A 110,983-nucleotide genomic window follows, 5' to 3' on the forward strand; every position below is an offset into this window, starting at 1 on the left:
GGCGAAGGCGCGTCGGGCCGCTCGCAGGCCGACGCGCCCGAGATCGACGGCGAGGTGCACCTGCGCGACGCCGGCCATCTCGCGCCCGGCGACATCGTGGCCGTGGCGATCGAGGATGCCGACGAACATGATCTCTTCGGTGTCCCGTTGCGGGCACGGGACGAGGCGTGACGGCGCTGCCGCCAGGCGATAACGCTGCGGCATGACAGACTTTTCCGCGCTCCTCCTTCCCGATCGCGGTCAGCCCGCGCACGTCGTCCAGCTCGTCCGCGCCGATCGCTTCGACGAGTGGTTGACCGCGCAGCCCGAGCGCGTGCGCGCGGTCGTCGCGGCGAGCGACTTCCGCGCCAGGCCCGGCCAGTTCGCGCTGATCCCGGGGCAGCGCGCCGACGACTGGTCCGGCCTGCTCGGCGTGCCGGAGGAGCTCGGCCCCTATGACCTCGCGCCTGCCGCCGCCAAGCTGGTCGAGGGGCATTACCGCCTGTCTGAGGCGGTGCCCGCCTCGGCGATGCTGGGCTGGCTGACGGCGCAGCACAGGCTCGATCGCTACCGCGCCGACCCCGATCCACGCGGCAAACGCGTGCTGTTCTCCGCCGATCCCGCCCATGTCGAAGAGGCGGTGCGAATGGCGCAGGCGGTGGCGCTGGTGCGCGATCTCGTCGACACGCCGGCCAACGACATGGGGCCCGCCGAACTCCAGGCCGCGGTCGAGAGGGTAGCCAATCGTCACGGCGCCAGCACCCGCGTGATCCGGGGCGACGCGCTGGAGAGTGGCTTCCCGATGATCGCCGCCGTTGGCCGCGCGGCGGTTGCGGAGCGCGGTCCGCGCCTGATCGAGCTGGAATGGGGCGATGCCGCCAACCCAGCCGTCACGGTGATCGGCAAAGGCGTCTGTTTCGATACCGGCGGGCTCGACATCAAGCCGTCGACGGGAATGCGGCTGATGAAGAAGGACATGGGCGGTGCCGCCCACGCGCTGGCGCTCGCCGATCTCGTCATGGGCACGAGGCTGCCGATTCGCTTGCGATTGCTGATCCCGGCGGTGGAGAACGCGATCGCCGGTGACGCGATTCGGCCGGGCGACATCCTGCGGTCGCGCGGCGGCCTCAGCGTCGAGATCGCCAACACCGACGCCGAGGGTCGCCTGATCCTCGCCGACGCACTCAGCCTCGCGGGCGAGGACAAGCCCGCGCTGATCCTTGACTTCGCGACGCTCACCGGCGCCGCGCGTGTCGCGCTCGGCCCCGAACTGCCCGCGCTGTTCGCCAACGACGATGCGGTGGCGGCGGAACTCACCGAAGCCGGCGCGGCGGCGGGCGATCCGCTGTGGCGGCTGCCGCTGTGGCCAGGTTACCGCGACATGCTGAAGTCCGACGTGGCCGATCTCAATAACTCGCCCGAAGGCGGTTTCGCCGGCAGCATCACCGCCGCGCTCTTCCTCGAACGCTTCGTGCCGGCGACGACGCCCTGGGCGCACCTCGACACCTTCGCGTGGATGCCGGTCGCAAGACCCGGCAGGCCAAAGGGTGGAGAGGCGCTTGGGCTGCGCGCGGCCTGGACGATGCTCATCCGCCGCTACCCTCCGGCATCGCGTTAACCATTCTCGGGCGGCGGTGAAACGAAGCGCGCGCTGGCGTGTTTTCCCGTGCAATCCGTGGCTTCCACCGGGCCGCGGAGAGCATGGGACATCAGCGTGCGGACAGATACTCTGCTGGGCTGGATGGAGACGCTGGTCGCCTACGTCCGCTCGGGCCAGCCCGATCTCACCAACCGGCAGATGGCGCTGCTGCTGCTCGTCTACCGCACCGACGGACCGCATACCGTGCGCGGGCTGGCCTCGATCCTCGGTGTCTCGAAACCGGTCGTCACGCGCGCCTTGAACACGCTCGGGCGGCTCGGCTATCTCCGGCGTGAGCGCGACGAGCGCGACCGGCGCAACATCTTCGTCACGCGCACGACCCTAGGAGCGGAATTTCTTGAAGGCTTCAGGCGCTTCATCGGCGGCAAGGAGCGGCGGCGACCGCTCCTCGTACGCGGCAGCGCCTGATCGGTTCAGCCTCACCGGACCATCGGTTCAGCTAGACAGGCGCGTGCACGCCGTACGGCGCGACATCGCTGACGTGGCATTGGCCGATCGCGTGATCGCACCGCATTACGCCCTCCCGCTCGACCATGGCTGCACGGTGCCCCGCGTCGCGATCCGCGCCTCGCCTTCGCACGATGCGCCCGCCACCTCCGAACTTCTGCTCGGCGAGACGTTCGCGATGGTGGACTGCGGCGGCGAGTGGGCCTGGGGCTTCTGCCGTCACGACGCCTACGTCGGCTACGTGCCCGTCGCCGCGCTCGGCGCGACGATGGCGCCGAGCCACGTCGTCACGGCACCGGCCGCGCTGGTGTTCGCCGCGCCCGATATCAAGAGCCCTGTTTCCGCGCGCCTGCCGATGGGCGCGAGGCTAATGGTGACGGCCAAGGCGGGTGATTTCCTGGAGACCGCCGACGGCTTCGTTCACCATCGCCATGCCCAGCCGCTCGAACGCCCGGAGACCGACCCCGTGGCGGTCGCGGCGCGCCTCATCGGCACGCCTTATCGCTGGGGCGGGCGATCAGGCGACGGCATCGACTGCTCGGGACTGGTCCAGCTCGCGCACGCGCTCTGCGGCGTCGCGCTGCCGCGCGACAGCGATCAGCAGCGTGCCGCCCTTGATCATGAGGTGCTGCTAGACGGCGGATTGCGGCGTGGCGACCTGATCTTCCTACCGGGTCACGTGGCGATCGCCGCGGATCATGATACGGTCGTCCACGCCAACGCGCATTGGATGGCGACGGTCAGCGAGCCGATCGCCGCCATGCTCGCACGCCTGCCCGACCGGGGGACGGCGAGGGCGCGGCGGCTCGCATGATCCGCGTCTTCGTCGACGGCGGTGCCGGCACGACCGGGCTCGAGATCGTCGAGCGCCTGCGCGACCGCCCGGAGATCGCGCTCAGCCTGCTCTCGGACGACCGTCGCAAGGACGACAAGGCGCGGGGCGATGCGCTTGCCGCCGCCGACGTCGCGGTTCTCTGCCTGCCGGATGATGCGGCCAGGGCGGCGGCGCGCATGGCCGCCGACCTGGCGGTGCGCATCATCGACGCCTCCACCGCGCACCGCACAGATCCATCCTGGGCCTACGGCTTTGCGGAACTGGCGCCGGGAGCACGCGAAGCGATCGCGGCGTCCTCGCGCGTATCGAACCCGGGCTGCTATCCCACCGGCTTCCTCGCGCTGGTGGCGCCGCTGGTCCGCGCCGGGCTGGTGCCGGCCACGGCGCCGCTCACCGTTCACGCGACCTCCGGCTACTCGGGCGGAGGCAAGGCAATGATCGCGGCGTTCGAGGAAGCGGGATCGGCGGGCGCGACCGACACGGCCTTCCGGATCTACGGCTTGGCGCTGGGCCACAAGCATGTGCCGGAGATGCGCGTGCACGCCGGGCTGGGCGTGGCGCCCATCTTCGCGCCCGCGGTAGCGCGGACCTATCGTGGGATGATCGTGGAGGTGCCGCTGCACTTGGCCCTGTGCAGGGACGGCACGTCGGCGCGCGACATCCACGCCGCGCTCGCCGACGCCTACCAAGGCTCGGCGCTCGTGTCGGTGGCGAGCCGGGGCATCGAGCCGGCGCTCGCCGCGCTGACGATCGAGCATGTCGCGGGAACCGACAGGCTGGCCTTGTTCGTCTTCGCCGACGAGACGGCGGGGCATGTCCGCCTCGTCGCGGCGCTCGACAATCTCGGCAAGGGCGCGGGCGGCGGCGCCGTCCAGAACTTGAATCTGATGGTAGGCCTGCCCGAGACGGCAGGCTTGCGGCTCTGAGCGACGCGCGAGAACCCGAAGGACAGCTCGCCCGCAATGAGCCGGAACACGGCTTCACCAGGTCAGCTTGGCACCCGGGCAGACAGCTGCGGAGACGCCGGAACGGCGGCACACCTATCTAAGCTGTTGCTCGAACCAAGCCGAACTCTGGGCGGAACTCGAGCAAACGCTGCTCGCGGCGTCGCGAGCGCACCACCTCCTGGTGGCACGCTCGCCAGAATGACTACCTTCAGCGCCACGTACGGTTCCCAGCGGTGCAACCACCGCTCGGAGGTCAGAAGGCGGCCGAGTAGCTCTCGTTGCCGACGAAGCCGAAGCGCTCCGCCTGCGCCTTCTTCACGGTGTCGAGGATCTCGTCGACACGCTCGTAGCGGGTTGCCTGATCCGGCTGGAGGTGCAGCTCCGGCTCTGGATTCATGTTCTTGGTCAAGTCGATATACTGGCGGAGTTGAAGCAGATCGACGGGCGTGCCGTTCCAGAAAATCTGCCCGGCCGCGTCGGTGGTTATGTTGTTCTTCACGGGGTCGATCGGTGGCGGTGTGCTGTCCGAGTTCACGGGCAGATCGAGCTTCACCGCGTTCGTCTGCGGGGGAAGCGTGATGATGAACATGATGAGCAACACCAGCATGACGTCGATCAGCGGCGTCGTATTGATATCCATCATCGGCTCGCCGTCGGCGGTACCTGCGGCCATTGCCATTGCGGAAACTCCTCCGGAGGGGTGTCAGACGGACGGGAGTGGCTTGGGTTCGGAAATGAACCCGACCTTCGCGAAGCCCGCGCGCTGGAGATTGGAGACGACGCCGCCGATGCACTTGAACGGGGTGTCGACATCGCCGCGAATATGCGCCTCGGGAAGCTCCAGCCCAGGCGCACCGATGCCGCCCTGATTGGCGATGTCCGCCTTCAGCTTCTCCACCGAGCGATCGACCAGTTCCTGCGAGGTGACCTTCTCGCGCTCCCAGAACACCTCGCAAGTGCCGCCCGGGCCAGCCTTGACCGAGAGGTTGAGGTTCTCCGCCTTCGTCTCGGTGACCTGATTGCGCACCGTCGGAAGGCGCAGCGGCACGGTCTGGATCGCCACCGGCACGGTGATGAGGAAAATGATGAGGAGCACCAGCATCACGTCGACAAGAGGCGTCGTGTTGATGGCGGAGATCGGCGCTGCGTCCTCTTCCTCGCCGCCCACGTTCATGGCCATTGATCAGTTCCCGGTATGAAGGGCCACGGGCACGACGAGCACCCGTGGCGGATCGGTTCAGGCCTTGGTGGTCTGCACGCCCGAGGCAGTCGCGGCGGCCTTGGGGGTCGGCATCGTCTTGCCGAGGCCATAAGCCGGCCGCACCGAGCCCGCCGACACCATGTAGCCGTGGATGTCGTTGGCGAAGGCGAACAGGTTCTCCATGATCACCTTGTTGCGACGGAGCAGCCAGTTATAGGCGAGCACCGCCGGCACGGCGACGATGAGGCCGAGCGCCGTCATGATGAGAGCCTCGCCGACCGGGCCGGCGACGACGGTGATGGAAGCGTTGCCCGACGCGCCGATCTTGATGAGCGCGCGGTAGATACCGACCACGGTGCCGAACAGACCGACGAAGGGCGCGACCGAGCCCACCGTCGCGAGGAAGGGCAAGCCACCGGACAGCTTCGCGCCGATCGACGCAGTCGAGCGCGAGATCGAGCTCTGGATCCATTCATGCTGGTCGATCGGATCGGTCAGACGGACGTGCTGCTCCTCGGCGAGCAGGCCGTCGTCGACGATCTGGCGATACGCCGAGTTCTTGTCGAGCTTGCCAGCCGCATCGCGCAGGTTCGGCGCCGACCAGAAGCTGGTGCGGACGCGCTTGCCCTGATTGATGATGCGCTGCTGCTCGAACAGCTTGGCGAACAGGATGAAGATCGAGACTGCGAGGCTGACCACCAGGATCACGAAGACGGACTGAGAGATCAGACCGCCTTCCTCAAGCGCGTTCTTCAGGCCGAAATTGGAGCCGGCAGCTGCGGCGGCGGCGGGGGTCGTCATGGGCGTCGGTTCCTTGAAAGGGGTCTGGGGGAGAAGAGAAACGCTCGGCGTTATTCCTTCGGGATCTGCCACAGCACCGCGCTGGAGTAGGTGCTGGCCAACCCGTTTCCGGCGGCGTCCTTGGCAGGGGTAAAGCGGGCGCGGCGCTGGATGAGCTTGCACGCCGTATCGTCCAAATCCGGGTGGCCGCTGGAGCTCGTGACCGTGCAGCTCGTCGCCCTGCCGGATGCGTCGACATCCAACTTAAAGCCGACCCGGCCCTGCTCCTCGGCGCGCAAAGCTGCCGGTGGATAATCGTCACTAGTGACGAGATCGCCGGAACTACCCCTCAGCTTGGCGGCCGACGCCTGGCTCGGCTTCGGCGCGGGCGGCGGCGGCGCCGGAGGCGCGATCACCGGCGCAGGCGGCGGCGGCGGACGCAGCGTCTGAACCGTCGTGATCGGCGGCGGCGGCGCCGGCGATCTCACCAGCGGCGGCGGCGAGGTCGGCGGCGGCGGCGTCTCGACCTTCGGGGTCTCCTTTGGCGGAGGCGGCGGCGGAGGCGGCGGAGGCGGAGGCTCAGTGACGTCGATGACCTTCATGTCCTCGGCCGCCTTCTTGATCACATTATAGGCGAGGCCGGTGATGAAAGCGTAACCCACCGCGACGATGATGACGATCGTGATGATCGCCGCAAACGTCTTTTCCTTGCTTTGGTTCTGGTCGACATAGGCCATTAACGGGAACCACTCCGAGGATGACGGGCCGCGGTCGCGCGGACAGACCGGACCGGTAGCCAAAGCCGACGGTTCGGCCCTCCCGACCGCTATGAACATGCTATGCAGCCGTCGGTTTCATGTCCACCCTCTAAGCGTAGGCAAGTGTCGCGGTCAGGTCGTCGCCGAGGAGAGAAGCGGTGGCCGAACGCACCGGGGGCAAAGCAGGAGCTGATAACTAGATGGTAGCAAGATACCCCTTCGCGTTGTTCGCAACCGCAATGATTTCGGGATTAGCGATCACCGCGCCAACCTGCGCGCAAGCCGGTGCTGCCCTGACAGTCCGAGAGAATTACGAGCAGTTCGCCGATTTCGCATTTGCAGCACAAGTCGTGGCGCTGGTTACCGTTGATCGTGCCATTCGGCTAAAGGGGGACGACGCCATCAACGTCGCGGCTGGGCGGGTACGATTTTATCTCGCCGGGACGGTCGACACGCTGCTGGCCGGACGCGGCGGGCTGCCCGGTGGGGTCGACTGGATCGCGGACGTGCCTCTCGACGGCTCGAATCACCTGCCCAAGCTGAAGAAGCGGCGTCTGATCCTGTTCGCGCGGACGACACCGGGGCGGCCGGGGACGCTCCAGCTCGTGGCACGGGACTCCGCGATCGATTGGACGCCCGACAGCGAGGCCAGGCTAAGGGCGATCTTGACCGAGGCCGTGTCCCCCAACGCGCCGCCGCCGGTCACGGGGATCGGCCACGCCTTCCACGTCGCCGGCACCATTCCCGGCGAGGGCGAGACGCAGATCTTCCTGCGGACGGCGGACGCGCGGCCGGTGTCGCTGAGTATCGTGCGGCGCCCGGGCGAGCAGCCGCGCTGGTCCGAATCGCTCGGCGAACTCGTCGACGACGCCGCCGCCGCACCCAAGCGCGAGACGCTCGCCTGGTATCGCCTGGCCTGTGGGCTGCCGCCGACGCTGCCCGACGAGGCGGTGGCCGACCAATCGCCCGAAGACGCCGACCAGGCGCGCACCGACTATCGGTTCGTGCTCGAGAGCCTCGGTTCATGCGATCGGGCGGGCACCGATCAGGCCGCCCCGCCGCTCGATCAATCCTCCAGGTAGACGAAGTCGCGATCCCAATGGCGCAAGTGCGCGCCGCCGTCGACGTAGACGATCTGGCCCGTCACCGCGTCGGCGCGCGCGAGGTAGCGCACCGCCTCCGCGATCGCCGCCGGATCGGACAGACGGCCAAGCGGCATCCGCGCGGCCATACGTGCCATCGCGCCCGCGGCATAGTCGTCGGTGGGCAGCGTGAGGCCGGGCGCCACCCCGCACACCCGCGTCGCGGGCGCGAGTTCCCGCGCCAGGATCTCGGTGGCGCCCGCGAGCGCCAGCTTGGCGAGCGTGTAGGCGAACTGATCGCCGTGCGGCGAGGCGATGCGCTGATCGAGGATGTTGACGATGACGGCGCCTCCGCGAGCGGCGCAATCCCGCGCGAGCAGAACGGGCGCGGCGCAGTTGATCGCGTAGAGCGCCACCAACGCCTCGTGCGTCACCGTCTCGGGCCGGTCCTCGGCGAAGTGCGAGGCATTGTTGACGAGCAGCGCGGGCGCCCTGCCCGCCTCGCGCTCGACACCGGGCAGCAGCGCCGCCACCGCCGCGTGATCGGCGAAGTCGGCGTAGAAGCGGTAACACGTCGCGCCCGCTTCCGCGATCGTCTGCCGCAACGCCTCGTCGATCGCGCCACGCGAGTGGCTATGAAGCGCCAGATCCCAGCCATCCCGCGCGAGCGCGCCGGCGATCGCCGCCCCGATCCGGCGGCAGCCGCCCGTGACGAGCGCGAGCGGCCGTCCGCCGCTCACGCCGGCGCCGATGGTCGATGGCGCACCAAGCGGATGCCGATCTCCTCGCCACGCTCGGAAATGGCGAGCTTGACGATCGCCACCTCGACGCGGCGCACGCGCGCGTCCTCGGCGAACAGCGTCATGCAGACATGCTCGGCAACCGCCTCGATCAGCGTGAAGTGCAGGCCTTCGGGCAGCGAGGTCACCGCGCGCTTGAGATCAAGATAGTTCTTGGATGCCTGCAGCGGGGTGTCCGGCGCGTAGCGCGCGTCCGGCAAGGCCAGCGCCACCGTCACCGAGACGCGGAGCGGCTGCGGCAGGTGAGTCTCCTCGGAGTAGACGCCGGTCAGCACCGGCACCTCGATGTCCGTGACGCTGAGCTCGAGCAGGTCGTCCGCCATCGTGGTCGCCTACCGTGGGTGCCGGTTCGCGACAAGCTGGACGGCCTCGACGCTTTGCTTTCGGCGGCACGACGTTACATCGCGCTCCCCATGCGGCGGAGCGGCATGAGATGAGGATGGTGGCGCAAGCGGCGCAGGACGAGATCGCGAGTGCGCCCATCCGTTTGTCGCCGATCGTTGAGCCGATGGCGGAACAGGTCGAATACCTGCTCGATCTCGCCTTCGGCTACGATCGACATCAGCGCACCGCCTACCGACTTCGCGAGGGGGTGGCGGCGGATCGCTCCGCCTCGGTGGCGGCCTACGAGGGCGACGCGCTGGTCGGCTCGCTCCAGAGCTGGCCGCTGGCGCTGATGGAGGAGAGCGGCGCCGCGACGCCGCTGTGGCTGATCGGCCCTATCGCGGTTCGTCCCGATCGCCGCAGCCGCGGCATCGCACGCGTCATGATCGGCCACGCGCTCGCCGCCATCGACGATACGGGCATGACTGCGGTGCTGATCGGCGATCCCGAATACTACGGCGCGTTCGGCTTCTCGGCGGCATTCTCCGGCGGCTGGCGGGTACCGGGGCCGGTGGAGCGGCACCGCTTGTTGGCGCGCCCGGCAGCCAACCAACTGCTGCCGGCAGCCGGCATGCTGGGTCCGCGCCGCTAGGCCGCCACGACAAAGGATGGCAAGGAGGCGCGATGCCGCTCTCCGCTCTCCCGCCCGACAGCATCGCCGGTCTCTCGCTGGACCGTGTCGCGGCGCTGGCTGCAGAAGGGCGGCTGCCGCCCGTCGAGGCGTGGAACCCGGCGCGTTGCGGCGACAGCCAGATGCGTATTCTCGCCGACGGCACCTGGCTGCACGAGGGCAGCCCGATCGGTCGCACCGCGCTCGTCCGCTTGTTCTCGACCATCCTGCGCGGCGAGCCCGACGGCGGCTTCGTACTGGTGACGCCGGCCGAGAAATTGACGATCGCGATCGACGACGCGCCGTTCGTCGCGGTGGAGGTGACGAGCGAGGGCGAGGGGTTGGGCCGGCGCCTCGGCTTCCGCACAAACGTGGGCGACGTCGTTGTGGCGGGGCCGGATCATGCCCTGACGATCGAAGATCGCGGCCACGGCGCGCATCCGTATCTGCGCGTGCGCGGACGGCTCGACGCGCTCGTCGCGCGACCGGTCTACTACGAACTCGCCAACCTCGCGCTCGACGCGCCGCCCGGGCCGGACGATTCGGTCGGGCTTTGGAGCGACGGTGCCTTCTTCGCGCTAGGGCCGGACCGGACGACGGCATGAGGCTCGCCGAGCGGCTGCGCGCCCGGCTCGCCGAGACCGCGCACCTGCCCCCCATCGCCGGACGCGACGATCGCGTCGCGCCGGGCACCCGCGCGACGCCGGCTTCGGTGCTCGTCGGCGTGGTCGATCGGCCGGAGCCGACGCTACTGCTCACCAAGCGCGACGAGCGGCTGCGCAACCATCCCGGCCAGGTCGCCTTCGCGGGCGGACGCGCCGATCCGGGCGACACCTCCCCCGCCGCCACCGCGCTCCGCGAGGCGTACGAGGAGATAGCGATGCCTCCGGATGCCGTGGAGCTGGTCGGCGAGGACTGCGCCTACCAGACGGGTTCGGGCTTCCTCATCACGCCGGTGGTCGGCGTCGTGCCGCCCGACCTGCCGCTGCACCCGTGCGAGATCGAGGTCGCGAAGATCTTCGAGGTGCCGCTCGGCTGGCTGATGGACCCCGCCAACCGCGTCGCGCACCGGGCCGAATGGGAGGGACGGCTCCACCGCTTCTGGGAGTTTCCGTGCAAGCCGCACAGCATCTGGGGGGTGACGGCGGCGCTGATCGTCAACCTATCACGTCGAATCGGCCATGGGTGAGCCGGCGAACGCTCGCGCGGTTCCCGTGCCGCCGGATGTCGGCGATACCGACGCGCTCGCGCGGCTGATCGCCGCGCTGGGGCCGGGCCGGGCACGCTATATCGGGGGCTGGGTGCGCGACACGCTGCTCGGGCTCGCGCCGCAGGACCTCGACGTCGCCACCACGCTCCCGCCGCAAGCGGCGCGCGCGGCGGCGGAGGCGGCGCGGCTCCAGGTCTGGACGTCCACCTCCGGGCTCGCGCACGGCACCATCGGCGTCGTCGTCGGCGGCCGCACCGTCGAGGTGACGACGCTGCGCCGCGACGTCGCGACCAACGGCCGCCACGCCGAGGTCGCCTTTACCGACGATTGGCGCGAGGACGCGGCGCGGCGAGACTTCACGATCAACGCGCTCTCCGCCGATCCCGCGAGCGGCGCCGTGCACGATCATTTCGGCGGTCTCCCCGATCTCGCCCGCGGTCATGTCCGATTCATCGGCGATCCCGAGCGGCGCATCGCCGAGGATCATCTCCGCGTCCTGCGCTTCTTCCGCTTCCACGCGCGCTTCGGCGGCGATGCTCCGGACGCGGAAGGCTACGCCGCGTGCGTGGCGCGCGCGCGCGACCTTATGGCGCTCTCGCGCGAGCGGATCGCGGGGGAACTGCTCAAGCTGCTCGCCGTCGCCGATCCGCTGAACGCGGTACGAGCGATGCTGGCGGGCGGCATCCTCACGCCGGTGCTGCCCGAGATCGTATCCGCCGATCGCCTGGCGGCGCTGCTCGCCAGCGAGCGGGAGGCGGGCATCGCGCCGGACGGGCTGCGACGGCTGGCGGCGCTGCTGCCTGCCGGCGCGGAGATCCCCGTGCGGATCGCCAGTCGGCTACGCCTGTCAAAGGCGAACCAGCTCCGGCTCATCACAGACGCCGCGCCCGTCGGCGAGCAGGACGCGGTAGCCAGCGCCTACCTGCATGGCGTGCCTGCCACCGTCGACCGCCTGCTGCTGGGCGGCCGTCCGAGCGATGCTCGCAGGCTGGCCGGTTCGGAGCCCCCGCGTTTTCCCCTGCGTGGCGGCATGCTGATAGCGCGCGGTCTCGCTCCTGGCCCTCAAGTGGCGGCGACGCTCAAGAGGATAGAGGCGCGCTGGATGGGCTCCGGCTTTCCGGATGACGCCGCGCTCGAAGCGATCGTCAGCGAGGAGCTTGCGTGTCAGGCACGCGAGACGAGGTAGGCGAAGGCGTCGTCGGGCTCCAGCGGCGCCGCGTAGAGGTAGCCCTGCCCGTGCGTGCAGCCGAGCGCCGCGAGCGTCTGGCTGAGCTCGACCGTCTCGACACCCTCGGCCGTCGTGTGCTTGCCCAGCGCGTCGGCGAGGCTCAGCACCGCGCGCACGATCGCCACCTTGTCGCGATCGGCGAGCATCCCCGAGACGAAGCTGCGGTCGATCTTGAGGATGTCGATCGGCAGGCGGCGGAGATAGGCGAGGCTGGAATAGCCGGTGCCGAAATCGTCCATCGCGATCCGGACGTTGAGCGCCTTCAGCGCATTCAGCGCGCGGCTGGTCCTCTCCGGATCCTGGACGATCGCGCTCTCGGTCAGCTCCACCGTCAGCCGCTCGCCGGCGAGACCGTGCTTGGCGAGCAGCCCCGCGATCAGCGTCGGCACGTCGTCGCGCGAGAGCTGGATCGCCGAGACGTTGACCGACATGGCGACGGCGAGCGGCCGCCCGGCGGCCTCGTCCCAGCGCGCGAGCGTTGCCAGCGCACGATCGAGCGCCCAGCGGCCGAGCGGCACGATCAACCCGGTCTCCTCCGCGACGGGGATGAACTCCGAAGGCTCGATGATGCCACGCTCCGCATGCGTCCAGCGTGCCAGCGCCTCGAAGCCGGTCATCCGATCGCGCGCGAGATGAACGATCGGCTGGAAAGCGAGCGAGAGCTGGTCGCTCTCGATCGCGCGCCGAAGCTCGGTCTCGATGTCGAGCCTGTAGCGCGCGCCCGCCGCCTCGCCCGAACTGTGGACCTCGACGCGGCCCGTCGCCTTGGCGCGTTTCAGCGCGAGCTGCGCGTGGCGGACCAGCTCCTCGCCGCTCTCCGACGCGCCGGACAAGGCGCAGCCCACCGCGCACTCCAGACCGATTTCGAAGCGCGAGAGGCGGAAGGGTGCCGCCAGCACCGAGCGGATGCGCTCCGCCGAAACCAGCGCCTCCGCGCGATCGTTGATCTTGACGAGCACGCCGAACTCGTTGCCGCCGACGCGGGCGAGCAGGTCGCCGCGGCGTAGCGTCGAGAGCAGGCGGCGTGCGACGGTGATGATCGTCTCGTCGCCCGCCATGACGCCCAGGCTCTCGTTCACCCGGCTGAAGCGCGCGAGATCGACGAGCAGCACCGCGTAGTGGCCGCCGCCGGCGACGATGTCCTCCACCGCCTCGGCGAAGAAGGCGCGGTTGGGTAGCCCCGTCAGACTGTCGTGGCTGAGTTCGGCGCGCAGCGATCGCGCGCTCTCCACCTCGGCGGTGCGATCGATCAGCGACACGAAGCAGACGCGTACGCCCAGCGGCCGATCCATTCGGGAGAGCGTGACGGTATAATGGCGGCCGGAGACGGCATCGCCATCGTTCCAGCGCAGCGTGCGCATGCTGTCGCAGCGATCCTCGGCGAGAAGCGCGCGCGCGGCGCGGCCGATCGGCTGATCGGGCCGCAGCATCGCGTCCGCGGACGGCGTCGAGTGGCGGATGGCGGCGAAGGCGTCGTTGCCCGCCAGCAGGCGCGGCCCATCCGCCTCGTCGAGGACGAGCGCCGCCGCGATCGGCAGCGCGGCAAGCAGCGTCGCGCCGACGGCGACCACGTCCGCCGGTACCGATTGCGCGATGAGGTCGTGCGGTTCGTCCGCCTCGACCGCCATCGCTGTCGCCCTGATGTCTACGGAACGCATGACGATCAGGGCGATAGGCCGGAACGGTTAATTCTTGCTTGTGTCTCCGGAGGATGGCTCGACCAGCCCGCTGAAACGATTGTCGCGGGGGAAGCCGTTTGGGGCGATCCGTCCGCCCGCGCCGCGCGCCGTGCGCCACGCCGTCAGGTCCGTCTCGGTGCGGATGCGTCCGCTGCCGCCGCCCATCGGCCAGGACAGGCCGTCCGCCAGCCGGATCGCCGTTGCGTCGGACAGGCCGCCGTCACGGTATCGCTGGAGCTGGACGCCCGAGCCACGCGCCATCTCGGGCAATTCGTTCAGCGGGAAGACGACCAGCTTGCGATTGTCTCCCACTACCGCGGCCGTGTCCGCGCCCGCCGGGATCGGCCGGACCAGCGCCAGCGCCGCGCCGGCACGCAGGTTGGCGAGTTGCCGGCCCTTGCGCGTCTCCGCCACGATCTCGGCCGCGCGCGCGACGAAGCCGCGACCGTCCGACGTGGCGACGAGCAGCTTCAGGTCGCCGCCGCCGCGCGGCACGGGCACCAGCGCGACGGGCGCGCCCTCCCCCTCGAGGTCGACCATCAGCCGCACCGGCTCCCCGAAGCCGCGACCACCGGGCAGCCTGTCGGCGGCCAGCGTGAAGACGCGACCCTGCGCCGAGGCGAGCAGCAGCCTATCCGTGGTCTGCGCGTGAAAGGCGAACAGCGGCCCGTCGCCCTCCTTGAACTTCAGCGTGTCGGCGGCGGCGAGATCGCGGTGACCCGACATCGCCCTGATCCACCCGCGCCTGGAGAGGATGACGGTGATCGGCTCGCGCTCGATCATCGCCTCCAGCGGGATCTCGCGGGTGGGCGCCGCCTCCGCGATCGTCGTCCGCCTGCGGCCGAGCGCGGTGTCCTCGGCGTAGCGCACGCGCAGCTTCGCCAGATCCTTCTTCAGCCGGGTGCGCTGTCGCTGCGGGCTGTCGATCAGCGCGGATAGGCCCTCGCGCTCCTTGGCGAGCGCATCGCGCTCCTTCCTGATCTCCATCTCCTCCAAGCGGCGGAGCGAGCGCAGCCGCATGTTGAGGATCGCCTCCGCCTGCCGGTCGGTGAGCCCGAACTCGGCGATCATCACCGGCTTGGGCTCGTCCTCGGTGCGGATGATCTCGATGACGCGATCGAGGTTGAGGAAGGCGATCAGGAAGCCGTCGAGCAGCTCGACGCGATCGTCGATCTTCGCCAGCCGGTGGCGCGACCGTGCGACCAGCACCTCGACTTGGTGCGCAACGTAGGCGGACAGCGCCTGCGCGAGGCTCATCACGCGCGGCGTCCGCGTCGCGTCGAGCACGTTGAGGTTGAGCGGAATGCGAACCTCAAGATCGGTCAGCCGATAGAGGCTCTCGATCAGCGTGGCGGGGTCGACGGTGCGCGAGCGCGGCTCCAGCACGATCCGCACCTGCTCGTCCGACTCGTCGCGCACGTCGGCGAGAATCGGCAACTTGCGATCGATCACGAGCGCGGCGATCTGCTCGATCAGCTTGGCCTTGGGCACCTGGAACGGGATTTCGGCGACGACGAGCTGCCACGCACCGCCGCCCAGCTTCTCGGGCTCGGCGAATCGCGCGCGGACGCGGAAGGCGCCGCGCCCCGTCTCATAGGCTTCGCGGATCGCGGCGGGGGTGTCGACGATCAGGCCGCCGGTCGGCAGGTCCGGACCCCGCACGTAGGCGAGCAGCTCGGTGCTGGTCGCCTCCGGATGGTCGATCAGGTGGGCGGCGGCGTCGATCAGCTCGGCGGCATTATGCGGCGGGATCGCCGTCGCCATTCCCACGGCGATCCCCGACGCGCCGTTGGCGAGCAGGTTGGGGAAGAGGCCGGGGAAGACCTCCGGCTCCTCGTCCTCGTTGTTGTAGGTGGGGCGGAAGCCGACGGTGCCCTCGTCGAGCCCTTCCATCAGCTCGACCGCCGTCTGCGTCAGCCGCGCTTCGGTGTAGCGGTAGGCGGCGGCGTTATCGCCGTCGACATTGCCGAAATTGCCCTGTCCGTCGACCAGGGGGTAGCGCAGCGAGAAGGTCTGCGCGAGGCGCACCATCGCGTCGTAGACCGATTGATCGCCGTGCGGATGGTACTTGCCGATGGTGTCGCCGACGACGCGCGCGCACTTCTTGTAGGCCGACGCGGGATCGAGCCTGAGCAGCCGCATCGCCCACAGCAGGCGGCGGTGGACCGGCTTCAGCCCGTCGCGCACGTCGGGCAGCGAGCGCGCGGTGATCGTCGACAGCGCGTAGACGAGGTAGCGCTGCGACAGCGCCTCGTCGAAGGCGACGTCGTGGAAGGGCTCGGGCACGTCGATCGTCTTTGGCGGCATCGCGGGCGGACTTAACGCGCCACGTCGGCGAAGACAAAGCGGCACCGGCGCATCACCCGCAGGTTAAATCGCCGACAGCTTGGGCGATCCGTGCCGTGAGCGGTTGGAGCGCCGCGCGTGGCCGCCTAGGAAGGCCGTTTTCCATGACGAGGGAGGCAGGCGGGGCGTGACGCTGATGGCGAGGATGATCGACGCGAGCGATCCGGGGAAGGCGGCGCGGGTCGCTCCGCCGACCGCCCGCGCAAGGATCGAGCCACTGCCGCTCGGCTGGCTGGTGACGGCCGCGGCGATCGGCTGCGTCGCGGTCTGCGCGCTGCTCGCTTCCGCCGACCTGGCGCTTCAGGTAGGCGCGCGGCCGCTCGACCTCGCCTGCGCAGGCGCTGGCATGGCCGTGCTGCTGCTCTACCTCCTGCGCGACGCGGTGGACGGATGGCGCCGTGCCCTGCACGAGACGGTGACGCACGCCGCGTTGTTCACGCTGTTCTGTCTCACGGGCGCGGTCGCCGCCTACCCCGTCGCAGCGGGCGGCGGCGGCTATGTCGACGCGGCGCTCGTTCGCGCAGACGCGATGCTCGGCTTCCACTGGCCGGTATGGTACGTCTTCGTGGCCTCGCATCACTGGGCGCAGACGCTCGGGCGCGCGGCCTATCTCAGCATCTTCGTCACGCCCGCGCTGCTGATCGGCCAATTTGCCCGGACGCGCCGCACCGCCGAGGCGCGCCGCTTCCTTGCCGCCTTCTGGACGGCGGCGGTGCTGACGCTGGCGATCGCGAGAGCGCTGCCCGTGCGCGGGCCGCTCGCGTCTATGACGGCGGCGCGGCTGCCCTACGTGCCGGTGAGCGGGCTGTTCCAGGCCGAGCTGCCGCCCAGGCTGCGCCTGCACGAACTCCACCAGGTCGACCTGATGGCGCTGCACGGCCTCGTCGGGGCGCCAAGCTTCCATACCGCGAGCGCGGTGCTCTACGTGGCGGTGGGCTGGCGATGCCGGCGGCTGCGCTGGCCGATCCTCGCGCTCAATTCGGCGATGCTGCTGGCGACGCCGGTCGAGGGCACGCACTACCTCGTCGATATGCTGATGGGCGCGGGGGTGGCGCTCGTCGCGCTGGCGCTGGTCGATGCCGTCATCCGCTGGCGCGTTCCCGCTCGTGCGCGATGGCGTAGCGCCGCGCCAGGACCGAGCATGCCATGAGCTGCACCTGGTGGAAGATCATCACCGGCAGCAACACCACGCCGGCTTGAGCGGCCGGGAAGATCGCGGCGGCGAGTGGGACGCCCGATACCAGGCTCTTCTTCGACCCGCAGAACCGCAGCACGATCTCGTCGGCGACGGGCCAGCCGAACAGGCGCGTCGCTGCCTTCGTCAACATTAGCACCGCAACAAGCATCGCGATGCCGAGCGCGAGCGCCACGAGGAGGTCGGTCGCGTCCGTCCGCCGCCACACGCCCTCCACCACCGCCGCCGAGAAAGCCGCGTAGACGAGGAGCAGGATCGATCCGCGATCGACGCGGAAGACCAGCGCCTTGTGGCGATCCACGAGGCCGCCCACCCACGGCCGCGCCAGGTGCCCCGCCACGAACGGCAGCAGCAGCTGCCCGCCGACGTGGAGGATAGCGCGGCCAAGATGGCCACCCCCGCCGGCCGCTCCCATCAGCGCGGCGGCAAGCAGCGGCGTGACAATAACGCCGAGCAGGTTCGACACGCTCGCGCTGGCGATCGCCGCCGCGACGTCGCCGCCCGCGATCGAGGTGAAGGCGATCGACGACTGGACCGTGGACGGCAGCAGGGACAGGAAGACGAGCCCCGGCGCCATCGTCGGCGAGATCGGCCGCGCTGCCCAGCCGGCGGCGAGGCCGAGCAGCGGGTAGGCGGCGAAACTCGTCGCCAGCACGGCGAGGTGCAGCCGCCACTTGCCGAGCCCCGCGACGATCGCCGAGCGCGACAGCTTGGCGCCGTGGAGGAAGAACAACAGCAGGATCGCCGCGTCGCCAGCCAGGTCGACGATCGCCGTCCCCTGCCCGCGCGCAGGCAGCAGGCTGGCCGCCGCGACCGTCGCGATCAGCGCCGCGAGGAAGGGATCGAACAGCTCCTTGAGACGCGCGAGCATCTCGCGCTCATCGTCTCCCGCTGGACGATCGGCAAGCGCGCTTGCGATTGCACCGCTTCGGCGTTCGGCCTATAGCGCGGCGCCTCGCCCCGTGCGCGCCCGCGAGGGTTGTCGCGCGGGGCGGTTCGTTTGTACGGCCCCGTCCGCTCCGGAGATGGGCCGAGCCCGAGGAGCCCGCAATCGATGGCACGCCGCCGCCAGGTCTACGAGGGCAAGGCCAAGATCCTCTACGAGGGCCCCGAGCCCGGCACGCTGATCCAGTATTTCAAGGACGACGCCACCGCCTTCAACGCCCAGAAGAAGGGCACGATCTCGGGCAAGGGCGTGCTCAACAACCGCATCTCCGAGCATGTCTTCACCATGCTTGGCAATATCGGCGTGCCCACCCACTTCATCCGCCGGCTGAACATGCGCGAGCAGCTCATCCGTCAGGTGGAGATCGTGCCGATCGAGGTGGTGGTGCGCAACGTCGCCGCCGGCTCGCTCGCCAAGCGGCTGGGCATCGAGGAGGGCACGCAGCTTCCCCGCACGATCATCGAATATTACTACAAGGACGACGCGCTCGGCGACCCGTTGGTGAGCGAGGAGCATATCGCGTGCTTCGGCTGGGCCAGCCAGGACGAGATGCACGACATCGCGGACATGGCGATCCGGGTGAACGACTTCCTCACCGGGCTGTTCGCGGGCATCAACATCCGCCTCGTCGACTTCAAGCTGGAGTTCGGGCGGATCTGGGAGAACGACTTCGCCCGGATCATCCTGGCGGACGAGATCAGCCCCGACGGCTGCCGGCTGTGGGACGCGACCAGCGGCGAGAAGCTCGACAAGGATCGCTTCCGCCGCGATCTCGGCGGCGAGGTCGAGGCCTATCAGGAGGTCGCGCGGCGCTTAGGCCTGCTGCCCGAGGGCGCCGACACCGCCGTGCTCGACATGGAGAGCCACCGCAAGAAGCGGGGCAAGTAAGACGGCTTCCTCTCACCACCGTTCGCCCTGAGCTTGCCGAAGGGCCGTTCTGCCTCCCAGGGAAGAACTGTGCTTCGACAGGCTCAGCACGAACGGAACGTCGAGGCGGCCGCCGGCCCGCCCGTAGGCCAGGCCATCGGCATCGCCCGCGTGCTCTGCATCCTGGGCATCGTCTACGTCCATGCCTGGACGGGGCGAGACGGCGACACGCTGCTCGCGCTCTCGCAGAGCAGCGGCGGCATCGTGCGCTGGACGCTGATCGAACTCGTCGGGCGCTCGGCGGTGCCGCTGCTCGGCGCGATCTCGGGCTGGCTCGCCGCGCCGTCGGCGGAACGGCGCGGCGCGCGGGGCTTCGCGCGCACCAAGACGCGCACCGTGCTGGCGCCGATGATCGCGTGGAACGGCATCGCGCTCGCGCTCGTCTCCAGCGCCGCCACATGGGGTCACCTCAGGGCCCCCGTTCCGCACCGAGCGGCCGAGCTCGTCGAGTGGCTGACCTGCGCGACCGAGCCCAACCCGATCAACGTCCAAATCGGCTTCCTGCGCGACCTCTATCTCTGCCTACTGGTCGCCCCGTGGCTGGCGCGGCGATCCGACCGGACGCTCGGCCTCCTGCTCCTGGCCGTGACGGCGTGGACAGTGAGCGGCGAGACGCTCACCGTCCTGCTCCGCCCGCAGATCGCGCTGTTCTTCCTCGCCGGCCTCCTCGCGCGTCGCCACGGCCTCGCCGAGCAAGTCGCCGGCTGGCGCCTGCTCCCCACCCTCCTCCCCTATGTCCTGCTGGCGGCGGTGAAGATCCTGCTGTCGGTGGAGGCGGCGCGGTGGCTGCTCGACCATGTCGCCGCCGCCGACGCCTTCGATCTGCCGCTGCGCGTCGCCGCGGCGGTGGCGATGTGGCGCATCGCCCTCGCGCTGGTGCCCACCGCCCTGGGCCGCGCCGCACTCGGCGTGGAGCGCTACGCCTTCCTGCTGTTCTGCGCGCATCTCTGCTTCATCTGGTTGCTGGGCCCGGTGATCGGACTTGCGACCGGGCCGCTGGGAAGCTCCGGCTATCTCCCATACCTGCTTGTCCAACCGCTGCTCGCGCTCGGCGCGACGATGCTGCTCGGACGCCTGCTCATCGCGACAGCGCCGCGGCTCGCCAACCTGCTGTCGGGCGGCCGGCTGGCGCGGGACTTGCCGCACGCGTCCTCCTCCGCCATGGAGCCGGCGCCGATCGGGAGCTTGGAATGAAGGTTCGTGTCGTCGTCACGCTGAAGCCCGGCGTGCTCGATCCGCAGGGCAAGGCGGTCCACGCGGCGCTCGCCGGGCTGGGTTTCGGGCAGGTCAATGACGTCCGCGTCGGGCGGCTGATCGAGCTCGACGTTGCGGACGGCACGGGCGACGCCGAGATCGAGGAGATGGGCCGCAAGCTGCTCGCCAACACCGTCATCGAGAATTTCCGAATCGAGCGGATCTGAGCCCGTGAAGAGCGCCGTCATCGTCTTTCCCGGCTCCAACTGCGATCGCGATCTCGCCGTCGCGCTGCGCGAGACGACGGGCGAGGCGCCCGCGATGGTGTGGCATGCCGAGACCAGCCTGCCCGGTGGACTGGACCTGATCGGCGTCCCCGGCGGCTTCACCTACGGCGACTACCTCCGCACCGGGGCGATCGCCGCCAGATCGCCGGTGATGCGCGCGGTGGCGGATGCGGCCGCCGAGGGCCGCGCGGTGCTCGGCATCTGCAACGGCTTCCAGATCCTGACCGAAGCCGGGCTGCTGCCCGGCGCGCTGATGCGCAACGCCAATCTCGATTTCGTCTGCCGCGACGTGGCGCTGGAGGTCGCCTCCGCACGGACCATGTTCACCAGCCGCTACGACGATGGCGAGACGATCCGCGTTGCCGTCGCGCACCACGACGGCAACTACGCCGCCGACGACGAGACGCTGGATCGGCTTGAGGGCGACGGCCGCGTCGCCTTCCGCTACGGCTGCGCGGTTAACGGCTCGGCGCGGAACATCGCCGGCATCGTCAACGACGCCGGCAACGTGCTCGGCATGATGCCGCACCCCGAACGCATGATCGAGCCTGCGCACGGCGGCGCCGACGGCCGCCGCCTGTTCGAGGGGCTGGTGGCGGCGCTGTCCTGACCGCTCACAACTTGGCGCGGAACGGCGTGAAGTCCGTGCCGCGGTCGAAGACGTCGATGCCTTCGGCGCGCTTGAGGCCGCCGACGACGAGATAGGTGAGCGGAGTGAGCAGCACCTCCCAGCCCACCTTAAGCGCGAAGTTGGTGACGGCGACCTGCGTCACCCCCGCCGCCGACCAGACGCCCAGGAAGGCGAGCGGGTAGAAGATCAGGCTGTCCACCGCCTGCCCGACCACCGTGGAGCCGACGGTGCGCGTCCACAGCCAGCGTCCGCGCGTCCACAGCTTCATGCGCGCGAGCACGAACGAATTGACGAACTCGCCCGCCCAGAAGGCGGTGATCGAGGCCGCGACGATGCGCGGCACCGCGCCGAAAACCGCCTCGTAGGCGGCTTGTCCTCCCCAGCCCGCCGCCGGCGGCAGCGCCACCACGACGAGGCTCATCACCGCCATGAACAGCAGCCCTGCGAACCCTGCCCAGATGCAGCGTCGCGCGCGGGCATAGCCGTACACCTCAGTCAGCACGTCGCCGAGGATGTAGGATGCGGGGAAAAACAGGATCCCGGCGCCGAAGGTGAAGGCGTGGCCCGCGAGCGTCAGCGTCGCCATCTTGCCGGCACCGATGACATTGGAGAGCAGCAACACCGTCACGAACGCGGCCATAGTGAAGTCGAAACACCGCAGCGGCCGCCCCGCGAGCGCGCCGGCATTGACCGCGCGCAGCTCCCCCCCGTCCGTCATTCCGCCAGAGTATCGCGGTTCCGCGCGCGCGCAATCCACGCTATGTGCCCTGATCGGGCGCCCGTAGCTCAGCCGGATAGAGCATGAGCCTTCTAAGCTCGTGGTCGGGGGTTCGAATCCCTCCGGGCGCGCCACGCATTCCACTCGCACTCGAGCCTGTAGGGCACCCTCATGTCGGCTCGCGAAAATGGCGCAGTCCCGGGCCATTTTCTCCGGAGCGGCGCTCGAGCCGTGGCCAGGAGACACTCTGTAGCGGCGCCGAGACGGCGCTTCCAGGGCAGCGTCTCGACTACCTAAAATCCTGTCCACTGATGGAGCTGCGCCCGTTGGGCGCTGGTCAGGCGAAGCCGAGCAGAACCCGCTGCCGGCGTCAGCAAACCGGAAAATCCGGCACGCGGGAGAGCATCCGCGAGGTGAGCGAACGCGGCTGACGGCCGTCGGGGATGGCGTCGATGATGTCCGGCGCAAGGTAACACAGGCGCGCCGCACGCCGCAGCTCCGTCAGCGCGGTGCCAATCAGCGTCGAGGCCGATCGCAGCCGCTCGCGCGCCTGATGACCACGGACAAGCGCGGCGACCAGCTTATCGCAGCGTACTGCCGCATCGCGCGCTGCCTCGATACGACCGTCGCGCAGCCGCTGCCGCTTGGTGGCGATGCAGTTTGCCGCGAGCTCGACGATGAGGGCGCGCACCGATCTCGCTGCGAGGTAGCGCCGCATTATGTCGCGCACGAACTCCGCCTCGGCTTCGTTGACGACCAGCTTGCGATCTCGGACACCGTAGCCGGACGCACCGGACCGCCCATCCACATGCCCTTGACTTTCGATGCCGCCACCTTGTCGCGGACGCGCTCGGCAATGAGCTCGCGTTCGAACTGCGCGACGGACAAGAGGACGTTCAGCATCAGCCGCTCCATGCTGGTCGTGGTGTTGAACACCTGGGTGACCGACACGAAGCTCGCGCCCGCCTCGTCGCGCACGTCGACAATCTTCGCGAAGTCGCAAGACTGCGAGTCAGCCGGTCGATCTTGAAGACGACGATCACAGCGACTCGTCCCGTCGCGATATCGTCGAGCAGGCGCTTGAGGGCGCGTCATGTTTTGCTGCCAGTGAAGCCGCCATCGTCGTAGCGGCCAGGATGAAGCGTCCAGCCCTCGTGGCGCTGACCTAGGATGCAGGCGGCGCGGGGCATCGGGGCTGTTGAAGACCTGGTCAAGCCCTCCTCGGTCGAATCGCACGTGTAGATCGCGCAGCGCAACCGGCGTGCGGCACTGAAGCGGTGAAGCGCGGCGTCCAGATCGTCACTTTAAACCCCTCCGCGAGAAGGGACTCGAGACCTTCAAGAACCCGCAGGAGATGCTGACAGGCGAGGAAACGCAGATCTCAACGCTCTACCTCCAAGTCAAGGCAGGCGACGACATCACGATGATGATGGGCATGCTCAAGCACGTGCTTGCCACTGAGGAGAAGAACTGACGGGAGGAGAAGCACCCCATCCTGGATGTCGACTTCATTGAGCAGCGCACGACCGGGTTGGACGAGGCCAAGGCCAAGATCGAGGCGACGACGTGGCAGGAGACAGCCTCCGGCGCGCACGTTTTCGCGTTAGCGGCCGAGGGCAGCGGCCGCATCGACAGCGCGGGTTCCGCCCCGGCGCCCCCGCCGCGCCACCGTGCTGATTGTGCCCGTCAGTTCATCTGCCGAGTAGGGCTTCTGCAACAGCTCCAAGCCATCGGCACCCTCCCGCGCCAGAACATGGCTATACCCGCTGGCGAGAATGACCGGCAGCTCGGGAAACCTGCGGTGGAGCACCTTGGCAAGCTCGATCCCACCCATGCCGGGCATCACCACGTCGGAGAACACTATGTCGATGCCGGCGCCGTCGTCGCCCAACCGAGCAAGCGCTTCTTCGGCGCTGGTGACCCATACGGTGCGGTAGCCGAACTCTTCCAGCAGTTGCGTGCAGAAGCGACCGACTTCGACATTGTCTTCGACGATCAGCACGCACAGGCCCTTGCCCTCGGCATCGATTGCGTTGCCGCCTGCCTTCTCGACCGACAACTGGTCCGTTCCCGCCTCCGGCAGGAACAGCGTGAACGTCGTGCGGCCGGGCTCGCTCTCCACGTCGACGTCGCCGCCCGACTGCTTCGCGAACCCGAACACCTGGCTCAGTCCAAGCCCGGTGCCCTTGCCAACCTCCTTGGTGGTGAAGAACGGCTCGAAGATGTGGCTCTGGTCCTCCATCGGGATTCCGGCGCCGGTATCGGTCAGCGCCACCGTCACGAAGGGGCCGGGCCCGCCGGCATGGCCGCGGATTACAGGCATGACCTGGCCAAATTTGACCGCGATCGTCAGCGTTCCCTCCCCGTCCATCGCGTCGCGGGCGTTGACGGCCATGTTGATCAGCGCCGTCTCAAACTGGCTGATATCGGCCCTGACGACGCAAGGGACGTCGGGAACGTCGGTGAGGATGCGAATTCTGGCTCCGGTCACGCTGTCCAGCATCTCCGCCACCCCGCCCAGGCGCTTGCGGACGTCGAACGCTTCGGGCTGGAGTGACTGGCGACGGGCGAAGGCCAGCAACTGGCCGGTGAGCTTGGCGGCGCGCTCCGCGGTGCTGCTGATCGCGTCGATGTACCGCGTCCGCTTGTCTGCCGTGAGGTTGTCGCGGCGCAGCAGGTCGACGGATCCGCGGATCACCGTCAGCAGGTTGTTGAAGTCGTGCGCCACGCCGCCGGTGAGCTGGCCGATCGCCTCCATCTTCTGGCTCTGGCGCAGCAACTCCTCGGCCTCCAGCCGCTGGCGCTGCTCCTCCTCAAGCAGAGCCGTGCGTTCCAGCACGCGTTGTTCCAGCATCTGGTTGGCGCAACGCAGCGCATCCTCAAGCCGACGACGCTCCTCGACGTCTTCGGTGGTGCCGTACCAGCCGACGATCACCCCCTGGTCGTCGCGTCGCGGCAGTGCCTTGATGCGCAGCCAGCGATACTCGCCACCGGCATGGCCGATCCGAGCCTCGACGTCGTACGGCTCGCCGGTGGCGACCGCGTGGCGCCACGCCGCCGCCATGCGCGGCCGATCGTCGGGATGGGGAGCCTGCATCCAGCCTTCCCGCATCGCCGCCTCGCGGGTCAGCCCCGTCAATGCGAGCCAGCGGTCGCTGAAGCCGGTGATCCCGCCTTGCGGGTCGGCCGTCCAGGGTATCTGGGGATTGAGCTCGACCGAGGCCCGATAGTGATCCTCGCTCTCGCGCAGACGGGCTTCGGCCTCGTCGCGTTGGGCCAGATTGCGGAGGCGCTCGACCGCGGCCGCTAGGAGATTCGCATAGCCGCGCAGGAAATTGATGTCGGTCTCGTCGAAGTCGCGAGGGGTGCGGCTGTCCACCTGAAGCAGACCGAAAGGCTTCTCGTCCCTCGGCCCGATGATGATGACGTTGACCAGCGCCTTGACGCCATGGTCCTTGATGAAATCCGCATAGTCGAACCGATCCTCCTGCTCGATATCCGCCGAGGCGACCGGCCCCCCTGTCTTGAGCGCGTGCCCCTCCGACGATCCCTCGACGGCCTTGACTGTGACGCAGCCAACGATGCCCGGTTTCCATCCGACGCCCGCGCGTACCAGCAGCGTCTCACCGTCGTTCTGGAGTGCCATGACCTTGGCGAGGTCGGTGTCGAGCGCCTCGCCGATCAATCGGCATGCCTCAGTCAGGATGTCGTCCAGGTCATCACACCGGAGCGCCATCTCTCCGAACTTGGCGAGCACCGCTTGCTGACGAAGAACGGCATCTTCGTCGTTCCGCTCTGCGGCCTGGCCAGGTTGTGGTTCCATTTCAATCCTGATGTTACCCGAGGTGGTGGTCGCAATGCGTGACCACGCGATAAGCTCCAGAACTCCTTCGTCGGCCGGCGGCGATGCGCGCTTCGCTTTGACGTTAGACCAACGGCTTAACCCAGGTCAGGAGACGGAAAAAACCGAGCGGAAACCGGAGACTAAGACGTCCAGGCCCGTTGCTGCAACTTCCTTGAAGGAGGATCGCGGCATGCCGATATCGGCTTGGCTCTGGTTTGGCTTTGCCGCCATGACGGCGGGGGTCGGCCATTCTTCTCGTGATAGGCTGGAACCGGCGCACGCGCGACGAAGAGAACCGCTATTTGCTGCACCTGTTCGTGACCCTCGCTGCGACGGCGTCCTATCTTGCCATGGCGTTGGGACAGGGGTCGCTCGTGCTGGCTGATGGGCGCGAGTTCTACGTCGCCCGTTATTTCGATTGGGCGATCACCACGCCGATGCTGCTTGCCGGGCTTTGCCTGACAGCGATGCATTCGCCATTTCGCCGCTGGGCACTACTGCTCGGACTGGTGTTCACCGACGTCTACATGATTGTCGCCGGACTCAGCCCGGCGGGGTCGTCGGCCAAGTGGATCTGGTTCCTGATCAGTTCCGGCGCATTCGCGTTTATCTATATCGGCCTGTGGGGCCGGTTTGCGGGGAAGCCGATAAGTCCGGCCCGCGCGCCGCCAAGCTCTACAAGACCAACGCCACGATCCTGTCGGCGACGTGGTTCGCCTACCCGGTCGTTTTTCGGCATGCCGGATGCCGGCGAGATGCCAGACGGCGTCGATTGGCTCGCGGTAGCCGCACACGGGGCCACGCCGATCGTGGTTCCCGCGGTGGTCCACTCGGGCGAGGTTGCCCGCTTGTTCGCCGCGCTGGTGGGCGGCCGGGCAGGGGCGATGGAGGCCATCATCGCCGGGCCGCTTGCGGGCATTTGGGCGCTCGCGGCGGCGGTGACGATCTCCCGCGAGGCGTGGCTAGGCAGAGCGGCGTGGGCCGCGATCGCCGATCTAGCGCTGGTTTGCCTCCTGTTCGCCGCGGCAGCACCGCTGGTGGCCTTCATCGGCGCTCGATCGCCCGAACGCGATCCGCCGTGCTCTGACCGGCGACAATCACGAGGACCTCATGTTCCAATCCTTTTCACTCCTGCCTCTGCTGGGTATCTTCGCCGTCGCCGCCGGAGGGATCTGGATGTCGGGTATTCAGCTCTCCAACGCGACGGACGTGCTATCGCAGCGGCTCGGTCTGGGTCAGGCGCTGGGCGGGGTGATCCTGCTCGCCATCGCCACCAACCTGTCCGAAATCGCTATTACCGTCAGCGCGGCGGCGTCGAACAACACCGGGGTCGCGGTCGGCAACATCCTCGGCGGGATCGGCATCCAGACGCTGGTGCTCGTTGCGCTCGACGCCTTTGGCATGCGCGAGAAGGTCTCGCTGACCTACAAGGCGGCGAGTCTGACGCTGGTGATCGAGGGATTGCTGGTCGTGGCGGTGCTGGTCGTGGCGATCATGGGCACGCAGTTGCCCAGCTCCCTGATCGCGTTCCGCGTCGGGCCGGACGCGCTCGCGATCGCGCTGATCTGGGTGCTCGGCGTTTGGCTGATCGGCCGCGCGAACAAGGGCCTTCCCTGGCATGACAGCGCCGGCGACGCGCCGAACACGCAGGCTCAGCCCAAAGGTCATTCGCAGGCCAGGACAGAGCAGCAGGCGACCCGCGAGGGCCACAGCACCGCGCGCGCCGCGACCGTGTTCGTGATCGCCGCCGTCGTGACGCTGGTTGCGGGCGTGGTGCTCGAGCGTGCGGGAGACGGCATCGCCGATCATATCAGGATGAGCGGCGTGCTGTTCGGTGCGACCGTGCTGGCGGCGGCGACCTCGCTGCCCGAATTGTCAACCGGCCTCACTTCGGCGCGCGCCGGCGATTACCAGCTGGCGATCAGCGACATCTTCGGCGGCAACGCCTTTCTGCCGGTACTTTTCCTGCCGGCGACGCTGATCTCGGGCCGGGCGGTGCTGCCGCAGGCGCAGGATACCGACATCTACCTGGCGGGTCTCGCGATCTTGCTGACCAGCGGCTATTTGACGGGGCTTATCTTTAGGCCGAAGCGACGCGTGCTCGGCATGGGCGTCGACTCGCTTGCCGTGCTGATCCTCTACGTCATTGGGACGGCGGGCTTGTTTGCCATTGCGCTGGGCGGTCATCATGGCGGCTGAATGGGGTGACATGCTGGTCCGCCTAGGCGTCGCGACGTTGGCGGGCGCGGTGCTTGGCTGGGAGCGGTCACGGCAGAACCGGGCGATCATGGGACTTCGCACCCTGACGCTGGTCGCGCTGGCGAGTTGCATCGCGGTGCAGGCGATCGTCCATAGCGGTTTGCCGCAGATGAACGCCGACGCCGCCGGACGTGTCGTCCAAGGCGTGTTGTCCGGGGTCGGCTTTATCGGCGCGGGCGCGCTGCTCCATGGCGGCAACGACAGCCAGGTCCATGGGCTGGCAACGGCGGCGAGCATCTGGGTCGCCGCGGCGATGGGCGCCGCGGCGGCGCTGGCGGTGTGGCCTCTCCTGGTCGGGGGAACCGCGCTCGCCATTGTCGTGCTGCTGATCGGCGCCTCGATTGAGCGGCACATCCGCGATCGTGCGCGCGCCTCGAACGGCGAACAAGATCGCCGCGATATGACGGACCGGCCGTGATGGTGGAGGAACCATGATCGACGAGGCCGCCTGGGTCCACCTCGTGACCCGATTGGTCGAGATCGTCGGCACAGCGATCATCGTCGTCGGCTCGTTCGGAGCGCTCGCGTCGTTTCTCGTCCGACTCGTCCGGCGAACCGCCTCGCGCGACCTGCTCGTGTCCCGCTTCCGGTCGAGCCTCGGCCAGTCGATCCTGCTCGGTTTGGAGTTCCTGGTCGCGGCGGACATCATCAACACCGTCGCGGTCGAACCGACCATCCGCAGCCTAGTCGTGCTCGCCGGCATTGTGCTGATCCGCACGTTCCTCAGCTTTTCCCTCGAGGTAGAAATCGAGGGGCGCTGGCCCTGGCAGAAGAGGCGCAATGCCCAGCCTGGCCGGTCGGCTGGGAAAGAGCCATGACGGAACCGCAGGAGATCGGGGGATGTTCGGACTTGGCAGACCCGGACGGCGGCCACCGTCACGTCCGATCTATCGAGAAGAAGCTTCCGCGGGAGCCGATCGCGGTGTCGCAGCGGCCAGCCCTGCACCGCCAATCTGAGGCCGCCTTTCGGCAGCACCGAGGTAGCGGACGCAGCTATCGTCGTCCGCCGGAACGGCCGGCACGTTGTCCCTGCTGCGGTCTTGCACCAAGCTCCTCGTCGCAACGGCCGGGATGCGCTTCGATGCTCAGCTGCATCTTGCGAAGGAGAGACAAGGACCAGCGCAAGGTACGCCCGCCCTCCTTGTGTTCGGACACGCTCTCTTCTTTGACCTCGCTCACTGTTAATGGCTTGGAGCGCTTGTGCCTCGGTCAGGGCGCCGTTATCAGGAGGCTGTGGATCAGGCTCCCGATCAGCAGGAGCGCCGCATTTCTCGCGAGGCGGTTCAAGGCTGCTGGCGGAATTGATCCTCCTCACCGTCAACGGTTTGCTGGAACGACGATCGTCCGAGCGGCCCGATCAACTTGCGATACTCGGCTTCCGGAACGCCATAGCTGTCCCCCGCCAGCTCTTCGAGCTTTTCGCGATTGAGGATGATGACGCGGCCTCGCTTCGAACGGATCATGCCGGCACCTTCCAGGATGTGCAGGGTGACGGTGACACCGCTGCGATCGGCCGAGATCATCATGCCCATGAACTCATGCGTCAGCGCGATCTCTTCGCCGTCGATGCGGTCGTGGCACATCAGCAGCCACCGGGAGAGCCGGCTCTCCACCCGGTGGGTGGCATTGGTCGCCGTGCTCTGCGCGGACTGGACGATCACCGTCTGAACGTAGCGCAGCAGCATCGCGCGCAGGCTTTCGCTCTGCCGGATGGCCGCGAGGTAGCGATCCGTATCGATGCGCAAGGCGGTCGAAGGGCCAACCTGCACGAAGCTTTCGTGGGGCGAGCGGTCGGTGCCGAGCAGGAGGCCTGTGGCCGATACTCCTTCGCGACCGAAGATGCCGGCCTCGGTGCGCCCGCTCTGCGCCATCACCGACACGATCGAGGCGATGCCGCCCTCGGGAAAGTAGACGTGCTCGATCGGCTGGTTCGGCACGACCAGGACTTGCTCGCGCGCCAGCGGCACGCGCGCCAGATGCGGCTTGAGCAGGTCTAGATCGGCGGCCGAAAGCGTGCTCAGCAGCATGTTGGCAGTGTAACGATCATTCGGCTGCGACATCTTCGCCCCACATTCTTCAGGCGAAAGCGCGACGCATCTTCCAGCCGTCCGCGCCCTGGTTGTCAGCGAACAGTCGCGGTACCATAGCTCTGCGGATCAGCGATCAAAGGCTCAGTGTGCTATCCCACAAAAGCCACCTGCCTGGGTGGTCCTGCATGGATGGAGATCAGCTTCCAGAGCTTGCCGGCCGCCTGAGAAATCAGCGCCGCTTGTTCAAACCCTTCGATGCGAACTGTCGACCTGACCTCGGAATGGAAGCACCACAGACCTTCGTCCGATCGGTCCGACCAGTCGGCGGTACTCAGCTTCGGGCATGCCATAGCTGTCCCCGGCAAGCTCCTCCAGCTTGTCGCGGTCGCGGATGATGACGCGGCCCCGCTGCGAACGGATCATGCCCACGCCTTCGAGAATGTGAAGCGTAACCGTGACGCCGCTACGCTCGGCCGAGATCATCATGCCCATGAACTCATGCGTCAGCGCTATCTCATCGCCATCGATGCGGTCGTGACACATCAAGAGCCAGCGGGCGAGCCGCGCCTCGACGCGCTGATTGGCGTTGGTGGCCATGCTCTGGGCTGACTGGACGAGCACCGTCTGGACATACCGTAACAGCAGCATGCGCAGGCTTTCACTCTGCCCAACGGCAGCGAGATAGTGATCCGCGTCGATCCGCAAGGCAGTCGAGTGATCCACCTGCACGAAGCTCTCGTGCGGGCAGCGATCGGCTCCCAGAAGCAGGAAGGTGGCCGAAACCCCGTCGCGCCCAAAAATACCGGCCTCGATGCGGCCGCCATGCTTCATTACCGATACGATCGAGACGACCCCGCCTTCGGGGAAGTAGACATGGGCGACCGGCTCGTACGGTTGCACCAGCACTTGCCCGCGCATGAGATCGACGCGGGTCAGATGCGGCGCGAGGAGCGCGCGATCGTCGTCTGAGAGCGCCTGGAGCAGCGCATTGGTCGTCTGAAGCTGATCTGGCTGCGACATGATCGCCCCCGCAACCTGGGGCGAAAGCGCAATGCATCTTCCAGCCGCTCGCGCCCTGCATGTCGGCGAGCGATGAGAGCAGTATAGGGGGTCGACAGCGATTTGACCACCACGCGCTCTGTGTGTTGCACAATGGGGCACTCGCGGCAGGCGACATGGTCAGCCACCGATCCACACAAGTCCCTCGCTCGAGGCGTGCTCGCGGGCTGATCCGTGTTCATCTCGCGTCAGAGACATGGGTTGGTGAATGTTGTGCATCCAACAGTTCCCGGTCGGCACCTTCCGGGGGGGGGGGGGGGGGACGCGATATGTATCAGTTCCGAACCGTTGTTTCCGGGAGAGCCCTCATGTTCAAGGATGACAGATCTTATCTTCAGCATCGGGCTGAGATGGAGATCGTACGTGCCCAACAGGCAACGCAGCCATGCGCAGCGACGGCACATCGCGAGCTTGCCAAGGCATATCTGGACAGGCTCGCCTCGCTCGATCTCGTCACGGCAGAACTGGCCTAATCGAGGTGCAGCAACCCAAGATCTCGGCGACGCATCGCGCGCTCCGCTCGACGTCGCGGCTCACAGCGACCCGCCTGTGGAACTCTCGCTTCCTTTCGCGCGAGGAACAGCAGGCGCTTGAGGTCGCGGCATCGCCCGCGCGATCGGTGGGATCAAATGTTGATCTGGTCCGCGAGGGTGAGCGCGCGGACAGTCTGTTCATCGTCATCGACGGATGGGCATGTCGGTATACGACAACCCGAGACGGCGCCCGTCAAATTTCGGCGCTGCTGGTGCCGGGTGACGTAGGCAACCTCGACTCACTGATGTTTGACCGACTCGATTATGGCGTCCGGACGCTCACTCAAGCGACAATGTTGACTTTACCGCGCGACAGCGCGCTAGGGCTCGCTGCCCAGCAGCCTGGTATCGCCCGTACGTTCACGTGGTTGGCGCTGGTTGAGAACGCCATACTTAGCAAATGGGCGCTCTCTCTCGGCCGCCGATCGGCCAAGGAACGGCTCGCGCACCTGCTGTGCGAATTGAGCGTCCGCCTCGGCGCGCAAGAGGAGAATGAAAGCAGCTTTGCTTGTCCGTTGACGCAGGAACAGCTGGCCGATGCGCTGGGACTGACCTCGGTTCATGTCAATCGCACGATGCAGCAACTCCGCACCGAAGGCATGGTGGTAACCGCCACACGGACGGTGACCCTGCCGGACGTCGCAGGCCTTCGTCAGATCGGCGGGTTCGATCCCGGTTACCTGCATGTCGACGCACCTACAGAAACGCTGCTGGCATAGGAGCGGGCAACGTGGCGAGCGGCGTCTCAGTAACCCCTAGCCTTCGTCAGTCCACCCAGGACGACAACCTATTGCTTAGTGAGACGAACCATCGGTGCAGCAACGACCTGCAACTCGTGGTCAGTCTCTTGGAGCTTCAGAGCAGGCGTGCTGCGTTCCCGGAAGTGCGCCAGGCGCTTACCGATGCCATGGAGCGCGTCGCCATTGTCGCGCAAGCACGTAGCGCGACGAACCGGGACCGGCCGCCGACCCTCGGGCGGCTGTGCGGCAGGTGTGCTAAGCGCTACAGGCGCAGGCGGAGCCACGATCGATACTGATTTCGCTGCAGGACAGTTACAACTGTCCGCCACGCAAATCACCACTCTCGCGCTGGTAGGCAACGAACTAGCCACGAACGCGATCAAGCACGCGTTCGAAGAGGGTAAGTCCGGCCACATTCGCGTGGCTATCGACAGGAACAGCGGTCGCGCCGTGATCATTATCGTCGATGATGACGGGCTTCCGTTTCCTGACGCGACGGATAGCGGCGATGGCCTTCGCTTGGGACTGTCGAGGCGGCTTGTGGCGTCGATCGGCGGGCTGTTCATCCCCCCGCAGCCGGGGTCCAAAGCGTTCGAGCTGCGAGTGCCTGTCGCAAGCGATTACGGACAGCCCGAGCCATCCGCAGTGGGGAAGCTGATGCAAGGACTGAGCTGGTTCCGAGAAGCGCTGGCGTGAGGCGTGAGGACCAGTGCCGCTGATGCAACCTCGCAGCCACATAAATCAGTGTCCGTAGCTGGCAAACTCAAAGCGACCCGCGAGTGTCTGGTTGGGCCTTTTTGCGGAAATAACCGCGCTCGCCACATTCGGGTTACACGCGCTGATTGCAGTAGATTTTGTATCGCCGCCAACAATATGGCTTTACTTGAAAGACTGCGCATCGGCAGCCCTGAGCGGGGTGTTCTGCTTGGGAGCGGCATAGCGATGTTCACGCCGGTGCGAAGCCTGATCGCACTGGCAAGCGGCCTCCCGAGGCCAATCGCTCGGCGAAATGCTCTATCCCGGCGTCCAAGGGACCGAGATCGAAACCTCGTATACTTGCAAGGGGCACGCAGGGTGGCCGAGGGGCCGGCAGCGCCAGCTCGGCTGCAGGTACATCGATCACGAGGCGCTCGTTCAACCGGCACGCCGAGGCGACCCGCCGGGCAAACTCCGCCCAGCTCACCGCATTTCGATTGGCCAAGTGCCAGATGCCGATTTCGCCATCGATCAGCAGGTCGAGAACGCGATCGACGAGATGCGGAACGTAGCTGGGGGATACGATCTGGTCACCGGCTGCGGTGAACGTCCTGCCTTCTTGCAGCGCTCGCGCCACCACGACGGCGAAATTATGATCGTCGTCGGGCGAGAAGAAGGCGGCGGTGCGGATAATTAGGTGCGCGCCTGGAAGATCGGCGATGCCACGCTCCATCGCCGCCTTGCTGCGACCGTAAGCGTTGAGCGGCGTGGGCCTGTCGTCCTCGACATAGGCGCGCGCCGCCGCGCCATCGAACACTAGGTCACTGGAGAACTGGACACAAGGAATTTCGCGTTCCGCACAGGCTTGCGCTAAAGCAACCGCGCCGAGCGTGTTTACGCGCCGACAGGCTACTTCCAGATCCTCCGCGGCGTCGACGCGCACCCAGCCCGCGGCGTTGATAACCGCCCATGGCTTGCACCGGTCGAGCGCGGCGGCGATGCTCGCCTCGCCCTCCAGATCGAGATTGGCGCGGGCGCTCAGCACATGGGGGATTGCGCGATGCACGCAGGCGCGCGCCAGCGCCCGGCCCAGCGTCCCCGTGGCGCCGCAGATCAGCAGAGGCGGGGTTGCGCGCAGAGCGGGAGGCTCGGTTCCCCCGGCATGGGCGCGCACCGGTGCGGGACGCGAGACCCGCGGGTGGAGCAGCCGGATCGAACGCTCCCACCACCCCGCGCCCGCCAGCACCGGGTGCCGCTTCGCCGCTCGGGGCAGGCCTTGAAGCAGCGGCACCATCGCGGTGGGCCGTGGGACACCACCGCCGATATCGTACGCGCCGACCTCATAGCACCCGTCGTCGCGCAGCAGCGTGTTCCAGCCCTCGCTGCCGAGCAATGACCAGGCAGTGACCGCCTCCACCGCGACGCCGTCCTGGCGCAGGGCGGTGGCAGTATCCCAGGCGCCTGCCATCCAGCGCATCTGCTCGTCGCGGGTGCAGCCGTTATGCACCTCGGTGATCGCGACGGGAATGCCGTAACGGTCCCACGCCTCGCACACGGCCCCGGCCAGCCCCGCCGGCGGCGGCTGGAGCACACGCACCGCTTCCGTATCGGCATAGCGCAATCGACTGTTTCCACCATGGATCGCGGCGGGATAGCGGACGAGGCGGTGGTCGAGGAACCGGTCGCTGGTCAGGTAATGGTTCACGCCGATGATGTCAGGTGGACAGGGATCGTCGGCGATGGCGCGCAGGCGGTCCGCCAACCCATGTGCGGCAAGACGATCCCAGAAGGGGTGAGCGGAATCCACCTTACCGCAAAGCAGGTCCCAGCTCATCCAGCGCCGCACGTTGTCGAAAGCTGCTTGATCGCGCATCGCGACAGTGGCGTAGGTTCGGCCGAGGTCGTCGGTCTGGATCAGCCGCGCGCACGGGTTGATGCGCCTGATCGCATGCATGGCGAGGCGGACGCCGTCGACCTGGTTGATCAGCGCAAGCCAGAACGACGCTTCGCTGCGATGATGAGGATGCCAGTAACCGTAGAGCGCCGAGAAGCGCGCGGTGGTCACCGGTTCGTTGACCGGCGTCCAATCACCGATCCAGGGGTAGCGCGCGGCGACCCGCTCCCCGAAGGCGGCGAGGCCGGTGGCGAAACCGGGATCGAGCAGATTGGTGTACTGCGGTCCGCCGCCGTGATGGACCAGCCCGGCGATGACACGCATGTCGGTGGCGGCCAGGCGCCCTAACTGTCGGTCCGGCCAAGTCCAATCGCAATGATCCGGATGTTCGGGAGCGATCCCCTCCCAGAGCACCGGATATCGGATCGCGGCCAGGCCCAGCTCGGCGAACAGGTCCAGGTCTCCATTGCGTCGGTAATGCTCCAACGCGGCGAATTGGTCGCGGTAGCCACCGCCGATCCGATTGAGGGTGCATTCGGGACCGCCCCACAGTTCGAGGTCGCGCAATGATCCGCCTCCTCAACCGAGAAATCCACAATCCCGGGCTGAACAGAGCGGCCCGCAAGTTGGTTGCGCCCCTACACGCTAACATAGATAACGGCATGTTTTTTCATTAACGCGCGCCGCGTTACTGGAACTGGGCGCGGTTTAGCCGGTTCATTCTGTTCATCTGACAGGGAGGCGGGATCATGTCAGCACGCCCAATCCATACGCCGCCCTACGCGAAACCGACGATCCTGTGCTTCAGCCATCTGCGATGGAGTTTCGTATGGCAACGGCCGCAGCACCTCATGGCACGGTTCGCGCAAAGGTGCCGCGTGCTGTTCTGGGAAGAGCCGCGCTTTGCCGATGACGGAGTTGCGGCACGGCTCGAGATCGCCTCGTGCCCCAGCACGGGCGTGGTCGTCATCACTCCAGTGATCCCGGCGGGCACCCGCGGGGCTGGGCTCGATGCTGCGATAGAGGAACTGCTGACCTCCTACTTGGCCGGCGAGATCGGACCGTTCGTGCGTTGGTATTACACGCCCATGATGCTGCCGTTCTCGCGCAGCGTGCCGGCGGCGTCCGTCGTGTACGATTCAATGGACGAACTCTCGGCGTTCAGGGGCGCTCCGCCGAGGCTCCTCGAACTGGAAACCTGCCTGATCGAGCAGGCGGACCTAGTGTTTGCCGGGGGCGAGAGCCTGTTCGAGGCCAAGCGCGACCGCCACCCGGCGACCTATCTCTTTCCTTCCAGCATTGACGTTGCCCATTTCGCCGTGGCCCGCGAGGCAGGAGCGGCCCCGGTCGACCAGGCAAATCTCGCCGCGCCCAGGCTAGGTTACTGCGGCGTGATCGACGAGCGTATGGACTTGGAGTTGCTCGCAGCTCTCGCCGACGCGCATCCGAACTGGTCGGTGGTGATGGTCGGACCGGTCGTGAAGATCCCCACCGGCGATCTGCCGAAGCGGCCCAACATCCACTATCTGGGAGCCAAGCGCTACGACGAGCTTCCCGCCTATATGAGCGGCTGGGATGTCGCGCTGATGCCATTCGCGATGAACGAGGCGACCCGCTTCATCAGCCCGACCAAGACCCCCGAGTATCTTGCGGCGGGATGCCCGGTTGTGTCCACGCCCATCATTGACGTCGTCCGCCGCTACGGCGAGTTGGAGGGCGTGCGCATCGCCGCGACTCCCGAAGCTTTCGTCGCGGCATGCGACGAGGCACTGGCGCTGCGTCCCGATGGCTCGTGGCGCGATGCCGCCGATGCTGTGCTCGCGGAAGGATCGTGGGACCGGACGTTCCAGCGGATGGCGGACCTGATCGACACCGCTGTCGCCCGACAGAACGAGGTGCAGCCGATCGTGTCGCCAACTAGCTGGCCGGTGACCGCCCCCGTTCGCTACGACGTCATGGTAGTAGGCGCCGGTTTCGCAGGTGCCGTGATGGCCGAACGGTTGGCGGTGGACTCCGGCAAGAAGGTGCTGGTCGTCGACCGGCGTCCGCACATCGCGGGCAACGCCTACGACCGCTACGACGAGGCGGGCATCCTGATGCACCAATATGGGCCGCACATCTTCCATACCAATTCGGCGGACGTTTTCGATTATCTGTCGCGCTTCACCGAGTGGCGCCCCTACGAGCATCGCGTCCTCGCGGACGTCGATGGTCGACTGGTGCCGATGCCGATCAATCGCACGACGCTGAACATGCTTTACGACATTGACCTTCGGAGCGACGAGGAGGCGGAAGCATATCTAGAGAGTCGCGCCGAACCGGTCGATGTGATCCGGACCAGCGCGGACGTGGTCATCTCCAAGGTCGGTCGCGAACTTTACGAGACCTTCTTCCAAGGTTACACTCGCAAGCAATGGGGAATGGACCCCTCTGAACTCGACAAATCGGTCACTGCGCGCGTGCCGACGCGCACGAACACGGACGACCGCTACTTCACCGACACGTTCCAAGCGATGCCGCTGGAAGGCTACACGCGTATGTTCGAGCGGATGCTAGATCACCCCAATATCGATGTGCTGCTCGGCGTCGACTACGAGGAAGCGCGCGGCGCCTATCCACACGCTCACCTAGTCTTCACCGGACCGATCGATGAGCATTTCGGTTATCGCTACGGCAAGTTGCCCTACCGCTCGCTGCAGTTCCAACACGAGACCCACGATACCGAGTGGTTCCAGCCCGCAGCTGTGGTCAACTATCCCGCGCTCTCTGTCCCGCACACCCGCGTTACTGAATACAAGCATCTGACAGGACAGCAGGCGCCTCAAACGAGCATCACCTATGAGATTCCTAGTGCGGAGGGGGATCCCTATTATCCGATCCCACGGGCGGAGAACCAGGCGTTGTTCAAGCGTTACGAGGCGCTTGCGATCGCCCAGAGCGATGTCACCTTCGTTGGCCGTCTCGCGACCTACCGCTACTACAATATGGATCAAGTCGTAGGACAAGCATTGTCCACTTATCGCCGGCTGGCGGCCAAGTTGCGGAACGAGGGTAAAGCAGTGGAACCGAAAATGTCGCAGACGGCGCGTTCGCAGCAACACGAGTCAGCGCCTTGATCGTCATATGCGCTCGCGCTTCAACCCGACTGCGCAAGTTTTGAGATTCTGCTGCGCGCTCACCTCAAATACGCGGACGCTTATACATCAGTCGTTGCCCGACCCGAACTGAGAGTCGGGCCGATCTCTTTCACTCCCGTGGCAGGCCCCGCCGTCAGATCGAGAAAATGCCCTATGCGACTGGTTCGGACGGGCGATCTACTTGCCCGCCGTACCATGCTCCGTGCGGCCGGCACCCGGGATCCCTGCCATGAACACGGCACCGGGTCTCGGTAACCGCTGCAAATAGGAAATCATCACTTGCCAGGTCGCCTCCGAGGTGCAGTTCACCGATCACCGGAGCACGCCGGCGCTCAGAGCGGCGTTCCTGCCATGCATCGCTCCAGTTCGACTGGATCGTACCTGCAGGTGACCGTCACCTCGCTGCAGCGCTCGACTGACAGGTTCTGATTGCTCATGCGAGCGTCCGCGTCGACTTCCATCAGGCGCCGGTCCGCCCGCAAGTCCGGCGTGCAGCGGCGACGAGCGCCACGCATTTCGCTACGGGAGTGACGTGCTCCCCTGAAACTCGGCCAGTCTGACCCTAAATCCGGCTTCGCGAGGAGACGGACGTGAAGAAGGCCAGGTTCAGCCAGGAGCAGGTCATCGCGGTGCTGCGGGAGCAGGAGGGCGGGATGAAGACCGCCGACGTACGCCGGAAGCACGGGATCAGCAGCGCGACGCTGTACGCGTGGAAAGCCAAGTATGGCGGCATGGACGTGTGGCGGCATGGACGTGTCGCAGGCTTGGCTAAGCTGAAGGTGCTCGAGGAGGAGAACGGCCGGCTGAAGCGGCCGCTGGCGGACGCCATGCTCGACAACGCCGTGCTGAAGGAAGTTGCGGCAAAAAAACTGGTGAGGCTCGCCGCTGAGCGGAAGGCTGTCGAACATGCTCGGCGGCTGTTCGGCATCAGCGAGCGTCGGGCCTGTACCATCTTCAGCGTGTACAGGACGTCGGTGCGCTATGCGCCCCGGCGTAGTGATGATGGCGACCTGCGGACGCGGCTGCGCGAGACGCGGCGGAACGCCGTCGCTTCGGCTACCGGCGGCTGGGGATCATGCTGGCTCGCGAGGGGCTGGTCATGAACCACGAGAAGCTGCTGCAGCTCTACCGCGAGGAGAACCTGCGGGTGCGGCACCGGCGTGGCCGCAAGCGAGCGATGGGCACGCGAGCGCCCATGACGCTGCCGCAGGGACCGAGCCGCAGCAGAACGGCTACGTCGAGAGCTTCAACGGCCGTCTGCGCGACGAATGCCTCAACGAGACGCTGTTCGTGTCGCTCGGCCGTGACCGCTCGGCGCTGCGGCTCTGGCGCGACGACTACAACCATGTGCGGCCGCATGGCGGTGTTGGCGGGCTGACGCCCGCCGATGCTGCCAGGCGAGTTGTGCAACACCGCCCCGAGAGGCACCATATCAACCCCGAACTCCAGTTATGACTGGTAGAGCTTCGGGGAGCACGTCACCTGGCACCTCGATGCCGTGAGCGAAGCCATCTACCTCATCTGTTTATCCCGTTTTTCGAATCGGTCGCTTGCCGAGCTTGCATGTATTTTCGCCCTTGACGCGGACAGCCTGCTACAGAGCGGGCTCGGAAGCCCTGCGGAAGACAACGTGCTCACTGAAGACGACATCGACATCAGCGCCCAGCTCGAAACGCGCCCCGAACGTGGCACCGACCCACGTCGGCACCGCGCGGCGCTGGCCGAGCTTGCCCGCCGCATGGTTGAGGCACCTCAGTCGGTGCTGCCGAGGCTGGTTGACTTGGCTCAGGAGCTCACCGGCGCCGAATCTGCCGGGATCAGTGTCGAGGAAGAGCAGGATGGCGAGCCCGGCGTCTTCCGCTGGCGAGACCTGACCGGCCGCTTTGCACCCTTCATCGGCAGCACCATGCCTCGTGCCAGCAGCCCGTGCGGGATGGCGCTCGACTTTAACAAGCCGATTCTCATGTCGCGGCCGGAGCGCGCTTATCTGGAGCTGGAGCCGGGGAGCCCAATCGGCGAGGTGCTGATGGTGCCGATGTACGTCGATGTCGGAGCGCCGGTCGGGACGCTGTGGGTCGTCCACCACGAGGAAGGTAAGCAGTTCGACGGCAGCGACGCGCGCACCCTGTCGGAACTGGCGACGTTCGGCGGCATCGCCCATCGAGTGGCCGAGGACGCTGCGGCGAAAGAGTTGGTGGCGGCCGAGCTGGACAGCCGGGAAGCGCGCTACCGCTCGCTATTCGACACGATCGAGGCCGGTTTCTGCATTATCGAGTTGAAGGTCGACGAAGCCGGCCAGGCCGAGGATTACCGCTTCATCGAGTTCAACAGGGCTTTCGAGAAGCAGACCGGCATGACGGGAACGGAAGGCGCGTGGATGCGCGACCTAAAGCCCGACCACGAGCAGCACTGGTTCGACATCTATGGCCGCGTTGCACTGACGGGCGAGCCGGTCCGCTTCGAAAACGAGGCGGCCGAACTCGGACGGTGGTACGACGTCCACGCCTATCGGATTGACGACCCGGCGGATCACCGGGTCGCGATCCTGTTCAACGACATCACCGCGCGCCGCAAGGCGGAGACGCAGCTCAAGACGCTGAACGAGCGGCTGGAGGAGGAGGTCGAGGCGAGGACGACCGAACTCGACCGGTTGTGGAAGCTCTCGCGCGATCCGTTCCTGATAGCCGACCAGCAGGGCCGCTGGATCCGGATCAGCCCGGCTTGGACCGACATCCTCGGCTGGTCGGAGGACGAACTGCTCGGCCGCACGTCCAAGTGGATGGAGCATCCCGACGATCGCGACCGGACACGAGATGAGATAGCCAACCTCGTCTCCGGCTCGACGACGCTTCGTTTCGAAAACCGGTTCCGAGCAAAGGATGACAGCTATCGCTGGTTCTCCTGGACCGCGGTAAGCGCCGAAGGCATGCTCTACTGCGTCGCTCGCGACGTTACCGACGAGAAGGTGCAGCACGACGCCCTGCTGGCGGCGGAGGAGCGCATGCGCCAGAGCCAGAAGGTCGAAGCTGTGGGCCAGCTGACCGGCGGCGTCGCACATGACTTCAACAACCTCCTGACCGTGATCCGCGGTTCGGTCGACCTCCTGCGCCGTCCAGGTTTGTCCGACGAGAAACGTGCCCGCTACATCAACGCTATCGCCGAGACCGCCGATCGCGCGACCAAGCTGACCAGTCAGCTGCTCGCCTTCGCACGTCGTCAGGCGTTAAAGCCCGAGGTGTTCGACGCGGGCGAGAGCGTGCGCGCCGTTACCGAAATGGTCGCCACGCTGGCGGGACCGCGGATCCGGATCGCGACGCTGATCGCCGAGTACGCCTGCTTCATCAACGCGGACCGAAGCCAGTTCGACACCGCGATTGTCAACATGGCGGTGAACGCGCGCGACGCCATGAACGGCGAAGGCGACCTGACGATCAGGGTCGGCTACGCGACCGGGATGCCAGCGATGCGCGCTCACCCGGCCGTTCCGGGCGACTTCGTGACCATCGGCATCACCGACACGGGCACCGGCATCGCCGAGGATCAGATCGACCGCATCTTCGAACCCTTCTTCACCACCAAAGGCGTCGGTCAGGGAACGGGGCTCGGCCTTTCCCAGGTGTTCGGCTTCGCAAAGCAATCCGGCGGCGACATCGTTGTCGAGAGCGCACGGGGACACGGCGCGACGTTCACGCTGTACCTGCCGCGCGCCGTGCCGGCCGACCGCGCCGAAGCCGACGACGACCTTGGTCGTTCGCCCAGCATCGGCGAGGGCTCCTGCATTCTGGTCGTCGAGGACAATGCCGAGGTCGGCACGTTTGCGACCCAGGCGCTGTCAGAGCTGGGCTACGATACCGTGCTCGCGGTCGACGGGCCGAGTGCTCTGGTGGAGCTAGGCGGTGGCGGCGAGCGGTTTGACGTCGTCTTCTCCGACGTGGTCATGCCGGGGATGTCAGGCATAGAGCTGGGTCGAGAGGTCAAGCGCAAGTACCCGACTCTGCCGGTGATCCTCACGAGCGGCTACAGCACTGTCCTCGCCAAGGATGGCACACACGGGTTTGAACTTCTGCAAAAGCCCTACTCGATCGAGGAGCTGTCGCGAGTGCTCCGGAAAGTCGCTGATGGACGGAGGTGACGGCACTAGCCGTTGCAACCGGATCCCGACCATCCCCGACGGTCTCTTGGCCCTCAACTCCGACCATCTGTTCAGGTGCGGCAAACGGAATGGCGATCGGCCGCATCCCCAAGGCACGTTGCCAGCTCGCGTGCCGGTCGGTCGATCAGGATTTGGACGCGTAGCGACCATAGGGATTGATGGCATGGCCAGCAGTCAAACCGATTGGTGCGAACGCGCACTGTCCCACGCGACTAAAGCCGCGGTTATCGCGCCGTCCAGAGCGCGGGCGGGGACGCCGTCGATGATCTGGGTCGAGACGCCCAGGAGCAAGGCTTCCAGCAGCGTCGCCAGTCCCGTCGGGTTGGTTTCCGGCCGCAGCTCTCCGCCTTCGATCCCGGCGCGGACGCAGGCGGCGATCGCAGCCCGGTTGGCGGCGCGCTCGGCCGCGGTTAGTGCGTTCAGGGCGTTGTCGTCTGCCCCGCCCGGCAGCGCCGACAAGGCGACCAGACAGCCGGCAGGATGGGATGGGTCGGTCTGCATGCGGACCGAGCTCCGCAGCGCGCGCTCAATCCGCTCGCGCGGCGCGAGACGCTCGTCGCGCAATGCGTCGAGCACGCGCCCGTGGGTGGCGACGTACCGCGCCAGCGCTTCCCGGTAGAGCGCCTCCTTCGACCCGAAGGCAGCGTAAAAGCTCGCCGCGGAAAGCCCGCCCATCGCCTCGCGCAAGCGCTCCAGCGAGGCGGCCTGATAGCCGTGTCGCCAGAACGCGTTCAGGGCGCCGGCGAGCGCCGCGTCCCGGTTAAATCCGCGGGGGCGTCCCGTGCGCGCCATCAGGGCTCGTTTTCGGATGGCGCCGCTGCGTTCGGTGCCGCGCCGGACGCGCTCAGCGCGGGCAAGATCGCCGCAGTGTCCCAGTGAAACGGCTCCAGGCGCAGGATCAGTCCATCGCGGAACACGACCTGCTGCAGGAGCAGCCAGTCGGCTCGCCGACCCGTGGCGCGCGCGACCGCCTGCACGTGCGAGCGGCTGAACACCACCGCCTCGTCCTCTCCCTGGAAGATGCGGGCGTTCTGGACGGACAGGGACGACCAAGTCTCGCGAAAGGCCCTCATCCACCGTTCAAAGCCGGCATGGCCGCGCCACTCGCCGCCATAGGGCAGTGCCGCCGGCTGACGGAGCAGGCACTCGGAATGAAGAATGGCGGCGATGGGCGCGAACTTGGGCCGCTCGGCTGTCATGTAGGCGTCCTCCGCGGCGTAGAACCGCTCCAGCACTTGCCGAATGGGGATCATTCGGTCGACCGCGAGGTCCACGCCCTCGGCGTCCGGCCGGCTTTTCGACCACTCGACGCCGATCCGCTGGCGTGCCTGCATCCCGTCTTCATGCGTCATGGCAAACCTTCCTGCGCCCGACTGCTTGCGCTGCCGTCGACACGGTATATGTAGAATGTATGTTCCATATGTCCAGCTTGGAGACGGGCGCATGAGCAAGACACCAGCGCAGATCGTTCGCGCTATCCTGGAAAATCCTACTGATCTGCAGTCGGTCAGCGAACTCGTGGCACCCGACGCCACCTACGTATCGCTGGCTTACGACAACCCCGACCTGAAACGGCTGATGCCTTGGGCCGGAACCAGCCGGGGCGGGCCGCAGGCGGTGGTCGACACCTATGCCCGGGTGGGACGCTACTGGACCAACGAGGGTTTCGAGATCGAGGACGTCCTCGAATCCGAGGACAGGGCGGCGGTATTCGGCCGCTTTACCTACCGGTCCACCACGCTTGCCAAGGTGGTGACGTCGCCCTTCGCTATCCTGGCACGGATGAGCGGCGGGCGGGTGACCTACATGCAGTTCATGGAGGACACTTTCGGCACGGCGGCCACCTTTCGCAGCGGCGGCGAGGCGGTGTTCCACCCCGATCCGGACGGTGGCGAGGTCAGGCTTTGAAGGGGGGCGTGATGAGGGACGACACCTTCGTCCTTCTGACGACCGTGCCCATCAAGGCGGGCTGCGAGGCCGAGTACCTTGCTCTGGTCTACGAGGTGAGCGACCAAATGCGCCACGAGCCGACCTTCGTGGACACCGTGCTTCACCGGAGCGCGGACGATGCGGGGCTGTTCATGCTCCAGGAGACGTGGCGCGACCGGGCAGATTATTTTGCCGTGCAGATGCGCCGGCCTTACCGCGCCCGCTACGAGGCGCGCCTGCCCGAACTTCTGCGGGCGCCGCGCGAGATGAAGGTGTTCGAGCCGCTCCGCACAGACCGCGCCGAAGCTACGGCGGACTCCGCCCCCGTCGCCGCGCTCGAGCGCTTTTATGCGGCGGAAGCCAACTACATGGCTGCGGGCGGCGCGCGAGGCGGCGCCAGCTTCGCGCCGCTGGCCGAGACGCTCGCCCCGGACGTGGTACTGCACCAGTCGCCCGACCTGCCCTGGGGCGGCGAGTTCTACGGCCATGCCGGCTACGAGGACTGGGCGCGCCAGATGAGCGAGGCGTTCGACGCGCTGGAGGTGAAGGACCGCCAGTTGGTAGCGTCAGGCGACACGGCTGTGGCCATCTGCCGGCTGGTCACCCGCTCGCGAGTGAACGGCTCGACAATTAACGCGCCCATGGCGCAGGTCGTGCGCGTCCGCGAAGGGCGGATTGTCGAGTTCCGCCCCTTCTACTGGAACGCGCCCGACTACCGGGACGCGGTCGGGAGCGCCCGATGAGTTCGGATCAGCCGATCAGCCCCGGGCCGGCACGCCCGCACCCACCGTTCGGCGCGGTAGTACCTGCCAGCGGCCTTATGTTCGTGAAGTTGGAGGCACCGGCAACGGTGACGCGGCCCTACCCGATCATGCCGGTTCGCGGCGGCGGCGAGTTCAACATGCTGGCGGCCGGCGCGCCCGACGCTGTGGTGGCAGTGCAGCCGTTCCTGGAGACGCTCTCGAAGACGGTGCGGAACCTGGGCGAGACGCCCGCGCACTGGACGCCGGCGGGCACGCGGGCGGGTACGGCGCCGCGCGGCGCCGCTTGCTGGATATCGGTGATCTGCGCGAACATCGCATTGGCCCGCGCGTTCATCATCGCGGCGACCTGATCGAGCATCGCGAAGGGCGATGCGGCGGCGAGTTCGCCCGCCGGCACGACGATCAGGCGCGGCGGCACGTCGCCGGCGTAGCGCACGCGCGCGACGCCGCCGTCGGGCAGGCGGTATTCAGCAGTTTGGGTCACCGGGCGTTGGGCATAGGCGGCAGCACCAGCGCGACGATCGCCGCGACGGGTAGAACGAGGCGGGACAGGCGCATCGCCGTTCCCTGTGCTTTCCCGTTCATCCTGACGCGCACGACTGAAGCGACGTTGAACGGCTCAGGGCGCCGCCGGCTCGGTACGCGCCTCAGCCAGGATTAGCGCGAAGCGATCGTCGGGATCGGTCCACTCGGCGAGCGGCGCCCAGCCGGCGGAGCGGAGCAGCAGGCGCGCGTCGCGCGGCCCATATTTGTGGCTGTTCTCGGTGTGGATCGTCTCGCCCGCCAGCATCGCGAACGCGTCACCGCCGAGCGTGAAGGCAATGTCGCGCACCGCCTCCAGGTGCATCTCGATCCGACTCGCCTCGTCGTTCCAGATCGCGACGTGGCGGAAGGCATCGACGGGCACGTCGCCGCCGAGCTCGCGATTGGCGCGCTCCAGCAGGTTGAGGTTGAACGCCGCAGTCACCCCGGCCGCGTCGTCGTAGGCGGCCACCAAAGTGGCGGGATCCTTCACACGGTCGATCCCGATCAGCAGCATCGATCCCGATCCGAGCGTCGCCGCCATCGCGCGCAACAGGTCGACGGAGGCTACCGCGCCCATGTTGCCGATCGTCGAACCGGGGAAGAAGCCCAGCCGCTCCCGCGCGTCGATTTCCTGCGGCAGCGCCAGCGGACGTAGGAAGTCCGCCTCGACGGGCAGCACCGGAAGACCGGGAAAGCGTGTGCCCAGCTCTTCCGACGATTCGCGCAGGAACTCGCCCGATATGTCGATCGGCACGTAGGCGGCGGGTGCCACGGCGGCGAGCAGCAGCGGCGTCTTGGCCGACGATCCCGATCCGAACTCGACGACCGCCCGGCCCGGCCCCGCCAGTCGCGCGACGTCGCCGGCATGCGCCTCCAGAATCGCGCGCTCGGTGCGCGTCGGGTAATATTCGGGGAGGCGCGTGATCTCCTCGAACAGCTCGGAGCCGCGCCGATCGTAGAACCATCGCGCCGGCACCGCCCGTGGCCGCGCACGCAGGCCGGCGAGCATGTCGGCTCGGAAGCGGGGGTCGGCCCCTTGGCGCTCGCTCACAGATCCTTCGCCAGCCGCACGCCGGTGAACTGCCAGCGCTGGTGCGGGTAGAAGAAGTTGCGGTAGCTTGCGCGCGCATGGCCGCGCGGCGTGGCGCAGGAGCCGCCCTTCAGCACGAACTGCCCCGACATGAACTTGCCGTTATACTCGCCCACGGCGCCTTCCACCGCGCGGAAGCCGGGATGCGCCAGGTAGGCGGACGCCGTCCACTCCCACGCGTCGCCGAACATCTGCCGGAGCCCCTCGCCCTCGGGCGCCGGCAGCGTCCCGATCGCGCCGGCGCCGTCAAGGAAGGTGCCGGCGGCGGGATCGAGCCCGGCCGCCGCCGTCTCCCACTCGGCCTCGGTGGGTAGCCGCGCGCCCGCCCAGCGCGCGTAGGCGTCCGCCTCATAGTAGCTGACGTGACGGACAGGCGAGGCGGGATCGATCTTGCCCAGCCCGTCGAGCGCGAAGCGCATCGAGAATTCGGCCGCCTCGTCGCGCCGCCAGTAGGCGGGCGCCTCGACACCTTCGCTCCGCACCCAGGCCCAGCCGTCCGATAGCCACAGGCCGGCGGTTCGGTAGCCGCCGTCGTCGATGAAGGCGCGCCACTCCGCGTTGGTGACGAGGCGATCGGCGAGCGCGTGGGGGTGCAGCCAAACGCCATGCTCCGGCCCCTCGCAGTCGAAGGCGAAGCCGCCACCGGCGTGGCCGATCCGCGCCTCGCCCGTTCCGCCCTCGATCCACCGGATCGGGCCGGGCTGGGGACACGCGAAGCGCAGCCGCGCCGGCCAGGCGGCGGGCGCCAGAGGGTTGCGGGAGAAGAGGTGAAGCAGGTCGGTGAGCAGCAGCTCCTGATGCTGTTCCTCGTGGTGGCAGCCAAGCTCGACCAGCACGCGCGCGGGCTCGGGCAGCGTCGGCCACGCCGCAGCGAGCGCCGCATCGACATGGGCGCGGTAGGCGCGGACATGATCGAGCGAGGGCCGGGTGAGCATTCCCCGCTCGGCGCGCGCGATGCGATCTCCCTCGGCCTCGTAGTAGCTGTTGAACAGGAAGGCCCAGGCGGAATCGTGCGCCACGTAGCCGGGCACGTGATCGCGCAGCACGAAGGTCTCGAAGAACCAGCTCGTGTGCGCGAGGTGCCACTTAGCGGGCGACGCGTCCGGCATCGATTGCGCGCTCGCATCGGCGTCGGACAGGTCGGCGGCGAGCGCGAGGCTCAGCGCGCGGACCTTCTGGAAGCGCGCCAGATCGGCCAGGCGGGGCCCGCCCGCTGGCGCATACGCCTCGATCGTCCCGGCCATGTCTTCCCCTCTCGCCACCAGAACGTCGCCGGGCGCGCCCGGGTTGCAGCCACAAACCTAACGGGTCGCGCCCGGCCTCCACAGCACATCGCGCGCGCCACCGTCGTTCAGTATCCGGCAGAGCGTGAAGAGATGGTCCGACAGCCGGTTCAAATAGGCGAGCGCCGCCGGGTTGAGCGCGGCTCCGGCGCGCGACGCCGCCACCGCGCGCCGCTCCGCCCGCCTCGTGACGGCACGCGCCACATGGAGGTGCGCGGCCGCCGCCGAGCCGCCCGGCAGGATGAAAGAGGAGAGCGGCGCCAGCCCCTCGTTCATCGCGTCGATCTCGCACTCCAGCCGGCCGACCTGCGCGGGCACGATCCGCAACGCCATGGCCGAAGGGGCGAAATCGTTGCCCGGCGTGGCGAGATCGGCACCGAGATCGAACATCTCGTTCTGGATGCGGGCGAGCATCGCGTCGGCCTCGCCCGCCGCGTGGAGGCGCGCGACGCCGATCGCGCTGTTCGCCTCGTCGACGTCGCCGATCGCCTCTATGCGAGGATCGTCCTTGGGTGCCCGCGAACCATCCGACAGCCCGGTTGTCCCGGAGTCGCCGGTGCGCGTGTAGATGCGGTTGAGCTTGACCATGGGTCACCGCGTCAGGCGTGCGGGTGCGCCAGCATCAGCAGCAGCACCGCGCCGATCACCGCCAGCGCCTGGAACTGGATGCGCCGCCACATCATCTTGTTCTGCTTGAGGCTCGACTGCGACGGCCCGACCGTGTTCGAGCGCAACTCGGCGTCGGTCGTCCGGATGAAGACGATGACGCCCCGCACGAGCGCCGCGAGCGCACCGATCGCGAAGAGGACGACGAGGATGGAGAGGATCGTGGTCATAGCGCAGATATAGTGGCCCGGTCACCCGATGGCGAGCAGGAGCGCGCGATATCGGCGCGCAGGGCAACAAGGATCGTTTCCGCGTCCCCCCCGCCCTCGCGGAGCGCCGCCAGCGCAGGGGCGCCGTGACGCTTGGCGAGCCTCCGGCCGTCGGCGTCGAGCGTCAATGGGTGGTGACGGTAGCGCGGGGTCGGCAGGCCGAGCAGCGCCTGGAGCAGACGGTGGACGTGGGTCGCCTCGAACAGGTCGCGACCGCGCACCACGTCGGTCACCCCTTGCGCGGCATCGTCGACGGTGACGGCGAGATGATAGGACGTCGGCACCTCCTTGCGTGCGAGAACGACGTCGCCGAAGAGCTTCGGATCGCAGCGGATTGTGCCGACATGCTCGTCATGCCAGGTCAGCGGGCCGGCGCTTCCGGATGCCCGGTCGACGGCGAGCCGCCAGGCATGCGGACAGCCATCGCGCAGGCGCCGCGTGACCTCCTCCGCCGGCAACGCGCGGCAGGTGCCCGGATAGACGATCCCCTCGGGGCCATGTGGCGCCGTGGCCGCCGCAGCGATGTCGGCGCGCGTGCAGAAGCAGGCGTAGAGAAGGCCTGATCCGCGCAGTCGCTCCCGCGCCTCCGCATAGACGTCCATCCGCGTCGATTGCCGCCACACCGGCCCGTCGGGAACCAGGCCCAGCCAGCGGAGATCCTCCTCGATCCCCGCCACGAACGCGTCGCGAGACCGACCGGGATCGATGTCTTCGATGCGCAGCAGGAAGCGTCCACCCCGTGCCCGCGCATAATCGTGGGCGCGCAGCGCAGACGCGGCATGGCCCAGGTGCAGGCGCCCCGTCGGGCTCGGCGCGAAGCGCGTCACGACTTGACCAGGCGGGGCGTAAGATGCTGTCATGCTTCCGTCACGCCGGTCGGGCATCGGGGCGACGTCAGACGGAGACGCGAGCGCCGCCCCGGTGCAAGCGTCCCTGGGTGCGACAGGGACAGGCGTGGGGCGTCCGCTCGGGTCAGCGGAGGCACTGCCGTTCCATGTATCATCCTGATCTCATCCGACATCCCGAGAGCTGCCCCACACTCGTCCTCAACGCGGACTACACGCCGCTGTCCTATTACCCGCTGTCGCTGTGGCCATGGCAAACGGCGATCAAGGCGGTGTTCCTCGAACGTGTCGACATCGTCGCCAGCTACGAACGAGAGGTCCACTCGCCGTCTGCGACGATGAAGCTGCCCTCGGTGATCGCGCTGCGCCAGTTCGTGAGGCCGTCGGCCTGGCCCGCCTTCACGCGCTTCAACCTGTTCCTGCGCGACAACTTCTCCTGCCAATATTGCGGTTGTCGGCACGATCTCACCTTCGATCACGTCGTGCCGCGCGCGCAAGGTGGGCGCACGACGTGGGAGAATGTCGCCACCGCCTGCGCGCCGTGTAACCTCAGGAAGGGCGGCCGCACGCCGCGCCAGGCGCGCATGATGCTGGCAAGCCCGCCTGCGCGCCCGACGAGCTGGGCCTTGCAGGAGAACGGCCGGCGCTTCCCGCCCAACTACCTCCACGAGAGCTGGCGCGACTGGCTCTACTGGGACGTACCGCTGGAGGCGTGAGCGCCGCTTAGGGCTTCAGCCGCCATCCCGTCCTGAACACCCACGTCAGGAAGGCCAGGCAAGCGCCTGCGAACAGGAAGGTCGCGCCGAGGCTCACGCCGATGCCGATGTCGCTCGTCTCGTAGAAGGCCCAGCGGAAGCCCGACAGCAGATAGGCGACGGGGTTGAAGTAGGCGATCGTCCGCCACGGCTCGGGCAACATCGACAGCGCGTAGAAGCTGCCGCCGAGGAACCCCAAGGGTGACAGCACCAGCAGCGGCACCACCTGCAACTGCTCGAAGCTCTGCGCGATCAGCCCGACGATGAAGCCGAACATCGAGAAGCTGACCGCGATCAGCAGCAGGAACGCCACCATCCAGCCCGGATGTATCACCCCGAACGGCACGAAGGCGCGTGCCACCAGCAACGTCAGCGAGCCCACGATCACCGACTTCGTCACCGCCGCGCCGACATAGCCGATCAGCAGTTCAAACGCGTTCATCGGTGCGGACAGTATTTCCCCGATCGTGCCCGCAAATTTCGGCAGATAGATTGCCAAGGACGCGTTGGACACGCTCTCCGTCATCACCGACAGCAGCACGAGGCCGGGCACGATGAAGGCGCCGTAGGGCACGCCATCGATCGGCTGCATCCGCCCGCCGATCGCCGCCCCGAACACCACGAAGTAGAGCGAAGTGGTGATGACCGGTGTGGCGAGGCTCTGGCCCAGCGTGCGGAGCCAGCGCGCCATCTCGTAGCGATAGATGGCGGCGATGCCGGCGCGGTTCACGCCCTGCCCCCGGTCAGTTCGACGAAGATGTCCTCCAGCGTCGAGCGCCGCGTGTCAATCGTGCGGATCGCGACGCCGGCCCGATCGAGCCTGCGGATCAGCTCGGGCACGGACAACGCCTCCGCCCCGCCGCCGGTGACGTAGCGGATGCGGCAGCCGTTATCGTCCAGTCCGAGCCCGTCGACCTCCAGGCCGTCGGGCAGCCGCTCGATCGGACGCTCCAGCTCCAGCGTCAGCGTCTGCTTGCCCAGCCGGCGCATCAGCACGTCCTTGTCCTCGACGAGCTTGAGCTCGCCGCGATCAATGACGCCGATGCGATCCGCCATCTCCTCCGCCTCCTCGATATAGTGGGTGGTGAGGATGATGGTGACGCCATCGTCGCGCAGTTGCCGAACCAGCGCCCACATGTCGCGCCTGAGCCCCACGTCGACGCCGGCGGTCGGCTCGTCGAGGAACAGGATGGTCGGATCGTGGGCCAGCGCCTTGGCGATCAGCACGCGCCGCTTCATGCCGCCCGAAAGCTCCAGCAGCTTCGCCTGGCGCTTGTCCCACAGCGACAGCGACCGCAGCACCGCCTCGATCCGCGCGGGATCGCGCGGCTGGCCGAACAGCCCGCGGCTGAATGCCACGACATCCTCGACACGCTCGAAGATGTCGATGCTAAGCTCCTGCGGCACCAGCCCGATCTTCGCGCGCGCGGCGCGATAGTCGCGTACCGTATCGTGGCCGTCTGCGATCACGGTGCCCGCGCTCATCCGCACCGATCCGCAGATCATCGAGATCAGCGTCGTCTTGCCGGCGCCGTTCGGGCCGAGCAGCGCGAAGATCTCGCCGCGCCGGATATCGAGATCCACGGGCTTCAGCGCCTCGGTTCCCGACTTGTAGCGCTTGGCCACGCCCCGGATCGACAGGATGGGGGCTGCCTCGCGCATTGCCGGCGAACATAGGCCGGGCGGCGTCACCCGCAATGCTCGCCTTGCCAAGCCCGCTTGTGCGTCGCAGCATGGCGGCATGATCGAGACGCCGCAGCTCACCCAGACCGCCGATATCCGCTTTCTTGGGCGCCTGCTTGGCGACGTCATCCGCGCCTATGGCGGCGAGGCGCTGTTCCGCAGGATCGAGTATATCCGCTCGGCTTCGGTCGATCGCGCGCGTGGACTGGTCGAGCCGAATGGGGTGGACAGCGGGCTCGACGCGCTCGGGCTCGACGACGCGCTCGCCTTCGTGCGCGGATTCGGCCTGTTCTCGATGCTCGCCAACCTCGCCGAGGATCGGCAGGGCGTCGCCGCCGAGCCGCAGGCCGACGTCGCGCACGCGCTCGCGACGCTGGCCCGGCAAGGTATCGACGCCGATCGCGTCGCGGCGCTGCTCGACCGCGCGCTGGTGGTACCGGTGCTCACCGCGCACCCCACCGAAGTCCGCCGCAAGAGCGTCATCGATCACCGCAACCGCATCGCCGAGCTGATGGCGATGCGCGACACGGGCGCCGCCGAGACGGCGGACGGCGACCTCGTTGAGGATGCGATCGCGCGGCAGATCGCGCTGCTGTGGCAGACGCGCGCGCTCCGGCGCGAGCGACTCTACGTCGCCGACGAGATTGATACAGCGCTCGCCTACCTGCGCGACGTGTTCCTGCCCGCGCTGCCCGCGCTCTACGCGCGTTGGGATCGCGCCGTGGGGCGGCGGGTGCCTTCCTTCGTGACGGTTGGGAACTGGATCGGCGGCGATCGCGACGGCAATCCTAACGTCGCCGCCGACACGCTACGGCTCACGCTCGCGCGATCGGCGGAGGCGGTGCTCGCCTCCTACCTCGATCAGGTCCACGCGCTCGGCGCGGAGCTGTCGGTGTCGACCGAGCAGGCGGTGGTGAGCGAGGGCCTGGCGGCGCTCGCCGAGAACGCGCGCGACGAAAGCCACACCCGAGACGACGAGCCGTATCGGCGCGCGCTCACCGGCATCTATGCGCGGCTTGCCGCCACCTACGAGGAGATCGTCGGGCATCGCCCGCCCCACCCCGCCCGGATCGCGGGCGAGCCCTATGCCGATCCCGCCGCCTTCCGCCGCGATCTAGTTGTTATTGCGCAGTCGATCGGCGCGCCAGGGGGCGCGATGGCGTCAGGGGGCGCGCTGTCGCGCATCGTCCGGGCGGTGGACACGTTCGGCTTTCATCTCGCCACGCTCGACCTGCGCCAGAACGCCGACGTCCACGAGCGCGTGGTCGCCGAGTTGCTGGCGGCGGCGGGCGTGGAGGCGGACTATCGCGCGCTCGGCGAGGAAGCCCGCGTCGCGCTGCTCCGCCGCGAACTCGCCAGCGCGCGCCCGCTGTCAAGCGCCTGGGGGCGCTACTCCGACGAGACGCGATCCGAGCTCGCGATCGTGCAGGCGGCGGCGGAGGCGCATGCGCGCTACGGCCCGGCCTGCCTCCGCATCTACAACATCTCCAAGGCCGACAGCGTGTCGGACATGCTGGAGGTGCATATCCTGCTGAAGGAAGCGGGGCTTTACCGGCCGGGCACGGACGGCGGAGCGCTCGACGCCGCGATCATGGCGGTGCCGCTGTTTGAGACGATCGGCGACCTGGAACGCGCGCCGGAGATCATGCGCGACTGGTTCGCGCTGCCGGAGATCGCCGCTTTGGCGGGGGCGCGCGGACACCAGGAGGTGATGGTCGGCTACTCGGACTCCAACAAGGACGGCGGTTACCTCACCTCGGTCTGGTCGCTCCACCAGGCGAGCCGCGCGCTGGCGCCGGTGTTCGCCGAAGCCGGCGTCGCCATGCAGCTCTTCCATGGGCGCGGCGGTGCGGTGGGGCGCGGCGGCGGCTCGTCCTTCGCGGCGATCCGCGCACAGCCGCCGGGCACCGTGCAGGGCCGCATCCGCATCACCGAACAGGGCGAGGTGATCGCGGCCAAGTACGGCACGCCCGAGAGCGCGGCCGCCAACCTGGAGGCGATGGCATCGGCGACGCTGCTCGCGAGCCTGGAGGCGCCAACGCTCTCGGATGCCGACCATGCCCGCTTCGCCGCCGCGATGGGTGCGATCAGCGCGGATGCCTTCGCCGCCTATCGCGACCTCGTCTACGGCAACGATCGCTTCCGCACCTTCTTCCGACAGATCACGCCGCTGCCCGAGATCGCCGGCCTGAAGATCGGCTCACGCCCGGCAAGCCGCACCAAGTCCGATCGCATCGAGGATCTGCGCGCGATTCCGTGGGTGTTCTCCTGGGCGCAGGCGCGGATCATGCTGCCGGGCTGGTACGGCGTCGGTCACGCGCTGAGCCGTACCGACATCGGGCTGCTGCGCGAGATGCACGAGGCTTGGCCATTCCTCGCCACCACGCTCGCCAACATGGAGCAGGTGCTCGCCAAGTCGGACCTGGCGATCGCCGAGCATTATCTGGCGTTGGTCGAAGATCACGAGCATGGCGCGGCCACCTTCGGCCGCATCCGCGACGGCTGGCAGCGCGCGCACGATGGGCTGCTCGCCGTGACGAGGCAGACGCAACTGCTGGAGCGCAACCCGGCGCTCGACGCGTCGATCCGACTGCGCTTGCCCTATATCGAGCCGCTCAACCTCCTCCAGGTCGAGCTTCTCAAGCGCCATCGCGCCGGCGAGGACGATCCCCGCATCCGCGAGGGCATCGAACTCTCGATCAACGCGATCGCGACGGCGTTACGGAACAGCGGGTAGACCAAGCGGTCAGCGGCTGGTGGCGGCGACCCCCGTCAACGCCGCCAGTCGTGCCTTGAGGCTGCGATCCGTCTCGATCTCCTCGCCGAGGTTCTCTTCGGAGACCGCGAGCAGATCGGTTACCCCGACCTCACGCGCCAGTGCGATCGCGGTCTCCGACGAGACGATCTCGGCGGCCTTGGCCTTGCGGATCGCGCCGACCAGCGCGACGTCGAGAAGCCGTCCCGGCTGCGTCTGCCGCGTGTCGCGCTCCGCGTCCTCCAGTATCCCCGCCATCCAGAGATTGGCCGGCCCGGAGACGTCGACCCCCGCGTCGCGGATCCGCCGCGCCTGCCCGGCGGCGCGAAGAGCCTCGGCACGAACGATCTCGGCCAGCGCGGGATCGTCGCACGCCGCCGCGAGGACGAGCAGGCGCTCCGCCGCGTCGATCTTGCCGGCGTGGATGTCCTGGAGCGCGACATGGAGCAGCGCCGGCGCGGATGCGGTGGTCATGACGAGGAAGCGCGCGATCGGAGGCGCGAGTTCCGGGCGTCGCGTGGCGATCAGCCGGTCGGCAATGTCACCGCGACGATCAGCCCGCCGCCTTCGCGGTTCGTCGCCGTGATCGTGCCGCCGTGCGCCTGCGCGACCGAGCGCGCGATGGCGAGGCCGAGGCCCACGCCGCCGGTAGCGCGGCCCCGCGACGGCTCGCGCGCGAAGGGCTCGAACATCGCCTCCAGCGCCTGCTCCGCGATGCCCGGACCGGAATCGGCGACGGTGAGCCGCGCCCCCTTGCCCACCCGCACGACCGCCAGCTCGCCGCCGCCCGCGTACGCGACGGCGTTGTCGAGCAGGTTCTGGATTAGCCGCTCCATCGCCGAGCGATCGCCCGCGACGGTCACCGGTTCGAGCGTGCCGGCGCTCACCGCCGAGCCGGTATCACGCGCCTGCGCCACCAGCCGCGCGGCGAGCGCGCCCAGATCGACGGGCTTCCTCTCGCGGACGCCTGCGCCGTCGCGGACGAAGCCGATGGTCGCAGCGACCATCTCGCGCATCTGCTCGATGTCGGCGAGCACCGGGTCGCGGATCGCGGGCGGTGCGCGCTCGATCCGGAAGGCGATGCGCGCGAGCGGGGTACGCAGGTCGTGCGCGATCGCGCCGATCATCGCGGACCGCTCGCGCAAGTTGGCGTGCAGGTTGCGGCGCATGGCGTTCAGCGCGTGCGCGGTGAGGCGAAGCTCGGCGGGTCCCTCCGGCGTCACCTCGGGCGCGCCGTGATCGTGGTCGAGCCGCTCGACGGCGTGGGCGAAGCGGCGGATCGGCCGCGTCAGCGCGCGCGCGAAGATCAGCGCGAAGGGCAGCACCGCCAGTACCGACAGCGCGAAGGAGATGATCGTGCGCTGCTGCCAAGCGGTGAGCAGCGGGCGCGGCGACGTCCGCGCGATGCGCCAGCCGCCGCCGGGCAACCTTACGGCGGCCTCAACGGTGTTGAAGAAGTAAGGCTGGCCATGACGGATCGGCACCGCGCGGCGTCCGCTGCGACGCGGATAGGGAAAGGTCTCGGACTGGTCGGCCTCGTAGGCGAGCCGCACGTCGGCCGGATCGCGCCCGATGATGCGCGCGAGCCTGTCCGTGAGCATCGCCTGCGACACCATGCCGTCGCCGGCCGCCGGCGGCGCGCTCCGCACCTTCGTCGACAGGGAACTGTCGACCGGCGGCGCGCCGAGCAGCGCCTCGGCGATCTCGGTCATCGTCGCGAAGTCGGGGCGCGGCGGCGGCAGCAGCAACACGAGCGCGATCGAGACGAGCTGCGCCACCACTAGACCGACCAGGAAGAAGGCGATCGTCTGCGCGGAGATCGAGACCGGCCGCCGCGCCCTCATCCCTCCGGCCGCACGGTGAACATATAGCCTTCGTTGCGGATGGTGCGGATGGGATCGCCGGGGCCGAGCTTCTTGCGCAGCCGGCTGATCGTCACGTCGATCGCACGATCGAAGACGTCCGCGTCCGATCCCTTGGCGAGCTCGATGAGCGTATCGCGGCTGAGCACGCGCTGGGCGCGATCGAGGAAGGCGGTGAGGATGCGGAACTCGGCATCGGTGAGCTGGGCGGCCGGTTGCCCCGCCCGCGCCAGCGTGCGCTCGACCAGATCGAGCGACCAGTCGCCGAAGCGGCGGCGCGGGGTGGCGGCAACCTCGCCGCCGCCCTCGGCCGCACGGCGCAGCAGCGCGCGCACGCGCGCGAGCAGCTCGCGCGGGTTGCACGGCTTGGCGAGGTAGTCGTCGGCGCCCACCTCCAGCCCGACGATGCGATCGACATCGTCGCCCATCGCCGAGAGCATGATGACCGGCGTGCGCGCGCGCGCGCGCAGCCGGCGGAGCGCGGACAGCCCGTCCTCGCCCGGCATCATCAGGTCGAGGATCACGCAGTCGAAGCGTGCCCGCGCCAGCGCCGCGTCCATCCGGGCGGCGTCGGCGGCGGTCTCCACCTCGTAATGATGATCGCGCAGGAAGCCCGCGATCAACTCGGAAAGCTCTGCGTCATCGTCGACGACGAGCACACGCTGGATCGCGGCGTCGGTCATCTCTTCGCTGCCTCGCGCGCGTAGCACGCGTCGATCTCCGCCTGGGCGGGAGAGTGCGGCAACGCCTCGTAGGTGAGGACGCCGCGCTGCCCGGCATCGATCTGACCGAAGCGTCGCGCCGCCATTTGCGCGAACTCGGCGCGCGAGACGGCGCGATCGATGTCGAGGTCCGCCGATGCCACCGGCTCGGGTATGTTGAGCGAGGCCCACTCGCCTGCGCCGTAGCTCGTCTGATATCCGGCACGGCGGCGGGCATCGCGCTTCGCCTCGCGCGCTGCCTTGCCGCGCTTGGGCTCGGCGAAGCTGCCCATCTTGTAGAGCCGGATCTCGGGTGCCACGTCGATCTCGTAGGCCGAGACCTCCTGCGGATCGAGCATGCCGTCATGGTCGTGATCGATGCTCGAGAAGAAGCTCTGCGCGTCCGCGATCAACTCGGCGGGCGTCACCCGGCCATCATGGTCAGCATCGGCCTGCGCGAACCAGCGGCGCATCGGATCGGCGGTGCCGTTTGTGCGGAACGGCTCGCCCATCGGCGCCACGTAGAGCGGCGCGTAGCGCGGCCCGCACACGCCGAACAGCCGCCCCGTGACGACGATGTCGTCACCGGAAGCCGGTGGCGGTGCCACCGCCTGCAACGCCAGCGCGAGCCAGATCATCCGTGGCGCCTATTCGTGCCTGAGTGCGTCGATCGGGTTGAGCGACGCCGCCCGGCGCGCCGGAAAATAGCCGAACACGACGCCGATCAGCGCGGAGAAGGCGAAGGCGAGCAGGTTGACGCCGGGCTCGAACACGAAGCCCAGCCCCAGCGCCGCCGACAGCCCGATCGTGGCGGCGAGCGCCAGCACCAGCCCGATCACGCCGCCCAGGCAGGAGAGCACCACCGCCTCGACAAGGAACTGGAGCATCACCTCGCGCTGGACGGCGCCGATCGCCAGGCGGATGCCGATCTCGCGCGTGCGCTCCGTCACCGAGACGAGCATGATGTTCATGATCCCGATCCCGCCGACGAGCAGGCTGATCCCCGCCACCGCGCCGAGCATCTCGGTCAGCAGCCCCGTGACGTTGCCCAGCGTGTCGGCAATCTGGCGCACGTCGAAGATGGTGAAGTCATCCTCCTGATCGGCCGCGACGTTGCGGCGCTGGCGCATCAAAGAAGCTATCGACGCCTGAACGTCCTTGCTGTCGAAGGCAGGATCGGCGGCGATTACGATGGCACGAACGTCGGTGCTGCCCGTGAAGCGACGCTGCACCGCCTTGATCGGCAACACCACCGCGTCGTCCTCGTCCTGATGGACACCGCCGCCGCGAGAGGCGAGAACGCCGATCACCTCGCAGGCATTTACCCCTAGCCGCATATAGGTGCCGACCGGCTCTTCCTGCGCGTAGAGCTTGTCGCGAACTACCGTGCCGAGCAGGCAGACCGCCTTGCCGGCCTCTTCCTCCGCTGCGGTGAATCGCCGGCCGTCCACCACCTGCCAGCTCTGGATATCGAGATAGGCGTCGCCCACGCCCGTCACCATCGTCGACCAGTTGGCCACGTTGCGGACGGCGATGGCGGCCGTCGTCACCAGCGGCGACACGGCGGTGACGCCGCCGACCTGGCCGGCGATCGCGTCCGCGTCGGCCTGCTTGAAGGGCGCGGGCGCCACGTCGCCGCGACGCCCCTGCCCCGGCACCAGCGTCAGCACGTTGGATCCGAGGCTGGAGATCTGATCGTGCACGGATTTCGTTACGGCGTCGCCCAGCGTCACCATCGTGACCACCGCGAACACGCCGATGACGATGCCGAGGATGGTGAGGAACGAACGCAGCATGTGCCGCCGGATTGCGCGCAACGCGAGCAGCGTGACGGTGGCCATCAGCGACCCCGTGCCGGCGCGCGTCGCGGCAGGGGATGGCGGCTCGGGGTTCACCGCGTTTCCACCTGAAGCGAACCGTCGCTCCTGCGGAGGCAGGAGCCCATCTTTGCCGGCTGATGCCACGCAAGCGACAGAGATGGACCCCTGCCTTCGCAGGGGTGACGGATAATGATGAAGGCGGAGGCGCGGATGCTCACGCCCGCCCCTCCACCCGCTCGACCAGCCCGTCGCGGAAGTGCACCAGAGTGCGCGCGTAGGATGCCATTTCAGGCTCGTGCGTTACCATCAGCACGGTGATGCCGCTCTCCGCGTTCAGCCGCGTGAGCAGGCCCATGATCTCCACCGATCGTTCCGAATCGAGGTTGCCGGTGGGCTCGTCGGCGAGCAGCACGTCGGGCCGGGTGACGATCGCGCGGGCGATCGCGACACGCTGCTGCTGGCCGCCGGACAACTCGGCGGGGGTATGGTCCGCCCACGGAGCCAGCCCGACATGATGCAGCGCCGCCATCGCCGCCGCGCGCCGTTCGCGGCGGCCTTCGCCCCGGTAGAGCAGCGGCAGTTCGACATTCTCCAGCGCCGTCGTGCGGCTGAGCAGGTTGAAGCCCTGGAACACGAAACCCAGGTAGCGGCGGCGAAGCAGAGCGCGCTCGTCGCGGCCGAGCGCCTCGACGGCATGCCCGCGGAACAGGAAACGCCCCGAGGTCGGCACGTCGAGGCAGCCCAGGATGTTCATCGCGGTCGATTTGCCCGAACCCGACGGGCCCATGACGGCGAGGAAATCGCCCGCCTCCACGTCGAGGTCGATGCCCTTCAGCGCGTCGAACGCGGCTTCGCCCTCGCCGTAGCGCTTGGTCACGCCTCGAAGTCGGATGAGCGCCGCCACTAGCCGCCGCCGGCGCGCGCGAGCCGCCCGGTGACGATCTTCATGCCGGGCTTGAGGTCCGGTCCGGAGACCGCCGTCAGAGTGCCGTTGCTGTCGCCCACCGTCACCGGCACCGCTCGCGGCGTGGTCCCGTCGAACACGTAGACCATCTGCCGGCTGCCGGGTCCGATCCCCGTCGCCTTGACGTTGCCGGCCTGGCCGAAGCCGCCGGTGCCTTTCTTGGGCGGGCCGCCGATCGAGAAGCCCTTCTTCGCGCTCGCGTCCTCGGGCTGGAAGCGCAGCGCCGCGTTGGGAACGAGCAGCACGCCGCGGCGTACGGCGGTGGTGATCGTCGCGGTGGCGGTCATGCCCGGCCGCAGCGCCAGATCAGGGTTCGCAACTGACAGCGAGGCGGTGTAGGCAACCACCGTGTTCGATGCGTTGGTGGTGCTCGATCCCGCCGAATTGACCGACGGCGTCGCGTTGGCGCCGAGATCGACTCGGCCCACCTTCGCGGGGAAGCCACGGCCGGGATAGGCATCCACGGTAAAGCTCGCATCCTCGCCGGGCCTGAGATCGCCGACGTCGGCCTCGTCGACCTTCACGTCGAGCTTCATCTGGCTGAGATCCTCGGCGATGGTGAACAGCGTCGCGACGTTGAACTGCGCCGCCACCGTCTGCCCGGGCTCGACCTGGCGCGAGAGCACGACGCCGCTCACCGGCGAGTAGATCGTGGCCTTGTTGAGACTGGTGCGGTTGGTGGAGACCGCCGCCTTCTGCTGCGCCACCTGCGCCTGCGCGGCCTCCACGTTCGCCTTGGCGCGATCATAGTCGCCGCGCGCCTGGTCGAGCTCGGTCTTCGACGGCACCTTGCCGCCCGACAGCCGCGCCACCTCCTGATACCGGCGATAGGTCGCACCCGACTGATCGAGCGTAGCCTGATTCTGCGCGACGGCGGCCTGCACGGCGGCGAGCTGCGCAACGCTTTGGTTCAGCGCATCCTGCAGCCGGGAAGTATCGAGCCTGGCGAGCGGCTGGCCCGCGCGCACGCGATCGTTGTTCTGGACGAACACGTCGACGACGATCCCCGACACCTCGGACCCGACATTGACCTGCTTGGTGGGCGTGAGGTTGCCGGTGGCGGCGACGGTGACGGTAAGATCGCCCTGAACCGCGGGTGTCGTCGCGTAGTGGACGGGCTCGCGCGCGCCGAACGCGCAGCGAACGACGAACAGCAGGACGAGCACGACCGCGACGCCGATCGCGACGCGCCGCGCGACGAGCCTGCGCCGCGTCGGCCGCTCGACACCGAGAAAGCTGTCGATGTCCTGCTCGGGAACGGAGCTGGTGCGCTGGTCCATCAGCTTCCTCCCTCCAGACCCTCTGCGGCGGGACCGGGGCCGACGGTGGCGAGCGTCGGCAGCTCCACCTGCGCGCGCGTCCTGGGCGTGGCGCTGGCCGGCATCGGCGCCGCCTGCCAGCCGCCGCCCAGCGCCTTGTAGAGCTGGACGAGTGCCGTGGCGCGATCGCCGCGCGCGGTCGCCAACCCGTCTTCGCTTGTGAGCAAGGTGCGCTCGGCGTCGAGCAGCGTTTGGAAGTCGACAAGTCCGGCGCGATACTGGCTCTGCGCGTAGAGCAGCGCCGCCCGGGACTGATCGACTGCGAGGCTAAGCGACACCTCGCGCTCGCGCGTGTTGGCGAGCGCGGCCATCGCGTTCTCGACGTCGCCGAGCGCGGTCAGCACCGCCTTGCGGTAATTCGCCAGCGCCTCGTCGGCGGCGCCGCGCGCCTGCTCGATGCGGCCGCGGATCGCGCCGCCGTCGAAGATCGGCGCGGAGAGCGCGCCGATGATCGAGCCCGTCGAGAAGCGCGAGATATCGCCCACCGCCGTGCCGTTGCCGCCGAGCGATCCGGTGAGCCGCAATGCGGGGTAGAGCTCCGCCTTGGCCACCCCGATCCGCGCGGTAGCGGCGGCGAGATCGCGCTCGGCGGCGCGCACGTCGGGGCGGTGGGCGAGCACGGCGAGCGGCAGGTCGACGCCCAGCACGCGATCGGCCACCGGCACCGGGCGGACATCGGCGAGGCGCTTCTGCACATCGCCCGGCGCCTGGCCGATCAGCGCGCCGATCGCGCTCGCCGCCTGCACCAGGCTCGTCGCCAGCGTCGGGATCGTCGCCGCCGTCTGCTCGCGCTGGGCGCGCGCCTGCGCGACGTCGAGCGAGGAGACGAGCCCCGCCTGCGCGCGCCAGCCGGCGATCTGCACCGTGTCGTCCTGGCTACGGAGATTGTCGCGCGCGATGCCCAACCGCTCCTGCGCCTGCCGCGCCGTGACATAATCGAGCGCCACTTCCGCCGCGATCGTGCGCTGGGTGTCGCGCAGCTGCTCCAGCCCCGCCGCCTCGTCGCCGCGCGCCGCCTCCACCGATCGCCGCACGCCGCCGAACAGATCGACCTCGTAGGCGGCGTCGAGCCCGGCGGAGTAGGTCTCGTAGCTGCCGCTCGTCGCGAACAGGTTGCTGCCGCCGGTCGTGAGGCCGGTGCCCGCGCCACCCGTGGCGCCGCCCGGCAAGGTGAAGACGGTGCCGCCGCTGCCGATCCGGCTGGTGTGCCCGGCGGAAGCGGACGTGGTGAGCGCCGGGAGCAGCGACGCGCGCGCCGACCTGAGCGCGCCGCGCGACTGGCGGAGCCGAGCGCCCGCGGCTTGAATATCCGGTCCCTGCGCCAGCGCCTCGGCGATCAGTGTCTCCAGCAGCGGATCGTCGAGCGCCGTCCACCAGCGTGCCAGCTCCGCCTGGTCGGCGGGTGCCGCGTAGTCGGGCGCGGTGGCGGCGAAGCGGCCCGGCACCGCCAGCGCCGTGGCCGACGGCGCGCGATAGTTCGGCCCCACCGCGCACGCGGCCAGCGCGAGCGGCAGGGCGGCCGCCATGGCTCGGAGAGGAGAATATGCGCGCGCCATCTGGCCGCTACGATAGCGCCCCCTCCCGCACCTGCGAAGGGGGCGGGCTCGCGCGGGGGCGTTGCTGTGTCCCGGAGGTCGCTAAACCATCCGTTAGCGTACATGGTGCTAGGCCGGTTCAGGTTTGCGATGGCGCGCCCTGTTTGCTTTGCGATATCCTCCAGCCGGACATGCCGATGGACCTGCCGCTCATTCGCCCGAACCCGCCTCGCCTGAGCGCGATGGGCGACGCTCTCGCCGCAATCGAGGCGTCGGGCACCTACAGCAATAACGGCCCGGTCGCGCGCCGACTGGAAGCCGAGATGACGGAGCGGCTGTTCGGCGGACGCGGCGCCTGTCTCGCCGTCGCCAACGCGACGCTGGGTTTGATGCTGGCGATCCGCCACGCGACGCATCGCCTGGGCGACGACCGCCGCCTCGCGATCATGCCCGCCTTCACCTTCGCCGCAACCGGACACGCCGCGATCTGGGCGGGGATGACGCCGCTGCTGGCGGACTGCGATCCCGACGACTGGGCGCTCTGCGCGAAGGCCGAGGAGCGGCTGCTCGCCGAGCATGGGCGGCGCGTCGGTGCGGTCGTGCCTTATGCCACCTTCGGGAACAGCATCGACCTCGAACGCTACGCCTGGCTGGCGCGGCGGCACGACGTGGCGGTGGTGGTGGACGCCGCCGCCTCGCTGGGCTCGCTCGACGATGAGGGACGCGGCTTCGGGACCGACTGCTCCTTTCCCGTCGTCTATTCGATGCACGCCACTAAGACGTTCGCGACGTCGGAGGGCGGCATCGTCCACTGCCATGACGCGTCTTGTATCGACGCGATCCGCGCCATGGCCAATTTCGGCTTCGAGAGCGGCCGCTCGGCGACGCTGCCCGGCCTCAACGCCAAGCTCTCGGAGGTGTCGGCGCTGATCGCTCTGGAGAAGCTCCACGAGATCGAGGCCATCGCCGATCATCGCGAGGCGCTGGCCCAGCATTACCGCCGCCGCCTCGCCGCCTTCTCGCTCCAGCGCCCGCGCGGGCACCGGCAGGCGATGCAGTTCATGGCGGTGCTGCTGCCGCGCGCGCTCGCGTCGCATCGTGCCGAGATCGTCGCGCGGCTGGCCGAGCACGGCGTCGGCGCAGGCACTTATTTCAGCCCTCATCTGGCCGAGCAGCCCTATTTCCGCGAGACCTGCGCAATCGACCGGCTTCCCGTCACCGACGACGTGGCGAGCCGGATGCTCGTCCTGCCCGTCACCGACGACATGGACACGGCCGACGTCGATCGCGTCTGCGACGCCTTCATCGCCGCCTGCGCGCAACAGCCGCGGGCGGTCCCCGCGCGTCCTCGCGATCGCGTGCTCGGCGCCGTAGTCGTCGGCGGCGGGCCGGCGGGCACTGCGCTGCTCTGCGCGGCGGGCAAGGCCGGGCGGCTGGACGCGCTGGCGCGGGACGGCATCGCCATCCTCGATCGCGACGATCACATCGGCGGCGGCCGGCTCGGCGCCTACGAGATCACCTCCGACTCGACCGCCGAGACCTTCCTCACCGCCGACGCCGCGCTGCCCACCGGGCTGACGCTGGCCGACGACGCCACCGCCCACGCCATCGCCGAGCACAAGGGCGCGCTCGGCGTGCCGCTGCCCAAGGTGGGCGCCTATCTCGATCGGCTCGGCGACGCGCTCGGCCGCCGGCTGGCGATACTGGGGGGCGACATGCTGACCGGGCACGAGGTCGTCTCCGCCTCCATAACCGGCGACGGGCTGTGGCGGACGCGCGCGCGCCGGCTCGCCGATGGCCGCTCGATCGAACTGCTATCGCGCGGACTCGTCGTCGCTACCGGCGGCCACCAGCCCGCGATCCGCCTGGCCGAGGAGAAGGTCGCCGGCCTGTCGCTGGTCGAGCGCTGCGGAGACCGGCTGGTCCAGTCCGACACGCTGCTCGCCACCGGCGGCATCGAGGCGGCGCGCGAGCGGCTACCCAAGGATCGTCCCGCGCGCATCGCCATCGTCGGCGGATCGACCAGCGCGATCACCGCCGCCGTGCGCCTGCTCAAGGCGCGCCCCGCAATCGATCTCGCACCCGGCGGCATCGCCATCCTCCACCGACGGCCGCTCAGACCCTTCTACCCCTCCGCCGACGCGGCGCGCGCGGACGGCTACGAGGATTTCACAGCCGACGACATCTGCCCCGTGTCGGGCTTCGTCTACCGGCTCGCCGGCTTCCGGCTGGAGGCGCGCGAGCTCGTCGTCCACGCGCTTGGCATTGGCGGCCGGATCGGCGATCCGCGCCTCGCGCTGCACCAGATCGCCGGCGAGCACGACGACGAGACGGCACGCCGACTCGACGAGGCGGACATGGTGGTTGCCGCCTTCGGCTATCGTCCGCATGCGCTGCCGCTGATCGACGCGCGCGGCCGCGCGATCCGCCTGCACGCCGATGGCCCGGTGCGCGGGGCAATGGTGGACGATCGCTGCCGGCTGATCGACGCCGCCGGTCAAGCGGTGCCGAACGCCTATGGCATCGGCCTCGCCGCCGGCTTCGTGCCGTCGGGAGGGCTCGGCGGCGAGAAGAGCTTCCGGGGGCAGGCCAACGGCCTGTGGCTGTGGCAGAACGACGTCGGCCGGCTGATCGTCGACCAACTCCTCGCCGCGGCGCCGGAGGTGGCCTCGCGGGCGGCATGAGCACGCCCGCCGTATCGGTGGTGATGGCGGCGTACAACGGCGTCGGCTTCATTCGCGAGACGATCGAGAGCGTGCTCGCCCAGACCATGCCGGACCTCGAGATCGTCGTCGTCGACGACGGCTCGAAGGACGATACGGTGGCTGTGCTCGAAGGCATCGCCGATCCGCGCCTGCGCGTGATCCGCGCGGAGCGAAACGGCGGCCCGGCGGTCGCGCGCACGATCGCCATGGCGCACGCCACCGGCCACTTCGTCGCGGGGCTCGACCAGGACGATATCTGCGCGCCCGATCGCTTCAAGCGCCAGCTCGCCCAACTGGACGCACAGCCCGAGCTTACGCTGCTCGCCTCGACAATCGCCTATTTCGGTGCCGGCTTCGAGGGGCGGCGCGATCCCTACCCCGATCTTGTCGATCCCGATCGCATCGACTGGACGATGCTGCTCGCCAACCCGCTGGCCTGGTCGACGGTAATGATGCGGGGCGGCGCGGCGCGCGCGCTGGTGCCGTTCGAGCGCGACGAGCGGCGCTTCGCCGAGGATTTCGACCTCTATCATCGCATCCGCGCGCATGGGCGCATCGGCCGCATCGCGGAGCCGCTGGTCCGCTACCGCATGCACGCCGCTGGCGCCTCGACCGCGTATGAGGAGGGAATGATCGCGTCGACCGCCAAGGTGCTCGCCGAGCGCTACGCTGGCATCGTCGACGATCCGGGCGGCGCAGGCGCGCTGATGAGCCGCCACGTCGGGGCGGGCTACCCACCTCCCGATGCCGCGACGCTGACGGCCTGCGGGCAGGTGCTCGCGTGCCTGCTGAAGGCGCGCGGCCATCTCACGCCGGCTTTCGCGCGGGCGAGCGCGTCGGCGCATTGGTGGCGCACAGCGCGATCGGGCCTGCGCGCCGGGCGTTATGGCGCCACGGCGATGCTCGCCGCCCGTCCAGCGTTCGCGGCGCTTCCTGAGGCGGCGCCTGCCCGCCTCGCGCGGGACGGCGCGGTCGGAGCCGCGCGGCGGATGCTGCGCCGCGCGTGAAACCGGGCGGCGCCGCCGCGCATTGTCAACACATGGGATACCGGAAGCAACTCGCCGCCTCGCAGCTCGCCCTGCTCCGCTATCAGCAAGGCGCGATGACGTCGGGCGAGCGCGTCGTCGTCGTGCTGGAGGGCCGCGACGCCGCCGGCAAGGACGGCACGATCAAGCGGATGACCGAGCATCTGACGCCACGTGCCACGCGCGTGGTGGCGCTGCCCAAGCCCTCCGACGTGCAGCGCGGCCAATGGTATTTCCAACGTTATGTCGAGCATCTGCCGACCAAAGGCGAGCTCGTGATCTTCAACCGCAGCTGGTACAATCGCGCCGGCGTCGAGGTGGTGATGGGCTTCTCGACCGAAGCCGAGCAGGCCGAGTTCCTGCGCGACGCCCCCGATTTCGAGCGCATGCTGGTAGAGAGCGGCATCAAGCTCGTGAAGATCTGGCTCGACATCGATCGCGACGAGCAGGCGAAGCGGCTCGCCGAACGGCGCGAGGACCCGCTGAAGGCGCTCAAGCTCTCCGACATGGACGACGTCGCGCAGGCGAAATGGGACGATTACAGCCGCGCGCGCGACACGATGCTGACGCGTACCGACACGCCGCTCGCGCCTTGGACGTGCGTGCGCGCCGACGACAAGAAGAAGGCGCGCCTCGCGGTGATGCGCCACCTGCTGCGCGCCGCCGCTCCGGCGGAGATCGCCAACGCGGTCGAGGCGCCCGATCCGCAAGTGCTTTTCCCCTTCTCGAGAGCGACGATCGAGGATGGGCGACTGGCGCGGTGAACATGGCGCGGCATGGTGATAGCGCTCGGCCATCGCCAGGACGTGCTAGGGCGCCCTTCCATCGGTTCGCATCGTAGCCCGGCTCGTTCAGTAGGCGCGAAACGTGGGACGAACACAGCTTATGGTCCCTTAGCCGGGAGTTCACCACCAGGGGTTGGGTATCGGCAGGGAACATAGCGCAAAGCGTCGGGTAATTTCGTTGGCGAAGCTGGCAGCCGTTCGCTAACAGCGGCTCGCATGAACTCGGTGCTCCCATCGCGCGTGAGTCGATACCTGATGTCGATGGCGAGACGTGCTGCAAGACTGCGGGACGGGACGTCCGGGGACGCGGGTTGGCCTGCCCGACGCGCGGTTTGCGGCCGGCGTTTCATCCGGTCAGTGAGCAATCCCGCTCTCCCGCGCGCGAAAATTGGGGGTGAGGGGCCGGGCGGCTTGCCCGGTGTCGTCGTTTCCCCTCACCCGATCCTCTCCGTCAGGGAAGACGGAATCCGATCAGTTCGCTTCCTCGAACTGATCGGCCGCGTTGGCCGCGGTGGCGGAGAGGCGGACGACATCGCCGCCCTCCACTTCCGCGACGAGGCCAAGCGGCAGATAGTGGTGCTTGGCACCCGTACCGTCTTGCGCCTGCCCGCTGTCGTTCTTGGTGAGCTTGATGCGATCGCCGTCGACATGATCAACGGTGCCGACATGCACGCCGTCCGCGCCGATCACCTCGGCATGTTCCTTGATCTGGCTGGTATCGACCATGGGGCTTCTCCTGTGGTTGCGCCGGCCGAACGCACGGGGAGGCGCACCGATGCCAACACTGTCCGGCACGGCATGGGGAATGGTCGTGGCCGGCGTGGCGATCGCCGCCGTCGGCGTCTTCCTGCTCGTGCGGCTGCACGCCTTCCAGCGCGAGACGCCGCCCGCGCTCGCGGCGCGCATCGCGGGCACCATGCTGACGATGCTCGGCCTGCTGCTGATCTTCTTCCCGGTCGCGTTTGCGGCCGACACCTGATCCACCGGAGTACCCTTTGATGCCCCTTCTCCAGGCCTCCCGCCAGTACAAGCCGTTCGAATATCCGTGGGCGTTCGAATACTGGAAGCGCCAGCAGCAGCTCCACTGGCTGCCCGAGGAAGTGCCGCTCGGCGAGGATTGCCGCGACTGGGCACAGAAGCTGACCGATCACGAGCGCAACCTGCTCACCCAGATCTTCCGCTTCTTCACCCAGGCCGATGTCGAGGTGCAGGATTGCTACCACGAGAAATATGGGCGGGTGTTCAAGCCCACCGAGGTGAAGATGATGCTCACCGCCTTCTCCAATATGGAGACGGTTCACATCGCCGCCTACTCGCACCTGCTCGACACGATCGGCATGCCCGAGAGTGAGTATTCCGCCTTCCTCCAGTACAAGGAGATGAAGGACAAGCACGACTATCTCAGCCAGTTCGGCGTCGACACTGATCAGGACATCGCGCGCACGCTCGCCATGTTCGGCGGCTTCACCGAGGGGCTGCAACTGTTCGCCTCGTTCGCGATGCTGATGAACTTCCCGCGCTTCAACAAGATGAAGGGCATGGGGCAGATCGTGTCCTGGTCGGTGCGCGACGAGACGCTGCATTGCGAGGGCATCATCCGCCTGTTCCACGCCTTCGCGGCCGAGCGCGACTGCCTGACGCCCGCCGTCAAGCGCGACATCCGCGACATGTGCCACAACACCGTCGACCTGGAGGACGCGTTCATCGACCTCGTGTTCGAGATGGGGCCGGTGGGCGGCATGACGCCCAAGGACATCAAGCGCTACGTCCGCTACATCGCCGACTGGCGGCTGGGGCAGCTTGGCCTGAAGCCGATGTTCATGATCGAGGAGCATCCGCTGCCCTGGCTGGCGCCGCTGCTCAACGGGGTCGAGCACGCCAACTTCTTCGAGACCCGCGCCACCGAATATTCCAAGGCCGCGACCCGCGGCGACTGGGGCGAGGTGTGGGACAATTTCGATCGCCGCCAGAAGGCCAAGGCCGGTCCTGCGGCCAACGAGGATACGCGCGTGACGGATATGTTCGGCCACACCAGCGTGGCGGCGGAGTAGCCCGCGGCGGGCGGGCGCGGGGCGGGGTCGCCAGCGGTGGCGCGCAGCTGCTTGGTTCTTCCGGGCCGGCGCGTGGCGACCCGTGGCAGTTCGTCATGGGGTTGCCAGCGCAAGCAGCCGCAAGACCGGCGTCAGCCTGGCTGAGCCCATGCCTCTCCTGCCGCCATCTTCGCGGCGTAGAAGAAACCGTTACCCGAAGGCGGAGACCGATCGAAGATCACGAAGCCGCTCTTTTTCAAGACGCCGGTCAAATCCTCCTTGGTCCTGTCCTCGAACATCGCATGCCACTCGACCATCAGGATATCGATCCAGTGGAACATCGACGCGGCAGCGAGCGACTCGAAGATATCGAATTCCGATCCCTCACAGTCGATCTTGACGACCGTTCGCAAGCCACGCCGCTTCGCGTCGACGAGGATCGGTTCCAATGTCGGCGCGGCATCCCTCAACACCACGGGAGCCGACGCCACGCACTCGGGCGCTTGATCTGCTCCGCCCGCAACGACGCTCCGCGCGCCCGTATCGCCGCCACCGTCAAGCGCGACCGCACCCTCCCAGTCGCTGTTCGAGAGGCCGACGGAATACTGGTGAATCTTGCCGGCTATACGCGGGTTCAAGGCGAAATTCGCTGCCGCCCTGTCGTAAGTGTCGGCGAACGGCTCAAACGTATGCACCTCGACGACGTTTTCTTGTGACGCGAACAGGAGGGACGCCAATCCGATGTTCGTGCCGACGTCGACGACGCATACGTCCCCCAACGTGGAGAACCTGTACACGTCGTCATGAACGACCTCGCCGACAAGCTTAAGGTCATCATCCTCTTGCACCAGGAACGAGATTTTGCCGCTGGTGACCACGACACTGTCATTCTGCACGTTCACGCGCATCCCGCGACGGCTCAAGGCGCGCAGCTCTGCCTCCTGCTCGATCAGTGCCGACGGTGTGCCGTTGGTCGGACGCGGAAACTCCGTGTCCCATTCGTCGCGTCCATCGCCTAGAACGCGATAAGCGCGAGCGGTTCGTTCAGCATGCAATATTGCCTTGCCGGATGTCCACAACCTATACTCATAACGACCAGGCTTCCCGGCACAAAAGAGGACGCGAAATCGCGTCCTGGTCGGGCTTATCATGTTCCAGGAGAGATTGACCGTCGTAAGCACGTCCTTTCCCTGACGACACACAATATCTAGCACCGCACAAGTTCGCGACGCGAAGAACGGCTTCGGCGACCTGAGGGAGACGAAGAAGTCCACGAAGTAATCGCCGGCCGGGAGGCTCTCGTACGGACCGTAGATCGCGTGGCCAGCAGCGCCCAGACGCGTAACGATGGTCGGACGCTCATCTACGTCGATTGGCTCACCCAGTTCAGGGTTCAGCATCGCCCGGCCCCCACGCCACCCTCGCCGAGGCGCGCATGGCTGATTCTCGTGGCCCCGGCAAGGCAACCAAGTGTCACCACAAGCGGCGGCCCCGTCGTCGCCCTCGGGCTGTGGAGCCGCTCGCGCCGCCAGCCGGGAAACATGATGAAGATCGCCATGACGTCGCGCCATGCCGCGTCTCGGCGGGCGCGCGGGGACGGTCGGCGGCGCCACCGGGGGGAAGGTGAAAGCGCCGCCGACTTGATGGCGCTCCTCGTCGGCTAACCTTGCCACCATATTGCGGGGCTGACACGTTCAGCATCGGCGTACGATCCTGCTGGAAATGTAGCATTTCGCGTGTCACGGTCTGATGGAATGTCTCCACGCGCATCTCTCCTCCGGACCCGCGGTACGCCGTCGCGACACCTCGCCTCCCGCACCGAGGCGGGCCGGGGGTCGATGTGGCGTCAACTTCGTCAACTTCGTCAACTTCGCCGCCCCTTTGTGGCCCCCCGGGCCGCATTGGCCGTCCTCCTCCTCCCGCATCCGAGGCTCGCATGATCCGTTCCGCCGCCCTCCTCGCGCTCGTCGTGCTCGCCGGTTGCGGTCACAAGGAAAAGGCGCCGGAAGACACCCGCACCGTCAGCATCGCCTTCTCCAATCCCGGCAACGCCGGAGAGGGCGGCCCGGCGGGCAACGCGGCGCAGGCGCTGGCGATCGACGTGCCCGGCTTCTCGGCCAAGCTCGACGTGCCGGGGCTCAATTTTAGTGCGGGCAATCCCGGGCTCGACGGGATCGCGCTCCAGCCCGGCACGCGGCTGACGGGCATGAAGATCGTCGGCGCCGCCGGCGACGGCTCGGGCGGCGACGGGCACGGCACCGTCGACATGGGCTTCACCGCTCCCGCCGCGCCCGCGCAGGTGATCGCCTACTATCGCGACGCGGCGAAGCGCGGCGGCTGGCGCGAGGTGCCACCCGCCGGCGGCCAGCAATTCGCCGCGACCAAGCCCAAGGATAGCGGCTCCGAGCATCTCGCGCTCCAGGTCGCGCCGCAGGGCACGGGATCGCAGGGCCGCTTCCTGGTCAGCGGGAGCTGACGCGACGTTTCTGGTGAGGTCCAATCCCGGCGGGTGAGCCGATCCGGGACGTTAACCGCGACGTCGCTACGGCGCGCGGCCGACATCCGGGTTATGCGGCGACACGGAAAAGGGGATCAGGCCATGCACTGGCGCATCATCTTGGCAGTAGGCTGCACGATCGCCGCCACCGCGTGTCACAGGAAGCCCGAGCGCACCGCGCTCGACGCCGTCGACAACGAACTCGTCAACGGTGCCGTCACGCCCGAGAGCAAGGGCGCGAAGTCGCTGCGCGAGGCGATCCGCGTCGATCCCGCACGTGCCGGCGGCAGGACCCGGACGGCGTCGGCGAGCATGGCGGCCCGCGCTTCGGCGGCGGGCGACGGCGCCTGCCTCAGCCGCTACGGCAGCCAGCTCGGCAGCGACAAGGCGTGGGCGGGCAAGCTCCCGGCCGAGTTCCCCGCCGCCCCGAACGCGACGATCACGGAGGCGGCCGGTCACGACGGCGGCTGCGCGATCCGCATCGTCAGCTACGCGGTCAGGGGGACGCCCGACGCGGCGCTCGGCTGGTACGCGGGCAAGGCGAAGGCCGGCGGCTACACCGCCGATCGCGCGGACACCGGCGGCGACAAGGTGCTCGCCGGCACCAGGGGCGCGGCGGCCTTCTACATCATGGCGGGAGCGCCCCAGGGCGGCACGACCCCCGTGGACCTCGTCTGGGCGGCGACCGGCTGAGGCTTCCGCCCCCCGTCGATCCGGTCTAGGGGGCGGCGATGCCGCTCCTCCTCGTCATGATCGGCGGCGCGCTGGGGGCCGCGGCGCGCTACCTCGCGGGGCGCGCAGGGCTCGCGCTGCTCGGGCCGGCGATGCCGTGGGGCACCTGTTTCGTGAACCTCACCGGCGGCCTGTTCATGGGGCTGCTCGTCGGCCTGCTCGCCCGCCACCCCTCGCCCGCCGGCGAGCCGATCCGCCTGTTCGGCGCCGTCGGCGTGCTCGGCGGCTACACCACCTTCTCCAGCTTCAGCCTGGAGACGGTGAACATGATCCAGCGCGGCCAGGCGGCGCTGGCGCTCGGCTATGTCGCGAGCTCGGCGGCGGGCGCGATCCTGCTACTCGTCGCCGGGCTGGCGCTCGTACGGCTGTTGCCGGCATGACCGCCGGAACCGAGCGCAGCTTCATGGTCGAGGCGGACGACGACGGCATCCGCCTCGATCGCTGGTTCCGCCGGCACATGCCGGAGGCGAGCTTCAACATCGTCTCGCGCTGGGCGCGCACCGGCCAGCTCCGCGTCGACGGCAAGCGGGTGGCGCCGGGCGACCGCATCGAGGCGGGGCAGACGATCCGCGTGCCTCCCTCCGAGCCCGCCGCCCCGGACGCGCCGCCCCGCCGCCGCGAGCCGCGCCCTGTCTCCCCCGACGACGCGGCGCTCGTCCAAGCGATGGTGATCCATCGCGACGACGCCGCGCTGGTGCTGGACAAGCCGCCCGGTCTCGCCACGCAAGGCGGCACCAAGACGGAGCGCCACCTCGACGGGATGCTCGACGCGGTACGCTTCGGCGCGGAGGGCCGCCCCAAGCTCGTCCACCGGCTGGACAAGGACACGTCGGGCGCGCTGCTCGTCGCGCGCAACGCACGGGCCGCCGCCGCGTTCGCAAAGAGCTTCTCCAGCCGCACCGCGCGCAAGGTCTATTGGGCGATCGTAGCCGGCGTGCCCTCCCCCGACGATGGGCTCATCGACCTGCCGATCGCCAAGCAGCCGGGCACCGGCGGCGAGAAGATGCATGTCAGCGAGGAGGCGGGCAGCCCCGCGCGCACCCGCTATCGCGTGATCGAGCGCGCCGGCAATCGCGCGGCGTTCGTGGAACTCCAGCCCTTCACCGGCCGCACCCACCAGCTCCGCGTCCACATGGCGGCGATCGGGCACCCGATCGTGGGCGACGGCAAATATGGCGGGCCCGACGCGTTCCTGACGGGCGGGATCAGCCGCAAGATGCACCTGCACGCGCGCCGCATCCGCATCGACCATCCCGATGGCGGCCGCATCGACGTCACCGCCAAGCCGCCCTCGCATTTTGCCGACAGCCTGGCGCACCTGGGGTTCGATCCGGCGGCAGGCGACGCGCTGGAGCTCGACGAGGTCAAGCCGTCCGAGACGCCGGAGGGCAAGCGCCGCGCCGCCGCCCACGCCGCCAAGGATCGCCGCCGGGAGCGTCGCGGCGAGCGGCGCGGCCGCTCTCGCGCCGACGGACGATGAGCGCGCCTCGCCGGCTCGTCGTCTTCGACTGCGACGGCACGCTGATCGACAGCCAGGCGAGCATCTGCGCCGCGATGGATGCCTGCTTTGTCGGCGCTGGCCTGCCGCCGCCACCCCGTGCGGAGACGCGCCGGATCGTCGGGCTGAGCCTGTTCGAGGCGATGGAGCGGTTGCACCCCACCGGCGGAGGCGCCGTCCACGCCGTGCTGGCAGAGCGGTACAAGGGCTGCTTCCAACGGCTCCGCGACGACGGCGAGGTTGAGGAGCCGCTGTTCGATGGCATCTTGGATGCGCTCGGCTTGCTGGCGGCGGACGGCTGGCTACTCGGCGTCGCGACCGGCAAGTCCGATCGCGGGCTCGCGCTGGCGCTGGCGGGGCACGGCATCGGCGATCGTTTCGTAACCCTTCAGACCGCCGATCACCACCCCTCGAAGCCAGACCCCTCGATGCTCGACGCTGCCATGGCGCAAGCCGGCACGACCCCCGCGACCACCGCGATGATCGGCGACACGAGCTTCGACATCGCCATGGCGCGCGCTGCCGGCGTACGCGCGATCGGCGTCGCCTGGGGTTATCATGCGCCCGACGAGTTGCTCGCTGCCGGTGCCGACGCCGTCGCCCGTGATCCTGCCGAACTGCTCGCGCTGTGCCGGGCAGTGACGTGACCGCGCGCGACCGCGTCGCGATCCTGCTCGGGCTGCGGATCGGCGGGGCCATCCTGCTGGCGGTCGGGCTCTACGCGTTGCTGGGTGGCGCCGTGGAAGGCGGCGCAGGCGTCGGCGCGGTGCTGGCAGTGCTGGGCGCGTCCGGCGCGGTGCTCGTACCAGCCATTCTCGTGCGACGCTGGCGCACCCCGCGATGACCGGCCAGCGGCGCTTCTGGACCGACGTGACGATCGAAGAGCGCGCGGTCAGGCTCGACGGCCGGCCGCTGCGAACGCCCGCGCGCGCCGAACTCGCGCTGCCGACCGTGGCGCTGGCCGACGCGGTCGCGGAAGAGTGGCGCGCGGTAAGAGGCAGCATCGATCCGCGCGCAATGCCGCTCACCGGCTTAGCCAATGCGGCGGTCGACCGCGTCGCGCCCGATCTGGCGAAGTTCGCGCACGGTCTCGCCGCCTATGCCGAGACAGACCTCACCTGCTACCGCGCCAATACGCCGGCCAGCCTCGTCGCGCGGCAAGCGACGGAGTGGGACCCGTTGCTCGACTGGGCGCGAGGACGCTACGACGTGGCCTTCGCGGTGACCAGCGGCATCATCCACGTCGCGCAGCCCGCCGCGACCGTCGAACGGCTCGCGCGCGCGGTGACGGCGTTTGATGCCTTCCACCTCGCCGCGCTGTCGCCGCTCACCACGCTGTCGGGATCGCTCGTCATCGCGCTCGCGCTCGCCGAGGCGGCCGTCCGCGAGGAGGACGCGTGGCGGGCGGCCGAACTTGACGAGCTGTGGCAGGCCGAGACATGGGGCGAGGACGCGCTCGCCGTCGCCGCGCGTGAGGATCGCCGCGCCGCGTTCCGCGCGGCTGCCCGGTTCCTGGCGCTGCTCTGACCGCGTCGATCTTCGGAAATCGGAACCGCCCGTCACGTTCTTGTTGCACCGCAGCAACACTGCTCCCTCATCGGCCCACACCTGCGGAACATCGGGACGGCCGACCGATTGTGCCGCCCGCAGGGACCAAAGGAAGTCGGAGACACCAATGCGCATTTCTCTTCTCGTCGCCGCGGCGGCGGCCGCGATCTCGGCACAGGCCGCCAGCGCGCAGGACATCACTACCCAGTTTCGCGGCATCCGCGTCGAGGGCAATGTCGGCGGGGAACGCTTCCAGTCGCAGGGCAATCACAACGACAAGTTTGGCTATGGCGCATCCGTCGGCTTCGACGGTTCGATCAACGATGCCTTCGTCGTGGGCGCCGAGGGCAGCTATTTCCACCCGAACCACGGCAATGAGAATTGCTCGAGCGGCGTGATCGGCGGCACGGTGTGCCACAAGACCTTCGAGGAGTTCGGCGTCGCGGCTCGCGGGGGCTTCCTCGTCACGCCGGACTTGCTGGTGTTCGGCAAGGGCGGCTACGCGGTCGCCGAGCAGCGCAAGCGCTTCGACGCGCCCGTTGGCGAGACGAGCTTCTACAATCATGGCCGGACAGACGGCTATCAGGTCGGCGGCGGCGTCGAGTTCTCGCCGTCGAACATGACCCTGCCGGTGCCGGTCTACGTCAGCGCGCAATATGTGTACGCGAACTACAACGATCATACCGCGACGCAGCGCGCGATGCTCGGCGTGGGCGTGAAGTTCAAGTAATCGTATCGGAGGCGGCGCCGCTCGCGTCGCCTCCGCCTATCCTCGCATCAGCGAGCGGGTTAAGCCGATGAGCCCGCTCTGGCGATGCCGCCGCAGCCGCTCGGCGCGCAGGATCAGACGAACCTGGGCGAAGCAGCGCTCAACATCGTCGTTGACCAGCACATAGTCGTAGCCGTCCCAGTGGCCGATCTCGGCGACCGCACGCTGCATCCGGCGCTGGATCACCTCTTCCGCGTCGGTCGCGCGCGCGTGCAGACGCCGCGACAGTTCCGCCATTGATGGCGGCAGGATGAAGACACGCACGACGTCGCCCGCCGCCTGCTGGTAGAGTTGCTGCGCGCCCTGCCAGTCGATGTCGAACAGCACGTCGCGGCCGTCGGCGAGCATCACTTCCACCGGCGCGCGCGGCGTGCCGTAGCGATTGTCGAACACGTGCGCCCATTCGAGGAACGCATCCTCGGCCACCATCCGCTTGAACGCGGCTACGTCGACGAAGCGGTAGTCGACGCCGTCGATCTCGCCCGGACGCGGCGGCCGCGTTGTCGTCGAGACGGACATCGCGATGTCGGCGTCCGCCTCGATGAGCTTGCGCGCGATCGTCGACTTGCCCGCCCCGGAAGGCGAGGAGACGACTAACAACAGCCCGCGCCTGTGCCGCTCGGTCTCGTGGCGGGGGCGGCGATCGTCGAGCATGGCCGCTTCTGGCGTCGGTGCCGCCACGCGTCAATCGGCGGAACGGCGGGCCTGGCCGGAGGTTGGTCGGCGGCCAGAGCCCAAGGAGACGAGCCCATGCCTTCGGTACGCACGCGCGACGGCGTCAACCTGCACGTGAAGGATGCCGGTTCCGGCACGACCGTCCTGCTGATCCATGGCTGGCCGCTTACCGGAGACATGTGGGAGTGGCAGACGTTGGCACTGCTGGAGGCAGGCTACCGCGTCGTCACCTACGATCGGCGCGGCTTCGGCCAGTCCGCGCACCCGGCGTCGGGGTATGACTACGACACCTTCGCCGACGATCTCGCGGCGGTGATCGACGAGGGCGACCTGCGCGACGTCACGCTGGTCGGCTTCTCGATGGGCGGCGGCGAGATCGCCCGCTATCTCTCGCGCCATGGCGCCTCGCGCGTGCGGCAGGCGGCGCTCGTCGCATCCGTCGTGCCCTACGTCCTCCGGACCGACGACAATCCGCATGGCGTACCGGGCGAGAAGCTGGACGAGATGCGCATGCAGGTCCGCAAGGATCGCTTCGGCTTCCTCCAGTCCCTCGGTAAGCGACTCTATGGGGTCGGACTCGTCAGCCACCCGGTTAGCCCGGGCGTGCTCGACTGGACGTTCATGTTGGGCGTGATGGCAAGCCCCAAGGCCACGATCGACTGCATCGACGCCTTCGGCCGTACCGACTTCCGGCCGGATCTCGCGGCGTTCACCGTGCCGACGCTCGTCGTCCACGGCACCGGCGATGCCACCGTCCCGATCGACGCCACGGGCCGCGCCGCGGCCAAGGGCATCCCTGGCGCCTCGCTCGTCGAATATGAAGGCGAGCCGCATGGCCTGTTCGCCACCGCCGCCGACCGGCTGACGCGCGACCTGCTGAACTTCCTCTCTATTTAAGACTGGAGCGGCCGCCTGGCTGGGCGGCCGCCCTCGTCCTCAATATGTCAGCCGCACACCGCCATAGGCGGCCCTGCGGGGCTGGCCATATTGGAGGCTCGTCTCGTATCGCTCGCCGCCGACATTCTGGATGCGCCCGAAGAGCTCGACATGACGACCCAGCGGATAGGAGGCGCGCAGGTCGGCCAGGACGTAGCCCGCGAGCCGGTTCACTTCTCCCGGCGAGCTGTAGCTCGACGAGACATGGGTGACGGTGAAGCCGGCCGAGAGACCGAAGGACCAGGTGTAGTCGCCATTCACCGTCACGCTGTTCGACGGACGGCGCGCCAGCCGGTCGCCGAAGCTGAGGCCGTCGCGCGAACGGTCGCGCGCGTCGAGATAGGTGTAGTTGGCGCTGATCCGTAGCGCGTCCACCGGCTTTACCGCGACCGTGAACTCCGCCCCCTGCGAGCGGGCACGCGCGACATTGTCGTAGTAGCCAAAGCGGCCATCGGCGCACAGGCCGGTCAGATCGGCGCAGTAGGCGAAATCGATCAGGTCGCGCGAGATGCGGCGGAAGTAGGTCAGCGACGTCTCGAAGCGCCCGTCCAGCGCACGCTGCACAACGCCGGCGTCCCAACCCTTCGACTTCTCGGGCCGCAGCGCATCGTTCCCGTACTCGCTGTTGAGCTGGTAGAGCGACGGCGCCTTGAAGCCGGTGGTGTAGCTCGCGCGGATGGTCGTGGCGCCGCCGTTGGGCGTGTAGACGCCGCTGCCCGAGTAGCTGACATGGCCCCCGAACGCGCTGTGACGGTCGTAGCGGACGCCGCCCGTCGCGGTGAGCCCCGCCATTGGCGTCAGTACCAGCTGCGCGTAGCCGCTATCGATCCTCTGGTGGCCCCGGCTGCCGAAATCGCCGAAGCTCGAGAAGCTCGTCGAGCTATAGTGCGAATATTCGTGCTCCGCGCCGAACGTCGCCTGGCTGCCATCGGCAATGTCGAAGATGCCCTGATATTCGGCGCGCTCGTTGCGACCGTTGCCGGCGAAGGTCAGCCTGACGGGATCGTCTGGATTATAGTCGCGGTTGCGATTGTCGGTGTAGGCGAAGCTGAGGCGGTTGCGGAGCCGCCCCTCGAGCAGCGCGGCGTTAAGTCCGGCATAGCCGACGAACTCGCGCGAGGTGGCATGCTCGCCGTCATCGGCGAAGACGTAGGCGGGCGCGGGAAAGCCGTCGATCTCGGTGCGGTTGCGCGAGTAGAAGCCGCGCAGGTCTACCGACACGGCGTCGCCTAAGGCCAAGTTGAAGCTGCCATTGGCGGCGATGTTGCGGAGGCCGTCGCGCTCGCTCCCGCCGTCGAACGCCGAGATGCCGTCGGTGCGATAATAGCCGCCGCCCGACGCTCGCCGACAGCGGACCGACCCGGTCCGAGACGTTGGCGAATCCCTGGCCCGTCCCGTAGCGCCCGCCCTCGGCGCGCGACGTTGACCGCCAGTCGGTCGGTAGGCTGGCGCGTGATGAGGTTCACGACGCCGCCGATCGCCTGGCTGCCCCACAGCACCGAGGCAGGCCCGCGCAGCACCTCGATGCGATCGATGTTGCCGATGAGGAGGCTGGAGAAATCGAAGCCCGCTCCCGGCGTCGACGGATCGTTGATCTTGACGCCGTCGATCAGCGCCACCGTCTGCTCGCTGCTGGCGCCGCGGATGAACACCGACGCGACGGTGCCTGGCCCGCCATTCTGCGCGATCGTGACGCCCGGCGCCTGGCGCAGGAGGTCGAGCGGGCTCACCGCCTGCCGGGTGGCGATCGTGTCGGCGTCGAAGACGGTGATCGACTGGCCGACGCGCGAGAGCGGCTGCGCGGTGCGATCGGCGGTGACGACGATCTGGTCGCCCGACGCAGCGGCGTCGGCCAGTCCGGCCGCCGACTGCGCAGCGGCGGGGCGGTCGGACGCCGGTAGGCTGGTTTGGGCTAAAGCGGGTGCGGCGCACGCGGCGCCGAAGAGCAGGCAAGTCGAGATTCGCATTGATAAACATCCCTCGCTGCGGGGGACGTCCGACGATGCCGCGAAAGCGAGTTCGCGCACGACCCCCAATGGCGTCGTCACGCGAGGAAAATCCTCGATCGCCCGGCTCACCCCGTCCGCGCGATGGACAGACCGCGACGGGCAGGTCTCCTGGCTCCCGGCTCAACGCCTCTCCCGGCCTTCCCGGACTTGGCGTCCAGTGGCGCGGATGGGAGAGACTCCCCAGTCACAGTTGCGGGGGCAGCCCCGGCTCGCGAGGCAGATCGCCTCGGTTCCGGGTTCCCTTTTCATCCCGTCTCCGGGAACCTGTCGCCTCGCCGCCTTAGAGCGCCCGGTCCGAGCGGACAAGCCCGGCCGCGACTCTCGCTCAGCCTACCAGGCCGCCGACCAAGTCGCGGAAGGTCAGCGTCAGGCGCTCGTCGCTGACCGGCTTGGTAAGGACGACGCCAGGCGGATCGCACGGCACGCACTCCTCGGGCGTCGCCGTCATGAAGATCACCGGCAACTGGCCGCCCTCCCGCAGGATCGCCTCCACCGCGCGAGGGCCTGTCCCCTGCACGAGCCTCACGTCGGAAGCGATCAGCGCGGGCCGCTGCGCGCGGGCCGCTGCGATCGCGTCGGCTTCGGTCGCCACGATGTCGAACGACGTCGCCCCGGCGCGCTCCAGCGTCATCTCGATCGACAGCGCGATAAGCGCTTCGTCCTCGATGATGAGCACATGACACATACTCGTCACTCCCGTCGCCCGTTGCCAACGGATGCGCGGAAGGGTCGATCCCGCATAACCTAAATTAATCCTGATCGAGAACCTCGCGCACCTTCGCGGCGAGCTGATCGATCCCGAACGGCTTGGGCAGGAAGTGGGTGCCGGGCTCCACCGTCCCGTTGTTGACGACGGCGTTGCGCGTGTAGCCTGTCGTGTAGAGCAGCTTGAGGCCCGGCAGACGCTCCAGAGCCACGTCGGCGAGCTGGCGACCCGTCATGCCCGGCATCACTACGTCGGTGAACAGCAAGGTCGCCGCCTGCCCCGCCTCGATCATCGCTAGGGCTTCGGTGCCGTCACTGGCGTGAACGACCGTGTAGCCAAGCTCGCGCAACGCCTCGACGGTGAAGTTGCGCAGCCGCTCCTCGTCCTCCACCACGAGAACGACTTCACCGGGATTACCGCCCCGCGCGCGCGATACTGCCGCCTTGTGCCGACGTACGGCCGGCACGTCACCGAAGTAGCGCGGCAGGTAGATCTTGAAGCTGGTGCCGTGCCCGACTTCCGAGTAGCATTTGACGTGCCCGCCGGACTGGCGAACGAACCCGAACACCTGGCTGAGGCCGAGGCCTGTGCCCTTCCCCACGCCCTTGGTGGTGAAGAAGGGATCGAAGGCGCGGGCCATGACGTCGGGCGTCATGCCGGTGCCCGTATCGGTGACGGCGATCAGCACATACTGGCCGGGCCGAACGCCCTCCTCCGCCGCATAGTCCTCATCGATGTGCGCGTTGGCGGTCTCGATAGTGAGCTTGCCGCCGTCCGGCATCGCGTCGCGCGCGTTCACCGCGAGGTTGACGATCACATTCTCAAGCTGATTGGGATCGACCTTCACCTTCCAGGCGCCGGCGGCGAGCACCGCGTCGAGCAGCACCTGCTCGCCGAGCGTGCGGGTGAGGAGTTCGGTCAGCCCGCCGATCATGCGGTTGAGATCGGTGGGCTCGGGCGCGAGCGGCGCCTGTCGCGAGAAGGCGAGCAGCCGCTGGGTAAGCGCGGCCGCGCGCGTGGCGCCGTCCATGGCGGCATCGATATATTTGGTGAGGTCGGTCTCGCCGCGTTCCAGCCGGCGCCGCATCAGACTGAGCCCACCAATGATGACCGCGAGCATGTTGTTGAAGTCGTGCGCGATGCCGCCGGTAAGCTGGCCGACCGCCTCCATCTTCTGGAGTTGGCGGAGCTGGCTCTCGACGGCGGCGCGCCCGGCGGCCTGATCGCGCAGCTCGCCCGCCGCCGCGGCGAGCGCGCTCTCCTGCTGATCGAGCCGGTTCTTCAGCCGGATCGTCGCCTCGGCGCGTTCCACCGCGAGCATGGTGAGTTCGCCAACTTCGCGGATCAGGGAAATCTCGCCTGCCGACCATGGCCTGACGGCGGAGTGATGGACGAAGAAGTTGGCCTCGAACTCATCGTGCCGCATGATCGGCACGCAGACGCCCGAGACGATGCCCGTCGCCGCCAGCTCGTCGAGGCCGCCAGCGGAATCGCGCGCCGCGTCGACGAAGCTCAGCGACCGGCCCGCCTCGCGCGCGCGCCGCAGCCGGACGCCGAACCGATCCGGCGCGAACTCGCCGAGCAGCGGTTCCATGCCGCCGCTCGTCCAGCAGGGACCGTAGCGGACGCGCCCGTCGGGAAGTTGGCGGTAGAAACCGGTGCGGTCGACGCCGAGCCGCCGGCCCAGCTCCTCCAGCGAGAGGCGCAGCACCGCCTCGGGCGTGTCGAGTTCGCGCTGCCGAACCGTGAGCGCGATGATGAAATCGCGTTCCTCTTTTGCGGCGCGCAGCGCGGCGGCGTCGGCCACGCGTCGCGTGACGTCGATGCTGACGCCCGGAAAACGGATGCAACGTCCGTCTCTGTCATAGACGCAACGTCCCTGCGCGGAGACCCAGCGCACCGCGCCGGCGGCATCGGCGATGCGATACTCCTCGTGGAACACCTCGCCCGCCTGCCGGGCGTGCCCGATCGCGGCGCGGACGCGCGGCAAATCCTCCGGGTGGATGCAGGCGAGAAATTCGGCGACCGGCACGCCCTCGCTGCCGCGTTCGGGGTCGACGCCGTGGAGCGAGCAGAAACGGGCATCGGCGACGATCCGGTCGGCGGGCACGTCCCAGTCCCAGGTGCCGACGGTATCGCCGGCCGACAGGGCAAGCTGGAGCCGCTCGGCCGAGGTGTCGCGCGCGCGCTCGGCGAGGATGCGGTCAGTCGTCTCTCCGGTGACGCACATCAGGCCGGCGACGGCGCCGGCGTCGTCGAACACGGGCGAATAGGTAAAGGTCCACCAGCTCTCCTCGGGCAGGCCTGCGCGCGCGAGATCGAGCGGCATGTCGACCATGCGCCGGCTCTCGCCAGCGAGCGTCGCGTCGACGAGCGGACCGATATCGTCCCAGATATCACCCCACAGCGTGCGGAACGGCAGGCCGAGCGCGCCGTCGAGCCGCCGCCCGAGGATCGGCCGGTAAGCGTCGTTGAAGAAGGCGGTGAGTTCCTCGCCCCAGGCCAGGAACATCGGCGTCGGACAGGCGAGCATCATCGCGAGCAGCGAGCGTAGCGGCGCCGGCCAGCTCTCGATTGGGCCCAGCGGACTGCGCGTCCAGTCGCGGGCGGCGATCTCGCGGCCGGTGACGGTGGCGGCGAGGTTTAAGACGTCATGGTAGTGGACCGGCTTCAAGCTTCCCTCGCACGTCGACGGCGCGGCGGGCGCGGTAAGCCCGCGCTCGTCCGTCCGGTCAAGCATGTTGTCCGATCAGTGGCGGAGATTATCGGTCCTGCGGATGAAGTCCGCGACGCTGTCGTGCAGCTGATGGAGCGACTCCTCGTGCGCGTAGACCATGTGGCCCGAAGGGTAGAAGTGATACTCGATGTCGGACCGCAGATTGGCGGGGATCGGCAGGTGATGCATCTCGTACCAGGCCTGATAATAGGGCGTTGCGAGATCGTAGTAGCCGCCCGCCACCATCACCTTGAGCTGCGGATCATATTTCATCGCCGAGGCGAGATCGGGCAGCACGCTCGTCCCGACCATCTTGAGCGCCTGCCCGCCCGGCGCGGCGTGGCTCCAGTCCCATTGTCCGAATACGTCGATGCTCGGCTTGAACGTCTCGTCCCGGCCGTAGCGCAGCGTGCCGCGCACATAATCGTTGAACGCGCTCACATAGGCCGAGCTCAGCGCCGCCGACTGTGGATCATAGTCGGCGTCCTTGGCGAGCGGATCGAGGTCCGGCCCCGAGAAGCGCGTGTCGAGCCGGCCGGTGGTGGTGCCCTCCGCCGCCTGGAGCTGCTTGGAGAAGGTGGGCCCGTCGATGCGCAGGTCGGCCTTCAGGATATAGGCGACGGGCAGGCCGGTGAAGCGCGCCAGCCTGTCGGCCACCGACTGTCGTGTGGCAGGGTCGAGCTCCGCACCCTGCATCAGCGCGGCGGCATAGTCGGTGGTTGCGAACCGCTCGGCCTCCTTCAGGAAGGGCTCCAGCGCCGGCGGTCGGCCGCCGGGAACGCGGTTGTGGTACCAAGCCGTTGCCGCCATCGTCGGAAGCTGCGTGACATAGCCCTCGACGTTGCCGGGATTAGCTCCCTGAAGCCCGGCGAACAGGCTGAAGTCGAGGATCTGGGACAGCAGGATCACGCCGTTGAAATCGATATCGTCCCTGGTGGTGAGCTGATTGACCAGCACCGCCGAGCGTGGCGTGCCATAGCTTTCGCCGAACAGATATTTGGGCGAGTTCCAACGCTGGTACTTGCCCAGGAACGCCTTGACGAACTCGTCGAAGGCGTAGGCATCGGCGTCGATGCCGAAGAAGGCCTTCTCCTTGTCCTTGCCCGCGATGCGGCTGAAGCCCGTGCCGGGCGCGTCGACGAAGACCAGGTCGGTCGCGTCGAGCAGGCTGTAGCGATTGTCGACGAGGCTGTAGGGCGCGGCCGGCGTATGGCTGTCGTCGGCGGTAATGACGCGCTTGGGTCCGAAGGCGCCCATGTGCAGCCACACGGTCGAGGAGCCTGGCCCGCCATTGTAGAGGAAGGTGATCGGTCGTCCGGCGGACGGCGCGCCCTTCTTGAAGTAGGCGGCGTAGAAGATCGAGGCCTCGGCCTTCGCGTCCTTCTTCTCATCCAGCTCCTTGGACGGCGCCTCGCGCCAGGCGGCATCGTCCCAGCCCTTGGGGTGGACGACGATCGTGCCGGCGACCGCGCGGTAGGCGATGGACTTGCCGCCCACCGCGACGCTGCCCTCGCTCGTCACCGCCTCCGGGCGGAACAGCACGCCGCGATCGGGCGACGCGGTGTTCGAGGCGTCGGGCTTCTTCTGCGTGGAGGGGCCGGGCGTCTCCTGCGCCTGCGCGGCGGTGGCTAGGCCGAGGATGGCGAGCGGAGCAAGCAACAGGCGCGTGGCGGACATGAGGCCTCTGGAGATGGGGCGTTGCCGCTTCCTGCGCCCTGCCGCCCGCCCGTGCAACAGCGCCGCTCGGATGGCGTTGCGCGACCCGTCGCTTCCGTCGCGATGCTGCCGGGTAGCGCCGCCGGGCGAACGCTACTGCGGCACCCGCGTCAGTCGGGCGACCCGCGTCGCGAGCGAGGGCGCGAGGCGGAGCGCGTGCCACAGCAGGAAGCGCGAGGACGGTCGTTGTCCAAGACGCTGCACCGCCATGGCGAGGCGCACGCGCGGCAGAACTTCGCGCCGTAGCCGAGCATGGTGGTCACCCGGCGCCCCGCCCCCGGCGAGCACCGAGGCGGCAATGGTGGCGCTACGCAGCGCGATCGCCATTCCCTCGCCGCAAAAGGACGGGATCACGGCGGCCTGGTCGCCGAGCCGGAACGGCCCGTCGGCACCCCGATGGACGAAGCCGTAGGGCACGCCCGATATGGCCAGCGGCCTAGGCGTCACCTGCTCGGCGTCGCCCAGCAGCGAGGCGAGACGAGGCTCGCGGACGAGCCACTCCCACAACCCCGCCCAACCGCCACCCGATCGATCGAGGCGCTCGCGCGTGACGAGCAGGCAGAGATTGGCGAGCCCCTCCTCGACGAGCTGCAAGCCCGCGTATCCACCGTCGAACAGCACGACGTCGATCATGCCGCGCAGCTCCGCGCGGGCACGCGGCGTCGGACGCCAGTGCGTCTTGAAACCGACATAGCCGGTGTCACAGCCGGCACTCGTGCGAGTGGCGCCGCGCACCTCGTGCTTGCCGCTGGCGAGGAGCAAAGTGGCGGGCGCGAGCGTGCCGGCCGTGGTGTCGAGCCGCCCGCCCGCGAGCACGCGCACCGTCACGCCACGCTCTACCCGGGCGCCGGCACCGGCGGCGCGATCGAGCAGCGCGGCGTCGAGGCGCCTGCGCGTGAGGCCGCGCGCGACGAAGGGCAGCGGCGCCTCGACCATACGATCACCGGACGCGAGGCGCAGCGTCGCGATACGGGACGCGCCGAGCGAGTCGAGGTCCACGCCGAGCGACGCCAGCGTGCGCTGCGCCTCGCCCGACAGGAACTCGCCGCAAACCTTGTCGACCGGCTCGCGCTCGCGTTCGAGCAGCGTCACGCGCGCGCCCGCGCGCGCCAGCAGCGTCGCGACCGCACCGCCGGCGATCCCGCCGCCGACAACCACCGCCTCGCTCATCGCAGCCGCTCCACGCACCAGCGGAACGGCAGGTGCCAGCGCAGCCGCACGCTCGCGGGATCAAGCCCGGCGCGCACGATCAGCGACCGCCACTCGGCGCGCGTGAAGGCGCGCGTCACCGATACCGCCCCGTCGTGGCGGACGATGGGATGCCAGCGCGCCGTGGCCGCCAGCAACCGGAAGCCATGATAGGCGATCGCGTTGCGGTGGAGATCGTTGACGAACCAGCCGCGAACGGCCCGCGCTTCCATCCAGCCGAGGAAGAGCGTGATCTCTCGGTCCGTCATGTGGTGCGCGACAAGCGAACTGACGATTAGGTCGACGGGGAGGGCGGACCCGATCGCGAACGCGTCGCCAGTCCGGTACTCGATCGGCAGGTCCGCCGGAGTCCGCGCGCGGGCGGCGGGAGCGCTCCGCGGATTGATGTCGTAGCCGATCAGCCGCAGCGGCCGGGCTCTCTCCGCCCGTGCGATCGCGCGCAGCATGTCGCCGTCGCCGAAGCCCACGTCGAGGATGGTGACGGGCGTGTCGCGCGGCACGTCGCGAAGCGCGCGGCGTATGAACGCGAGCGTCGGCGGGCGCGCCCGCGTGACGCCGTTCACGCGCGACAGGTCCGCGAGGACGGCCGCGAAGGTTTCGCCCGGAAGATCGGGCGCGTCCATGCGCTCCAGCTCGGCCGAGCGTGTGGCGAAGCGGCTCACCGCCGCGCCAATCGCGTGAAGCGGAAGCTCTCCGCGGCGAGGCCCGGTCCGAAAGCGACCGCGAAACCGGCGCGCTCCGCTTCGTCCGCTTGCGCCAGCATCCGGGCGAGCACGAACATCAGCGTGGCCGACGACATGTTGCCGAAGGCCCGCAACACCTCGCGCGAGGGCGCCAGCGCGTCCGGCGGCAGGTCGAAACCCTGCTCCACCGCGTCGAGGATCGACCGACCGCCCGCATGGACCGCCCAGAGCGCGTAATCCTCGGGTGATCGCCCGCGCAACAACCCGTCAGCGGCACCCGCGGCCAGCTCGGCGGCAAGCGCGCGGCCGATATGTCCCGGCACCTCGCCGCCCAGGTGCATGTCGAATCCCTGTTCGCCGATCCGCCAGGTGATCGAGTGCGCGGTTTCTGCGATCGTCGCGGCGCGAAAGTCCTGGAGCGCGATGCCGGCCGGCTCGGCGGTGACGAGCGCGGCGGCGGCACCGTCTCCGAACAGCAGCATCGAAAGCAGGCGTTCGAGATCCTCGGTGCGTTGGAAATGTAGCGAGCAGAGCTCGACATTCACCACCAGCACCCGCGCCTCGGCGGTCGAGCGCACGATGTGGTGCGCGAGCCGCAACGCATTCACCGCGGCGTAGCAGCCCATGAAGCCGACCAGCGTCCGCTCGACGCCTGGCGACAGGCCGTTCTCCCGCACGATAACCTGGTCGAGTCCCGGCGCCATGAAGCCGGTGCAGGAGGCAACGATCAGGTGGGTGACTCCCGCCCTCTCCTCCTCGCCGAGATCGAGCCCGGCGATCGCCTTCCCGGCGAGACGGGGCGCCCAGCGTTCGTAGCGGGTCATGCGGTCCCCGGTACCCGGCCACGCGTCCAGGCCGTAGAAACCCTGCGCGTCCGTGATGCGGCCGTCGGGCAGCAGCACGGGTTCGAGGAAGGAGAAGCGCCGCTCGATGCCCGCACGCGCGACCATCCGCTCGAACACCTGCCGGCGCTTCGCGTCAGGGATCGTCCCGGCGACGAACGCCACGAAGGCATCGTGCACCTCGTGTGGCGGCACCGCCGTCGCGACACGGTTGATGTGGGCGATCGCAGTCATGCCCGCCTGCCGATCAACACCGCGTTCAGCCCGCCGAAGGCGAAGCTGTTCGAGACGAGATGCTCATATGCGATCGATGTCGGCTTCAGTGCCAGCGGCAGGTCGCACGCCGGGTCGTGCGTGAGATGGTTGAGGATCGGCGGCGCGACGCCGGTCGCCAGCGCCTTCAGCCCGAGCACGAACTCCAGCGCACCCGAGCCACCGATCAGGTGGCCGTGCGCGGACTTGGTCGCGATCACCAGGCTCGCCCGCAACGCCTCGCCATACACCGCGCGCAGCGCCGCCGCCTCGGTGGCGTCGTTGAGGCGGGTGCCGGTACCGTGGCTGGAGATCAGCACCGGTGCGTCGGACGCCAAGCAGGCGTCTCGATGCGCGGCGCGGATCGCGGATTCAATGCCTGCCTGATCGGGGACGGTGAGATGCGCGGCGTCGCTCGTCGCGCCGTAGCCGACGAGCTCGCCGTGGATTAGAGCGCCGCGCGCCACCGCGCGGTCCCACGCCTCCAGCACCAGGACCGCCGCGCCCTCGCCCAGCACGAGCCCCTGCCGCCCGGCCGAGAAAGGACGACAGGTATCGCCCGCCATCGCGCCAAGCGACGCCCAAGCGACCCAGGATCCGAGCGTCAGGCACGCCTCCGCGCCGCCCGCAACCGCCACCTCGACCCGGCCGGCGCGGATCATGTGCATCGCCTCGCCGAGCGCGTGGGCGGAGGACGCGCAGGCGCTCGCCAGCACCATCGCCGGACCGCGCACGCCGAACAGCATCGAGAGCTGGCTCGCCGGCGCGGACGCCATAGCGGCGGGGATCGTCTGCGGGTGCACCTTGGCCTGGTGGCGCTCGTAGAGGCGGCGGTAGGCGGCCTCGAAGGTCGCGTTGCCTCCACTTCCGCAGCCGAGCAGGATCGCGGTCCGCTCGGCCAGCACCGGATCGCCGATCAGGCCGGCGTCCTCCAGCGCCTCGTGAGCGGCGACGACAGCGAAGCGGGCGAGCGGATCGAGCTGCGCCATCGCGCGGGCGCCGAAGCGTGCCTCCATCGCCGTCGCATCAAGGGTGTGGACGGGCGCGGCGGGGCCGCTCGCGCGCGCGTCTTCGCCGCGCGGAAGCGCGAACGGGACGATCGCACTCTCGCCCGCCACCGCGCGCCGCCACGTCTCGGCGATGCCCTGGCCGAGCCCGCTGACGCAACCGAGACCCGTGACGGCGACGCGGACCGTCAAGCCGCCGCAATCCTCGACAGGATGACGTCCACGAACTGATCGAGCGTCTCGGCCGAGCCCAGCGCCTCCACCGGCACCTCCACGCCGAACCGATCCTCCACCGCGAACAGCACGCTGACCACGTCGAGCGACGCGATGCCGAGCGAGGCAAGCGTCGCGGATGGTTCCAGCTTCGCCGGATCGATCCGCGCTTCTTCCGAGATGATCGCGAGAACATCGTCGCGGGACGGCGGCATGACTGAACCTCTAATTAGATTAGCTCATAACCGTCCGCGCCGGGCGATGATCCGCGATGGCGCGGCCGTCAGCCGGGGACGCTGCGCAAGCCCCTCGGCCGCCAGCCCATTCGCCGATCCCCACGCCGGGGTGCGGCCGTGGCTGTAACAGCCTGATCCGGCCCGTTTAAGGAACGGACCCGCCGCATCCGGGTTCGACAGGCGAAAACCTAGGGTGCGGAAGCGAACATGGCGAGCGTCGGGGCCGTCGACCTGCTGATCGAGTATGCGAGCACGGCGGCACGGATGGGCCGCGCGTCCGATGTGTTGATCCGTGGCTGGCCGGACGGCGCCTCCACTTGGTCTTGGTGGCGCCGGCGATCGCCAAGAAGGCCGACGCACCGCACACGAGCGCTGCTGGCCACCCTTTTCGCGGGCCAGCACCCGGCATGACACGACAGGAGGACGCAGGATGACGAGGATGTGGCGGACGGCGATGGCGGCTTGCGTGCTGGCGACGGCGAGCGGAGCCGCGCGGGCGGCGCCGGCGCTGGAGCGGGTGGCGGGCTTCGACCATCAGGTGACGGGCGTCGCCGCGACGGCGGACGGCCGCCGCTTCGTCAACTTTCCACGCTGGACCGAGGACGCGCCCATATCGGTGGCCGAGGTCGCGCCCGGCGGCGCGCTCCGCCCCTATCCCGACGCGCGTTGGAACGAGTGGCGCAACGCGCGCGCCAACGAACTGCCCGTCGCGGATCATTTCGTCTGCGTGCAATCGATCGTGCCCGACGGGCAGGGCCACCTGTGGGTCGTCGACGCCGGCGCGCCGGGCAACGAGCGTATCCTGGAGGGCGCGCCCAAGCTCGTGAAGATCGACCTCAAAACCAATCAGGTGACGAAGGTGATCGCGATCCCCGGCACCGTCGCGCTGCAGGGCACCTACCTCAACGACATCCGCTTCTCGCCCGATGGGCGCATGGGCTACGTGACGGATAGCGGGACGCGCGGGGCGATCATCGTCGTCGACCTTCAGACCGGCAAGAGCTGGCGCACACTCGACGGCGCGCACGTGACGCAGGTTGACAAGGCCGTCACCGTCACGCTCGACGGCAAGCCGCTGCGCCGTCCCGACGGCCGCCAGCCCGCTTTCGCGGCGGACGGCATCGCGATCTCCCAGGACGGGCGCACGCTCTACTGGCAGGCGCTGACCGGCAGGACGCTTTATGCGATCGACACGACGCTGCTGCGCGACGGCGTAAGCGATCAGGATCGCGTCCGCGCGGTGCGCACCGTCGCGCAGACGCAGGTGACGGACGGGATCTGGATGAGCAAGGCGGGCACGCTCTACCTGACTTCGCCGACCGACTATTCGGTCAAGCGGCTGAACGGTTCGAGCGTCGAGACGGTGCTGACGGACAAGCGGCTGCGCTGGCCGGACACCTTCTCCGAAGGAACCGACGGCACGCTCTACCTGACGGCGAGCCACATCCAGGACACGATGTGGTTCAAGCCCGGCGCGCCGCCCGCGATCCGTACCGAACTCTACGCGTTCAAGCCCGTCCAGTAATCCCGACAGTCGAGAAGCACAGCATGGCCTATCTCCGCTACTCTCCCGACATCGAGCAGCTTGCCGACGACGAGCAGCAGACGATCGACGGCATCATCCAGGGCATGACCCAGCAAAGCGAGAAGGTGGAGGCGCGCGAGCATCATGCGGTGCGCGCCAGCCACGCGAAATCGACGGCGCTCGTCACCGGCACGCTGACGATCGCCGACGATCTACCGACGGAGCTGGCGCAGGGGCTGTTCGCCACACCCCGCACGCACCCGGTCGCCGTCCGCTTCGCGCAGGGTCCGGGCGAGACGCTGGGTGATCGCGTCTCCACGCATCGCGGCATGGCGATCAAGGTGTTCGACGTGCCCGGCGAAAAGCTGCCCGGTCACGACACCGACCTGCAGGATTTCGTGCTGGCGACGGGCCCTACCTTCCCGTCGGGCACCGCCGCCGGCTTCCTGCGCGACGGCACCGTCATCGGCAAGTCGGCGGGGATGCCCGAGCTGGTGAAGAGCGCGGTGTCGTCGACGGCGCGCAACCTCAATCGCCTGCTCCACGCTGTCGGAACGGAAAGCGCGATGGCCGACTTCTTCGGCCATCCCTACGCGCATCCTCTGGCCGAGCCTTATTTCAGCCAGGCGCCGATCCGCTGGGGCGTCCACGTCGCCAAGCTCGCCGCCTTCCCCGCCACGCCCGCGCAGGCGGACCTCCGCAACTGGCGGCTCGATCCGCACGCCGACGAGGACGGCTTCCGCCACGCCGCCGTCACCTTCCTCGCCGAGAACGAAGTCGCCTTCGACATCCGCGCCCAACTCTGGACCGACGCCGTGACCCAACCGATCGAGGACGCGTCGATCGAGTGGAAGGAGAGCGAGAGCCCCTACCGCACCGTGGGACGCATCTCGTTCCCCGCTCAGCACGCCTACAGCGCGGCGCGCCAGCACTTCTTCGACGAGCAGATGACCTTTCGCCCCGCGCACAGCCTCGCCGAGCACCGGCCGCTGGGATCGGTGATGCGCGCCCGCCTCCAGGTCTATCGCGTGCTGTCGGAGTTCCGGCATCGCGAGAATGGCATCGCGGCGGTCGATCCGGCCCGGATCGACGATGTGCCGGCTTGACGGAGTGCTGGCATACTCCCGTAAAGCCCTGCCGTTGCGTCGCCCGTGAAGTGAAGGCGCTGGCCGGGAGAAGGAGCCAAGGTCCGTTCGCGATCGGCTAGTCGGGAGCGACCGCCCGACGTCGGACGGCCTGTATGGATGGCGCGACGGAGATTTGCTCTCGATCGACCCGACGAACCGGACATGTTGCTCGTTACCCCCCCCCCGGACCCGATCCTTACCCCGCCGGTGAGCTGCGCGTCCGCGTGTCGGCCCGCGCGATCGACGACCTCGACCTGCTGGTGATCTAGGGCAAGCATCAGTTCAGTCCGCCAGTCGCTTCGCGCCGGACGCCGAAACACCGGGCATTGACGGCGCCATGGGCGACGACGTCGTCGGCTGGGCGGTGGGCGATCGCGTCACCTGTTCGTCCGGCGGCCTCGCAGGCGCGCGAAGGCGGGCGGCCGCCTCCGCGAGATAATGGTCGAGCTCGCCCGCGCGATGCGCGGCCGTGTGTGCGGCGAGTACCACCTCGCGGGCGTTGCGACCGATCGCCTCCGCGTCGCGATCCAGCGCGGCGAGCGCGTCGGCGCTGCTGTCGGCGAGCAGGATCTCGCGCTCGGGCGCGAACAGGCCGTCGATCCCCTCCCAGCGATCCGAAAGGATCGGCGTGCCGCACGCGGCCGCCTCGAACAGCCGGACCGACGGCGACCAGCCGGCCGCGATCATGTCGGCGCGGGTGACGTTGAGCGTCAGCCTCGACGCCGAGTAGAAGGCGGCGTGCTCGGCGGGAGGCAGATGCTCGATCCGTTCGACGTTGGCGGGCCACTCGATCTCGGCCGGATATTGCGGCCCGGCGACGACGAAGCGCAGCTCGGGCCGGGCGCGGGCGGGTTCCAGCAGCAGTCGGTCGAGCGTCGGCTGGCGATCGGGGCTGTAGGTGCCGAGATAGGAGAGGTCCCACTGCTTGGCCGCGCCGGTTGGGCGATAGGCGTCGGCGTCCACCGAGCAATAGAGCGCGCGCGCCGCCGGCGATCCGTAGCGGCGCTCGATCAGCTCCAGCGTCGGGCCGCCGGTGAACGACAGATAGATGTCGAAGTCCGGGATCGCGTCCGGCGAGAGATATTCGTGATCGCCGCGCGCGAGCTTCGCCAACGTCACCGGCGTGTCGATGTCGTAGAAGGCAAGGACGCCGCGCGTCCACGCGCGTGCGAACCTCGCCACGGCGACACCGTCGGGGACGTAGGAGCCGACGATCACCGCATCGGCCCGGGCGATCTCGTCTCGGAAGCGCGCGAGATCCGCGACATCCGCGTAATAGTCGAGTCGGCACCAGGCAGGATCGGCGAGGTCGCGCTGGCTCGCATACCAGGGCACGTCACGCTCCAGGAACAGAATGTCGTTTCCGCGAGCCGCATAGTGCTTGAGAAGCGCCCGATAGGTCGTCGCGTGGCCGTTGCCCCAGGAGGAGGACAGGCTGAGCCCCAGGACGACGAGCCTCATGCGAGCTCCCGCTGGCGCGCGGCGTGCGCCTTAAACAGCGCGTCGACCTGTCGTCCGCGCAACGCGTAGGTGTGCTCGGCGGTGACGCGGGCGAGCGCCGCCGTGCCGATCGCCCTGGCGCGCGCCGGCGTCAACGCGGCCAAGTGGTCGGCGACGTCCTGCCCGTCGCGGGCGACCAGCACCTCCTCCTGAGGCTTGAGGAACTGCTCGATTCCTTCCCACGCATCGGTGACGAGGCAGGCGGCGGCACCCGCCGCCTCGAACACGCGGGTGGCGGGCGAGAAGCCGACATGCGCCATCGAATCGCGCGCGACGTTGAGCACGGCGAGCGGACTTGCGTTGAAGGCGTTGTGCTCGGCGGTGTAGACGTGGCCGCGATGACGGACGTTGCCGGGCATCGCCTTCGTCTCCCAGCCATTGCCGCCGATCAGAAACCGGCGCTTCGACAGCATCGCGGCCGGCCTCAGGAAGAACTCCTCCACGCGTGCCTCGCGGTCGGGCAGGCGATTGCCGAGGAAGGCGAGATCGCAAGCGAAGCGCGGATCGGGCGGCACCGGATGGTGTGTCGCCGGATCGAGCGCGTTGTAGACGGGCACGCACGTCGCCGCGCCGAAGCCCTCATACGCGTCGATCACCGGCGGGCCGCCACCGTATGTGAGCACCAGGTCGAGATCGGGAAGCGCGCGCAGCACCGGGTGAGAGGCGTCTCCGCGCATCTCGTCGAGCGTCGCGGCCGCGTCGACGTCCCAGAAGATGCGGAGCGCGCCGGGACGCGCGCGCGCCAGGACGCCTTCGAGCAGCTCGCGATCGAACACGCCGACGCCGTTGGCCTTGACGACGATATCCGCGCCCCCGGCTTCGTCGAGCACGGAGGCCAACCCTTCCGCGGTCGCCGGATAGACGACCGACCGGCACCACTCCGGCGGATCGATGTCGCGGTGCTGCTGCCGCTCGAATGCATCGGGCTCGTAGAAGCTGATGTAGTAACCGTGCCGCGCCAGCGACGACAGGATGCCGCGATAATAGGTCGCGGCTCCGTTCCAGTAGGAGGAGAGCAGGCTCGATCCGTAGAAGGCGATCTTCAAACGCCGGTCTCCACTTGAGCAGTTTCGACGGCTGCGGCACCGAGCGTCGCGGCGATCGCCAGCAGCTCGTCCACCCGATGGTCGCAGGTGTGACGGGCGCGGATCGTCTCCAGCCCGCGCGCGGCGAGATCGGCACGCAGACCGGGATCGCCGGCGATGGCCTTCAGGTGCCGCGCCATCTCGCGCCCGTCGCGCGCGACGAGATAGTCGGTGCCGGGTCGGAAGAGATGTTCGGCATCTTCCCAAGGTGCGGAGACCAGCGGCAGGCCGCAGGCCAGCGCCTCAAATACGCGGATCGTCGGGATGCCCGGCAGGATCGTCGCGTAGTAGCGGCGCGGCACGTGGACGGTGGCCAGGTGACGGGCGAAGATCTCGGGCGCCAGCGCGTTGGGCGCCCAGCCGTGATAGGCCACGCCGTGCCGCGCGAGCGTCTCGCGTGCCTCGTCAGGATAGCGGACGCCGTAGACGTCGAGCGGCAGCCCCGCCTCAGCGGCGGAGCGGAAGAGAAAGGTCTCCAGCTCCTCGGTCCGCTCGCCGTCGCCCCAGTTGCCGATCCACACGAGACCGACGCGCGGACCCTCGTCGGCGGGCGGGTGGAAGTGGCGGATGTCGGCCGCCTCGTGCCACGTCCAGACGCGATCCGACCAGCCCCAGCGGCGGTAGACTTCGGATAGCGCCTCGCCGAACGCCAAGACACCGTCATAGCCGTCGAGATCGAAGGCGCGGATCGCCTCCGGGTCGCTAACGGCGCGGTGATGCGTGTCGTGGAACAGCAGGCGGAAACGTCCGCCTTCGGCGCGTACCCGGCCGATCGCGGCGACCAGCGCGGGATCGTTCCACTCGTGGACGACGACGAGGTCGGCGTCGCCGATCAGCGCCGCCGGGTCAGCCCCGACCGCGAAGCTCGTCGAGGAGAGTTCGGGATAAGCCGCACGATAGACGGCGAGCCCCTCCTCGCCATGATCGCCGACGAGGTTGGCGAGGCTCCAGTTGCCGCCGGGTTCGAAGGCGCGGACGTCGTGGCCCCGCGCGATCAGCGCCCGCAGCGCACCGCGCAGGAAGTGCGCGTTGCCGTGATTCCAGCAGGAGGCGAGCGAGTGGGTGAAATAGGCTATCTTCACGCCGCCGCCCTCTCGACGAGCATTGCACGATAGAAAGCGGCCATGCCCGCCGCCATCGCCTCCGGCGTGAAGCGCGCGGCGCGGCGGCGCGCCAGCTCGCCCCGCGCGAGCCGCAGCCGCGGATCGTCGACCAGCGCGGCGATCGCCTCCGCGAAGCCTTGATCGTCCGCCGGATCGACGAAGGCCGCGACACCATCCCACAGCTCATGGAAGGTCGGGTTGTCGGCGAGCACCAGCGCGCAGCCGGCCTGCGCCGCCTCCATCACGGCGAGGCCGAACGGCTCGTAGCGCGCGGCCGACGCGAACACCGGGCGCAGTGCGAGGCGGGACGCCAGCGCGTCGTGGTCGAGATGGCCGAGCGGGTGCAGATGGGCGAGCCGGATCATGTCCCCGGCCGGGCTCGTCGTCGCGCCCGCCGCCTCGAACCGAAGGCCGATCCGGGCGGCGGCGCGGTCGAGCACGGCCACGCCCTTGCCCTCGTCCCACAGCCGCCCGGCGGTCAGCGCGAAGGCGGCGGGGGTGTCGATGCCAGCCGGACGCACCCGCGGCCCGTTGTGGACGACGTGCGGACTGGCTGCCAACCGATAGGTCTCACGCACGCGCTCGGCGAAGGCGCGGCTTGGGCAGACGATCGCGTCGGCGCGCGCGAGCCCGGCGCGCACCAGCGCCGTCTGCCAGGCGAAGCGCTCGGGAAGCGGGCCGTGGCCGGCCGCCGCCCACCACGTCGCGACGCAGCTGTGCACGACGGCCACCGCCGGACGCGGCATCGGCGTGGCGGCCAGCGCCGGCTGGTTGAGCTGGACGAGATCGACCGCCTCCCGCTCCGCGAGCTGCGCGATCGCAGCCGCCGCCGATTGCACCTGCGCCTCGTCGGCGGCCAGCCAATCGAGCGGCAGTCCGGTCTCGACGAGCCGCAGCCCCGCCACCGCGCATGCCGCGACGCGCTGGCGGTCGTCGGGGGGCGGGCCGAGCAGCGCCAGCACGGTCTCGATCCCGAGCGGCGCGAGCGCGCCGGCGAGATCGAGCGCATATTGCCAGACGCCGCCCACCGCGTCCGCCGTCATCAGGAGCCGCACCGGCAGCATCAGGCCGCCTGCTCCTCCGCGACCGGTAGCGGCAGGCCGCGTGCCTCCGCCAGCCAGCGCGCGAGCCGCGCCACACCATCCCGCCACGGCACCTTCCCGCCAAGGCCGAGCGCCGCCTCCGCCGCGCGCGTGTCGGCGACGAAGTAGCGCTGGTCGCCGGCGCGCCAGTCCGAATAATCAATGTCGAGTTCGCGGCCGAGCAGCCGGCCGATATGGGCGAGGAGCTGACGCAGGCTAACCGCGTTGGCCGGGCCGCCGCCAAGATTGAAGGCGCGGCCGCCGACCGCGTCGATCCCGTGCCACGTGTTGATATAGGCGTCGACCGCGTCCGACACGTCCAGGATATCGCGCACCTGCCGCCCGTCGCCGAACAGCGTGATCGGTCGGCCCTCGAGAGCGCGGATGAGGAAATGCGCGACCCAGCCCTGATCCTCGGTGCCCATCTGCCGCTGTCCGTAGATGCAGCTCATGCGCAGGACGGCGCTGCGCAGGCCGTAGCTGCGTGCGTAGTCCAGCACATACTGGTCGGCCGCGCCCTTGGAGCAGCCATATGGTGTGTGGAAGTCGAGCGGGCGGTCCTCGCCGATGCCGTGCTCGCGCACGTGGGCGTGGCCCGGCACGTAGCGGTCGCCTTCGGCCACGAACTCGATGTCGGCGAGATCGCCATACACCTTGTTGGTCGAGGCGAAGACGATCGGGGCTTCCGGATTGCGCGTGCGCAACGCATCGAGCAGGTTGAGCGTGCCGACGATGTTGATCGCGAAATCATCGCGCGGATCGACGAGGCTGGTCGTCACCGCCACCTGCGCCGCCATATGGAACACGGCGCCAGCGCCGGCGGCGGCTTCGGCCAGCCTGCCCTCGTCGCGGATGTCGGCGACGATCGCCTCGACGCGATCACCATGGCGGGAGCGGAGCCAATCGAGGTTGGTTTCGACTCCCGGCCTGGACAGCGCGTCGTAGACGAGCACGCGGTGGCCTTCACCCGCCAACCGATCGGCGAGGTTGGAGCCGATGAAGCCCGCGCCGCCGGTGACGAGGATCGGGCGTCCGTCGACGCCGCTCACGCGACGAGCCCCCGTGCTTCGAGTTCGGCGCGCATCTCGGAAACGCGATCATGCGCGGTCTGCTGCGCCACCCACTCGGCGAGTTCGGCCAGACCCTGCTGGAAATCCTGGCGCGCCTGGAAGCCGAGCCTGTCGGCGGCGAGCGTCGTGTCGCAGAAGCAGTGGCGGATGTCGCCGATCCGGGCCTTGCCGACGATCTCGGGCTCGATCTGGTTCTTGCCCATCGCCTGCGCGAGTTCGCTCGCGATCTCGCGAACCGAGCGGTGATGCCCCGAGCCCACGTTGAAGGTGCCGCCCGCCGCCTGCGGCAGCACCAGCGCGTCGACGAAGGCGCGCGCGACGTCCGACACGTGGACGAAGTCGCGCCGCTGCTCGCCATCCTCGAAGATCATCGGCTGCTGGCCATTGAGCAGCCGCGACGCGAAGATCGCCAGCACGCCCGTGTAAGGGTTGGAGAGGGCCTGTCCCGGCCCGTAGACGTTGAACAGCCGCAGGCACACGCCCTCCATGCCATAGGGAGCGGCCATGATGTGCGTCGTGCGCTCCTGCACATATTTGTTGAGCGCGTAGATCGACGCGAGGCTCGGCCGCTTCCACTCGGGTGTCGCCACCGGCGACAGCGGGCGCCCGGACGCATCGAGCGGCTCCCAGTTCGCCTGCCCGTCACGCAATGTCGGCCGATCGGCGTCCTGCACCAGCGCGCCGTCGTCATCACGGTACAGCCCCTCGCCGTAGATGCTCATGGAAGAGGCGGTGACCACACGGCGCACCGGCCTGTCGATCAGCGCCTCGAACAGCACGGCGGTGCCGACGTCGTTGGTGGAGGTGTAGCGCTCGACCTCGTACATGGACTGGCCGACGCCCACCTCGGCGGCGAGATGGACCACCGCATCGACGCCGTCGAGCGCGCGCGCGACCGCCGCCTTATCGCGCACGTCGGCGCGGATCAGCTCCGCCTCCGAGTTGAGCATCTTCGATCCGTCGGCTTGGCCGTGGACCTGGTCGATCAGGCTGTCGAGCACGCGGACGGCGTTACCGCGGCGCAGCAGCTCGTCCGCCACGAAGCGCCCGATGAAGCCCGCACCGCCCGTGATGAGTATGCGTTCCACTCGCCCTCCGTTGCCCAAGCCTGCGGAAACAAGACCTTCCGGCCTCTCCCGCTTTGATCTAGCATCGGTCATGGCCGGCCGTGGCCGCCTCGTCCAGAGTGCCAAAGCATCTTCTTCTTCTTTGTTCCACCTGTAGGGTCGGACGTGGGCCAGTTGCGGCAAACGGACTGGAACCGAACGACTGTCCGGGTGTTGGCAGCTTCTATGTTGAGGCTGTCCGTCCCGTCGGCGTGCTCGTGAGAGCGGTGTATCTCGTCCGCCATGGTTCGCACGACGAAGTGGGACGGGTACTCAGCGGGCGATCCACGATCGCGCTGAACGACACCGGCCGGGGCGAGGCGGCGCGGCTCGCCGTGCGTCTCTCGGCGGTGCCCATCGCGCGGGTGGAGACGAGCCCGCGTCCTCGCGCTCAGGAGACGGCGGCGATCCTGGCGGAGTCGCACGGGCTCAAGGTCGACATCGTCGACGCGCTCGACGAGATCGACTTCGGCGCGTGGACGGGTCGCGACTTCGCGGACCTCGACGACGATCCCGCCTGGCATCTCTGGAATGCAGAACGCGGCCGCGCCGCCACACCAGGCGGCGAGACGATGGGCGCGGCGGTGATGCGCGCGCGCCGCCACCTCGATGCGCTGGACCGCGACGGCGCTAAAGGCGCGGTGCTGTGCGTCAGCCACTGCGACGTGATCCGCGGTGTCGTCGCCTCCTATCTGGGGCTCGATCTCGATCGGATGCTCGGCTTCGACTGCGATCCCGCCTCGCTGACGACGATCGCGCTGGAAGACGGCGGCGCGCGCCTCGTCGCGCTCAACGAGCGCGCGGCATGAGCGATCAGGACAGCGAGCGCGAGGTGCTGCGTGCCCGGATCGAGGCGCTGGCGCCGTGGTTCCACAACATCGATCTCGGCGGCGTGCAGACCGCGCCCGATCACTTCCTGGGCGACTATCCCGCCTTCAAGTTCGCGCGCTTCGCCCGGTGCCTGCCCGATGACCTTACCGGCAAGACTGTGCTCGACATCGGCTGCAACGCGGGCTTCTACTCGGTGGAGATGAAGCGGCGCGGCGCGGATCGCGTGGTCGGCATCGACAGCGACGACCGCTACCTGGAACAGGCGCGGCTGGCGACGAGCGCGCTGGGCTTCACCGGCATCGAGTTCCGCAACCTGTCAGTCTACGACGTCGCCGCGCTCGGCGAGCGCTTCGACCTCGTGATCTTCATGGGCGTGCTCTATCACCTGCGCCACCCGCTCCTGGCGCTCGACCTCATTCGCGAGCACGTCGCCGGCGACATGCTGCTGTTCCAGTCGATGCAGATGGGTTCGACAGAGGCGGCGGACGTGCCCGAGGATCATCCCTTCCACCTGCCCGGCACCTTCGACCCGCCGACCTATTTCGACAATCGCGACTACCCCAAGATGCACTTCATCGAGCGGCGCTTCGCGGGCGACTGGACCAACTGGTGGGCGCCCAATCGCGCCTGCGTCGAGGGTATGCTGCGCGCGGCTGGCTTCGCGATCGAGGCGGGGCCGTTCGACGAGATCTATGTATGCCGTGCTGCGCCGGTGCCCTTTTCCGAGTGGAACGAGGGGCCTATGGCCGCCTATCCGGCGGGGGGAAAGCGCGCGTGATCGAAGCGGCGATGATCTGGAACGAGCCCAACAACAAGTCGCACTGGGATCCGGCGCTGGATCCGGACTGGAGTTCGTTCGCCGATCACGTGGTGCGCGCGGGGGGTGCGATCCACGCCGTCAACCCCGCCATCACGCGCGTGCTGGGCGGCATGTCGCCCATCGACCCGCATTGGCTCAGGCGCATGGAAGGCCACGGCGCGTTGGACGCGATCGATGCCGTCGCGGTCCACGGCTTCCCGCTCGACTGGAACCTGTGGCCGCTCTCCGCCTGGCCCGACAAGGTCGCGGAGATCGAGGCGGTGACGGCCAAGCCCGTCTGGGTGACGGAAGTCGGCGTCAGCTCGTTCGGGGCGGAAGAGGTGCAGGTCTTCGGGCTGGAGCGCACTGCTGCGCTCCTTAAGGATCGCGTGCCGCGCGTCTTCTGGTACTCGCTATTCGATCTGCCGGTGAGCTGGGGCGCTGAGACGCGCCACCGCGAGGCGGAGGGCTCCTCCTACTACCGCCACTTCTATCTCGGCTTGATCCGCGAGGACGGCTCGCCGAAGCCCGCGCTGGAAGCCTACGCCGCTCATGCCGCGAAGATCGGCCTGATGCAGTGGTTCCACTTCCACGATCCCCGTCTCGACGAGGCGGTGGCGTGGATGAAGCGGCTGGGTACCAGGCGGCTGCGCACCGGGCTCTCCTGGGCGGACAGCTTCCGTCCCGGCGCGATCGACTGGTTCGACCGGCAGATGGAGGCGCTCGCCGACTTCGACGTCACCGTCACCTTCTGCTTCACGCCCCAACATCTGGGCGTCGAGCCGCACCACACCAGCCCGGCGCGCGACCCGCAGGCGTTCGCGGATTTCTGCGCCTGGATGATCGATCGCTACGCGCCTGCGAGCGGCGCCTCGGCGGGTCTCGCGGCGGTGCAGCCGCTCGTGGAGACGGGCGCGGAAGTGTCGCGGCTCGCGACGCTCAACTTCGATCGCGACGAGCGGCTCGCCGGCGAGCGGAGCGCCGCGTGATGCTCGCGCGCGCGGGTCGTCCGATCAACCTCGGCATCGTCGGCATCGGCAACTGCGCGAGTTCGCTCGTCCAGGGCATCGCCCATTACCGCGACGGCGCCAACGACCTGACGGGCCTGATGCACGAGGAGCTGGGCGGCTACCGCCCCTCCGACATCCGCGTGGTGGCCGCTTGGGATATCGATTCGCGCAAGGTCGGCCGCGACGTGGCGGAGGCCGTGTTCGCGCGGCCGAACAGCACCACCGTCTTCTGCCCGGAGGTGCCGGCGAGCGGAGCCACGGTGGCGATGGGCGCGATCCTCGACGGCGTCGCCGAGCACATGCTCGACTATCCCGACGACGACCGCACCTTCCTCCCCGCCAACGCGTCCGAGCCCAGCCGGGCCGAGGTCATCGCGACGCTGCGCGACGCTCGGGTCGACGTGCTGATGAACTACCTCCCCGTCGGCAGCCAGAAGGCCACCGAATTCTACGCCGAGTGCGCGCTTCAGGCCGGCGTCGCCTTCGTCAACGCCATACCCGTCTTCATCGCCAGCGACGCAGGCTGGGCCGCGCGCTTCGCGGAGGCCGGCGTGCCGATCGTCGGCGACGACATCAAGGCGCAGCTCGGCGCCACCATCGTGCACCGCGTGCTGACCGACCTTTTCCGCAAGCGCGGCGTGCGTCTCGATCGCACCTACCAGCTCAATACCGGCGGCAATACCGACTTCCTCAACATGTCCGCACGCACCCGGCTCGCCTCCAAGAAGATCAGCAAGACGGAAGCGGTGCAGTCCGTCGCCGAGCGGCGGCTGGAGGATGAGAACATCCATGTCGGGCCGTCCGACTATGTCGCCTGGCAGAACGACAACAAGGTCTGCTTCCTGCGCATGGAGGGGCAGCTCTTCGGCGGCGTGCCGATGAACCTCGAGCTCCGCCTCTCGGTGGAGGACAGCCCCAACTCGGCGGGCGTCGCGATCGACATGATCCGCTGCGCCAAGCTCGCCGCCGATCGCGGCATCGGCGGGCCGATCGACCCGGCCTCGGCCTATTTCTGCAAGCATCCGCGTCACCAGACGACCGACGATGAGGCGTTCGACGCGCTGGAGCGCTTCATCGCCGCCGACGACGTGACCGGCGCCTGATCTGGGCCTGAATCCTTGAACGACACCATGGACGCGGCGGTGCTCACCGCCCCCGGCACGATCCGCGTCGAGAGGATCGCCTTGCCCCGGCCGCAGGCCGGGGAGGTGCGCATCCGCCTTGAGGGATGCGGCGTCTGTGCGTCCAACGTCGAGCCTTGGGAAGGGCTGCCCTGGTCGAACTTCCCCGGCGACGCCGGCGGGCTGGGCCACGAAGGCTGGGGTCATGTCGACGCGATCGGAGACGGCGTGGTCGGCATCGCGATCGGCGACCGCGTCGCGGCGCTGTCGGGTCACGCCTTCGCCGGCTACGACGTCGCCCTGGCCGCAGACGTCGTGCGATTGCCCGATGCCTTGGCCGGCAAGCCTTTTCCTGGCGAGCCGCTCGGCTGCGCGATGAACATCTTCCGGCGGAGCGATATTCAGGCCGGACAGACGGTGGCGATCGTCGGCATCGGCTTTCTCGGCGCGGTGCTCACGCGGCTTGCCAACGAGGCCGGCGCGCGCGTGATCGCGATCTCCCGCCGTCAGGAATCCCTCGATCTCGGCCGCCGGTTCGGCGCGGCGGAGACGGTGGCGATGGATGACCATCGGCGCATCATCGAAACCGTCCACGCGCTCACCGGCGGACGGATGTGCGAGCGCGTGATCGAGGCGGTCGGCAAGCAGTGGCCGCTCGATCTCGCCGGCGAGCTCGTCGGCTTCGGCGGGCGGCTGGTCGTCGCCGGCTACCATCAGGACGGTCCACGCCAGGTCAATATGCAGGCCTGGAACTGGAAGGGCATCGACGTCGTCAACGCGCACGAACGCGATCCCGACGTCTGCCGGCGCGGCTTGCACGAGGCTGTCGAGGCCGTGGCGTCGGGCCGGATCGATCCGGCCGCGCTCTACACGCACCGATACCCGCTCGCTCGCCTCGGCGAGGCGCTCGCTGCGACGCGCGACAAGCCGGAGGGCTTCGTCAAGGCTCTCATCACCTATGACTAGACCCGGACGCGGCAGACCCTGCGTCGGTTTCCTCGGCGTCGGCTGGATCGGGCGCGGCCGTATGGAAGCGATGCTCGCCACCGGCGCCGTCGAAGCCGCCGCGATCGTGGAACCCTCACCCGAGATGCTCGCCGGCGCGCGCGCGCTCGCGCCTAATGCGGCGGTGTGCGGCTCCTACGACGAGATGCTGGCGCTCGGTCTCGACGGCATCGTCATCGCGACGCCGAGCGCGCTCCACGCCGCGCAGGCGACCCGCGCGTTGGAAGCCGGCGCGGCGGTCTTCTGCCAGAAGCCGCTCGGTCGCGACGCGCGCGAGGTCGCAGGCGTCGTCGCCGCGGCCCGCGCCGCCGATCGCCTGCTCGCGGTCGATCTCTCCTATCGCTTCACCGGGGCGGCGACGGCGATCGCGCCGCTGGCGCGCGAGGGCGCGCTCGGCGAGGTGCAGCTCGTCGAGCTGACCTTCCACAACGCCTACGGTCCCGACAAGCCGTGGTTCTACGACAAGGCGCAGGCCGGCGGCGGCTGCGTCGTGGATCTCGGCGTGCACCTCGTCGATCTGGCGCTTTGGACGTTGGGTTGGCCGGAGGTGACGAACGTCGACGCCACGCTCTACGCTGGCGGGCGGCCGCTGGCGGGCGACGCCGTCGAGGATCTTGCGATCGCCACGCTGCGGCTCGCCGACGGACCGGTCGTCCGGCTCGCCTGCTCTTGGCGGCTCCATGCCGGACGCGACGCGATCATCGAGGCGGCTTTCTACGGTCGCCAGGGCGCGGTCGCGCTGCGGAACGTCGGCGGCTCCTTCCTCGATTTCGAGGCACATCGTTTCGACGGTACGGCCGCGACCCGCCTCACGGCTCCACCCGATGAGTGGAGCGGCCGCGCCGCGGCGGACTGGGCGGTGCGGCTGGCCGGTGGCGCCCGCTTCGATCGCGAGGCCGAGCGGCTGACAACCGTCGCGGAGGTGCTCGACCGGATTTACGAGGCGGCACGGTAGCGCGGGGCGAGATTGCCGATAGGCCGCGCACACCATGATGCCGGCGCGCGGTCGCGATCCTCCCGCTCGTCTGCCCGCCTCTCCGCGCCGCGTTGCCCGATCTCGTAGGGCGGGGATCACCGCCCGGTCGATCGGTCGCAAGTATCCGGGATCAGTGGCAGGATGCGGTGGTGCGGCCGGTCTTGGCGTTCCAGATCGGACGGCAACCGTAGCTGGCGGCGAACTCCCCTGCGTCGCCTACCTTGCCTTCGCTGCCATATTGCGGGTCGTACCCGCTCGGATAGAAGAAGGCATTGAGTCCCCCACCGTCTAACCAGACAGGATCGGGGCCGCGCAGGTCCAGCCGCCCGCCCGCAAGCTCGTCCGGTCCTGCGGCGTCCACCGGCTGCGCCACGGCCGCACCCGCGCCGACGAGCATCGCGCCTGCCAGGACGACCAAGATGCGCCTCACTCCGTCGATCCCTTCACCGCAATCGGCGGCGTCTGCTGATGCTGTACGACGCGCCACTCGTCGTGCGCCAGCCGCCGGTAGGTGGACGTACAGTGCGCGGTATAGCCGCTGTCCTCCTTTCGCGCCTCGGCGGTGTAGGCGATGACGATGAGGCCTTCCTGCGGGCGCATGATCTGCCCCTGCGAGATCGTCACCTCCGACCAGCGCGGCGTGTCCGCCACCGCCTCGATCGCGTCGCGAGACTTCAGTACATAAGGCGGCGTCGGCAGCACCATGACGCACTCCTCGTCGATCAGCGCCCGGTAGTGATCGGCGTCGCCAATCCACAGGCTCTCCTCGAAGGCCCATACGCGCTTGTCGTCCACGGTTTCTCTCCCGGTCTCCGTTATCGTAAGGGTAGCGCCGAACGGTGCCGTTCGTTCCCGCCGTCGCCACAAGCCGCCGGCTTCTCCGGCGTTTGGCGAACCTTCTACGGGGCCCGGCGTTTCGCGGACCATGTGACGGGGGATCAACGGTGAGCGACGAAGACTGCGGCATCCTCGAACATTCCGGACTTCACTTGCGTCCGGATCCGTCCCGCACCGTGCTGCGGCCGTTCGATCCCACCTACCCGGACGCCTATGCGGACGAGGAGCATCCGCGCGTCCGCAATGTCGTCGATCGCGTGTTGCAGATGGACGAAGCCGAGGCAAAGGCGTTGGGCGACGCGATCGCCCGCTCGCTCGCCGAGCGCCATCGCGACGTCGAGACCGTCCTCGCTCGTCGGTTCGACGATGTGGCTCGTCAGGTAGCCGGCGCGGCACGGGCATCGCCGGCCCAACGGCTGGTGATCGGAGCCTATCTCCTCCAGGAATACTCCTTCGAAGCGGCGGCGCTGTTCAACCCCAGCATGGTGCTGCACCCGGATCAGACCGCATTGCCCGATGGCGCGATCCGCTTCATCCTGTCGCTGCGCGGGATCGGCGAGGGCCACGTCTCCTCCGTCACCTTCCGGCTCGGCACCTGGAGCGCCGCCCAAGGCTTCGCGGTGGAGGACGGGAGCCCGATGGCGACCTCGCCACGCATCGAAGGCTCGCCCGAGGATGACGGCGCGGTCACGGTGGCGTTCGAGAACAGCCGCGGCGTGTCGGAACGCATCTTCTTCCCCATCGCGCCGAGCCAGCGCCAAGGCATCGAGGATATGCGGCTCGTCCGCTTCACCGACGACGATGGCCATGCCGACTATTACGGCACCTACACCGCCTTCGACGGCCGCACCGCGCGATCGGAGATGATGCGGCGTACCGAGCGGGACACCTTCGAGATGCGACCGCTGCGCGGAAAGGCTGCCGCCTACAAAGGCATGGCGCTGTTCCCGAGGCGCGTGGCCGGTCGCTTCCACATGCTCGGGCGCATGGACAGCGAGAGCATCTGGCTGCTCGCCTCCGACGATCTCTGGTGCTGGGAAGGCGGCGCGAAGCTGGTTCAGCCCCGCTACCCTTGGGAGTTCGTGCAGATGGGCAATTGCGGTTCGCCCATCGAGATCGACGAGGGTTGGCTTGTGCTCACCCACGGCGTCGGAATGGTCCGGAATTATTGCGTCGGCGCCTGCCTGCTCGATCGCGACGATCCGTCGAAGCTGCTGGCGCGCACGGCGAAGCCGCTGCTCCGCCCCAGCCCGGGCGAGCGCGACGGCTATGTGCCCAACGTCGTCTACTCGTGCGGGGGCATCGTTCACGATCGCACGCTGCTGCTGCCCTACGGCATCTCGGACAATTTCGCGACCTTCGCCACCTGCTCGGTCGACGCGCTGCTCGCCGCGATGGAATGAGCCGGGAGCGGCGTATCGACCGCGCCAACATGCTCGATTGACGATGGGGAGTCGCAATGCTGTGGTGGACGGCTTACGAGGAGTGCCGCCCTTGCTGCCGTCGCGCGTCCTGCTATCCGCCCTGCTCCTCGCGGGCGCCGCGCCGCCCCCGCCCACCGCCGCGCCGCCGCAACAGCCGGCGATCGCGACACCTTATGATCCGCGCGTCGCCTTCGCCCCCTTCGAGCTGCAACCCGCGCCGAGCCGCGTGCGATCGGCCAACGGCCTGCCCGGCCCCGAATGGTGGCAGAACCGCGCCGACTACGCGATCCGTGCCACACTCGATCCCAAGGCACGCACGATTGCTGGGGTCGTCGAGATCCGCTACACCAACAACAGCCCCGACGCGCTCGACGGGCTGTGGCTCCAGCTCGACCAGAACCGCTACCGGGTCGGGGCACGCGGCGAGATCGCGCAAGGCGCCCCGCCGAAAGGGTATACCGACGGCATAACGCTGGAGGCGGTGACAGTGGACGGCCGGGCGGTCACGCCGCTCGTCGATGATACCCGCGCCGAACTCCGCCTCGCGACGCCGCTGGCCAGCAAGGGCGTAGCGACGATCCGCATCCGCTACCGCTACGCCGTGCCGCCCGACGCGGTCGGCGGACGCACCGGCTGGACCGCCACCAAGGCGGGGGACGAATTCTCGATCGCGCAATGGTATCCGCGCATGGCCGTCTACGACGACCTGAGAGGGTGGGACACGCTTCCCTATCTCGCGCAGGAATTCTACCTGGAATATGGCGACTTCGACTATCAGGTGACGGTGCCCGCCGGCATGATCGTCGCCGGATCGGGAGCGTTATGGAACCCGGACGAGGTGCTGTCGTCCACCGAACGCCAGCGTCTCGCCGCCGCGCGCACGAGCGACGCGACAGTCGCGATCCGCACGCCGGACGAGGCGGAGCGGGCGGCGCGCGGCCCCGCGCCCGGCGGCACGCGCACCTGGCACTATCGGCAGGAGAACACACGCGACGTGGCGTTCGGCGCGGCGCGCGGCTTCGCCTGGGATGCGGCGCGGATCCGGCTGCCGAACGGCGGCGTCGCGCTCGCCCAGTCTTTCTACCCGCCGGAGGCGCAAGGCCGCAACCGCTGGGGCCGATCGACGGAGTATCTCAAGGACGCAGCCGAGCGCTTCTCCGCGCGCTGGTATCCCTTCCCCTGGCCGACCGCGACCAACATAGCCGGCGCCGCCGCCGGCATGGAGTATCCCGGCCTCGCCTTCGACGGCATCAGCGATCGCGGCAAGGAGCTGTTCTGGGTCAGCGCGCACGAGATCGGCCACTCGTGGTTCCCGATGGTCGTCGGCTTCGACGAGCGGCGCGACGCGTGGATGGACGAGGGCTTCAACACCTTCATCGACGTCTATGAATCGGACGACTTCCACGACGGCGAATACGCACCCAAGCGCGACAGCGAATATGCCGAAGGCGGCGGCAACCCCGTCGACGAGATCCTGCCGATCCTCGCCGACCCGCAGGCGCCCGCGATCCTGTCGCGCGCCGACACGATCGTCGAGACGTGGCGCCATCCCGTCACCTACTTTAAATCCGCGCTCGGCCTCGTGCTTTTGCGCGAGCAGATCCTCGGGCCGGATCGCTTCGACCCCGCATTCCGCCACTTCGTCGCGGCCTGGGCGCACAAGCATCCGACCCCGGCGGACTTCTTCCGGGCGATGGAAAGCGGCGCGGGCGAGGACCTGTCCTGGTGGTGGCGCGGCTGGTACGCGAACAACTGGCAGCTCGATCTCGCCGCCACGCGAATCGCACCGTTCCCGGCGGGGGCGGGCACGGGCTCGCTCGTGCGCGTCGAGACGCACGACCGGCTAGTGATGCCGGTGACGCTGCGCCTCACCTTCGCGGACGGGTCGAAGCGCGACATGCGCCTGCCCGCCGAGACGTGGATCCGCCAGGCCGCCACGGACGTGCCCGTGTCGGGGGGCCGTGTCGTCCGCGCCGAGCTCGACCCCGATCACAAGCTGCCGGACCGCGATCGATCGAACAACGCGGTGACGGGCTGAGCCCGTCTCCCCGCGCGGTTAGACGTGGATGGGCTTGCCCGTAACCGCCATCGCCGCCTCCTTGAACGCCTCCGCGTGCGTCGGGTGGGCGTGGCAGGTGTAGGCGATATCCTCGCTGGTGGCGCCGAACTCCATCGCCTGCGCGGCCTGCGCGATCATCGTGCCCGCGACCGACGCGATCATCCACACGCCGAGCACGCGATCGGTCTCCGCGTCCGCGATCACCTTCACGAAGCCCTCGGGCTCGTGGTTGGTCTTGGCGCGGCTGTTGGCCATCATCGGGAACTTGCCGACCTTGATCGCGCCGCGCTCCTTGGCCAACTCTTCCGACAGGCCGACGCCGGCGATCTCGGGCGTGGTGTAGACTACGCTGGGGATCACGTCGTGGTTCACGATGCCCGTCAGCCCGGCGATGTTCTCGGCCACCGCGATGCCCTCGTCTTCGGCCTTGTGCGCCAACATCGGGCCGGGCGTCACGTCGCCGATCGCCCAGATGCCGGGCACGTTCGTCTCGAACTCGTGGCCAACCTCGATCTGGCCCTTGGCGTTCGCCGTGAGCCCCGCCTTGCCGAGCGCGAGGCCGTCGGTGTTGGGCCGCCGCCCGATCGCAACGAGCACGGCGTCCGCCTCGATCGTCTCGGGCGTCCCGCCGGCGGCAGGCTCCACCGTCAGCGTTGCCTTGCCGCCGCTCGCCTCCGCCTTCGTCACCTTGGTGGAGAGCCTGAGCTCCAGCCCCTGCTTCTTGAAGATCTTGGCGGCTTCCTTGCGGACCTCCGCGTCCATGCCGGGCAGGAGCTGGTCGAGATATTCGACCACCGTCACCTTCGCGCCGAGCCGCTTCCACACCGAGCCGAGTTCCAGCCCGATGACCCCGCCGCCGATCACGACGAGGTGGCCCGGCACCTTGGCCAGCTCCAGCGCGCCGGTGGAGCTGACGATCACCGTCTCGTCGATCGCGACGCCGGGCAGCGGCGTCACCGAGGAGCCGGTGGCGATGACGATGTTCTTGGCGCGCACCTCGCGCTCGCCGACCTTCACCGAGTCCTTGCCCGTGAACGCTGCGGCGCCCTTCAGCCACTCCACCTTGTTCTTCTTGAACAGATATTCGATGCCGCCGGTCAACCCCTTCACCGCGTCCTTGCGGCTGGCGTGCATCTGATCGAGATTGAGGGTGGCAGTCGCCTCGATGCCGAGGCTGGCGAGCTTGCCGTTGGCCGCCTCCTCAAACAGCTCGGAGGCGTGGAGCAGCGCCTTGGAAGGAATGCAGCCGACGTTGAGGCAGGTGCCGCCCAGCGTCTCGCGACTCTCGGCGCAAGCCGTCCTGAGACCGAGCTGCGCCGCCCGGATCGCGGCGACGTAGCCGCCGGGGCCGGCGCCGATCACCAGCACGTCGAAGTCGTAGTCAGCCATGCGTCACTCCCGTGCCCGCACGGGAGGCGGGTCCAATCAGCGGATATATAGGAACTTACAGGTCGATCAGCAGCCGCGTCGGATCCTCGATCGCGTTCTTGAGCGCGACGAGGAAGGTGACGGCCTCGCGCCCGTCGATCAGGCGGTGATCGTAGGAGAGCGCGAGATACATCATCGGCCGCGCCACGATCTGACCGCCGATCACCACCGGCCGCTCTTCGATGCGGTGGAGGCCGAGTACGGCGGACTGC

Annotated in this window: 109 protein-coding genes, 1 tRNA gene, 2 pseudogenes and 1 riboswitch (2 of these 113 cut by a window edge); of the genes and pseudogenes, 55 read left to right on the plus strand and 57 right to left on the minus strand. The window is 68.8% G+C overall.

Annotated features, from left to right (window positions below; genetic code table 11):
- The 5 genes from rimO to argC form a co-directional block, all read left to right on the plus strand.
- Window positions 1-171, plus strand: partial view of a 30S ribosomal protein S12 methylthiotransferase RimO gene (gene rimO / locus ACOFKX_RS06800; RefSeq protein ID WP_419826282.1) — the 3' end only. 1,203 nt of this gene lie to the left of the window's left edge; only the last 171 of its 1,374 coding nucleotides appear in the window; the start codon falls outside the window, past its left edge; it ends in the stop codon at window positions 169-171.
- A gap of 31 nt (window positions 172-202) precedes the next feature.
- Complete coding sequence (locus ACOFKX_RS06805) at window positions 203-1,597, plus strand: leucyl aminopeptidase family protein (protein ID WP_419826283.1); 1,395 nt, start codon at window positions 203-205, stop codon at window positions 1,595-1,597.
- Between the two features lie 123 nt (window positions 1,598-1,720).
- Complete coding sequence (locus tag ACOFKX_RS06810; RefSeq protein ID WP_419827368.1) at window positions 1,721-2,047, plus strand: MarR family transcriptional regulator; 327 nt, start codon at window positions 1,721-1,723, stop codon at window positions 2,045-2,047.
- Window positions 2,048-2,138: 91 nt separating this feature from the next.
- Entirely contained in the window at window positions 2,139-2,900 is a 762-nt protein-coding gene (locus tag ACOFKX_RS06815) for an NlpC/P60 family protein (protein ID WP_419826284.1), read from the plus strand.
- Window positions 2,897-3,847: an N-acetyl-gamma-glutamyl-phosphate reductase gene (gene argC / locus ACOFKX_RS06820; protein WP_419826285.1), complete on the plus strand. Its 951-nt coding sequence runs from the start codon at window positions 2,897-2,899 to the stop codon at window positions 3,845-3,847. Before ACOFKX_RS06815 ends, argC begins: the two co-directional genes overlap by 4 nt.
- Window positions 3,848-4,121: 274 nt before the next feature.
- On the opposite strand, the gene ACOFKX_RS06825 is transcribed toward argC, so the two are convergent.
- Genes ACOFKX_RS06825 through ACOFKX_RS06840 form a run of 4 tightly spaced genes read right to left on the minus strand, consistent with a single transcriptional unit; the run spans window position 4,122 to window position 6,685 of the window.
- Window positions 4,122-4,547, minus strand: coding sequence for an ExbD/TolR family protein (locus ACOFKX_RS06825; RefSeq protein ID WP_419826286.1), 426 nt, complete (start codon window positions 4,545-4,547; stop codon window positions 4,122-4,124).
- A 24-nt stretch (window positions 4,548-4,571) separates the two neighbouring features.
- Window positions 4,572-5,048 carry an ExbD/TolR family protein gene (locus tag ACOFKX_RS06830; RefSeq protein ID WP_419826287.1) on the minus strand — a complete coding sequence of 159 codons (477 nt, stop codon included), beginning with the start codon at window positions 5,046-5,048 and terminating at the stop codon, window positions 4,572-4,574.
- A 57-nt stretch (window positions 5,049-5,105) separates the two neighbouring features.
- Window positions 5,106-5,870: a MotA/TolQ/ExbB proton channel family protein gene (locus tag ACOFKX_RS06835; RefSeq protein ID WP_419826288.1), complete on the minus strand. Its 765-nt coding sequence runs from the start codon at window positions 5,868-5,870 to the stop codon at window positions 5,106-5,108.
- A 50-nt stretch (window positions 5,871-5,920) separates the two neighbouring features.
- Window positions 5,921-6,685 (minus strand): energy transducer TonB, encoded by a 765-nt coding sequence (locus tag ACOFKX_RS06840; RefSeq protein WP_419826289.1) that lies wholly within the window; start codon window positions 6,683-6,685, stop codon window positions 5,921-5,923.
- A 272-nt stretch (window positions 6,686-6,957) separates the two neighbouring features.
- On the opposite strand from ACOFKX_RS06840, the gene ACOFKX_RS06845 reads away from it, so the two are divergent.
- Window positions 6,958-7,689: a hypothetical protein gene (locus tag ACOFKX_RS06845; RefSeq protein WP_419826290.1), complete on the plus strand. Its 732-nt coding sequence runs from the start codon at window positions 6,958-6,960 to the stop codon at window positions 7,687-7,689.
- Here ACOFKX_RS06845 and ACOFKX_RS06850 read toward each other — a convergent pair.
- Together ACOFKX_RS06850 and ACOFKX_RS06855 are read right to left on the minus strand one after the other, a co-directional pair.
- Window positions 7,674-8,429, minus strand: coding sequence for an SDR family oxidoreductase (locus ACOFKX_RS06850; RefSeq protein WP_419826291.1), 756 nt, complete (start codon window positions 8,427-8,429; stop codon window positions 7,674-7,676). The two genes, ACOFKX_RS06845 and ACOFKX_RS06850, sit on opposite strands and share 16 nt — an antisense overlap.
- Window positions 8,426-8,812, minus strand: a complete 387-nt coding sequence (locus ACOFKX_RS06855; RefSeq protein WP_419826292.1) for a dihydroneopterin aldolase — start codon at window positions 8,810-8,812, stop codon at window positions 8,426-8,428. The genes ACOFKX_RS06850 and ACOFKX_RS06855 overlap by 4 nt, the downstream gene beginning before the upstream one ends.
- A 110-nt stretch (window positions 8,813-8,922) precedes the next feature.
- Between ACOFKX_RS06855 and ACOFKX_RS06860 the strand changes: the two genes are divergently transcribed.
- From ACOFKX_RS06860 to ACOFKX_RS06875, 4 genes are read left to right on the plus strand one after another with little or no spacing between them, the layout of a single operon-like run.
- Window positions 8,923-9,465 carry a GNAT family N-acetyltransferase gene (locus ACOFKX_RS06860; protein ID WP_419826293.1) on the plus strand — a complete coding sequence of 181 codons (543 nt, stop codon included), beginning with the start codon at window positions 8,923-8,925 and terminating at the stop codon, window positions 9,463-9,465.
- Window positions 9,466-9,497: 32 nt separating this feature from the next.
- Window positions 9,498-10,088 (plus strand): DUF1285 domain-containing protein, encoded by a 591-nt coding sequence (locus ACOFKX_RS06865; protein ID WP_419826294.1) that lies wholly within the window; start codon window positions 9,498-9,500, stop codon window positions 10,086-10,088.
- Window positions 10,085-10,672: a CoA pyrophosphatase gene (locus tag ACOFKX_RS06870; protein ID WP_419826295.1), complete on the plus strand. Its 588-nt coding sequence runs from the start codon at window positions 10,085-10,087 to the stop codon at window positions 10,670-10,672. The genes ACOFKX_RS06865 and ACOFKX_RS06870 overlap by 4 nt, the downstream gene beginning before the upstream one ends.
- Entirely contained in the window at window positions 10,665-11,879 is a 1,215-nt protein-coding gene (locus tag ACOFKX_RS06875; RefSeq protein WP_419826296.1) for a CCA tRNA nucleotidyltransferase, read from the plus strand. The genes ACOFKX_RS06870 and ACOFKX_RS06875 overlap by 8 nt, the downstream gene beginning before the upstream one ends.
- On the opposite strand, the gene ACOFKX_RS06880 is transcribed toward ACOFKX_RS06875, so the two are convergent.
- Both ACOFKX_RS06880 and parC read right to left on the minus strand, forming a co-directional pair.
- The gene (locus ACOFKX_RS06880) at window positions 11,858-13,549 is read right to left on the minus strand and encodes a putative bifunctional diguanylate cyclase/phosphodiesterase (protein WP_419826297.1); all 1,692 of its coding nucleotides are present in this window, start codon (window positions 13,547-13,549) and stop codon (window positions 11,858-11,860) included. The two genes, ACOFKX_RS06875 and ACOFKX_RS06880, sit on opposite strands and share 22 nt — an antisense overlap.
- Window positions 13,550-13,606: 57 nt before the next feature.
- Window positions 13,607-15,907, minus strand: a complete 2,301-nt coding sequence (gene parC, locus ACOFKX_RS06885; protein WP_419826298.1) for a DNA topoisomerase IV subunit A — start codon at window positions 15,905-15,907, stop codon at window positions 13,607-13,609.
- A 175-nt stretch (window positions 15,908-16,082) separates the two neighbouring features.
- Here parC and ACOFKX_RS06890 point away from each other — a divergent pair, with 175 nt between their 5' ends.
- Window positions 16,083-17,096: a phosphatase PAP2 family protein gene (locus ACOFKX_RS06890; protein WP_419826299.1), complete on the plus strand. Its 1,014-nt coding sequence runs from the start codon at window positions 16,083-16,085 to the stop codon at window positions 17,094-17,096.
- On the opposite strand, the gene ACOFKX_RS06895 is transcribed toward ACOFKX_RS06890, so the two are convergent.
- On the minus strand, window positions 17,029-18,012 hold the full coding sequence (locus ACOFKX_RS06895) for a bile acid:sodium symporter family protein (protein ID WP_419826300.1): 984 nt from the start codon (window positions 18,010-18,012) through the stop codon (window positions 17,029-17,031). The two genes, ACOFKX_RS06890 and ACOFKX_RS06895, sit on opposite strands and share 68 nt — an antisense overlap.
- A 183-nt stretch (window positions 18,013-18,195) precedes the next feature.
- Here ACOFKX_RS06895 and purC point away from each other — a divergent pair, with 183 nt between their 5' ends.
- The 4 genes from purC (at window position 18,196) to purQ (ending at window position 21,105) form a co-directional block, all read left to right on the plus strand.
- Window positions 18,196-18,975, plus strand: coding sequence for a phosphoribosylaminoimidazolesuccinocarboxamide synthase (purC, locus tag ACOFKX_RS06900; protein WP_419826301.1), 780 nt, complete (start codon window positions 18,196-18,198; stop codon window positions 18,973-18,975).
- Window positions 18,976-19,044: 69 nt separating this feature from the next.
- The gene (locus ACOFKX_RS06905; protein WP_419826302.1) at window positions 19,045-20,208 is read left to right on the plus strand and encodes an acyltransferase family protein; all 1,164 of its coding nucleotides are present in this window, start codon (window positions 19,045-19,047) and stop codon (window positions 20,206-20,208) included.
- Window positions 20,205-20,435, plus strand: coding sequence for a phosphoribosylformylglycinamidine synthase subunit PurS (purS, locus tag ACOFKX_RS06910; RefSeq protein ID WP_419826303.1), 231 nt, complete (start codon window positions 20,205-20,207; stop codon window positions 20,433-20,435). The genes ACOFKX_RS06905 and purS overlap by 4 nt, the downstream gene beginning before the upstream one ends.
- Window positions 20,436-20,439: 4 nt before the next feature.
- Window positions 20,440-21,105 (plus strand): phosphoribosylformylglycinamidine synthase subunit PurQ, encoded by a 666-nt coding sequence (gene purQ, locus ACOFKX_RS06915; RefSeq protein ID WP_419826304.1) that lies wholly within the window; start codon window positions 20,440-20,442, stop codon window positions 21,103-21,105.
- A 4-nt stretch (window positions 21,106-21,109) separates the two neighbouring features.
- Here the strand turns inward: purQ and ACOFKX_RS06920 are convergent, their stop codons facing one another.
- Complete coding sequence (locus ACOFKX_RS06920; RefSeq protein ID WP_419826305.1) at window positions 21,110-21,844, minus strand: queuosine precursor transporter; 735 nt, start codon at window positions 21,842-21,844, stop codon at window positions 21,110-21,112.
- Between the two features lie 57 nt (window positions 21,845-21,901).
- Here ACOFKX_RS06920 and ACOFKX_RS06925 point away from each other — a divergent pair.
- Window positions 21,902-21,978 (plus strand) — tRNA-Arg (locus ACOFKX_RS06925).
- Between the two features lie 236 nt (window positions 21,979-22,214).
- On the opposite strand, the gene ACOFKX_RS06930 is transcribed toward ACOFKX_RS06925, so the two are convergent.
- The 3 genes from ACOFKX_RS06930 to ACOFKX_RS06940 form a co-directional block, all read right to left on the minus strand.
- Window positions 22,215-22,574 (minus strand): hypothetical protein, encoded by a 360-nt coding sequence (locus tag ACOFKX_RS06930; RefSeq protein WP_419826306.1) that lies wholly within the window; start codon window positions 22,572-22,574, stop codon window positions 22,215-22,217.
- Window positions 22,562-22,822, minus strand: a complete 261-nt coding sequence (locus ACOFKX_RS06935; protein ID WP_419826307.1) for a recombinase family protein — start codon at window positions 22,820-22,822, stop codon at window positions 22,562-22,564. The genes ACOFKX_RS06930 and ACOFKX_RS06935 overlap by 13 nt, the downstream gene beginning before the upstream one ends.
- 625 nt (window positions 22,823-23,447) lie before the next feature.
- The gene (locus tag ACOFKX_RS06940) at window positions 23,448-25,667 is read right to left on the minus strand and encodes a PAS domain-containing protein (protein WP_419826308.1); all 2,220 of its coding nucleotides are present in this window, start codon (window positions 25,665-25,667) and stop codon (window positions 23,448-23,450) included.
- 278 nt (window positions 25,668-25,945) lie between these two features.
- Between ACOFKX_RS06940 and ACOFKX_RS06945 the strand changes: the two are divergent.
- The 4 genes and pseudogenes from ACOFKX_RS06945 to ACOFKX_RS06960 form a co-directional block, all read left to right on the plus strand.
- Window positions 25,946-26,722 (plus strand): annotated as a pseudogene (locus ACOFKX_RS06945) (bacteriorhodopsin); the annotation flags it as partial.
- A 76-nt stretch (window positions 26,723-26,798) separates the two neighbouring features.
- Entirely contained in the window at window positions 26,799-27,887 is a 1,089-nt protein-coding gene (locus ACOFKX_RS06950) for a sodium:calcium antiporter (RefSeq protein ID WP_419826309.1), read from the plus strand.
- The gene (locus ACOFKX_RS06955) at window positions 27,877-28,365 is read left to right on the plus strand and encodes an MgtC/SapB family protein (RefSeq protein ID WP_419826310.1); all 489 of its coding nucleotides are present in this window, start codon (window positions 27,877-27,879) and stop codon (window positions 28,363-28,365) included. The genes ACOFKX_RS06950 and ACOFKX_RS06955 overlap by 11 nt, the downstream gene beginning before the upstream one ends.
- 13 nt (window positions 28,366-28,378) lie before the next feature.
- Complete coding sequence (locus ACOFKX_RS06960) at window positions 28,379-28,765, plus strand: DUF1622 domain-containing protein (protein ID WP_419826311.1); 387 nt, start codon at window positions 28,379-28,381, stop codon at window positions 28,763-28,765.
- A 465-nt stretch (window positions 28,766-29,230) separates the two neighbouring features.
- On the opposite strand, the gene ACOFKX_RS06965 is transcribed toward ACOFKX_RS06960, so the two are convergent.
- Together ACOFKX_RS06965 and ACOFKX_RS06970 are read right to left on the minus strand one after the other, a co-directional pair.
- Window positions 29,231-30,007 carry a Crp/Fnr family transcriptional regulator gene (locus tag ACOFKX_RS06965; protein ID WP_419826312.1) on the minus strand — a complete coding sequence of 259 codons (777 nt, stop codon included), beginning with the start codon at window positions 30,005-30,007 and terminating at the stop codon, window positions 29,231-29,233.
- Window positions 30,008-30,220: 213 nt separating this feature from the next.
- Window positions 30,221-30,997: a Crp/Fnr family transcriptional regulator gene (locus tag ACOFKX_RS06970; RefSeq protein ID WP_419826313.1), complete on the minus strand. Its 777-nt coding sequence runs from the start codon at window positions 30,995-30,997 to the stop codon at window positions 30,221-30,223.
- Window positions 30,998-31,344: 347 nt separating this feature from the next.
- Here ACOFKX_RS06970 and ACOFKX_RS06975 point away from each other — a divergent pair, with 347 nt between their 5' ends.
- The 4 genes from ACOFKX_RS06975 (at window position 31,345) to ACOFKX_RS06990 (ending at window position 33,005) form a co-directional block, all read left to right on the plus strand.
- Window positions 31,345-31,509: a hypothetical protein gene (locus ACOFKX_RS06975; protein WP_419826314.1), complete on the plus strand. Its 165-nt coding sequence runs from the start codon at window positions 31,345-31,347 to the stop codon at window positions 31,507-31,509.
- Between the two features lie 5 nt (window positions 31,510-31,514).
- Window positions 31,515-32,288 (plus strand): Crp/Fnr family transcriptional regulator, encoded by a 774-nt coding sequence (locus ACOFKX_RS06980; protein WP_419826315.1) that lies wholly within the window; start codon window positions 31,515-31,517, stop codon window positions 32,286-32,288.
- A gap of 116 nt (window positions 32,289-32,404) precedes the next feature.
- On the plus strand, window positions 32,405-32,605 hold the full coding sequence (locus ACOFKX_RS06985) for a hypothetical protein (protein ID WP_419827369.1): 201 nt from the start codon (window positions 32,405-32,407) through the stop codon (window positions 32,603-32,605).
- On the plus strand, window positions 32,562-33,005 hold the full coding sequence (locus ACOFKX_RS06990) for an ATP-binding protein (RefSeq protein WP_419826316.1): 444 nt from the start codon (window positions 32,562-32,564) through the stop codon (window positions 33,003-33,005). Before ACOFKX_RS06985 ends, ACOFKX_RS06990 begins: the two co-directional genes overlap by 44 nt.
- A gap of 250 nt (window positions 33,006-33,255) precedes the next feature.
- On the opposite strand, the gene ACOFKX_RS06995 is transcribed toward ACOFKX_RS06990, so the two are convergent.
- Window positions 33,256-35,466 (minus strand): sugar nucleotide-binding protein, encoded by a 2,211-nt coding sequence (locus ACOFKX_RS06995; protein ID WP_419826317.1) that lies wholly within the window; start codon window positions 35,464-35,466, stop codon window positions 33,256-33,258.
- 311 nt (window positions 35,467-35,777) lie between these two features.
- Between ACOFKX_RS06995 and glf the strand changes: the two genes are divergently transcribed.
- From glf to ACOFKX_RS07010, 3 genes and pseudogenes are all read left to right on the plus strand, one after another.
- A complete protein-coding gene (glf, locus tag ACOFKX_RS07000) occupies window positions 35,778-38,015 on the plus strand; it encodes a UDP-galactopyranose mutase (protein WP_419826318.1) in 2,238 nt (745 codons plus the stop codon).
- Between the two features lie 611 nt (window positions 38,016-38,626).
- A pseudogene (locus ACOFKX_RS07005) lies at window positions 38,627-39,491 on the plus strand (integrase core domain-containing protein).
- Window positions 39,492-39,534: 43 nt separating this feature from the next.
- Window positions 39,535-42,168, plus strand: coding sequence for a PAS domain S-box protein (locus tag ACOFKX_RS07010; RefSeq protein WP_419826319.1), 2,634 nt, complete (start codon window positions 39,535-39,537; stop codon window positions 42,166-42,168).
- 195 nt (window positions 42,169-42,363) lie between these two features.
- Here the strand turns inward: ACOFKX_RS07010 and ACOFKX_RS07015 are convergent, their stop codons facing one another.
- Complete coding sequence (locus ACOFKX_RS07015; RefSeq protein WP_419826320.1) at window positions 42,364-42,981, minus strand: TetR/AcrR family transcriptional regulator; 618 nt, start codon at window positions 42,979-42,981, stop codon at window positions 42,364-42,366.
- Window positions 42,981-43,541 (minus strand): nuclear transport factor 2 family protein, encoded by a 561-nt coding sequence (locus tag ACOFKX_RS07020; protein ID WP_419826321.1) that lies wholly within the window; start codon window positions 43,539-43,541, stop codon window positions 42,981-42,983. Before ACOFKX_RS07020 ends, ACOFKX_RS07015 begins: the two co-directional genes overlap by 1 nt.
- 91 nt (window positions 43,542-43,632) lie before the next feature.
- Here ACOFKX_RS07020 and ACOFKX_RS07025 point away from each other — a divergent pair, with 91 nt between their 5' ends.
- Window positions 43,633-44,097, plus strand: coding sequence for a nuclear transport factor 2 family protein (locus tag ACOFKX_RS07025; protein WP_419826322.1), 465 nt, complete (start codon window positions 43,633-43,635; stop codon window positions 44,095-44,097).
- 11 nt (window positions 44,098-44,108) lie between these two features.
- On the plus strand, window positions 44,109-44,861 hold the full coding sequence (locus ACOFKX_RS07030) for a nuclear transport factor 2 family protein (protein ID WP_419826323.1): 753 nt from the start codon (window positions 44,109-44,111) through the stop codon (window positions 44,859-44,861).
- Window positions 44,862-44,979: 118 nt separating this feature from the next.
- On the opposite strand, the gene ACOFKX_RS07035 is transcribed toward ACOFKX_RS07030, so the two are convergent.
- The 6 genes from ACOFKX_RS07035 to gluQRS form a co-directional block, all read right to left on the minus strand.
- The gene (locus tag ACOFKX_RS07035) at window positions 44,980-45,366 is read right to left on the minus strand and encodes a hypothetical protein (protein WP_419826324.1); all 387 of its coding nucleotides are present in this window, start codon (window positions 45,364-45,366) and stop codon (window positions 44,980-44,982) included.
- 135 nt (window positions 45,367-45,501) lie between these two features.
- Window positions 45,502-46,416, minus strand: coding sequence for an L-histidine N(alpha)-methyltransferase (gene egtD / locus ACOFKX_RS07040; RefSeq protein ID WP_419827370.1), 915 nt, complete (start codon window positions 46,414-46,416; stop codon window positions 45,502-45,504).
- Between the two features lie 38 nt (window positions 46,417-46,454).
- The gene (gene egtB / locus ACOFKX_RS07045; RefSeq protein WP_419826325.1) at window positions 46,455-47,741 is read right to left on the minus strand and encodes an ergothioneine biosynthesis protein EgtB; all 1,287 of its coding nucleotides are present in this window, start codon (window positions 47,739-47,741) and stop codon (window positions 46,455-46,457) included.
- 57 nt (window positions 47,742-47,798) lie between these two features.
- The gene (locus ACOFKX_RS07050; RefSeq protein WP_419826326.1) at window positions 47,799-48,368 is read right to left on the minus strand and encodes a cob(I)yrinic acid a,c-diamide adenosyltransferase; all 570 of its coding nucleotides are present in this window, start codon (window positions 48,366-48,368) and stop codon (window positions 47,799-47,801) included.
- Between the two features lie 11 nt (window positions 48,369-48,379).
- A complete protein-coding gene (locus tag ACOFKX_RS07055; RefSeq protein ID WP_419826327.1) occupies window positions 48,380-48,616 on the minus strand; it encodes a hypothetical protein in 237 nt (78 codons plus the stop codon).
- Window positions 48,613-49,515, minus strand: coding sequence for a tRNA glutamyl-Q(34) synthetase GluQRS (gluQRS, locus tag ACOFKX_RS07060; protein ID WP_419826328.1), 903 nt, complete (start codon window positions 49,513-49,515; stop codon window positions 48,613-48,615). Before gluQRS ends, ACOFKX_RS07055 begins: the two co-directional genes overlap by 4 nt.
- A 134-nt stretch (window positions 49,516-49,649) precedes the next feature.
- Here gluQRS and ACOFKX_RS07065 point away from each other — a divergent pair, with 134 nt between their 5' ends.
- Entirely contained in the window at window positions 49,650-50,216 is a 567-nt protein-coding gene (locus ACOFKX_RS07065) for an HNH endonuclease (protein WP_419826329.1), read from the plus strand.
- Between the two features lie 7 nt (window positions 50,217-50,223).
- On the opposite strand, the gene ACOFKX_RS07070 is transcribed toward ACOFKX_RS07065, so the two are convergent.
- Window positions 50,224-50,985 (minus strand): ABC transporter permease, encoded by a 762-nt coding sequence (locus ACOFKX_RS07070; RefSeq protein ID WP_419826330.1) that lies wholly within the window; start codon window positions 50,983-50,985, stop codon window positions 50,224-50,226.
- On the minus strand, window positions 50,982-51,917 hold the full coding sequence (locus ACOFKX_RS07075) for an ATP-binding cassette domain-containing protein (RefSeq protein WP_419826331.1): 936 nt from the start codon (window positions 51,915-51,917) through the stop codon (window positions 50,982-50,984). Before ACOFKX_RS07075 ends, ACOFKX_RS07070 begins: the two co-directional genes overlap by 4 nt.
- 79 nt (window positions 51,918-51,996) lie before the next feature.
- Here ACOFKX_RS07075 and ppc point away from each other — a divergent pair, with 79 nt between their 5' ends.
- A complete protein-coding gene (ppc, locus tag ACOFKX_RS07080; RefSeq protein ID WP_419826332.1) occupies window positions 51,997-54,675 on the plus strand; it encodes a phosphoenolpyruvate carboxylase in 2,679 nt (892 codons plus the stop codon).
- Between the two features lie 9 nt (window positions 54,676-54,684).
- Here the strand turns inward: ppc and ACOFKX_RS07085 are convergent, their stop codons facing one another.
- The 8 genes from ACOFKX_RS07085 to ACOFKX_RS07120 form a co-directional block, all read right to left on the minus strand.
- Entirely contained in the window at window positions 54,685-55,167 is a 483-nt protein-coding gene (locus tag ACOFKX_RS07085; protein WP_419826333.1) for a DUF892 family protein, read from the minus strand.
- Window positions 55,168-55,217: 50 nt separating this feature from the next.
- The gene (locus tag ACOFKX_RS07090; protein ID WP_419826334.1) at window positions 55,218-56,537 is read right to left on the minus strand and encodes a HAMP domain-containing sensor histidine kinase; all 1,320 of its coding nucleotides are present in this window, start codon (window positions 56,535-56,537) and stop codon (window positions 55,218-55,220) included.
- On the minus strand, window positions 56,534-57,238 hold the full coding sequence (locus tag ACOFKX_RS07095; RefSeq protein WP_419826335.1) for a response regulator: 705 nt from the start codon (window positions 57,236-57,238) through the stop codon (window positions 56,534-56,536). The genes ACOFKX_RS07090 and ACOFKX_RS07095 overlap by 4 nt, the downstream gene beginning before the upstream one ends.
- Entirely contained in the window at window positions 57,235-57,894 is a 660-nt protein-coding gene (locus ACOFKX_RS07100) for a hypothetical protein (protein ID WP_419826336.1), read from the minus strand. The genes ACOFKX_RS07095 and ACOFKX_RS07100 overlap by 4 nt, the downstream gene beginning before the upstream one ends.
- Window positions 57,895-57,903: 9 nt before the next feature.
- Window positions 57,904-59,100, minus strand: coding sequence for an ABC transporter permease (locus tag ACOFKX_RS07105; RefSeq protein ID WP_419827371.1), 1,197 nt, complete (start codon window positions 59,098-59,100; stop codon window positions 57,904-57,906).
- A gap of 190 nt (window positions 59,101-59,290) precedes the next feature.
- A complete protein-coding gene (locus tag ACOFKX_RS07110) occupies window positions 59,291-59,980 on the minus strand; it encodes an ABC transporter ATP-binding protein (RefSeq protein ID WP_419826337.1) in 690 nt (229 codons plus the stop codon).
- Window positions 59,980-61,320, minus strand: coding sequence for an efflux RND transporter periplasmic adaptor subunit (locus ACOFKX_RS07115; protein ID WP_419826338.1), 1,341 nt, complete (start codon window positions 61,318-61,320; stop codon window positions 59,980-59,982). Before ACOFKX_RS07115 ends, ACOFKX_RS07110 begins: the two co-directional genes overlap by 1 nt.
- The gene (locus tag ACOFKX_RS07120; protein ID WP_419826339.1) at window positions 61,320-62,885 is read right to left on the minus strand and encodes an efflux transporter outer membrane subunit; all 1,566 of its coding nucleotides are present in this window, start codon (window positions 62,883-62,885) and stop codon (window positions 61,320-61,322) included. The genes ACOFKX_RS07115 and ACOFKX_RS07120 overlap by 1 nt, the downstream gene beginning before the upstream one ends.
- Window positions 62,886-63,091: 206 nt before the next feature.
- On the opposite strand from ACOFKX_RS07120, the gene ACOFKX_RS07125 reads away from it, so the two are divergent.
- The 3 genes from ACOFKX_RS07125 to ppk2 are packed head-to-tail and all read left to right on the plus strand — an operon-like array spanning window position 63,092 to window position 67,388.
- Entirely contained in the window at window positions 63,092-65,578 is a 2,487-nt protein-coding gene (locus ACOFKX_RS07125) for a DegT/DnrJ/EryC1/StrS family aminotransferase (protein WP_419826340.1), read from the plus strand.
- Window positions 65,575-66,606: a glycosyltransferase family 2 protein gene (locus tag ACOFKX_RS07130; protein WP_419826341.1), complete on the plus strand. Its 1,032-nt coding sequence runs from the start codon at window positions 65,575-65,577 to the stop codon at window positions 66,604-66,606. Before ACOFKX_RS07125 ends, ACOFKX_RS07130 begins: the two co-directional genes overlap by 4 nt.
- A 32-nt stretch (window positions 66,607-66,638) precedes the next feature.
- A complete protein-coding gene (gene ppk2 / locus ACOFKX_RS07135) occupies window positions 66,639-67,388 on the plus strand; it encodes a polyphosphate kinase 2 (protein ID WP_419826342.1) in 750 nt (249 codons plus the stop codon).
- A gap of 492 nt (window positions 67,389-67,880) precedes the next feature.
- Here ppk2 and ACOFKX_RS07140 read toward each other — a convergent pair whose 3' ends face one another.
- Entirely contained in the window at window positions 67,881-68,135 is a 255-nt protein-coding gene (locus ACOFKX_RS07140; protein WP_419826343.1) for a DUF2171 domain-containing protein, read from the minus strand.
- A gap of 49 nt (window positions 68,136-68,184) precedes the next feature.
- Here ACOFKX_RS07140 and ACOFKX_RS07145 point away from each other — a divergent pair, with 49 nt between their 5' ends.
- Window positions 68,185-68,388 carry a hypothetical protein gene (locus ACOFKX_RS07145; protein ID WP_419826344.1) on the plus strand — a complete coding sequence of 68 codons (204 nt, stop codon included), beginning with the start codon at window positions 68,185-68,187 and terminating at the stop codon, window positions 68,386-68,388.
- 19 nt (window positions 68,389-68,407) lie between these two features.
- Complete coding sequence (locus ACOFKX_RS07150) at window positions 68,408-69,460, plus strand: ribonucleotide-diphosphate reductase subunit beta (protein WP_419826345.1); 1,053 nt, start codon at window positions 68,408-68,410, stop codon at window positions 69,458-69,460.
- 131 nt (window positions 69,461-69,591) lie between these two features.
- On the opposite strand, the gene ACOFKX_RS07155 is transcribed toward ACOFKX_RS07150, so the two are convergent.
- Window positions 69,592-70,839: an FkbM family methyltransferase gene (locus tag ACOFKX_RS07155; protein ID WP_419826346.1), complete on the minus strand. Its 1,248-nt coding sequence runs from the start codon at window positions 70,837-70,839 to the stop codon at window positions 69,592-69,594.
- 536 nt (window positions 70,840-71,375) lie between these two features.
- Here ACOFKX_RS07155 and ACOFKX_RS07160 point away from each other — a divergent pair.
- The 8 genes from ACOFKX_RS07160 (at window position 71,376) to ACOFKX_RS07195 (ending at window position 76,444) form a co-directional block, all read left to right on the plus strand.
- On the plus strand, window positions 71,376-71,915 hold the full coding sequence (locus tag ACOFKX_RS07160) for a hypothetical protein (protein ID WP_419826347.1): 540 nt from the start codon (window positions 71,376-71,378) through the stop codon (window positions 71,913-71,915).
- Between the two features lie 123 nt (window positions 71,916-72,038).
- Window positions 72,039-72,629 (plus strand): hypothetical protein, encoded by a 591-nt coding sequence (locus ACOFKX_RS07165; RefSeq protein WP_419826348.1) that lies wholly within the window; start codon window positions 72,039-72,041, stop codon window positions 72,627-72,629.
- Window positions 72,630-72,667: 38 nt separating this feature from the next.
- A complete protein-coding gene (locus ACOFKX_RS07170; protein ID WP_419826349.1) occupies window positions 72,668-73,048 on the plus strand; it encodes a fluoride efflux transporter FluC in 381 nt (126 codons plus the stop codon).
- The gene (locus ACOFKX_RS07175) at window positions 73,045-74,148 is read left to right on the plus strand and encodes an RluA family pseudouridine synthase (protein ID WP_419826350.1); all 1,104 of its coding nucleotides are present in this window, start codon (window positions 73,045-73,047) and stop codon (window positions 74,146-74,148) included. The genes ACOFKX_RS07170 and ACOFKX_RS07175 overlap by 4 nt, the downstream gene beginning before the upstream one ends.
- A complete protein-coding gene (locus tag ACOFKX_RS07180; RefSeq protein ID WP_419826351.1) occupies window positions 74,145-74,813 on the plus strand; it encodes an HAD-IA family hydrolase in 669 nt (222 codons plus the stop codon). The genes ACOFKX_RS07175 and ACOFKX_RS07180 overlap by 4 nt, the downstream gene beginning before the upstream one ends.
- Entirely contained in the window at window positions 74,810-75,010 is a 201-nt protein-coding gene (locus tag ACOFKX_RS07185) for a hypothetical protein (protein WP_419826352.1), read from the plus strand. Before ACOFKX_RS07180 ends, ACOFKX_RS07185 begins: the two co-directional genes overlap by 4 nt.
- Window positions 75,007-75,693 (plus strand): ATP12 family chaperone protein, encoded by a 687-nt coding sequence (locus ACOFKX_RS07190; RefSeq protein WP_419826353.1) that lies wholly within the window; start codon window positions 75,007-75,009, stop codon window positions 75,691-75,693. Before ACOFKX_RS07185 ends, ACOFKX_RS07190 begins: the two co-directional genes overlap by 4 nt.
- 148 nt (window positions 75,694-75,841) lie before the next feature.
- Window positions 75,842-76,444: an outer membrane protein gene (locus ACOFKX_RS07195; RefSeq protein ID WP_419826354.1), complete on the plus strand. Its 603-nt coding sequence runs from the start codon at window positions 75,842-75,844 to the stop codon at window positions 76,442-76,444.
- A 36-nt stretch (window positions 76,445-76,480) separates the two neighbouring features.
- Here the strand turns inward: ACOFKX_RS07195 and gmk are convergent, their stop codons facing one another.
- On the minus strand, window positions 76,481-77,137 hold the full coding sequence (gene gmk / locus ACOFKX_RS07200) for a guanylate kinase (RefSeq protein ID WP_419826355.1): 657 nt from the start codon (window positions 77,135-77,137) through the stop codon (window positions 76,481-76,483).
- A gap of 96 nt (window positions 77,138-77,233) precedes the next feature.
- Between gmk and ACOFKX_RS07205 the strand changes: the two genes are divergently transcribed.
- Window positions 77,234-78,055 (plus strand): alpha/beta fold hydrolase, encoded by an 822-nt coding sequence (locus tag ACOFKX_RS07205; protein WP_419826356.1) that lies wholly within the window; start codon window positions 77,234-77,236, stop codon window positions 78,053-78,055.
- A gap of 39 nt (window positions 78,056-78,094) precedes the next feature.
- On the opposite strand, the gene ACOFKX_RS07210 is transcribed toward ACOFKX_RS07205, so the two are convergent.
- From ACOFKX_RS07210 to ACOFKX_RS07255, 10 genes are all read right to left on the minus strand, one after another.
- Entirely contained in the window at window positions 78,095-79,402 is a 1,308-nt protein-coding gene (locus ACOFKX_RS07210; protein WP_419827372.1) for a TonB-dependent receptor plug domain-containing protein, read from the minus strand.
- Entirely contained in the window at window positions 79,324-80,061 is a 738-nt protein-coding gene (locus ACOFKX_RS07215; protein ID WP_419826357.1) for a TonB-dependent receptor, read from the minus strand. Before ACOFKX_RS07215 ends, ACOFKX_RS07210 begins: the two co-directional genes overlap by 79 nt.
- A 122-nt stretch (window positions 80,062-80,183) precedes the next feature.
- Window positions 80,184-80,386: riboswitch (cobalamin riboswitch) on the minus strand.
- A gap of 42 nt (window positions 80,387-80,428) precedes the next feature.
- Window positions 80,429-80,788 carry a response regulator gene (locus ACOFKX_RS07220; protein WP_419827373.1) on the minus strand — a complete coding sequence of 120 codons (360 nt, stop codon included), beginning with the start codon at window positions 80,786-80,788 and terminating at the stop codon, window positions 80,429-80,431.
- Between the two features lie 64 nt (window positions 80,789-80,852).
- Complete coding sequence (locus ACOFKX_RS07225) at window positions 80,853-83,549, minus strand: ATP-binding protein (RefSeq protein ID WP_419826358.1); 2,697 nt, start codon at window positions 83,547-83,549, stop codon at window positions 80,853-80,855.
- A 9-nt stretch (window positions 83,550-83,558) separates the two neighbouring features.
- Window positions 83,559-85,202, minus strand: coding sequence for a S10 family peptidase (locus ACOFKX_RS07230; RefSeq protein ID WP_419826359.1), 1,644 nt, complete (start codon window positions 85,200-85,202; stop codon window positions 83,559-83,561).
- Window positions 85,203-85,334: 132 nt separating this feature from the next.
- The gene (locus tag ACOFKX_RS07235; protein ID WP_419826360.1) at window positions 85,335-86,411 is read right to left on the minus strand and encodes an NAD(P)/FAD-dependent oxidoreductase; all 1,077 of its coding nucleotides are present in this window, start codon (window positions 86,409-86,411) and stop codon (window positions 85,335-85,337) included.
- Window positions 86,408-87,073 (minus strand): methyltransferase domain-containing protein, encoded by a 666-nt coding sequence (locus ACOFKX_RS07240; RefSeq protein WP_419827374.1) that lies wholly within the window; start codon window positions 87,071-87,073, stop codon window positions 86,408-86,410. Before ACOFKX_RS07240 ends, ACOFKX_RS07235 begins: the two co-directional genes overlap by 4 nt.
- 35 nt (window positions 87,074-87,108) lie before the next feature.
- Window positions 87,109-88,209 carry a type III polyketide synthase gene (locus tag ACOFKX_RS07245; protein WP_419826361.1) on the minus strand — a complete coding sequence of 367 codons (1,101 nt, stop codon included), beginning with the start codon at window positions 88,207-88,209 and terminating at the stop codon, window positions 87,109-87,111.
- Entirely contained in the window at window positions 88,206-89,426 is a 1,221-nt protein-coding gene (locus ACOFKX_RS07250) for a beta-ketoacyl-[acyl-carrier-protein] synthase family protein (RefSeq protein ID WP_419826362.1), read from the minus strand. Before ACOFKX_RS07250 ends, ACOFKX_RS07245 begins: the two co-directional genes overlap by 4 nt.
- The gene (locus ACOFKX_RS07255; RefSeq protein ID WP_419826363.1) at window positions 89,423-89,662 is read right to left on the minus strand and encodes an acyl carrier protein; all 240 of its coding nucleotides are present in this window, start codon (window positions 89,660-89,662) and stop codon (window positions 89,423-89,425) included. Before ACOFKX_RS07255 ends, ACOFKX_RS07250 begins: the two co-directional genes overlap by 4 nt.
- Window positions 89,663-90,113: 451 nt before the next feature.
- Here ACOFKX_RS07255 and ACOFKX_RS07260 point away from each other — a divergent pair, with 451 nt between their 5' ends.
- Together ACOFKX_RS07260 and ACOFKX_RS07265 are read left to right on the plus strand one after the other, a co-directional pair.
- On the plus strand, window positions 90,114-91,208 hold the full coding sequence (locus tag ACOFKX_RS07260) for an L-dopachrome tautomerase-related protein (RefSeq protein WP_419826364.1): 1,095 nt from the start codon (window positions 90,114-90,116) through the stop codon (window positions 91,206-91,208).
- Between the two features lie 23 nt (window positions 91,209-91,231).
- Complete coding sequence (locus tag ACOFKX_RS07265; protein ID WP_419826365.1) at window positions 91,232-92,314, plus strand: catalase family protein; 1,083 nt, start codon at window positions 91,232-91,234, stop codon at window positions 92,312-92,314.
- A gap of 303 nt (window positions 92,315-92,617) precedes the next feature.
- Here ACOFKX_RS07265 and ACOFKX_RS07270 read toward each other — a convergent pair whose 3' ends face one another.
- From ACOFKX_RS07270 to ACOFKX_RS07295, 6 genes are read right to left on the minus strand one after another with little or no spacing between them, the layout of a single operon-like run.
- Complete coding sequence (locus ACOFKX_RS07270; RefSeq protein ID WP_419826366.1) at window positions 92,618-93,796, minus strand: CgeB family protein; 1,179 nt, start codon at window positions 93,794-93,796, stop codon at window positions 92,618-92,620.
- On the minus strand, window positions 93,793-94,881 hold the full coding sequence (locus ACOFKX_RS07275; protein WP_419826367.1) for a CgeB family protein: 1,089 nt from the start codon (window positions 94,879-94,881) through the stop codon (window positions 93,793-93,795). The genes ACOFKX_RS07270 and ACOFKX_RS07275 overlap by 4 nt, the downstream gene beginning before the upstream one ends.
- Window positions 94,878-96,002, minus strand: a complete 1,125-nt coding sequence (locus tag ACOFKX_RS07280) for a CgeB family protein (protein ID WP_419826368.1) — start codon at window positions 96,000-96,002, stop codon at window positions 94,878-94,880. Before ACOFKX_RS07280 ends, ACOFKX_RS07275 begins: the two co-directional genes overlap by 4 nt.
- Window positions 95,999-97,087, minus strand: coding sequence for a glycosyltransferase family 4 protein (locus tag ACOFKX_RS07285; protein ID WP_419826369.1), 1,089 nt, complete (start codon window positions 97,085-97,087; stop codon window positions 95,999-96,001). Before ACOFKX_RS07285 ends, ACOFKX_RS07280 begins: the two co-directional genes overlap by 4 nt.
- Window positions 97,087-98,154, minus strand: coding sequence for an SDR family NAD(P)-dependent oxidoreductase (locus ACOFKX_RS07290; RefSeq protein ID WP_419826370.1), 1,068 nt, complete (start codon window positions 98,152-98,154; stop codon window positions 97,087-97,089). Before ACOFKX_RS07290 ends, ACOFKX_RS07285 begins: the two co-directional genes overlap by 1 nt.
- On the minus strand, window positions 98,151-99,263 hold the full coding sequence (locus tag ACOFKX_RS07295) for an NAD-dependent epimerase/dehydratase family protein (protein ID WP_419826371.1): 1,113 nt from the start codon (window positions 99,261-99,263) through the stop codon (window positions 98,151-98,153). The genes ACOFKX_RS07290 and ACOFKX_RS07295 overlap by 4 nt, the downstream gene beginning before the upstream one ends.
- Before the next feature lie 236 nt (window positions 99,264-99,499).
- Between ACOFKX_RS07295 and ACOFKX_RS07300 the strand changes: the two genes are divergently transcribed.
- Genes ACOFKX_RS07300 through ACOFKX_RS07325 form a run of 6 tightly spaced genes read left to right on the plus strand, consistent with a single transcriptional unit; the run spans window position 99,500 to window position 105,002 of the window.
- Window positions 99,500-100,090, plus strand: coding sequence for a histidine phosphatase family protein (locus ACOFKX_RS07300; protein WP_419826372.1), 591 nt, complete (start codon window positions 99,500-99,502; stop codon window positions 100,088-100,090).
- Window positions 100,087-100,890: a TIGR04290 family methyltransferase gene (locus ACOFKX_RS07305; RefSeq protein ID WP_419826373.1), complete on the plus strand. Its 804-nt coding sequence runs from the start codon at window positions 100,087-100,089 to the stop codon at window positions 100,888-100,890. Before ACOFKX_RS07300 ends, ACOFKX_RS07305 begins: the two co-directional genes overlap by 4 nt.
- Window positions 100,887-101,900, plus strand: a complete 1,014-nt coding sequence (locus tag ACOFKX_RS07310; protein WP_419826374.1) for a glycosyl hydrolase — start codon at window positions 100,887-100,889, stop codon at window positions 101,898-101,900. Before ACOFKX_RS07305 ends, ACOFKX_RS07310 begins: the two co-directional genes overlap by 4 nt.
- On the plus strand, window positions 101,900-103,024 hold the full coding sequence (locus ACOFKX_RS07315; RefSeq protein WP_419827375.1) for an inositol-3-phosphate synthase: 1,125 nt from the start codon (window positions 101,900-101,902) through the stop codon (window positions 103,022-103,024). Before ACOFKX_RS07310 ends, ACOFKX_RS07315 begins: the two co-directional genes overlap by 1 nt.
- Window positions 103,025-103,039: 15 nt before the next feature.
- Complete coding sequence (locus tag ACOFKX_RS07320; protein WP_419826375.1) at window positions 103,040-104,008, plus strand: MDR/zinc-dependent alcohol dehydrogenase-like family protein; 969 nt, start codon at window positions 103,040-103,042, stop codon at window positions 104,006-104,008.
- Window positions 104,001-105,002 (plus strand): Gfo/Idh/MocA family protein, encoded by a 1,002-nt coding sequence (locus ACOFKX_RS07325; RefSeq protein WP_419826376.1) that lies wholly within the window; start codon window positions 104,001-104,003, stop codon window positions 105,000-105,002. The genes ACOFKX_RS07320 and ACOFKX_RS07325 overlap by 8 nt, the downstream gene beginning before the upstream one ends.
- Window positions 105,003-105,153: 151 nt before the next feature.
- Here ACOFKX_RS07325 and ACOFKX_RS07330 read toward each other — a convergent pair whose 3' ends face one another.
- A complete protein-coding gene (locus ACOFKX_RS07330; RefSeq protein ID WP_419826377.1) occupies window positions 105,154-105,453 on the minus strand; it encodes a hypothetical protein in 300 nt (99 codons plus the stop codon).
- Window positions 105,450-105,818, minus strand: a complete 369-nt coding sequence (locus ACOFKX_RS07335; RefSeq protein ID WP_419826378.1) for a DUF4440 domain-containing protein — start codon at window positions 105,816-105,818, stop codon at window positions 105,450-105,452. The genes ACOFKX_RS07330 and ACOFKX_RS07335 overlap by 4 nt, the downstream gene beginning before the upstream one ends.
- Before the next feature lie 149 nt (window positions 105,819-105,967).
- On the opposite strand from ACOFKX_RS07335, the gene ACOFKX_RS07340 reads away from it, so the two are divergent.
- Window positions 105,968-107,263 carry a glycoside hydrolase family 130 protein gene (locus ACOFKX_RS07340; protein WP_419826379.1) on the plus strand — a complete coding sequence of 432 codons (1,296 nt, stop codon included), beginning with the start codon at window positions 105,968-105,970 and terminating at the stop codon, window positions 107,261-107,263.
- A 91-nt stretch (window positions 107,264-107,354) separates the two neighbouring features.
- Window positions 107,355-109,322: a M1 family metallopeptidase gene (locus ACOFKX_RS07345; protein WP_419826380.1), complete on the plus strand. Its 1,968-nt coding sequence runs from the start codon at window positions 107,355-107,357 to the stop codon at window positions 109,320-109,322.
- Window positions 109,323-109,340: 18 nt separating this feature from the next.
- Here ACOFKX_RS07345 and lpdA read toward each other — a convergent pair whose 3' ends face one another.
- Window positions 109,341-110,732 (minus strand): dihydrolipoyl dehydrogenase, encoded by a 1,392-nt coding sequence (gene lpdA, locus ACOFKX_RS07350; RefSeq protein ID WP_419826381.1) that lies wholly within the window; start codon window positions 110,730-110,732, stop codon window positions 109,341-109,343.
- A gap of 55 nt (window positions 110,733-110,787) precedes the next feature.
- On the minus strand, window positions 110,788-110,983 hold the final stretch of the coding sequence (odhB, locus tag ACOFKX_RS07355; protein ID WP_419826382.1) for a 2-oxoglutarate dehydrogenase complex dihydrolipoyllysine-residue succinyltransferase. It continues 1,037 nt past the right edge of the window; the window shows 196 of its 1,233 coding nt (coding positions 1,038-1,233); its start codon lies off the right edge, out of view; its stop codon occupies window positions 110,788-110,790.

It is taken from the genome of Sphingomonas sp. (assembly GCF_965200105.1).
GTDB lineage: Bacteria > Pseudomonadota > Alphaproteobacteria > Sphingomonadales > Sphingomonadaceae > Solisphingomonas.

What these genes read in the sequence shown, in the direction of transcription:
- ACOFKX_RS06805 (WP_419826283.1), top strand. Translation starts at nt 203, where the DNA reads ATGACAGACTTTTCCGCGCTCCTCCTTCCCGATCGCGGTCAGCCCGCG.
- ACOFKX_RS06810 (WP_419827368.1), top strand. Translation starts at nt 1,721, where the DNA reads ATGGAGACGCTGGTCGCCTACGTCCGCTCGGGCCAGCCCGATCTCACC.
- argC (WP_419826285.1), top strand. Translation starts at nt 2,897, where the DNA reads ATGATCCGCGTCTTCGTCGACGGCGGTGCCGGCACGACCGGGCTCGAG.
- ACOFKX_RS06825 (WP_419826286.1), bottom strand. Translation starts at nt 4,547, where the DNA reads ATGGCAATGGCCGCAGGTACCGCCGACGGCGAGCCGATGATGGATATC.
- ACOFKX_RS06830 (WP_419826287.1), bottom strand. Translation starts at nt 5,048, where the DNA reads ATGGCCATGAACGTGGGCGGCGAGGAAGAGGACGCAGCGCCGATCTCC.
- ACOFKX_RS06835 (WP_419826288.1), bottom strand. Translation starts at nt 5,870, where the DNA reads ATGACGACCCCCGCCGCCGCCGCAGCTGCCGGCTCCAATTTCGGCCTG.
- ACOFKX_RS06840 (WP_419826289.1), bottom strand. Translation starts at nt 6,685, where the DNA reads ATGTTCATAGCGGTCGGGAGGGCCGAACCGTCGGCTTTGGCTACCGGT.
- ACOFKX_RS06855 (WP_419826292.1), bottom strand. Translation starts at nt 8,812, where the DNA reads ATGGCGGACGACCTGCTCGAGCTCAGCGTCACGGACATCGAGGTGCCG.
- ACOFKX_RS06860 (WP_419826293.1), top strand. Translation starts at nt 8,923, where the DNA reads ATGAGGATGGTGGCGCAAGCGGCGCAGGACGAGATCGCGAGTGCGCCC.
- ACOFKX_RS06865 (WP_419826294.1), top strand. Translation starts at nt 9,498, where the DNA reads ATGCCGCTCTCCGCTCTCCCGCCCGACAGCATCGCCGGTCTCTCGCTG.
- ACOFKX_RS06870 (WP_419826295.1), top strand. Translation starts at nt 10,085, where the DNA reads ATGAGGCTCGCCGAGCGGCTGCGCGCCCGGCTCGCCGAGACCGCGCAC.
- ACOFKX_RS06875 (WP_419826296.1), top strand. Translation starts at nt 10,665, where the DNA reads ATGGGTGAGCCGGCGAACGCTCGCGCGGTTCCCGTGCCGCCGGATGTC.
- ACOFKX_RS06880 (WP_419826297.1), bottom strand. Translation starts at nt 13,549, where the DNA reads ATGGCGGTCGAGGCGGACGAACCGCACGACCTCATCGCGCAATCGGTA.
- parC (WP_419826298.1), bottom strand. Translation starts at nt 15,907, where the DNA reads ATGCCGCCAAAGACGATCGACGTGCCCGAGCCCTTCCACGACGTCGCC.
- ACOFKX_RS06890 (WP_419826299.1), top strand. Translation starts at nt 16,083, where the DNA reads ATGGCGAGGATGATCGACGCGAGCGATCCGGGGAAGGCGGCGCGGGTC.
- ACOFKX_RS06895 (WP_419826300.1), bottom strand. Translation starts at nt 18,012, where the DNA reads ATGCTCGCGCGTCTCAAGGAGCTGTTCGATCCCTTCCTCGCGGCGCTG.
- purC (WP_419826301.1), top strand. Translation starts at nt 18,196, where the DNA reads ATGGCACGCCGCCGCCAGGTCTACGAGGGCAAGGCCAAGATCCTCTAC.
- purS (WP_419826303.1), top strand. Translation starts at nt 20,205, where the DNA reads ATGAAGGTTCGTGTCGTCGTCACGCTGAAGCCCGGCGTGCTCGATCCG.
- ACOFKX_RS06920 (WP_419826305.1), bottom strand. Translation starts at nt 21,844, where the DNA reads ATGACGGACGGGGGGGAGCTGCGCGCGGTCAATGCCGGCGCGCTCGCG.
- ACOFKX_RS06940 (WP_419826308.1), bottom strand. Translation starts at nt 25,667, where the DNA reads ATGGAACCACAACCTGGCCAGGCCGCAGAGCGGAACGACGAAGATGCC.
- ACOFKX_RS06950 (WP_419826309.1), top strand. Translation starts at nt 26,799, where the DNA reads ATGTTCCAATCCTTTTCACTCCTGCCTCTGCTGGGTATCTTCGCCGTC.
- ACOFKX_RS06955 (WP_419826310.1), top strand. Translation starts at nt 27,877, where the DNA reads ATGGCGGCTGAATGGGGTGACATGCTGGTCCGCCTAGGCGTCGCGACG.
- ACOFKX_RS06960 (WP_419826311.1), top strand. Translation starts at nt 28,379, where the DNA reads ATGATCGACGAGGCCGCCTGGGTCCACCTCGTGACCCGATTGGTCGAG.
- ACOFKX_RS06965 (WP_419826312.1), bottom strand. Translation starts at nt 30,007, where the DNA reads ATGTCGCAGCCGAATGATCGTTACACTGCCAACATGCTGCTGAGCACG.
- ACOFKX_RS06970 (WP_419826313.1), bottom strand. Translation starts at nt 30,997, where the DNA reads ATGTCGCAGCCAGATCAGCTTCAGACGACCAATGCGCTGCTCCAGGCG.
- ACOFKX_RS06975 (WP_419826314.1), top strand. Translation starts at nt 31,345, where the DNA reads ATGTTCAAGGATGACAGATCTTATCTTCAGCATCGGGCTGAGATGGAG.
- ACOFKX_RS07015 (WP_419826320.1), bottom strand. Translation starts at nt 42,981, where the DNA reads ATGGCGCGCACGGGACGCCCCCGCGGATTTAACCGGGACGCGGCGCTC.
- ACOFKX_RS07020 (WP_419826321.1), bottom strand. Translation starts at nt 43,541, where the DNA reads ATGACGCATGAAGACGGGATGCAGGCACGCCAGCGGATCGGCGTCGAG.
- ACOFKX_RS07025 (WP_419826322.1), top strand. Translation starts at nt 43,633, where the DNA reads ATGAGCAAGACACCAGCGCAGATCGTTCGCGCTATCCTGGAAAATCCT.
- ACOFKX_RS07030 (WP_419826323.1), top strand. Translation starts at nt 44,109, where the DNA reads ATGAGGGACGACACCTTCGTCCTTCTGACGACCGTGCCCATCAAGGCG.
- egtD (WP_419827370.1), bottom strand. Translation starts at nt 46,416, where the DNA reads ATGCTCGCCGGCCTGCGTGCGCGGCCACGGGCGGTGCCGGCGCGATGG.
- egtB (WP_419826325.1), bottom strand. Translation starts at nt 47,741, where the DNA reads ATGGCCGGGACGATCGAGGCGTATGCGCCAGCGGGCGGGCCCCGCCTG.
- ACOFKX_RS07050 (WP_419826326.1), bottom strand. Translation starts at nt 48,368, where the DNA reads ATGGTCAAGCTCAACCGCATCTACACGCGCACCGGCGACTCCGGGACA.
- ACOFKX_RS07055 (WP_419826327.1), bottom strand. Translation starts at nt 48,616, where the DNA reads ATGACCACGATCCTCTCCATCCTCGTCGTCCTCTTCGCGATCGGTGCG.
- gluQRS (WP_419826328.1), bottom strand. Translation starts at nt 49,515, where the DNA reads ATGACAGCATCTTACGCCCCGCCTGGTCAAGTCGTGACGCGCTTCGCG.
- ACOFKX_RS07065 (WP_419826329.1), top strand. Translation starts at nt 49,650, where the DNA reads ATGTATCATCCTGATCTCATCCGACATCCCGAGAGCTGCCCCACACTC.
- ACOFKX_RS07075 (WP_419826331.1), bottom strand. Translation starts at nt 51,917, where the DNA reads ATGCGCGAGGCAGCCCCCATCCTGTCGATCCGGGGCGTGGCCAAGCGC.
- ppc (WP_419826332.1), top strand. Translation starts at nt 51,997, where the DNA reads ATGATCGAGACGCCGCAGCTCACCCAGACCGCCGATATCCGCTTTCTT.
- ACOFKX_RS07085 (WP_419826333.1), bottom strand. Translation starts at nt 55,167, where the DNA reads ATGACCACCGCATCCGCGCCGGCGCTGCTCCATGTCGCGCTCCAGGAC.
- ACOFKX_RS07090 (WP_419826334.1), bottom strand. Translation starts at nt 56,537, where the DNA reads ATGAGGGCGCGGCGGCCGGTCTCGATCTCCGCGCAGACGATCGCCTTC.
- ACOFKX_RS07095 (WP_419826335.1), bottom strand. Translation starts at nt 57,238, where the DNA reads ATGACCGACGCCGCGATCCAGCGTGTGCTCGTCGTCGACGATGACGCA.
- ACOFKX_RS07100 (WP_419826336.1), bottom strand. Translation starts at nt 57,894, where the DNA reads ATGATCTGGCTCGCGCTGGCGTTGCAGGCGGTGGCACCGCCACCGGCT.
- ACOFKX_RS07115 (WP_419826338.1), bottom strand. Translation starts at nt 61,320, where the DNA reads ATGGACCAGCGCACCAGCTCCGTTCCCGAGCAGGACATCGACAGCTTT.
- ACOFKX_RS07120 (WP_419826339.1), bottom strand. Translation starts at nt 62,885, where the DNA reads ATGGCGGCCGCCCTGCCGCTCGCGCTGGCCGCGTGCGCGGTGGGGCCG.
- ACOFKX_RS07125 (WP_419826340.1), top strand. Translation starts at nt 63,092, where the DNA reads ATGGACCTGCCGCTCATTCGCCCGAACCCGCCTCGCCTGAGCGCGATG.
- ACOFKX_RS07130 (WP_419826341.1), top strand. Translation starts at nt 65,575, where the DNA reads ATGAGCACGCCCGCCGTATCGGTGGTGATGGCGGCGTACAACGGCGTC.
- ppk2 (WP_419826342.1), top strand. Translation starts at nt 66,639, where the DNA reads ATGGGATACCGGAAGCAACTCGCCGCCTCGCAGCTCGCCCTGCTCCGC.
- ACOFKX_RS07140 (WP_419826343.1), bottom strand. Translation starts at nt 68,135, where the DNA reads ATGGTCGATACCAGCCAGATCAAGGAACATGCCGAGGTGATCGGCGCG.
- ACOFKX_RS07145 (WP_419826344.1), top strand. Translation starts at nt 68,185, where the DNA reads ATGCCAACACTGTCCGGCACGGCATGGGGAATGGTCGTGGCCGGCGTG.
- ACOFKX_RS07150 (WP_419826345.1), top strand. Translation starts at nt 68,408, where the DNA reads ATGCCCCTTCTCCAGGCCTCCCGCCAGTACAAGCCGTTCGAATATCCG.
- ACOFKX_RS07155 (WP_419826346.1), bottom strand. Translation starts at nt 70,839, where the DNA reads ATGCTGAACCCTGAACTGGGTGAGCCAATCGACGTAGATGAGCGTCCG.
- ACOFKX_RS07160 (WP_419826347.1), top strand. Translation starts at nt 71,376, where the DNA reads ATGATCCGTTCCGCCGCCCTCCTCGCGCTCGTCGTGCTCGCCGGTTGC.
- ACOFKX_RS07165 (WP_419826348.1), top strand. Translation starts at nt 72,039, where the DNA reads ATGCACTGGCGCATCATCTTGGCAGTAGGCTGCACGATCGCCGCCACC.
- ACOFKX_RS07170 (WP_419826349.1), top strand. Translation starts at nt 72,668, where the DNA reads ATGCCGCTCCTCCTCGTCATGATCGGCGGCGCGCTGGGGGCCGCGGCG.
- ACOFKX_RS07175 (WP_419826350.1), top strand. Translation starts at nt 73,045, where the DNA reads ATGACCGCCGGAACCGAGCGCAGCTTCATGGTCGAGGCGGACGACGAC.
- ACOFKX_RS07180 (WP_419826351.1), top strand. Translation starts at nt 74,145, where the DNA reads ATGAGCGCGCCTCGCCGGCTCGTCGTCTTCGACTGCGACGGCACGCTG.
- ACOFKX_RS07190 (WP_419826353.1), top strand. Translation starts at nt 75,007, where the DNA reads ATGACCGGCCAGCGGCGCTTCTGGACCGACGTGACGATCGAAGAGCGC.
- ACOFKX_RS07195 (WP_419826354.1), top strand. Translation starts at nt 75,842, where the DNA reads ATGCGCATTTCTCTTCTCGTCGCCGCGGCGGCGGCCGCGATCTCGGCA.
- gmk (WP_419826355.1), bottom strand. Translation starts at nt 77,137, where the DNA reads ATGCTCGACGATCGCCGCCCCCGCCACGAGACCGAGCGGCACAGGCGC.
- ACOFKX_RS07205 (WP_419826356.1), top strand. Translation starts at nt 77,234, where the DNA reads ATGCCTTCGGTACGCACGCGCGACGGCGTCAACCTGCACGTGAAGGAT.
- ACOFKX_RS07215 (WP_419826357.1), bottom strand. Translation starts at nt 80,061, where the DNA reads ATGCGAATCTCGACTTGCCTGCTCTTCGGCGCCGCGTGCGCCGCACCC.
- ACOFKX_RS07220 (WP_419827373.1), bottom strand. Translation starts at nt 80,788, where the DNA reads ATGTGTCATGTGCTCATCATCGAGGACGAAGCGCTTATCGCGCTGTCG.
- ACOFKX_RS07225 (WP_419826358.1), bottom strand. Translation starts at nt 83,549, where the DNA reads ATGCTTGACCGGACGGACGAGCGCGGGCTTACCGCGCCCGCCGCGCCG.
- ACOFKX_RS07230 (WP_419826359.1), bottom strand. Translation starts at nt 85,202, where the DNA reads ATGTCCGCCACGCGCCTGTTGCTTGCTCCGCTCGCCATCCTCGGCCTA.
- ACOFKX_RS07235 (WP_419826360.1), bottom strand. Translation starts at nt 86,411, where the DNA reads ATGAGCGAGGCGGTGGTTGTCGGCGGCGGGATCGCCGGCGGTGCGGTC.
- ACOFKX_RS07240 (WP_419827374.1), bottom strand. Translation starts at nt 87,073, where the DNA reads ATGGACGCGCCCGATCTTCCGGGCGAAACCTTCGCGGCCGTCCTCGCG.
- ACOFKX_RS07245 (WP_419826361.1), bottom strand. Translation starts at nt 88,209, where the DNA reads ATGACTGCGATCGCCCACATCAACCGTGTCGCGACGGCGGTGCCGCCA.
- ACOFKX_RS07255 (WP_419826363.1), bottom strand. Translation starts at nt 89,662, where the DNA reads ATGCCGCCGTCCCGCGACGATGTTCTCGCGATCATCTCGGAAGAAGCG.
- ACOFKX_RS07260 (WP_419826364.1), top strand. Translation starts at nt 90,114, where the DNA reads ATGACGAGGATGTGGCGGACGGCGATGGCGGCTTGCGTGCTGGCGACG.
- ACOFKX_RS07265 (WP_419826365.1), top strand. Translation starts at nt 91,232, where the DNA reads ATGGCCTATCTCCGCTACTCTCCCGACATCGAGCAGCTTGCCGACGAC.
- ACOFKX_RS07270 (WP_419826366.1), bottom strand. Translation starts at nt 93,796, where the DNA reads ATGAGGCTCGTCGTCCTGGGGCTCAGCCTGTCCTCCTCCTGGGGCAAC.
- ACOFKX_RS07285 (WP_419826369.1), bottom strand. Translation starts at nt 97,087, where the DNA reads ATGCTGCCGGTGCGGCTCCTGATGACGGCGGACGCGGTGGGCGGCGTC.
- ACOFKX_RS07305 (WP_419826373.1), top strand. Translation starts at nt 100,087, where the DNA reads ATGAGCGATCAGGACAGCGAGCGCGAGGTGCTGCGTGCCCGGATCGAG.
- ACOFKX_RS07315 (WP_419827375.1), top strand. Translation starts at nt 101,900, where the DNA reads ATGCTCGCGCGCGCGGGTCGTCCGATCAACCTCGGCATCGTCGGCATC.
- ACOFKX_RS07325 (WP_419826376.1), top strand. Translation starts at nt 104,001, where the DNA reads ATGACTAGACCCGGACGCGGCAGACCCTGCGTCGGTTTCCTCGGCGTC.
- lpdA (WP_419826381.1), bottom strand. Translation starts at nt 110,732, where the DNA reads ATGGCTGACTACGACTTCGACGTGCTGGTGATCGGCGCCGGCCCCGGC.